This window comes from Citrobacter sp. Cpa228 (genome assembly GCF_030333085.1).
GTDB lineage: Bacteria > Pseudomonadota > Gammaproteobacteria > Enterobacterales > Enterobacteriaceae > Citrobacter > Citrobacter pasteurii.
Genome location: NZ_JAOWGQ010000035.1, coordinates 1 through 85,692, shown reverse-complemented (window position 1 = coordinate 85,692; position 85,692 = coordinate 1). Strand labels below are relative to the sequence as shown.

Here is an 85,692-nt window from a genome sequence, read left to right as displayed (position 1 = left end):
CGGTAGTTCAGTTGGTTAGAATACCTGCCTGTCACGCAGGGGGTCGCGGGTTCGAGTCCCGTCCGTTCCGCCACTTATTAGAGAATTAAGCCTGCTACTAAGCAGGCTTAATGATAAGAAAATTTAGGGGCGTAGCTCAGTTGGTAGAGCACCGGTCTCCAAAACCGGGTGTCGCGAGTTCGAGTCTCTCCGCCCCTGCCAGAAACAATCCTTAGCATCCTTGCTAAGGATTTTTTTTACCTGAACATTATGTTCGAGATCTTCCAGTTCATTTTTTCCCGGCATCCTTGCCAGCGTTTTCATTAATCTTCCAAAATATTTGTTTTCAGCAGATCGCGAATAAGTGCATGTTTGTCGCTATTTTGCAGCCAAACCGCATATAACGGACGTGAAAGAGTCGCACTGTCAGTAACTGTATGAAGATCGCTTTTGGTTCTGGCCCAACTGACGGGAAGCCAACTAAACCCTTTAATTACAGAAAGTTGCTGTCTTGCCAGTTCTGCAGAACTGGTGGTAAGTACCGGCACTTCATCTCCAGCAATCAATCCCGCTTCGTGCTGCTGAAAATCCGGTCCCCATTCCAGGCGTAGGTAATTCAGTTCATCTTTGGTTTGCGAAGGGGTACTGCAATAAAGCGCCAGCGTGAAATATCCCAACAGTTGGCTGCTAAATTCGTCCATTTTTGGGGTTTCGGTCGTAATTAACAGATCCAGCTGTCGTTCATGGAGCTGCTTTACTAGCGACTGGCGTTGAGCGATTCGCGCTTCAAACTGCAGGCTGGATTGTGGCTCCTGAGATTGGTATAAACGCCGCAACCAGTCATTGAGCATGCATTCCCAAAGGGATGCACTGGCACCGATCGAAAATTCGTTGTGCCGTGAGGTATTTGCGACCTCCTTACGTGCTGCTTGCCATGTATTCATCAGCGTTTCTGCGTAAGGCAATAATTTTTCACCTGCAGCGGTCAAACGAATATTGTTTCTGTGTCGGGTGAACAGGTTCACACCCAGTTGATTTTCCAGTTGTCTGATCCGAAAACTCACCGCCGACTGGGTCAAGTAGAGCGCTTCAGCTGCCCGACCAAAGTGGCGTGTCCGGCTAACTTCCAGGAAAGTTTTTAACAATTCCGTATCCACAACGCGCTCCATAAAATTATTTGTCGTGATGATTTAAATCTTTTGTTTGACGCTCTGTCAAGCGTAACTAATACTCCGCGCCATAAATAGCTCGGCCAAAGAATTAGGAGCGTGCAGGATGGCGGAAAGCTTTACGACGACTAATCGATATTTCGACAATAAATATTACCCCCGCGGATTCTCCCGTCATGGTGATTTCACCATTAAAGAGGCACAACTGCTTGAGCGTCATGGCTATGCCTTCAACGAGCTGGATCTGGGTAAACGTGAGCCAGTAACTGAAGAAGAAAAATTGTTTGTTGCGGTATGCCGCGGTGAACGCGAACCGGTTACTGAAGCTGAGCGTGTGTGGTCCAAGTACATGACGCGGATTAAGCGTCCGAAACGTTTCCATACTCTGTCTGGCGGGAAACCTCAGGTAGAAGGTGCAGAAGATTACACCGAATCTGATGATTAATAAAAAAAGGGCGTAAGCCCTTTTTTTATGCCTGTAATTTCTGCAGGTGAATTAATAACCTGTCTATCGCCCGATAAGCAACGGCCTCCTGCAAGTGCTGGCGGGTGATATGGTCGCACTGTTCAATATCCGCAATGGTACGTGCGACTTTTATCAGGCGTAGCCAGGCGCGGATGGACAATCCAAGACGAGCTAACGTGTCCTCAAGCCAGTGCGCATCATCACTGCGAAGTATGCAAAATTTATGTATATCCTGACTGTCCAGATGCGCATTTAACTTATTTTGCCGCTGGTACTGACGTTCCCGAGCTGCCAGAACGCGTTGTTTTACCGTAGCGCTGTCTTCTCCTTTCACCGCGTTCTGGCTGAGTATGCCGGGTGGTGGCAAGGGGATTTCGAGGGAGAGATCAAAGCGGTCAAGAAAAGGTCCTGATAGTCGATTAAGATAACGCAGCGTTTGTTCTGAACTGCAGCGGTTATGGTTCCCCTGATAATGGCCCGTTGGGCTAGGATTCATAGCAGCAATCAGTTGAAAACGTGCCGGGTAGGTTATTTTAGCCCGCGTGCGGGACAAATGGATCTGCCCGGACTCAATAGGCTCACGTAGTGCATCCAGCGTGCGTCGCTCAAACTCAGGTAATTCATCCAGAAATAATATACCGTTATGTGCCAGGGAGATCTCTCCCGGTGCGGGAATAGAACCACCCCCCACCATTGCGGTTAATGAAGCACTGTGATGCGGAGAACGAAAAGGGCGTTGCTTCCACTGTTTTTGTATCGTATCGGAATTGACCAGACTGAGGATCGCTGCACTTTCCAGCGCCTCATCGTTGCTAAGTGGAGGAAGCAGTCCTCTGAGGCGGCTGGCCAGCATGGTCTTGCCCGTACCAGGCGGGCCGATAAACAGGAGGTTGTGACCACCAGCGGCGGTAATCTCCAGCCCTCGTTTACCCTGTTCCTGACCGATAACATCACTGAGATCCTCTGGTGAAGGTTCGGCGGTAAAGTCTGCAGATTGCGGTTTGTCTAAATCATGCTTTCCTTCCAGGAATGCGCATACCGCCTGCAGGTGATCGGCAATCAGGCATCCTTCGCCGTGTAGTAGACCAACCTCTGCGGCATTCTCTTTAGCGACAATGATTCGCCGGCCTGCACGAATCGCTTCGGTTGCGCTTGATATAGCGCCTGGAACGCCGCGTAAAGCGCCTGTAAGCGCTAATTCGCCTACCAGCTCATAGGTATCGAGATTATGGGGTGTAAGCTGCTCAGAAGCGACCAGAAGCGCAACAGCGATAGGTAAATCATATCGACCCCCTTCTTTGGGGAGGTCAGCCGGAGCCAGGTTGATGGTTATCTTCCTGGCCGGGAATTCATACCCGCTATTAATAATTGCACTGCGTACCCGATCGCGCGCCTCTTTCACCGTCGTTTCAGGTAACCCCACCATGGTTAAACCAGGCAGACCATTGCTGATATGTACCTCGATGGTAATGGCTGGCGCATTCACGCCGAGTGCGGCGCGTGTGTGAACAATCGATAGTGACATAACCCCTCCTGAAGGGAACATTATGTCGCAATAGATACTGGCAGGATTCTGCATAATTGATGTTTTTAGATGCTTATTCCTGTGTTTTTGTGTAATCAGGAATTACTTGCTCCATGTCTGGAATCACGCTCGCAAATGTGTATGAGTGTGTCGAGGAAAGGGATCGCAGGTTGTGCTGATGCGCTGAAACGTGAAATATTTTCATTTTATATTTTTTGTATAAAAAACAACGGTATTTATCTAAACCGTTAACGGCGTCAGAAAAATGAAAACAAAAATATCTTGTGCTATTCGCAAATTCTATGGTAACTCTTTAGGCATTCCTTCGAACAAGATGCAAGAAAATACAAAAATGACAGCCCTTCTACGAGTGATTAGCCTGGTCGTGATTAGCTTGGTGGTGATTATTATCCCACCGTGCGGGGCTGCACTTGGACGAGGAAAGGCTTAGAAAACAAGCCTTAACGAACTAAGACCCCCGCACCGAAAGGTTCGGGGGTTTTTTTTGACCTTAAAAACAGACACGAGGAGCAGAAAGTGAACGGTAGCATAAAATTCTGTTTCTCAAGATTTACGGCGGGGATGTAACTATGAATGGGGCTCAGTGGGTGGTACATGCGTTGCGTGCACAAGGGGTTAAAACCGTTTTCGGTTATCCTGGTGGCGCAATTATGCCGGTTTACGATGCGTTGTATGACGGCGGCGTAGAACACCTGTTGTGCCGTCATGAGCAGGGGGCGGCGATGGCGGCTATTGGCTATGCCCGTTCTACAGGTAAAACCGGTGTATGTATTGCCACTTCCGGTCCGGGTGCTACCAACCTGATTACGGGTCTTGCTGATGCGCTGTTAGATTCCGTTCCTGTTGTGGCCATCACCGGCCAGGTTGCTGCACCATTCATCGGAACCGATGCGTTTCAGGAAGTAGACGTGCTTGGTATGTCGCTGTCCTGCACCAAACATAGCTTCCTGGTCCAGTCACTGGAGGAGTTGCCGCGCATTATGGCGGAAGCCTTCGCCGTGGCGAATTCTGGTCGTCCTGGTCCGGTTCTGGTGGATATCCCGAAAGATATCCAGTTAGCCAGCGGTACGCTGGAGCCGTATTTCACGACCGTAGAAGATGCGGCCGCATTCCCTCATGCTGACGTTGAGCAGGCGCGTAACATGCTGGCGCAGGCGCAAAAACCCATCCTGTACGTAGGTGGCGGCGTCGGTATGGCGCAGGCGGTTCCTGCCCTGCGTGAATTTATCGCGCTGACCCAATTACCAGTCGCTTGTACGCTGAAAGGTCTGGGCGCAGTTGACGCTGATTATCCGTATTATCTGGGAATGCTGGGGATGCACGGAACCAAGGCCGCGAATTTTGCGGTGCAGGAATGCGACTTACTGATCGCTGTCGGGGCGCGTTTTGATGACCGGGTAACTGGCAAGCTGAACACCTTCGCTCCGAACGCCAGCGTGATCCACATGGATATCGATCCGGCTGAGATGAACAAACTGCGTCAGGCGCACGTAGCGTTGCCGGGCGATTTGAATACGCTGTTACCGGCATTACAACAACCTCTGAACGTTGACGCCTGGCGTCAGCACAGTGCAGAACTGCGAGCAGAACATACCTGGCGCTACGATCATCCGGGTGAGGCCATCTATGCACCGTTGTTGTTAAAACAACTGTCGGACCGTAAACCAGCCGATAGCGTTGTTACGACGGATGTTGGCCAGCATCAGATGTGGTCTGCACAGCATATGACCTATACCCGCCCGGAAAATTTCATTACCTCGAGCGGCCTGGGTACGATGGGCTTTGGTTTACCTGCCGCGGTTGGCGTACAGGTTGCTCGCCCGAACGATACGGTAATCTGTATCTCCGGTGACGGTTCCTTCATGATGAATGTACAGGAACTCGGCACCGTAAAACGCAAGCAGTTGCCGCTGAAGATAGTTTTACTCGACAACCAGCGGTTAGGCATGGTGCGACAATGGCAGCAGCTGTTTTTCCAGGAACGTTATAGCGAAACCACCCTTACCGATAACCCCGATTTCCTCATGTTGGCCAGCGCCTTCGGCATACCTGGTCAGCACATCACCCGTAAAGACCAGGTTGAAGCGGCACTCGACACCATGCTGAACAGCGAGGGGCCATATCTGCTTCATGTCTCAATCGACGAACTTGAGAATGTCTGGCCTCTGGTGCCGCCTGGCGCCAGCAACTCAGAAATGCTGGAGAAATTATCATGATGCAACATCAGGTCGCCGTTGAGGCTCGTTTCAATCCGGAAACGTTAGAACGTGTTTTACGCGTGGTACGACATCGTGGTTTTCAGGTGTGCTCCATGAATATGGAAGCCGCCAGCGATGCGCAGAATATAAATATCGAATTGACCGTTGCCAGCCTCCGGTCGGTCGACTTACTGTTTAGTCAGTTAAGTAAACTGGTAGACGTTGCACATGTTGCCATCTGCCAGAGTACAACCACATCACAACAAATCCGCGCCTGAGCGCAAAAGGAAGAAAAATGACGACGAAAAAAGCTGATTACATTTGGTCTAATGGCGAGATGATTCGTTGGGAAGACGCGAAGGTTCACGTGATGTCCCACGCACTGCATTACGGTACTTCCGTATTTGAAGGTATCCGTTGCTACGATTCTCACAAAGGCCCGGTGGTGTTCCGTCATCGCGAACATATGCAGCGTCTGCGTGATTCAGCCAAGATCTATCGTTTTCCGGTCTCTCAGAGCGTTGATGAGCTGATGGAAGCTTGCCGCGAGGTGATTCGTAAAAACAACCTGACCAGCGCCTATATCCGTCCGCTGGTGTTTGTTGGCGATGTGGGGATGGGCGTTAACCCGCCGGCGGGTTACACCACAGACGTGATTATCGCCGCGTTCCCGTGGGGGGCTTACCTTGGTGCTGAAGCGCTGGAACAGGGGATCGATGCGATGGTTTCTTCCTGGAACCGCGTTGCGCCAAACACTATCCCTACTGCGGCTAAAGCGGGTGGTAACTATCTGTCTTCGCTGCTGGTGGGTAGCGAAGCGCGTCGTCATGGTTATCAGGAAGGTATTGCGCTGGATGTGAATGGTTACATCTCCGAAGGCGCGGGCGAAAACCTGTTTGAAGTTAAAGACGGCATTCTGTTTACCCCACCATTTACCTCTTCCGCGCTGCCAGGTATCACCCGTGACGCGATCATTAAGTTGGCGAAAGATCTCGATATCGAAGTGCGTGAGCAGGTGCTGTCCCGTGAATCGCTGTACCTGGCCGATGAAGTGTTCATGTCCGGCACCGCGGCGGAAATCACACCAGTACGCAGCGTCGATGGTATCCAGGTGGGCGAAGGCCGCTGCGGTCCGGTCACCAAACGCATCCAGCAGGCCTTCTTTGGCCTCTTCACCGGTGAAACAGAAGATAAATACGGTTGGTTGGATCAGGTTAACCAATAAACATAAATTTGGGGCGGCACGCACCGTCCCAATGATTAGACAGACGGGAGTATATACAGCATGCCTAAGTATCGTTCTGCCACCACCACCCATGGCCGTAATATGGCGGGTGCCCGCGCATTGTGGCGCGCCACCGGGATGACCGATGACGACTTCGGTAAACCGATTATCGCTGTGGTGAACTCTTTTACCCAGTTTGTGCCGGGCCATGTCCACCTGCGCGATCTCGGTAAGCTGGTTGCCGAACAAATCGAAGCCTCAGGCGGTGTGGCGAAAGAGTTCAACACCATTGCTGTGGATGATGGTATCGCCATGGGCCACGGGGGCATGCTGTATTCACTGCCGTCGCGCGAGCTGATCGCTGACTCTGTTGAGTACATGGTTAACGCCCACTGCGCCGATGCGATGGTCTGTATCTCTAACTGCGACAAAATCACCCCGGGGATGTTAATGGCCTCCCTGCGCCTGAACATTCCGGTGATCTTTGTTTCCGGCGGCCCGATGGAGGCCGGGAAAACCAAGCTCTCTGACCAAATTATCAAGCTCGATCTGGTTGATGCGATGATTCAGGGCGCCGATCCGAAAGTTTCCGACTCGCAGAGCGAGCAGGTTGAACGTTCTGCTTGCCCAACCTGCGGCTCATGCTCAGGGATGTTCACCGCGAACTCGATGAACTGTCTGACCGAAGCGCTTGGGTTGTCGCAGCCGGGTAATGGTTCTCTGCTGGCGACTCACGCTGATCGTAAAACGCTGTTCCTTAATGCGGGTAAACGCATCGTTGAGCTGACTAAACGCTACTATGAGCAGGATGATGCTTCTGCGCTGCCGCGCAACATTGCCAGCAAGGCGGCGTTTGAAAACGCCATGACCCTGGATATCGCCATGGGCGGCTCCACCAACACCGTTCTGCACCTGCTGGCGGCGGCGCAGGAAGCGGAAATTGACTTCACCATGAGTGATATCGATAAGCTGTCCCGCAAGGTTCCGCAGCTGTGTAAAGTGGCGCCAAGTACCCAGAAATACCATATGGAAGATGTACACCGCGCAGGCGGCGTGCTGGGGATTCTCGGCGAGCTGGACAGAGCTGGCCTGCTGAACCGCGACGCGAAAAACGTCCTCGGCCTCTCCCTGGCACAGACGCTGGAGCAGTACGACATCACCCTTACCCAGGACGAAGCGGTCAAGAAAATGTTCCGCGCTGGCCCGGCGGGCATCCGTACCACTCAGGCGTTCTCGCAGGACTGCCGCTGGGACACGCTGGATGACGATCGCGCCGAAGGCTGTATCCGTTCGCTGGAACACGCCTACAGCAAAGATGGCGGCTTAGCCGTGCTGTACGGTAACTTCGCGGAAAACGGCTGTATCGTGAAAACTGCGGGCGTGGATGACAGTATCCTGAAATTCACCGGCCCGGCAAAAGTGTATGAAAGTCAGGACGATGCGGTTGAGGCTATTCTTGGCGGCAAAGTGGTTGCCGGCGACGTGGTGGTGATTCGCTACGAAGGGCCGAAAGGCGGACCTGGGATGCAGGAAATGCTTTACCCAACCACCTTCCTGAAATCAATGGGTCTTGGCAAGGCCTGTGCGCTGATAACAGATGGCCGTTTCTCTGGCGGTACTTCGGGCCTCTCTATCGGCCACGTTTCACCGGAAGCGGCCAGCGGCGGTAATATCGCGATTATTGAAGATGGCGACATGATTGCTATCGATATCCCGAATCGTGGTATTCAACTGCAGTTGAGCGATGCGGAAATTGCTGCGCGTCGTGAAGCGCAGGAGGCTCGCGGTGACAAAGCCTGGACACCAAAAGATCGTCAGCGTCAGGTCTCCTTTGCCCTGCGCGCCTATGCCAGCCTGGCAACCAGCGCCGACAAAGGTGCGGTGCGCGATAAATCGAAACTGGGGGGTTAAGACGATGGCGGATTCACAACCCCTGTCCGGCACGCCGGAAGGTGCTGAATATCTCAGAGCGGTACTGCGTGCGCCGGTGTACGAAGCAGCGCAGGTCACGCCGCTACAAAAAATGGACAAGCTCTCTTCGCGCCTCGATAACGTAATTCTGGTGAAACGCGAAGACCGTCAACCCGTGCACAGCTTCAAGCTGCGCGGAGCCTATGCCATGATGGCGGGACTGACTGAAGCGCAGAAAGCGCATGGTGTGATCACTGCATCAGCAGGAAACCATGCCCAGGGCGTCGCTTTTTCCTCTGCGCGTTTAGGCGTGAAGGCGCTGATTGTCATGCCGACAGCTACCGCTGATATCAAAGTCGATGCCGTGCGCGGTTTCGGTGGCGAAGTATTGCTGCACGGGGCGAACTTTGATGAAGCCAAAGCCAAAGCAATTGAGCTGTCGCAACAGCAAGGCTTTACCTGGGTCCCGCCATTCGATCACCCGATGGTGATTGCCGGGCAAGGTACGCTGGCGCTGGAGTTACTGCAGCAGGATGCCCATCTTGACCGTGTTTTTGTACCGGTCGGTGGCGGTGGTCTGGCCGCCGGTGTCGCAGTGCTGATCAAACAGCTAATGCCACAAATCAAAGTGATTGCCGTTGAAGCTGAGGATTCTGCCTGCCTGAAAGCGGCGCTGGATGCCGGCCAACCGGTCGATCTTCCGCGCGTTGGCCTCTTTGCTGAAGGTGTGGCGGTGAAGCGTATCGGCGACGAAACTTTCCGTCTGTGCCAGGAATACCTCGACGACATCATTACCGTTGATAGCGATGCTATCTGTGCGGCGATGAAAGACCTGTTCGAAGACGTGCGTGCGGTGGCGGAACCTTCCGGGGCGCTGGCGCTGGCGGGGATGAAAAAGTACATCGCCCAGCACAATATTCGCGGTGAACGACTGGCACATGTGCTGTCCGGTGCGAACGTTAACTTCCATGGCCTGCGCTACGTGTCTGAACGCTGTGAATTGGGGGAACAGCGCGAAGCGCTGCTGGCGGTGACCATCCCGGAAGAGAAGGGCAGTTTCCTGAAATTCTGTCAGTTGCTGGGTGGGCGTTCAGTGACCGAGTTTAACTACCGCTTTGCCGATGCCAAAGATGCCTGCATTTTTGTCGGCGTACGCCTGAGTCGTGGTCTGGAAGAACGTAAAGAAATCCTCCAGTTGCTTAGCGACGGCGGCTACAGCGTCGTGGATCTGTCCGACGACGAAATGGCGAAGCTGCACGTGCGCTATATGGTTGGCGGCCGTCCGTCGAAACCCTTGCAGGAACGGCTGTTCAGCTTCGAATTCCCGGAATCGCCGGGGGCGCTGCTGAAGTTTCTGCATACACTGGGGACGCACTGGAATATTTCATTGTTCCACTATCGCAGTCATGGAACTGACTACGGCCGTGTACTGGCGGCGTTTGAGTTGGGTGAGCACGAACCTGATTTCGAAACGCGGCTGAACGAACTGGGCTATGACTGTCACGATGAAACACATAACCCGGCGTTTCGTTTTTTTCTCGCGGGGTGATGTTTGGGAAGCCTGATGGCACTGCGCCTATCAGGCCTACGCCCTGACTATCTGCCGGATAAGGCGCTTGCGCCGCCATTCGGCGGCTAGTGATTCGGCAATATCTTCCAGAAAGCATCAATAAGCGGCTCATGCAGCCGCTTTTTTTGTGCGCATACGCCCAGCTCGAACGGTGTTTTTTCGTCGCTACGTTCCAGAATCATCACGCGGTTACGTACCGGCTCCGGGCTGTTTTCCAGCACCACTTCTGGCAACAATGCTACGCCGCAGCCCAGTGCGACCATGGATACCATCGCCTCGTGACCGCCCACCGTGGCGTAAATCGACGGATTGCTGATTTTATTGCGCCGGAACCATAGCTCAATACGGCGGCGAACTGGCCCCTGGTCAGCCATGATAAAGGGTACCGTTGACCAGTCAGGGGCTTCTACAGAAATCTGATTGCGTACCGGGCAAGGCAGTGCTGGCGCTATCAATACCACAGCCAGATTCTCCAGCATGGAAAAGGCCACCGCGCCAGGCAGCGTTTCCGGCTTCCCGGCAATCGCCAGGTCGGCCTCGCCAGTGACTACTTTATCCATCGCATCGGCGGCATCACCGGTAGTGAGTTTGATTTCCACCGACGGGTGTTCGGCGCGGAAGCGGTCAAGGATCGGTGGTAAATGGCTGTAGGCGGCAGTCACTGAGCAGAAGATATGCAGTTCACCGGACAACGACGGTCCTTGCTGATCAATAGTATGGCGTAATTGCTGATACTGCAGCAGCGTCTGTTGGGCAAACACGCGCAGCTCCTCACCCGCTTCGGTGAGCGTGACCGTACGGTTATCGCGAACAAACAGCGGCTGGCCGAGGTCTTCTTCGAGACGCTGAATTTGCCGGGAAAGCGTGGACGGGCTGACGTGCATCGCCCGTGCGCTGCGGCCAAAATGGCGGCTTTCCGCCAGATGCAGGAACATTTTCAGATCGCGTAAATCCACAGACGAGCCTCCGGGTTTCTACGTTGCATAAATTGCAATGTGACGTTGTGAATATATCAATTTCCGCAATAAATTTCCTGTTGTAATGTGAGTCTAATCCCGCTGAAACGCGAACCGAATAATAAGCACCACAACACAACATCACGGAGTACACCACCATGGCTAACTACTTTAATACACTGAACCTGCGCCAGCAGCTGGCACAGCTGGGCAAATGTCGCTTTATGGGTCGCGACGAATTCGCCGATGGCGCAAGCTACCTTCAGGGTAAAAAAGTGGTCATCGTCGGCTGTGGCGCGCAGGGTCTGAACCAGGGCCTGAACATGCGTGACTCCGGTCTGGATATCTCTTATGCCCTGCGTAAAGAAGCGATCGCTGAGAAGCGTGCTTCCTGGCGCAAAGCGACCGAAAACGGCTTCAAAGTCGGTACCTATGAAGAGCTGATCCCGCAGGCTGACCTGGTGGTTAACCTGACGCCAGACAAACAGCACTCTGACGTGGTGCGTTCCGTACAGCCGCTGATGAAAGACGGCGCGGCGCTGGGCTATTCCCACGGCTTCAACATCGTCGAAGTGGGCGAGCAGATCCGTAAAGACATTACTGTAGTGATGGTGGCGCCGAAGTGTCCGGGCACCGAAGTGCGTGAAGAGTACAAACGTGGTTTCGGTGTTCCAACCCTGATCGCGGTGCACCCGGAAAACGATCCAAAAGGCGAAGGCATGGCCATCGCTAAAGCCTGGGCTGCGGCAACTGGCGGTCACCGCGCTGGCGTACTGGAATCCTCCTTCGTGGCAGAAGTGAAATCTGATCTGATGGGCGAGCAGACTATCCTGTGCGGTATGCTGCAGGCGGGCTCTCTGCTGTGCTTCGACAAGCTGGTGGAAGAAGGTACCGACCCGGCTTATGCAGAAAAACTGATTCAGTTCGGTTGGGAAACTATCACCGAAGCGCTGAAGCAGGGCGGCATCACCCTGATGATGGACCGTCTGTCTAACCCGGCGAAACTGCGCGCTTATGCGCTGTCCGAACAGCTGAAAGAGATTATGGCGCCGCTGTTCCAGAAGCACATGGACGATATCATCTCCGGTGAATTCTCTTCTGGCATGATGGCTGACTGGGCCAACGACGATAAGAAACTGCTGACCTGGCGTGAAGAGACCGGTAAAACCGCGTTCGAAACCGCCCCGCAGTTTGAAGGCAAAATCGGCGAACAGGAGTACTTCGATAAAGGCGTTCTGATGATTGCGATGGTGAAAGCGGGCGTTGAGCTGGCGTTCGAAACCATGGTTGATTCCGGCATCATCGAAGAGTCTGCTTACTACGAATCATTGCACGAGCTGCCGCTGATTGCGAACACCATCGCCCGTAAGCGTCTGTACGAAATGAACGTGGTTATCTCCGATACCGCAGAATACGGTAACTACCTGTTCTCTTACGCATGCGTACCGCTGCTGAAAGAGTTTATGACTACCCTGCAGACCGGCGATCTGGGCAAAGCGATTGCCGAAGGTGCGGTAGATAATGCTCAACTGCGCGACGTGAACGAAGCTATTCGCGGCCACGCTATCGAGCAGGTTGGTAAGAAACTGCGTGGTTATATGACGGATATGAAACGTATTGCAGTTGCTGGCTAAATAGGATGTCGAGTGGCGCTTGCGCTTACCCGACCTACGCACAGCAGATGTAGGCCGGATAAGGCGTAGCCGCCATCCGGAAAAAAAGCCCGGCGCCTGAACGCACCGGGCTTTTTATTAGTTACGGTACAGCACTTTAATGATGTGGTAACCGAACTGTGTGTGCAGCGGGCCAGTTGGCTCCAGCACCGGGCAAGAGAAGACGACTTTATCGAACGCCGGAACCATCTGGCCCTGGCGGAACTCGCCTAAATCACCGCCGCGTTTGCCTGATGGGCAGATGGAATGCTTTTTCGCCAGCTTACCGAAGTCGGCGCCGTTTTTAATCTGTTCCAGAAGATCCAGTGCCAGTTTCTCTTCTTTAACAAGGATATGCACTGCTGCTGCTGTTTTTGCCATGATCGTGCCTTGAGTGGGGTGGTTAAGGCTGGCTATACTACCACGCTGTTATTCTCCCCTCCCGACTTTCATGAGTGACCCTTTATGCGTTTGAACCCCGGACAACAACAAGCCGTCGAATTCGTCACCGGACCTTGCCTGGTGTTGGCGGGCGCGGGTTCCGGTAAGACGCGAGTTATCACTAACAAAATCGCCCATCTGATCCGTGAATGTGGCTATCAGGCACGCCATATTGCGGCTGTGACCTTTACCAATAAGGCCGCGCGCGAGATGAAAGAGCGCGTGGCGCAAACGCTGGGTCGTAAAGAGGCGCGTGGATTGATGATCTCCACCTTCCACACTCTGGGGCTGGACGTCATCAAGCGCGAATATGCGGCGCTGGGGATGAAGTCGAATTTCTCGCTGTTTGACGATACCGACCAGGTGGCTCTGCTTAAAGAGCTGACCGAAGGGTTAATTGAGGACGATAAACTTATCCTTCAACAGCTGATCTCGACGATCTCCAACTGGAAAAACGATCTGATGACCCCGGCACAGGCGGCGGCCAGCGCGAAAGGCGAGCGCGATCGTATTTTTGCTCACTGCTATGGTCTGTACGACGCGCATATGAAGGCGTGTAACGTTCTCGACTTTGACGATCTGATCCTGCTCCCCACGCTGCTGTTGCAGCGCAATGAAGAGGTACGTGAGCGCTGGCAAAACAAGATTCGCTACCTGCTGGTGGATGAATATCAGGATACCAACACCAGCCAGTACGAGTTGGTGAAGTTATTGGTGGGCAGCCGTGCACGCTTCACCGTTGTGGGTGATGACGATCAGTCGATTTACTCGTGGCGTGGTGCGCGTCCGCAAAACCTGGTGCTGTTGAGCAAAGATTTTCCGGCGCTGCAGGTGGTTAAGCTGGAGCAGAACTATCGTTCTTCCGGACGTATCCTGAAGGCCGCAAATATTCTCATTGCTAACAATCCGCACGTATTTGAAAAGCGGTTGTTCTCTGAGCTGGGCTACGGACCTGAGTTGAAAGTACTGAGCGCCAACAACGAAGAGCATGAAGCGGAACGTGTGACCGGGGAGTTGATTGCTCATCACTTTGTGAATAAGACGCAGTATAAGGACTATGCGATCCTGTATCGCGGCAACCACCAGTCACGGGTGTTCGAAAAATTCCTGATGCAGAACCGCATCCCGTACAAAATTTCCGGGGGGACATCGTTTTTCTCGCGTCCGGAAATCAAAGATCTGCTGGCCTACCTGCGTGTGCTGAGCAACCCGGATGACGACAGCGCGTTTCTGCGTATTGTTAATACACCGAAGCGTGAGATCGGTCCGGCGACCCTGCAAAAGTTGGGTGAGTGGGCCATGACGCGGAATAAAAGCCTGTTTACCGCCAGTTTTGATATGGGGCTTAGCCAGACGCTGACCGGCCGCGGTTATGATTCTCTAACCCGCTTTACGCACTGGCTGGGGGAAATCCAACGCCTGGCGGAGCGTGAGCCGGTTGCCGCCGTACGCGATTTGATCCACGGCATTGATTACGAATCCTGGCTGTATGAAACCTCGCCGAGCCCGAAAGCGGCAGAGATGCGTATGAAAAACGTCAACACGTTGTTCAGTTGGATGACGGAGATGCTGGAAGGCAGTGAGCTGGAAGAGCCGATGACCCTGACTCAGGTTGTTACCCGTTTTACCCTGCGCGACATGATGGAGCGCGGAGAAAGCGAAGAAGAGCTGGACCAGGTGCAGTTGATGACGTTACATGCCTCAAAAGGGCTGGAGTTCCCGTATGTGTTTATGGTGGGAATGGAAGAGGGCTTCTTACCTCATCAGAGCAGCATTGATGAAGACAACATTGATGAAGAGCGTCGTCTGGCCTATGTCGGCATTACCCGTGCACAGAAAGAGCTTATCTTCACGTTGTGCAAGGAGCGCCGTCAGTACGGGGAGCTGGTGCGCCCGGAGCCGAGCCGCTTCCTGCTTGAACTGCCACAGGATGATGTAATCTGGGAACAGGAGCGTAAAGTGGTGAGCGCTGAGGAGCGGATGCAAAAGGGGCAGGCCAGCATTGCGAATATCCGGGCTATGATGGCGAAAGCCAAAGAGAAGTAATATTTATTTGGTAGGCCGGATAAGCGTGAGCGCCATCCGGCAGCCAGCATCTAACGCACTTCCAGCGGCCAGTGGACATAGCTTTGCCACTGGATTTCCTGATCGATCAACTCGTTACCTAATGGATGATGTTCCAGCCAGCCTTCCGGCAACGTTAGCGTCAGATTTTCATCCTGAGCTTGCAGGATGATGCGCGGTACTAAATCGTCACGACGGCGTGCGGCGAAGATGATCGCCAGACGTAGTAAACGGCAAAGGTGCTCAGCGATACGCGGCGGCACGGCGTTTTGCTGGTGCAGCGAAGAGAGATCGACTGGGTTGGTCTGATTTAATAGCAGCGTGGCTAACAGTTTTTTTTGCGCGGGGGTAAAACCCGGAAGATCGAGATTACGCACCAGCCAGGCGGCATGCAGCGGTGCCTGCTTATATTCCACGCTCAGCCCTATTTCATGCAGCTGACAGGCACTTTGCAGCAGTTCACGGCTAATGGCCTCAAGATGCCACTCATCTTTCACCTGATCGAATAAATGTACAGCCAACTGTGCGACGCGGTTCGCCTGATCGGTGTCAACCATAAACCGACGCTGAATATTACGTAGCGTACGGCTGCGAATATCCTGATCGACTGGCAGGTGCAGCATACCGTAGACCAGACCTTCACGCAGTGCGCCGCCGGCCAGGGTCATGCACTGAATGTTCAGTTCGGTGAAAATGGCGAGCAGAATGGCCAATCCGCTGGGGAAAACCAGCGCACGTTCCAGCGTTAATCCTTCTATTTCCAGCTCTTCCAGACGACCGCAGTGAATAGCGCGCTGCTTAAGCTGCTGAAGTTTGGCTAGCGTAATGCGCTCGTCCATACCCTGCGCCATCATGATTTCCTGCAACGCCTGGACGGTACCGGAGGCACCGACGCAAACTTTCCAGCCATGAAAACGCAGTTTATCGGCGACGGGGCGCAGAACTTCACGAGCCGCTTTCTCGGCTTCGTCAAAGTTTTCCTGTGCCAGATTACGATCGGTGAAGTACCGTTCGAGCCAGGTAACGCAGCCCATTGACAGACTAAACAAGGAGGTGGTTTGTGCGCCGGAGCCGGTAACCAGCTCGGTACTGGCGCCGCCAATATCAACGACCAGGCGTTGATCGGCTCCGCCGGTCGTATGGGCAACACCCTGATAAATCAGACGCGCTTCTTCTTCACCACTGATGACCTGGACAGGGCAGCCGAGGATCTCTTGCGCTTTGGCGATAAAGACATCGGCGTTTACCGCGATGCGCAATGTTGCCGTGGCGACCACGCGGATTTGCGGTTGCGGGATATCCTGCAGGCGTTCAGCAAACAGGCGCAGGCATTGCCAGCCGCGTTCCATGGCTTCAGCGGAGAGAGCGTTGTCGTTGTTCAGGCCGGCAGCCAGACGCACCTTGCGTTTGATACGCGTGAGCGTCTGGATGCTTCCCGCCACCTCGCGTACGACCAGCATATGAAAACTATTCGAGCCGAGATCAATTGCCGCATACAGCGAAGTAGAATTCATACACTTCATCCTTCAGCCTGTATCTGTGTTGGCTGCGTTCTCTCACCCGAATCACTTACTAAAGTAAGCTCATCGGGATTCGTTTTCTTGCCGCCTTGATGCAGGCTGAATGATTTTGTGTATGGCATAACTTTTCTTAACCTGAACGACGACGATTACGCGGAGCACCACCGGTGCGACGCGGGCCATTGCCAGTGCGTGGGCGCGTTAAGCGTAACGGCTTCGGCAGATCGGTCATCAGCGCATCTGGGTTGTACTTACTAACCGGAATCGAGTGGCCAATATAGGTCTCGATAGCGGGTAAATTCAGCGCGTATTCTTCACAGGCCAGGCTGATCGAGTGACCGCTCGCGCCAGCACGACCGGTACGACCGATACGGTGGACGTAATCTTCACAGTCATCCGGCAGGTCATAGTTAAATACGTGCGTTACGGCTGGGATATGCAGACCGCGCGCGGCGACATCCGTCGCAACGAGAATGTCCAGATCGCCACGAGTGAACTCATCAAGGATACGCAGACGTTTTTTCTGCGCCACGTCACCGGTAAGCAGGCCTACGCGATGACCGTCAGCGGCAAGGCTGCCCCAGATATCTTCACAACGATGCTTAGTGTTCGCAAAGACGATGGCGCGATCTGGCCACTCTTCTTCAATCAGCGTTTGCAGCAAACGCATTTTCTCTTCGTTGGAAGGATAGAAGAGTTCTTCTTTAATACGATGACCTGTCTTCTGTTCCGGTTCGACTTCAACGTACTCGGCGTTATTCATCTGTTCGAACGCCAGTTCGCGAACGCGGTAAGAGAGGGTGGCAGAAAACAGCATGTTCAGGCGTTGAGTGGTTGGCGGCATACGGCGGAACAGCCAACGAATGTCTTTAATAAAGCCGAGATCGTACATACGATCGGCTTCATCCAGTACCACGACCTGAATCGCGCCCAGGTTGATATGGTTCTGTTTTGCGTAGTCAATGAGACGACCAGTAGTGCCGATAAGAATATCGACGCCGCTTTCCAGCACTTTCAGCTGTTTGTCATAGCCATCACCGCCATAAGCCAGGCCTAATTTCAGACCGGTGGTCTGTGCCAGCGGCTCGGCATCGGCGTGGATCTGCACGGCTAACTCACGCGTTGGCGCCATAATTAACGCACGCGGTTGGTTCACCTTGCGATCGGCAATCGCGGGATGAGAGAGAAGATAATGAAACGTTGACGTCAGGAACGCCATCGTTTTTCCGGTACCGGTTTGCGCCTGCCCTGCAACATCACGACCTGCCAGCGTTAGCGGCAGCGCGAGGGCCTGAATGGGCGTGCAGTTATGAAACCCTTTATTTTCAAGGGCTTCTATCACCTTTGGGTGCAGGGCGAAGTCGGAAAACTTCTGTTCTGTTAAATGTGTTTTGCTCATAGTGTGGTAGAATATCAGCTTACTATTGCTTTACGAAAGCGTATCCGGTGAAATAAAGTCAACCTTTAGTTGGTTAATACTGTACACAATTCATTCATGATGCGTCGAGATGGCAAGTGAATGGGTCCAAAGAAGCGTATTGAGTACGTGACCAGGACGCAGCGCACAGCCAACAAAAAGGCGCTTGAAGGATGATGTGTAAACACCAACACACCAGGCTTATTCCTGTGGAGTTATTATGAGCGATAAAATTATTCACCTGACTGACGACAGTTTTGACACGGATGTACTCAAAGCGGACGGAGCTATCCTCGTTGATTTCTGGGCAGAGTGGTGCGGTCCGTGCAAAATGATCGCTCCGATTCTGGATGAAATCGCTGACGAATATCAGGGCAAATTGACGGTTGCGAAACTGAACATTGACCAAAACCCAGGCACCGCGCCGAAGTATGGTATTCGTGGTATCCCGACCCTTCTGCTGTTTAAAAACGGTGAAGTTGCGGCGACTAAAGTCGGCGCGCTGTCCAAAGGTCAGTTGAAAGAGTTCCTCGACGCTAACTTAGCGTAAGGAAGTATCATGATCGGGCGGCCATACTTCGAAATGATTCGGATGACTGGACGCCCGACTTGAGTCGTGCTAAGTTAGTGTTGACTTCGTATTAAACATACCTTATTAAGTTTGAATCTAGCTTTATCCAATACTTCCCGTTGTTTCTCGTGCGAGAAGTAGACAGATTCAGGGCCTTGTCACTCAATCCGTCTTGTCGTTTCAGTTCTGCGTACTTTCCTGTGACCAGACAGCGAACAGACATGAGTCGATGGCCGTAAACAGGCATGGATGACCCTGCCATACCATTCACAACATTAAGTTCGAGATTTACCCCAAGTTTAAGAACTCACACCATTATGAATCTTACCGAATTAAAGAATACGCCGGTTTCTGAGCTGATCACTCTCGGCGAAAATATGGGCCTTGAAAACCTGGCTCGTATGCGCAAGCAGGACATTATTTTTGCCATCCTGAAGCAGCACGCAAAGAGTGGCGAAGATATCTTTGGTGACGGTGTGCTGGAGATATTGCAGGATGGATTTGGTTTCCTCCGCTCTGCAGACAGTTCCTACCTCGCCGGTCCTGATGACATCTACGTTTCTCCAAGCCAAATCCGCCGTTTCAACCTCCGCACTGGTGATACCATTTCTGGTAAGATTCGCCCGCCGAAAGAAGGTGAACGCTATTTTGCGCTGTTGAAAGTTAACGAAGTTAACTACGACAAACCGGAAAACGCCCGTAACAAAATCCTCTTCGAAAACTTAACGCCGCTGCACGCAAACTCCCGTCTGCGTATGGAGCGTGGTAATGGTTCTACCGAGGACTTAACGGCGCGCGTACTGGATCTGGCATCGCCGATCGGTCGTGGTCAACGTGGTCTGATTGTGGCACCGCCGAAAGCGGGTAAAACCATGCTGCTGCAGAACATTGCGCAGAGCATTGCCTACAACCACCCGGACTGTGTGCTGATGGTGTTGCTGATTGACGAACGTCCGGAAGAAGTGACCGAGATGCAGCGTCTGGTTAAAGGTGAAGTTGTGGCTTCTACCTTTGACGAACCCGCATCTCGCCACGTTCAGGTTGCGGAAATGGTAATCGAGAAGGCGAAACGTCTGGTTGAACACAAGAAAGACGTTATCATCCTGCTCGACTCCATCACGCGTCTGGCGCGTGCTTATAACACCGTGGTTCCGGCTTCCGGTAAAGTCCTGACCGGTGGTGTGGACGCTAACGCCCTGCACCGTCCGAAGCGTTTCTTCGGTGCGGCACGTAACGTGGAAGAGGGCGGCAGCCTGACCATCATCGCGACTGCGCTTATCGATACCGGCTCTAAAATGGATGAAGTTATCTACGAAGAGTTTAAAGGTACCGGCAACATGGAACTGCACCTCTCTCGTAAGATCGCTGAAAAACGCGTCTTCCCGGCTATCGACTACAATCGTTCCGGTACCCGTAAAGAAGAGCTGCTTACCACCCAGGAAGAGCTGCAGAAAATGTGGATCCTGCGCAAAATCATCCATCCGATGGGTGAAATTGATGCAATGGAGTTCCTCATTAACAAGCTGGCGATGACGAAGACCAATGATGACTTCTTCGATATGATGAAGCGCTCATAATTCAGGCATCATCCGAAAACGCCACGTTTTTACGTGGCGTTTTGCTTTTATGCCTGTAATCTTAACGACACGATAACAATAATACGGTATGACATACCGCCAGGTTGAAAAAGATTCGTAATTTGTATCTTGTGGTTGATAATTATACAGAACCATCGGATATGGAGACGGGTTTCCCTTCTGAATAAAGGTCTTCGTGGTTATACTTCTGCTATTAATTTTCTCTGAGAGCATGCATTGTGAATTTACTGACAGTAAGCACTGATCTCATCAGTATTTTTTTATTCACAACACTGTTTCTTTTCTTTGCGCGTAAGGTCGCAAAAAAGATTGGTTTAGTGGATAAACCCAACTTTCGCAAACGGCATCAAGGATTGATCCCGCTGGTTGGGGGGATTTCGGCTTACGCAGGTATTTGCTTTACGTTTGTGATTGCTGATTATTACATCCCGCATGCTTCTCTCTATCTGGCCTGTGCCGGCGTGCTGGTTTTGGTTGGCGCGCTGGACGATCGTTTTGATATCAGTGTAAAAATCCGCGCAACTATCCAGGCCGCGATCGGCATTATCATGATGTCGGTTGGCAAACTCTATCTTCTTAGCCTTGGGTATATTTTTGGCCCCTGGGAGATGATTCTTGGTCCGTTTGGCTATTTACTGACGCTGTTTGCCGTCTGGGCGGCAATTAATGCTTTCAATATGGTGGACGGTATTGACGGCCTGTTAGGTGGGCTGTCCAGCGTTTCATTTGCGGCGATGGGGTTTATCCTGTGGTTCGATGGGCAGACGAGTCTGGCCGTATGGTGTTTTGCGATGATCGCCGCCATTCTGCCTTATATTCTGCTGAACCTGGGCGTTCTTGGGCGCCGTTATAAAGTCTTCATGGGTGATGCCGGCAGTACGCTGATTGGTTTTACCATCATCTGGATCCTGCTGGAAACCACGCAGGGCAAAACACATCCTATAAGCCCAGTTACCGCACTGTGGATTATCGCCATCCCGTTAATGGATATGGTGGCGATCATGTACCGCCGTTTGCGTAAGGGCATGAGCCCGTTCTCAGCCGATCGCCAGCACATTCATCATTTGGTGATGCGGGCAGGGTTTACTTCCCGCCAGGCATTTGTTCTGATTACGCTGGCGGCGGCCGTGCTGGCATCGATCGGTGTGCTGGCTGAATATTTCCGTTTGGTTCCGGAATGGGCCATGCTGGTGCTGTTTTTAATGGCATTTGGCCTCTACGGATACTGTATCAAGCGTGCCTGGAAAGTGGCGAGATTTATCAAGCGAGTGAAGCGCAGACTGCGAAGAATTCGTGAAGGCAAACCAAACTTAACCAAGTGAATTGAGGATGCGATGACACAACCATTACCGGGGGAAGACGCCATGAGCGCTGAAAATGAACTGGATATCCGTGGGTTGTTTCGTACCTTATGGGCAGGGAAAGTGTGGATTGTCGGTATGGCGCTCGCATTTGCACTTATTGCTCTCGCCTATACTTTTTTCGCCCGTCAGGAGTGGAGCGCAACGGCTATTTCAGACAAGCCTACGGTGAATATGTTGGGGGGCTATTACTCTCAACAACAGTTCCTGCGCAACCTGGATATTAAGGCCAGCCTCGCATCAACGGACCAGCCGTCGGTGATGGATGAAGCCTATAAAGAATTTATCATGCAGCTTGCCTCTTGGGATACGCGTCGTGAATTCTGGCAGCAGACTGATTATTACAAGCAGCGTATGGTCGGAAACAGTAAAGCCGATGCCGCGCTGCTGGATGAACTGATCAATAACATTCAGTTTATGCCAGGTGATGCGTTGCGGAACACCAATGACAGCGTGAAGCTTATTGCGGAAACGGCGCCTGATGCCAACAATCTGCTGCGCCAGTACGTGGCCTTTGCCAGCCAGCGAGCAGCACGTCATCTGAACGATGAGCTGAAAGGCGCATGGGCTGCGCGGACGGTGCAAATGAAAGCGCAGGTCAAACGGCAGGAAGAGGTAGCAAAATCGATTTTCTCTCGCCGTGTTCATAACATTGAACAAGCGCTCAAAATTGCTGAGCAGCATAATATTTCGCGTACTTCTACCGATGTCCCTGCTGAAGAGTTGCCTGATTCTGAGTTGTTTTTACTCGGACGCCCTATGTTGCAGGCGCGACTCGAAAACCTGCAATCTGTTGGCCCAGATTTTGATATGGACTATTTTCAAAACAGAGCCATGCTGAACACGCTGAACGTAGGACCGACCCTGGATCCGCGTTTTCAGACCTATCGTTATTTGCGGACGCCGGAAGAACCGGTAAAACGTGATAGCCCACGTCGTGCTTTCCTGATGATTATGTGGGGCATCGTTGGGGCTCTGATCGGTGCTGGTGTCGCGTTAACCCGTCGCCGTTCGATTTAGCAATACCGTTGCAGTGAGGGGCTGGGCTCTCACTGCCAATCCGAAGAGAATCGATGTGAAAGTACTGACTGTATTTGGTACGCGACCGGAGGCCATTAAGATGGCTCCTCTGGTTCATGCGCTGGCTAAAGATCCTGATTTCGACGCGAAAGTTTGCGTCACTGCACAGCATCGGGAGATGCTCGATCAGGTATTGCACCTCTTTTCCATCGTACCTGACTACGATCTCAATATTATGCAGCCAGGTCAGGGACTGACAGAAATTACCTGCCGAATTCTGGAAGGATTAAAACCAATCCTCGCTGAGTTTAAACCTGATGTGGTGCTAGTCCACGGTGACACAACAACAACCCTTGCGACCAGTCTGGCCGCGTTTTATCAGCGTATTCCGGTGGGACATGTTGAGGCTGGGTTGCGAACTGGCGATCTCTATTCTCCCTGGCCGGAAGAGGCAAACCGTACACTGACCGGACGCCTGGCAATGTATCACTTTTCCCCAACTGAAAATTCTCGCCAAAACCTGTTGCGTGAAACCATTCCGGATGGCCGTATTTTTGTTACGGGGAACACGGTTATTGATGCGTTGATCTGGGTTCGCGATCGTGTACTCGGAAATGAAGCGCTGCGCGCTGAACTGGCTGAGCGCTATCCTTTCCTGGATGCGGATAAGAAGATGATCCTGGTGACCGGTCATCGTCGGGAAAGCTTTGGTCGCGGCTTTGAGCAAATCTGCCATGCACTGGCGGAAATTGCCGCGGCTAATCAGAATGTACAGATTGTCTATCCGGTACACCTGAACCCCAACGTTAGCGAGCCGGTAAATCGAATCCTGGGTCATGTTGAAAACGTGATCCTGATTGAGCCACAGGACTATCTGCCATTCGTCTGGCTGATGAATCATGCCTGGCTTATCCTTACCGATTCCGGCGGGATTCAGGAGGAAGCCCCTTCTCTGGGCAAACCGGTGTTGGTGATGCGAGAAACAACGGAACGGCCAGAAGCCATTACCGCAGGCACAGTACGTCTGGTTGGGACTGACCCTCAGCGTATTGTGGCAGAAGTCACGCGCTTGCTGCATGACGAAAATGAATATCAGACCATGAGCCGCGCCCATAATCCGTATGGTGATGGGCAGGCGTGTGGCCGCATTTTACACGCGTTAAAAAATAATCGGATATCGCTATGAGTTTTACGACCATTTCTGTCATTGGGCTGGGTTATATCGGACTGCCGACGGCGGCCGCTTTTGCTTCCCGTCAAAAACATGTTATTGGCGTAGATGTAAATCAACATGCGGTGGGTACCATTAACCGCGGTGAAATCCACATCGTTGAACCTGATTTGGGTGCTGTGGTGAAAACAGCAGTCGAAAATGGCTTTCTGCGTGCGGTTACAACACCTGTTGAAGCAGACGCTTATCTGATTGCTGTGCCGACCCCCTTCAAGGGGGAGCATGAACCCGATATGGTCTATGTTGAAGCCGCAGCGAAGTCGCTTGCGCCGGTGCTGAAAAAAGGGGCGTTGGTGATCCTTGAATCGACGTCACCCGTCGGGGCAACGGAACAGATGGCAGCATGGCTTGCAGAAATGCGCCCTGATCTGACTTTCCCGCAGCAGACGGGGGAACAGGCTGACGTAAATATTGCTTATTGTCCGGAGCGCGTGCTGCCAGGGCAGGTGATGGTTGAACTGATTAAAAATGACCGTGTGATTGGCGGAATGACCCCCGTTTGCTCTATGCGCGCCAGTGAACTGTACAACATCTTCCTCGAAGGTGAATGCGTGGTGACTAATGCCCGCACCGCAGAAATGTGCAAGTTGACCGAAAACAGCTTCCGCGATGTCAATATCGCCTTTGCTAATGAACTGTCGCTGATTTGCGCCGATCAGGGGATTAACGTCTGGGAACTGATCCGTCTGGCGAACCGTCACCCGCGGGTTAATATTTTGCAGCCTGGACCTGGCGTTGGCGGACACTGTATCGCAGTCGACCCGTGGTTTATTGTGGCGCAGAACCCACAGCAGGCGAGATTGATCCGCACAGCACGTGAGGTAAATGACAGTAAGCCTCATTGGGTTGTCGATCGGGTAAAAGCCGCGGTAGCGGATTGTTTGACGGAGACTAATAAACGTGCCAGCGACGTAAAAATTGCCTGTTTTGGTCTGGCGTTCAAACCGAATATTGATGATTTACGTGAAAGCCCGGCAATGGGGGTGGCGCAAAGTATCGCACGCTGGCACAGCGGCGAGACGTTGGTGGTTGAACCGAATATCCATCAGTTGCCGAAAAAACTGGATGGCCTGTGTCAACTGGCGAAACTGGATGCTGCATTGGCAAGTGCCGATGTGCTGGTGATGCTGGTTGACCATAATGAATTTAAAGCGATTAAAGGCGATGCGGTGCACCAGCAATACGTGGTTGATACCAAAGGAGTCTGGCGCTAATGAAACGAATTCTGGTTACCGGTGGTGCAGGATTTATTGGCTCAGCGGTTGTGCGTCACATCATTAATGAGACTCGGGATGCCGTGGTAGTGGTTGATAAGTTAACCTATGCCGGAAACCTGATGTCGCTGGCGCCGGTTGCACAGAATGCCCGTTTTGCCTTTGAACACGTGGATATCTGCGATCGCCTGGCGCTCGACAACGTGTTTCAACAGTATCAGCCGGATTGCGTGATGCACCTGGCGGCAGAAAGTCATGTCGATCGTTCTATTGATGGTCCCGCCGCATTTATTGAAACCAATATTGTCGGGACCTACACGTTGCTGGAAGCCGCTCGCGCATACTGGAATGTGTTAACCGATGATAAAAAGCAGGCGTTTCGTTTCCACCATATATCAACCGACGAAGTGTACGGCGATCTGCATTCTACGGATGATTTCTTTACCGAAACGACGCCGTATGCACCGAGTAGTCCTTATTCAGCGTCAAAGGCCAGCAGCGATCATCTGGTACGAGCCTGGTTGCGCACCTACGGGCTGCCAACGTTAATGACTAACTGCTCCAACAATTATGGGCCCTACCATTTCCCGGAAAAACTGATCCCGCTGATGATACTCAATGCACTGGCGGGAAAACCTCTGCCGGTGTACGGCAACGGACAGCAGATTCGTGACTGGCTGTATGTGGAAGATCATGCCCGGGCGCTCTATTGCGTCGCGACAACAGGTGCGGTTGGCGAGACCTATAATATTGGTGGTCATAACGAGCGTAAAAACCTGGACGTGGTCGAAACGATTTGCAGCTTGTTGGAAGAACTGGCGCCGCAAAAACCAAAAGGTGTTATGCGGTATCGTGAACTGATCACCTATGTTGAAGATCGCCCAGGCCATGATTTGCGCTATGCCATTGATGCGTCAAAAATTGCGCGTGAACTTGGCTGGGTGCCGCAGGAAACGTTTGAAAGTGGGATGCGTAAAACCGTGCAATGGTATCTGGCAAATGAGGCCTGGTGGAAACCCGTGCAGGATGGCAGCTACCAGGGTGAGCGTTTGGGCCTGAAGGGCTAACAGCCTGGTTTTGGCGCCCGGAGGAGGGATCATATGAAAGGTATCATTCTGGCTGGTGGCTCAGGTACTCGCCTGTACCCCATTACGCGCGGCGTATCGAAGCAGCTATTGCCTATTTACGATAAGCCCATGATCTATTACCCGCTATCGGTACTGATGCTGGCGGGAATTCGCGAGATCCTGATTATTACCACACCGGAAGATAAAGGGTATTTCCAGCGTTTGCTGGGAGATGGCTCTGAGTTCGGTATTGCATTGCACTATGCAGAGCAGCCCAGCCCGGATGGTTTAGCACAGGCGTTCATTATTGGTGAAACGTTCCTTAACGGCGAACCGTCATGTCTGGTACTTGGGGACAATATCTTCTTTGGTCAGGGATTTAGTCCAAAACTTCGCCATGTCGCCGCCCGCACGACAGGTGCGACGGTATTTGGCTATCAGGTAATGGATCCTGAGCGTTTCGGTGTGGTGGAGTTTGATGACAATTTTCGGGCAGTCTCGCTGGAAGAGAAGCCGAAAGAACCAAAATCAAACTGGGCGGTGACAGGACTCTATTTCTACGACAGTAAGGTAGTGGAATATGCAAAGCGCGTGAAACCTTCTGAGCGTGGGGAACTGGAAATTACCTCCATTAACCAGATGTACCTTGACGATGGCAATCTGACCGTTGAGCTGCTTGGCCGTGGCTTTGCCTGGCTGGATACCGGTACGCACGACAGTCTGATTGAAGCGAGTACTTTTGTGCAGACGGTAGAGAAACGTCAGGGCTTTAAAATCGCCTGCCTGGAAGAGATAGCATGGCGCAATGGTTGGCTGGATGATGAAGGTGTAAGACGTGCCGCCAGCTCTCTGGCTAAAACAGGCTACGGCCAATATTTGCTGGAGCTTCTCCGTGCCCGTCCGCGCCAGTATTGAGCCTCTGGATTGGGAAAATACGTTCTTTGGCGTGAATAGCGCCATCGTACGGTTTGACCCGCACGCACCGATCCTGACAGCAGAAGTTTTACAGCGCTGGGAACGGGTGCAGGCAAAAATACCTTCCGCTAATGTTCATGAATTAGATGCCCTGCAGCAGTTGGGCTTTTCACTGGTCGAAGGTGAGATGGACTTTGTTCTGCCGGTGGCGTGTGCCCGTGAAAATCCCGGTGCACAGGTGGCACAAGCTGCGGATATCCCGCTACTGCGTCGACTGGCAGGAGAGGCGTTCGCCCAAAGTCGTTTCCGCGCACCGTGGTATCCCGTGGAGGCCAGTGCGCGTTTTTATGCACAGTGGATAGAAAACGCTGTGCTGGGCACGTTCGATCATCAGTGCCTCATTTTTCGCACACAGACAGGTGGGATTCGCGGTTATGTCTCACTACGTGACGTCAATGATACTGATGCACGTATTGGCTTACTGGCTGGTCGTGGTGCGGGTGCCGAACTCATGCAAGCTGCGCTTTGCTGGGCACAGGCTCGCGGTAAAACAACATTGCGGGTGGCGACCCAGATGGGCAACACCGCCGCGCTTAAACGTTATATACAGAGCGGTGCAAATGTGGAAAGCACCGCGTACTGGTTATACAGGTGACAAAATGATTCCATTTAACGCACCGCCGGTGGTGGGAACCGAGCTTGAATACATGCAGTCAGCGATGAGCAGCGGCAAGCTGTGTGGCGATGGTGGTTTTACCCGCCGTTGCCAGCAATGGCTGGAGCAGCATTTTGGCAGTGAGAAAGTACTGCTGACGCCTTCCTGTACCGCATCACTGGAGATGGCGGCATTATTGCTGGACATCCAGCCCGGCGATGAAGTCATCATGCCCAGTTACACATTCGTTTCTACCGCGAACGCATTCGTGCTGCGTGGCGCAAAAATCGTCTTTGTCGATATCCACCCGGATACCATGAACATTGATGAAACGCTGATTGAAGCGGCGATTACCGAGAAAACCCGTGCTATTGTGCCGGTGCACTACGCCGGGGTTGCCTGTGAAATGGATACCATTATGGCGTTGGCGTCACAGTACAACCTGTTCGTGGTGGAAGATGCTGCTCAGGGCGTCATGTCGACTTACAAAGGTCGTGCGCTGGGGACCATTGGTCACATCGGCTGCTTTAGCTTCCATGAAACCAAAAACTATACCGCAGGCGGTGAGGGCGGGGCGACGCTGATCAACGACCGTAAATTAGTTGAACGTGCAGAAATCATCCGTGAAAAGGGGACGAATCGCAGTCAATTTTTCCGCGGTCAGGTTGATAAATATACCTGGCGTGATATTGGCTCCAGTTATTTGATGTCCGATCTCCAGGCGGCCTATCTGTGGGCGCAACTGGAAGCGGCAGAGCGTATTAATCATCAGCGTCTGGTGCTGTGGCAGAATTATTATGATGCCCTCGAACCGCTGGCGCGTGCCGGGCGTATTGATTTACCCGTCATCCCGGAAGGTTGTGCGCAGAACGCCCATATGTTTTATATCAAGCTGCGTGATATTGACGATCGCACGGCGTTGATTAACTTCCTGAAAGAAGCCGAAATTATGGCGGTATTCCATTATATTCCGCTGCATGATTGTCCGGCTGGCGATAAATTTGGCGTGTTTTCCGGAGTCGATCGTTACACCACCAAAGAGAGTGAACGCCTGTTGCGTCTGCCGCTGTTTTACAACCTGTCGCCGGTTAACCAGCGCACAGTGATTACGACCTTACTCAACTACTTCTCCTGATATGTCGCTGGCTAAAGCGTCCTTGTGGACGGCTACCAGTACGCTGGTAAAAATTGGTGCGGGCTTGTTGGTGGTAAAACTGCTGGCGGTCTCTTTCGGCCCTGCGGGTGTGGGCCAGGCGGGAAACTTCCGTCAGATGGTCACCGTGCTTGGCGTGTTGGCGGGCGCTGGGATTTTCAACGGCGTCACGAAATACGTTGCGCAGCACCATGATGACCCGGCGCGGTTGCGTAAGGTGGTGGGGACATCATCCGCTATGGTGTTGGGATTCTCTACGCTGATGGCGGCGATTTTTTTGCTGGCAGCAGCGCCTATCAGTCAGGGATTGTTTGGTCATACGCATTTTCAGGGGCTGGTACGCCTGGTTGCGTTGGTACAGATGGGGATTGCCTGGGCAAACCTGTTGCTGGCGTTGATGAAAGGATTCCGTGATGCCGCAGGTAATGCGCTATCGCTGATTATTGGCAGCCTGGTCGGCGTCGTGGCCTACTACGGTTGCTATCGGTTGGGCGGATACGAAGGTGCTTTGCTGGGGCTGGCGCTGGTGCCAGCGCTGGTGGTGGTGCCCGCCATGCTTATGCTGATCAAGCGTGGAGCCCTCCCTGTGCAATACCTGAAACCTTCCTGGGATAACGGGCTGGCAGGGAAACTCAGCAAGTTTACGTTGATGGCGCTCATTACCTCTGTGACGCTGCCAGTGGCGTATGTGATGATGCGAAACCTATTGGCGGCGCAATACAGCTGGGATGACGTGGGGATTTGGCAGGGGGTGAGCAGTATCTCTGATGCGTACCTGCAATTTATTACCGCTTCATTCAGTGTGTATCTGCTGCCAACACTGTCTCGCCTGACTGAAAAGCGCGACATCACGCATGAAGTTATCAAATCGCTGAAATTTGTATTGCCGGCAGTTGCCGCCGCGAGTTTTACCGTCTGGCTGTTACGTGATTTTGCTATCTGGCTGCTTTTCTCCGCTAAATTCACCGCCATGCGTGATTTGTTTGCCTGGCAACTGGTGGGGGATGTACTGAAAGTGGGTGCCTACGTATTTGGCTATCTGGTGATCGCGAAGGCCTCGCTGCGGTTTTATATTCTGGCCGAAATTAGCCAGTTCATTTTGTTGACGGCATTTGCTCACTGGTTGATCCCCGTGCATGGTGCTCTGGGCGCGGCACAGGCCTATATGGCAACGTACATCGTCTATTTTTCTCTTTGTTGTGGCGTGTTTTTACTCTGGCGTAGGCGGGTATGACTGTACTGATTCACGTTCTGGGATCGGATATCCCTCACCATAACCAAACCGTGCTGCGGTTCTTCAACGACGCGTTGGCTGCAACAAGCGAGCACGCGCGCGTGTTTATGGTTGCCGGTCAGGATACGGGATTTAGCGAGAGCTGCCCGGCATTATCACTGAGTTTCTACGGCGGAAAGAAGGCGCTGGCAGAGGCCGTTATCGCCAAAGCTAAGACGGATCGCCAGCAGCGTTTCTTCTTTCATGGGCAGTTCAATACCAGCCTGTGGCTGGCATTGCTGAACGGGGGGATTAAGCCTGAGCAGTTTTACTGGCATATTTGGGGTGCCGATCTGTATGAAGTCTCCAGTGGGCTGAAATTCCGTCTGTTTTACCCGATTCGCCGAATGGCACAAAACCGCGTGGGTTGTGTCTTTGCCACGCGAGGCGATCTGAGTTATTTCGCTGAGCTGCATCCACGTGTACGCGGGGAATTGCTCTATTTCCCGACGCGGATGGATCCCGCGCTCAATAACATGAGCAGTGAATGTCAGCGTAGTGGCAAGATGACGATCCTGGTCGGGAACTCTGGCGATCGCAGTAATGAGCATATTGCCGCGCTACGCGCTGTTCATCAGCAGTTTGGTGATACGGTGAACGTGATTGTGCCAATGGGTTACCCGGCAAATAATGCAGGCTATATTGAAGACGTGCGCCAGGCGGGTCTGGCGTTATTTAGCGCCGATAACCTGCAAATTCTCAGTGAAAAGCTGGAGTTTGATGCCTATCTGGCGCTACTGCGTCAGTGCGATCTGGGTTACTTTATTTTTGCCCGTCAGCAGGGGATTGGTACATTGTGTCTGCTGATTCAGGCGGGGATCCCGTGCGTGCTCAATCGTGAAAACCCATTCTGGCAGGATATGGCAGAGCAAAACATCCCGGTTCTGTTTACGACAGATGTACTCAATGAAGGCATTGTACGCGAGGCGCAGCGCCAGCTGGCATCGGTTGATAAAAGTGCAATTACTTTCTTTAGCCCGAATTATCTGCAACCGTGGCATAACGCGCTGCGCATTGCCTCAGGAGAAACCGTATGAGTCTGATGCAATTCAGCGGTCTGCTGGTGGTGTGGCTGCTCTCGACTTTGTTTATCGCCACGCTGACCTGGTTTGAATTCCGACGCGTGCGGTTTAACTTCAATGTCTTCTTCTCATTGCTGTTTTTATTGACGTTTTTCTTTGGTTTTCCGTTGACCAGCGTGCTGGTCTTTCGCTTTGATGTGGCGGTGGCCCCGCCGGAAATTCTGCTGCAGGCGTTGCTGTCCGCTGCCTGTTTCTACGCAGTGTACTATGTGACCTATAAAACACGTCTGCGGAAACGGAGCCCGGAGAGAACGCGCAAACCGCTGTTTACCATCAATCGCGTTGAAGCACATTTGACCTGGATTATCCTGATGGCGATTGCGCTGGTGAGCGTGGGCATTTTCTTTATGCACAACGGTTTCCTGCTATTCAGGCTGCAATCCTATAGCCAGATTTTCTCCAGTGAAGTCTCCGGGGTGGCTCTGAAACGCTTCTTCTACTTCTTCATTCCGGCGATGCTGGTGGTCTACTTCCTGCGTCAGGACAGCAAAGCGTGGCTGTTCTTCCTGGTGAGTACCGTTGCATTTGGTTTGCTGACGTACATGATTGTTGGCGGAACCCGCGCCAATATTATTATCGCGTTTGCCATTTTCCTGTTTATCGGCATTATTCGCGGCTGGATTTCGCTGTGGATGCTGGCCGCGGCGGGTGTATTGGGTATTGTCGGGATGTTCTGGCTGGCGCTGAAACGCTACGGGATGAACGTCAGCGGCGATGAGGCGTTCTATACGTTCTTGTACCTGACGCGCGATACCTTCTCGCCGTGGGAGAATTTGGCGCTATTGCTGCAAAATTACCACAATATTGAGTTTCAGGGACTGGCGCCGATCGTCCGTGATTTCTACGTCTTTATACCGTCCTGGCTGTGGCCGGGCCGACCTGGCATTGTGCTCAATTCCGCAAACTATTTTACCTGGGAAGTGCTGAACAACCACTCGGGCCTGGCTATCTCCCCGACGCTGATTGGTTCGCTGGTGGTGATGGGAGGTGCCTTGTTTATACCGTTAGGTGCGATTGTGGTTGGCCTAATTATTAAATGGTTCGACTGGTTGTATGAATTAGGCAACCGGGAAACTAATCGCTATAAGTCGGCGATTTTGCACAGTTTCTGTTTCGGTGCCATTTTTAATATGATCGTTTTGGCACGTGAAGGGTTAGATTCGTTTGTCTCGCGAGTTGTCTTTTTCCTCGTGATTTTCGGTATCTGTCTGTTGGTGGCAAAATTGTTGTACTGGCTGTTTGATAGTGCGGGACTCATCCATAAACGAATAAAGTCGGTGCCCCGGACACAGGTTGAAGGATCGTAATGACAGATAACACAACTGCGCCGCTGTATTCACTGCGCGGATTAGAACTGATTGGCTGGCGCGATATGCAACATGCGCTGAATTACCTGTTTGCCGAGGGACGTCTCAGGCAGGGGACGCTGGTAGCAATTAACGCTGAAAAAATGCTGACAGCGGAGGATAACCCAGAGGTTCGGACGTTGATCGAAGCCGCTGAGTTTAAATATGCGGATGGGATCAGCGTGGTGCGTTCCGTGTGTAAAAAATTCCCGCAGGCGCAGGTATCACGTGTGGCGGGTGCCGATCTCTGGGAAGCGCTGATGGCACGCGCCGGGAAGGAAGGAACGCCCGTATTCCTGGTTGGCGGTAAGCCTGATGTTCTGACACAAACAGAGGCAAAACTGCGCGCACAATGGCACGTCAATATTGTTGGCAGTCAGGACGGCTATTTTACCGCCGATCAGCGTCAGGCGCTGTTTGAGCGTATTCATGCCAGCGGCGCGCAACTTGTTACCGTGGCGATGGGTTCGCCGAAACAAGAAATTTTTATGCGCGATTGTCGCCAGGTCCATCCGCATGCGCTGTATATGGGCGTGGGCGGCACCTACGATGTGTTTACCGGGCACGTAAAGCGCGCGCCCAAATTCTGGCAGAGCCTGGGATTGGAGTGGCTGTATCGCTTGCTGCTGCAACCGAGTCGTATCACCCGCCAACTTCGTTTATTACGTTATCTCCGCTGGCACTATACCGGCAATCTCTGACATCACCTCTGCGTTGTTCAGTAGCGCGTTATGCTAAACGTGCTACTTATTCACAACATAATCGCTGCTTTCTCGCACAATCTATTCATTTTTTGAATGCTTTAATTGCCATTTAGGCGATTTTAAGAAACCATTCGCAACAATCATTGCAGTGCCGTGGTGTTTTTGGCGCCAACCGTAAAGTGGTCGGTGCTGAATGGCCTGTTATGGCAAAAAAACGATGTACCCATAACGATAACCGGTAATACCGGAAACAATGCAAACACAACAAGAGGATCTATGGCAGAGAATAAATCTGAGCTACAGCGTGGGCTGGAGGCTCGTCACATCGAATTAATTGCCCTTGGCGGCACCATTGGCGTCGGACTGTTTATGGGGGCTGCCAGTACCCTGAAATGGGCTGGACCGTCGGTTCTGCTGGCGTATATCGTCGCTGGGCTGTTCGTCTTCTTCATCATGCGCTCCATGGGGGAGATGTTGTTCCTGGAGCCGGTCACCGGCTCATTCGCCGTTTACGCTCACCGTTATATGAGCCCCTTCTTTGGCTATCTTACCGCATGGTCATATTGGTTTATGTGGATGGCGGTGGGGATCTCGGAGATTACCGCCATTGGGGTCTACGTGCAGTTTTGGTTCCCGGAAATGGCGCAATGGATACCCGCGTTGATTGCGGTGGGTCTGGTGGCGCTGGCAAACCTGGCAGCAGTTCGCTTGTATGGTGAAATCGAATTCTGGTTTGCCATGATTAAAGTGACCACCATCATTGTGATGATTGTCATTGGCGTAGGGGTGATTTTCTTCGGCTTTGGTAACGGTGGTCAGGCGATCGGCTTTGGCAATTTGACCGAGCATGGCGGCTTCTTCGCGGGTGGCTGGAAAGGGTTCCTGACAGCATTGTGTATTGTTGTTGCTTCCTATCAGGGCGTGGAGCTGATCGGCATCACGGCTGGTGAAGCGAAGAATCCACAGGTCACACTACGTAGCGCAGTGGGTAAGGTCCTGTGGCGTATCCTGATTTTCTACGTGGGCGCGATTTTTGTTATCGTCACTATCTTCCCGTGGAATGAGATTGGCAGCAACGGCAGCCCGTTCGTTCTCACTTTTGCCAGGATTGGTATCACAGCAGCCGCTGGGATTATCAACTTTGTGGTCCTGACGGCGGCGCTGTCTGGCTGTAACAGCGGGATGTACAGCTGCGGGCGCATGCTCTATGCGCTGGCAAAGAATCGCCAACTACCCGCCGCTGTTGGAAAAGTTTCTCACCATGGCGTACCGGTTGCCGGTGTGGCCATTTCTATCGCGATCCTGCTGATTGGTTCGTGCCTGAACTACATCATTCCCAACCCGCAGCGCGTATTCGTTTATGTTTATAGCGCCAGCGTACTGCCGGGGATGGTGCCATGGTTTGTGATCCTGATAAGCCAGCTGCGTTTCCGTCAGGCCCATAAGGCGGCGATCGCCAGTCATCCTTTCCGCTCGATTTTGTTCCCGTGGGCGAATTATTTGACGATGGCGTTCCTGATTTGCGTATTAATTGGCATGTACTTTAATGAAGATACCCGAATGTCGCTGTTTGTTGGCATTGGCTTCTTACTGGCGGTGACGCTCATTTATAAGGTTTTTGGCCTGAATCGTCATGGCACAGCCCAAAAATTGCAGGAATAAGCGACAAAACGCACAAAGCGTGACCAAACGATAATTTATTTTAAAAAAGCACTAGACAGCAGACCGAGACCTCCGTAATATCCAGCCCCGCAACGGCGCTAAGCGCCCGTAGCTCAGCTGGATAGAGCGCTGCCCTCCGGAGGCAGAGGTCTCAGGTTCGAATCCTGTCGGGCGCACCATTTAGTAAGGTGCCGGAGCTGCGGTGGTTTTAATACCGCGTAAAAGATTTGCAGTGGTGGCTATAGCTCAGTTGGTAGAGCCCTGGATTGTGATTCCAGTTGTCGTGGGTTCGAATCCCATTAGCCACCCCATTAATTTAAAGTTGTGAAATGCGAAGGTGGCGGAATTGGTAGACGCGCTAGCTTCAGGTGTTAGTGTCCTTAGGATGTGGGGGTTCGAGTCCCCCCCCTCGCACCACGACTTAAAGAATTGAACTAAAAATTCAAAAAGCAGTAAAACGGCGAGTAGCGCAGCTTGGTAGCGCAACTGGTTTGGGACCAGTGGGTCGGAGGTTCGAATCCTCTCTCGCCGACCAATTTTGAACCCCGCTTCGGCGGGGTTTTTTGTTTTCTGTTCTTCACTTTTGTCCCTCTTCTCCCCCAAATGTCATGAAGTCCTAAAAAGCCGCAATCCCTGGTTTTTACAGTGCAATCACCGCATACGCTGTGTAATAATATGCGTGTAGATGCTCATTCCATCTCTTATGTTCGCCATCAGGCCTCATAAACTCAGGAATGATGCAGAGCCGTTTACGGTGCTTATCGTCCACTGACAGATGTCGCTTTAGCTTCATCAAACACCATGGACATAACGTTGAGTGAAGCACCCATTTATGTTGTCATACAGACCTGTTTAACGCCTGCTCCTTACCGAGCGGGCGTTTTTTTATGCATATACACGCCATCCTTCAAGCTGCTTCATGAATGATTTGCACATAGGGAGTGGGCCCGGTAAGCAAAACGCCACCGGGCAAGAGGGAGTTACTGCGGAGGGTTGTTGTTCTGCAAGGTCAACATCAGGCCATCACGCCGCATTGTTGCCGCCTCTTCTGGCTGATGCAGCCTGTCCAGTGCGTCGGCAAGCCAGGCGTAGTCGTATGCATCCGGGCGTTGTTTAAGCGCGGCACGGAAGGCGAGCGTAGCTTCCTGCCATTCACCGTGCTTCATCAATGACTGACCAAGCGTACTCCACAGCAGTGGGCGGTCGCCCACCACTTTAATTTGCTGGCGCAGTACTTTTTCTATCTGTTCCGGGTTGTTGGTTTTCAGACGTGGGATCGGCAGCACCAGGCGGTCGTCATACTGACGTTTCAGACCATCGATGATGATTTGCTGTGCCGTATCGTGATCGTCACACTCAATCAGATGTTCTGCCATCGCCACCTGCAGGGCAACCTGATGACGAGTCTTACGGCTCTGGTTTTTCCACCATGCGCGTAACCCCTCGCTGCCCTGATCGGCGCGAACCTGATCCATCAGACCCACCCATGCCTGCTGTTCCAGCATCACACGGTGTTCTTCATCACCAACATGCGCTTTCGCCATTGATGGAATGATATCCAGCAAAGAACTCCACGCACCGGTGCGAATATAAGCCTGTTCAGCCAGGCGCAAGACTTCCGGATGACGTGGCGTCACTTCCAGCAGTTTGTCTACGCTGTGGCGTGCGGCATGGTTTTCATTACGCGCCAGTTGCAGGCGAACACGGGCGATTTCGACCGGGATCGTATCATTTCCGGCGAGTTCGGCTGCGCGTTCAAGGTGTTGATTAGCTCGGGCTTCATCACCACGCTGCTGAGCCGCTTCTGCCGCCAACAGGTAATTCACCACCGGCTGTTCTGCGTGATCGGCATTTTTTGACATCAGCTTTTCAACCTGCTGATAGTCGCCTTCTGCCAGTTTAAGCAGCGCCTGCTCGGTCTGCTTACGCGCACGACGGCGTTTACGCCCCACGAACCAGCCGCGGGTATGCGCACCAGTACGGAATATACGGCGCAGCAGCCACTCAATCGCAAAAAGAATGACCATCGCGACGATCAGAATGATCACCAGACCCGTCACGCTGGTTTCGATGTTGTAGTTATCCGTCTGGATCAGAACATAGCCCTGATGACCAGCAATCATCGGACCAACGACGATCCCGGCAATCAACAGCACAAAGAGCAATAATACTTTTAGCATCATTATTCTCCCTGCGGCGCGGTTGCCGGTACGTCTGCCTGAGGTACTGGTGCAGGTGCGGCTTCAGCCGGAGATGTGGACGGCTGGGCCAGCAAATTACGCACACGAGTCTGCATTAGCTTCTCAAGAATAACCTGGCTCTGCAGCGTTTCCGGTACGTCCATGCTGATGCTTTGCTGGCTCAGTTGATCGACCTCTTCAAGGAACGCTTTTGTCGCCGCATCGTCAGTATCGTAATAGGCGCGAACCCACGTGGAGACATTTTCCAGCGCCTGGCGGTATGTTTCTTCCTGATGGCGAGGTACGGCTTGCGCCGCCACTAGCAGGCGTGAACGGATGTTCTCACGTAAGTAAACATCCTGGTTTGGTGCCAGTAGCGGGACGGCGGTTTCATCACGACGGCGAATGGTGATAAAACTGTCCATAAAGTTCTGCCAGCTTTTTTGCAGATTGACGCGCCATTCGCTAATGGAGCTGGAAAGCTCGCTGCTGTCAGAATCCATCGGTGAATCATCGGTATCGTTATCAGCCAGACGCAGGTTATCAATTTGGTTAGCGAGCTGGTTTACCTTGAGGATAATGCCGTCATAGTCGACCTGAGTTACCGCAGAGAGGCTGGCGATATCGTCGGTAATCGCGCGACGAGCGGCAATTAAACTGGGGTCATTCATGTCAGCCAGGCTGGCATCGGCGCTTTTCAGCAACGCTGCGGCGGTGGTCACGTCCTGATCGCTCCATAATTTACGCCCCGCCAGTTTCACCAGAAAATCGGCCTGCGCCAGCAGCCAGGTTTTGGCATCGCTTCCGGAGATAGTGGCGATTTTTTGCTGAACCTCATCAAGCTGTTTGGCCAGCGCAGTCTGCTGGCGATTGGCTTCATCCAGCTGTGTTGCCTGCTGCTTAATAATACCTTCCAGCTCAGCTTTTTGGCTTTCCTGCGCTTTTTGCAGTGCCGTCAGTTGGTTCGCCAGCGCATCGCTGGTTGCCGTTTGTGTTGTTGCCTGTTGTTTTCCCCAGCCGTACAGCCCAACGCCTGCTGCCAGTGCAATAGCAATCGCCACAGCGCTCAGAATCAGCGCCGTGCTGTTTTTACTCTTTTTTTCAGTATTAACTGGCTGTGACGTGGTTTCCACGGCCTCCCTGGTCTCTTCAACCACGGCGGAGGATTTTTCTTGTTCCGTCATTATGGCATCCCATTATGAGAGTTATTGTAATGCGCGTAGTAGCGCATCGTTGTCGGCGTTATCAGCGACCTTAATATCTTGCCAGCCCAGTTCCCGGGCGAGGTGCGCCAGACGCTCACTGACGACCAGCAGCCGACAGCGTAGTAACCAGTGCTCACGATACCACTGTGGAATAAGCGTCCAGAGCTGTTGTAGCATCTCTCCGCTAGTGACGACCACCGTGGTTACGCCACGGGATTGCCAGCGCATCGCTTCTTCTGCACCATCGTAATATTTTGCACTGCGTTGATAACATTCACAAAAATCGACATCGGCTCCGCGTGCCGTCAGGGTTTCACCTATCAGCTCACGGCCACCGTTGCCGCGTAATATAAGCGCGCGTTTTCCCGCAATATTTTGTAATTCAGGTAATTGTAGCAAGACTTCGCTAATTTCCCGATCCAGAGGGTAGTGAATATTGAAGCCGCTGACAGTATGCAGCGCCAGCGCCGTTGTACGGCCAATGGCAAAATATCGCGGAAGGGATGGCCAGCTTTTCTCTTGCTGCTGAAGCTCGGCATCTGCAAAGGTAACGGCGTGCTGCGAGAGGGCGAAGACCAGATCGTTCTCCGCCAGCGCCGACAGTCGGGAAGCAAGTGTTGCCAGTTCCCGACCAGGTGAAAACTCGATGAGCGGAAAACTCCAGGCCACCTGCCCCAGTGTGCGCAGATGGCTCACTAACTCTTCCCCAGCGGGAGATGGGCGGGTGACCAGAATACTCATGCGGGGGCATCTCCGTTATAAACTTCAGCCAGAATGGCGCGAGCACCGTTTTCCAGCAGCTCTTCTGCCAGAGATATGCCCATTTGTTCAGCATCCTGCGCGGCGCCACGACGTTCTCCACATACCATCTGTGAACCGTCAGGCGCGCCAACCAGCGCCCGCAGCCAAATCTCACCGTTGATGAGTTCGGCATAACTGCCGATAGGCACCTGACATCCCCCTTCCAGGCGGGTGTTCATGGCACGTTCTGCTTTTACGCGCAGGGCTGTTTCTTCATGGTTGAGTGGCGCTAACAGTGCCTGAGTGCGCTGATCGTCGAGTCGACATTCGATCCCCACCGCGCCTTGTCCGACCGCAGGCAGAGACACTTCTGGTGCCAGTGCTGCGCGGATTCGCGACTCCAGTCCTAAGCGTTTTAATCCGGCGACGGCCAAAATAATGGCGTCGTAGTCGCCGTTGTCCAGTTTGCTCAGGCGAGTGCCTACGTTGCCGCGCAGTGAGCGGATGATGAGATCCGGGCGCTGTTTTGCCAATTGGCACTGGCGACGTAAGCTGGACGTTCCAACGATGCTACCTGCTGGCAGCTCATCCAGCGTGTTGTACTTATTGGAGACAAAAGCATCACGCGGATCTTCACGCTCGCAAATAGTAACCAGCCCAAGACCCTCAGGAAATTCGACCGGCACATCCTTCATGGAATGCACGGCGATGTCTGCGCGTTTTTCCAGCAGTGCGACTTCCAGCTCTTTAACAAACAACCCTTTCCCCCCGACCTTCGCCAGCGGGGTATCCAGAATCACGTCGCCACGGGTTACCATAGGAACCAGTTCCACGATCAGACCGGGGTGGTTTGCCATTAAGGCGTCTTTGACATAATGTGCCTGCCAGAGCGCAAGGGGGCTTTGGCGTGTGGCAATTCTCAAAACATTGTCTAACATGCTTGTTACCGTCATTATCAATCATTGACCATCCTAACATCCTTATCAAAGGGATGTCAGCGTTACGCTCAAACGTAAGTGAGAGGAAAAGGCGCTGCATCATCACTGGCAGTGATTAATGACGAGAAACCTCCCGACCGTATGAAGGAATTTACACGTAACGAACGGTGCTACACTTGTATGTAGCGCATCTTTCTTTACGGTCAATGAGCAAGGTGTTAAATTGATCACGTTTTAGACCATTTTTTCATCTGTAACTAATAAAAGTGCAGGGGAAAAAGGTAACGGTTATTTTTGACATACGGTTTATCCGGATTGATGAGCGAGGGTGGTGAGCGTTTGCGCCGCCGCTATCGACACCATGATGGATGCAACATCAGGCGATACGTCTTGTACCTCTATATTGAGACTCTGAAACAGAGACTGGATGCCATAAATCAACTGCGTGTGGATCGCGCGCTTGCTGCCATGGGACCTGCTTTCCAGCAGGTATACAGTCTGCTGCCGACATTATTGCACTACCACCATCCGCTGATGCCGGGTTACCTCGATGGTAACGTTCCCAAAGGCATATGCCTTTACACGCCTGATGAAACCCAACGCCACTACCTGAACGAGCTGGAACTGTACCGCGGCATGTCGCCGCAGGACCCGCCGAAGGGCGAACTGCCGATCACTGGCGTTTACTCGATGGGCAGTACCTCTTCGGTAGGGCAAAGCTGTTCGTCTGACCTTGATATCTGGGTCTGCCATCAATCCTGGCTGGATAGCGAAGAGCGGCAGTTGCTGCAACGTAAATGCAGCCTGCTGGAAAGTTGGGCCGCTTCGCTGGGCGTGGAAGTCAGTTTCTTCCTGATTGATGAAAACCGTTTCCGTCACAATGAAAGCGGCAGTCTGGGGGGTGAAGACTGTGGCTCGACGCAGCATATCCTGTTGCTGGATGAATTCTATCGCACCGCTGTGCGCCTCGCGGGTAAACGTATTCTGTGGAATATGGTGCCGGGAGACGAAGAAGAGCACTACGACGATTACGTCATGACGCTCTACGCACAAGGGGTGCTAACGCCAAATGAATGGCTGGATCTCGGCGGGCTCAGTTCGCTCTCTGCCGAAGAGTATTTTGGCGCCAGCCTCTGGCAGCTGTACAAGAGTATCGACTCCCCGTACAAAGCGGTGCTGAAAACGCTGCTGCTGGAAGCGTATTCCTGGGAATACCCCAATCCACGCCTGTTGGCGAAAGACATTAAACAGCGCCTGCACGACGGCGAGATTGTCTCTTTTGGTCTCGACCCATACTGCATGATGCTGGAGCGCGTGACCGAATACCTCACGGCGATCGAAGACCCGACGCGTCTGGATTTAGTGCGTCGATGTTTCTACTTAAAAGTCTGTGAGAAACTGAGCCGTGAACGTGCCTGCGTGGGCTGGCGTCGTGAAGTATTAAGTCAATTAGTGACAGAGTGGGGCTGGGATGATGCCCGCCTGACCATGCTGGATAACCGCGCTAACTGGAAAATTGACCAGGTACGCGAAGCGCACAACGAACTGCTCGATGCGATGATGCAGAGCTATCGTAACCTGATCCGCTTTGCGCGGCGCAATAACCTCAGCGTCAGCGCCAGTCCGCAGGATATCGGTGTGCTGACCCGTAAGCTGTATGCTGCGTTTGAAGCCTTGCCCGGCAAAGTGACGCTGGTGAACCCGCAGATCTCACCGGATCTCTCGGAACCGAATCTGACCTTTATCCATGTACCGCCGGGTCGTGCCAACCGTTCGGGTTGGTATCTCTACAACCGCGCGCCTAACATGGACTCGATCATCAGCCATCAGCCGCTGGAATATAACCGCTATCTCAACAAGCTGGTGGCGTGGGCCTGGTTCAATGGCCTGCTGACCTCGCGTACGCATTTGTTTATTAAGGGCAACGGCATTGTTGATTTGCCGAAGCTGCAGGAAATGGTCGCCGACGTGTCGCACCACTTCCCGCTGCGTCTGCCGGCACCGACGCCAAAAGCGCTGTACAGCCCGTGCGAAATTCGCCATCTGGCGATTATTGTTAACCTCGAATATGACCCGACGGCGGCATTCCGCAATCAGGTGGTGCATTTTGATTTCCGTAAGCTGGATGTCTTCAGCTTTGGCGAAGAGCAAAATTGCCTGGTGGGTAGCGTAGACCTGCTGTATCGCAACTCGTGGAATGAAGTGCGAACCCTGCACTTCAACGGCGAGCAGGCGATGATTGAAGCGTTAAAAACGATTCTGGGCAAAATGCATCAGGATGCCGCGCCGCCGGATAGCGTTGAGGTCTTCTGCTATAGCCAGCATCTGCGCGGTTTAATTCGTACCCGCGTACAGCAACTGGTGTCTGAGTGCATCGAATTACGCCTGTCCAGTACGCGCCAGGAAACCGGACGCTTTAAAGCACTGCGTGTTTCCGGCCAGACGTGGGGGCTGTTCTTCGAACGCCTGAACGTCTCGGTACAGAAGCTGGAAAACGCGATTGAATTCTATGGTGCTATTTCACATAACAAACTGCACGGGCTTTCCGTTCAGGTTGAGACTAACCATGTGAAACTTCCGTCGGTGGTGGACGGGTTTGCCAGCGAAGGGATCATTCAGTTCTTTTTTGAAGAGACGGGTGATGAGCAGGGCTTTAACATCTACATTCTGGATGAGAGTAACCGTGTCGAGGTGTATCACCACTGTGAAGGCAGTAAAGAAGAGCTGGTGCGGGATGTCAGTCGCTTCTATTCATCGTCGCACGATCGCTTCACTTACGGCTCCAGCTTCATCAACTTTAACCTGCCGCAGTTCTATCAGATTGTGAAAACCGACGGGCGCGCGCAGGTGATTCCGTTCCGCACCCAGCCGATTAGTCCAGTCCCGCAAACCAGTCAGGATAACGACACACCGCTGTTGCAGCAGTATTTTTCGTGAACATGATGCCGGATAAGCGAAGCGCATCCGGCACTACAACTTAACGGAAGCTAACCTCTTCACCCGCTTGTTGCGTTGCCGCCTGTTCCAGCAGATCCCAGAACGTTTCGCCGCTACGATCGCAGATCCACTCGTCGCCTTTCAGATCAAAGTGGTAGCCGCCCTGTTTGGTCGCCAGCCACACCTGGTGCAGCGGCTCCTGACGGTTAATAATAATTTTGCTGCCGTTTTCGAAGCTGATGGTCAGCACGCCGCCGTTGATTTCACAATCGATATCGCTGTCGCCATCCCAGTCGTCCAGGCGCTCTTCAATGGTCATCCACAGGGTGTCGGCAAGGCGATGAAATTCACTGTCGTTCATTTTTTTATCCTGTTTTTCGTGATGGTCGCAGTATAACGCGGAATAAATCACGTTGCAGTTTTTAGCCAAACTCTTGCTTTTACGCCTTCTCCTGCGATGATAGAAAACAGAAAGCATGAACTTACAGGCAATCCATAATGAAAAACGTGTTTCAGGCACTCGCTGTACTTTTTACACTGTTCAGCCTGACGGGCTGTGGTCTGAAGGGACCTCTCTATTTCCCGCCAGCAGACAAAAACGCGCCGCCTCCGACGAAGAGCATTCAGTCACCAGCACAATCTACGACGCCGGATAAAAACGATCGTGGAATCAGTGATGGACCTTCTCAGGTGAATTACTGACGGTAAGTTTCTGTACCCGCGTGAACGGAGTGAATGATGCAATTCTCTAAAATGCATGGCCTTGGCAACGATTTTATGGTCGTCGACGCGGTAACGCAGAATGTCTTTTTCTCACCCGAGCTGATCCGTCGCTTGTCTGACAGGCATCTGGGTGTTGGGTTCGATCAACTGCTGGTCGTCGAGCCGCCGTACGATCCGGAGCTGGATTTCCATTACCGCATTTTTAATGCTGATGGCAGTGAAGTGTCACAGTGTGGCAATGGCGCTCGTTGCTTTGCCCGCTTTGTGCGCCTGAAAGGGCTGACCAATAAGCGTGATATTCGTGTCAGTACTGCGAATGGCCGCATGGTATTAAGCGTAACGGATGATGAGCTGGTGCGGGTCAACATGGGGGAACCCAACTTTGAACCCTCGCAGGTTCCTTTCCGTGCCAATAAAGCAGAGAAGACCTATATTATGCGAGTGGCCGAGCAGACAGTATTGTGCGGCGTGGTTTCAATGGGTAATCCGCACTGCGTAATTCAGGTTGATGATGTTGATACAGCCACGGTAGAAACACTGGGGCCGGTTCTGGAAAGCCATGAACGCTTCCCTGAACGCGCTAATATTGGCTTTATGCAGGTGGTGAAGCGCGAGCATATCCGACTGCGCGTCTATGAGCGTGGTGCGGGTGAAACGCAGGCTTGCGGCAGCGGCGCGTGTGCGGCTGTCGCTGTCGGTATTCAGCAGGGCCTGCTGGCAGATGAAGTGAGGGTGGAATTACCGGGCGGCCGACTTGATATCGCCTGGAAAGGTCCGGGTCATCCGTTATATATGACTGGCCCGGCGGCACATGTCTACGACGGATTTATTCACTTATGAAGCAACCAGGGGAAGAACTACAGGAAACGCTCATGGAACTGGACGACCGGGCGGTCGTCGATTATCTGCAACGTAATCCTGAGTTTTTTATCCGTAATGCTCAAGCGGTTGAAGCGATGCGCGTCCCGCACCCGGTGCGGGGCACGATCTCTTTAGTTGAATGGCATATGGCTCGGGCACGCAATCATATCAACGTGCTGGAAGAGAATATGGCGTTGTTGATGGAACAAGCGAATGCCAACGAAAGCCTGTTCTATCGACTGTTAAATCTGCAAGGACGACTGGTGTCCGCGAACAGTCTCGACGACATGCTGATGCGACTTCATCGCTGGGCGCGTGAGTTAGGGCTGGCGGGAGCGACGGTTCGTTTGTTCCCGGATCGCTGGCGACTTGGCGCGCCCTCAAAATTCACCCATCTGGCATTAAGCCGCCAGGCTTTCGAACCGCTGCGCATTCAGCGTCTTGGTCAGTCACAGCACTACCTTGGGCCACTCCACGGCCCGGAACTGTTGATCATGATGCCGGAAGCGAAAGCCATCGGCTCGGTGGCGATGTCGATGCTCGGGCAGGATGGATCCCTTGGCGTGATGTTGTTCAGCAGTCGTGACGTTAATCATTACCAGCAAGGGCAAGGAACACAGTTATTGCAGGAAATCTCGCTGATGTTGCCGGAGCTGTTGGAGCGCTGGATTGAACGCGTATGACCGACTCCCCCCTTTCTCAGGATGTGGCGCGCTTTCTGCGCTATCTGGGCGTTGAGCGCCAGCTTAGCCCGATCACATTGCTTAATTATCAGCGTCAGCTTGATGCCATTATCGCGTTAGCCGGTGAAACCGGTCTGAAAAGCTGGCAGCAGTGTGATGCGCTCATGGTTCGTAGTTTTGCCGTGCGCAGTCGCCGTAAAGGGTTGGGACCGGCGAGCCTGGCTTTGCGCCTGTCTGCGCTGCGCAGTTTCTTCGACTGGATGGTCAGTCAGGGCGAGCTGAACGCTAATCCGGCAAAAAGCGTTTCCGCACCCAAAGCACCGCGTCATCTGCCTAAAAATATCGATGTCGACGACGTTAATCGCCTGCTGGATATCGACCTCAACGATCCCCTCGCCGTGCGCGACCGCGCGATGCTGGAAGTGATGTACGGCGCAGGGCTACGTCTGTCTGAACTGGTTGGGCTGGATATTAAACATCTCGATCTCGACACCGGCGAAGTATGGGTGATGGGCAAGGGCAGTAAAGAGCGTCGCCTGCCGATTGGCCGCAATGCGGTGGCGTGGATTGAGCACTGGCTGGATCTGCGCGGACTGTTTGGCTGCGATGACGATGCGTTATTTCTGTCAAAACTGGGCAAACGCATCTCTGCGCGGAACGTGCAGAAACGCTTTGCTGAATGGGGTATCAGGCAGGGGCTGAACAGCCACGTACATCCCCACAAATTACGCCACTCCTTTGCGACGCATATGCTGGAGTCGAGCGGCGATCTGCGTGGCGTGCAGGAGTTATTGGGTCATGCCAATCTCTCCACGACCCAAATCTATACCCATCTTGATTTTCAACACCTGGCTTCAGTGTACGATGCGGCGCATCCGCGCGCCAAACGGGGGAAATAATGCGTTTTTACCGGCCTTTGGGGCGCATTTCTGCGCTCACCTTTGACCTTGATGACACCCTTTACGATAACCGTCCCGTTATCACACGCACCGAGCAGGAAGCGCTCGCGTTTGTACAGAATTACCATCCGGCGCTGAGTTCGCTGCAAAATAGCGACCTCCAGCGCTTACGTCAGGCCGTTCGCGACGCCGAGCCGGAAATCTACCACGACGTTACCCAATGGCGTCACCGTGCTGTAGAGCGCGCTATGCTGGAGGCGGGGTTGTCAGCGGCAGAAGCCAGAATGGGAGCGAATGCGGCGATGATGAATTTCGCCAAATGGCGTAGCCGTATTGATGTCCCGCAGGCGACGCATGACACGCTGAAGGCGCTGGCCCGCAAATGGCCGCTGGTGGCGATTACCAACGGTAACGCGCAGCCGGAACTGTTTGGCCTGGGCGATTATTTTGAGTTTGTGCTGCGCGCCGGTCCCGACGGACGATCAAAACCGTTCAGCGACATGTACGCGCTGGCGGCGGAAAAACTGAACATGCCCGTTGGCGAGATTCTGCACGTGGGCGATGACCTGACGACAGACGTCGCGGGCGCCATCCGTTGTGGTATGCAGGCCTGCTGGATCAAACCGGAAAATGCCGACCTGATGCACACCGCAGACAGTCGTTTGCTGCCGCATATCGAAATTTCACAGTTGGCATCTCTGACCTCGCTGATATAATCACCAGCAGAACTCTGTATATATACCCAGCTTTTTGGCGGATGGCGCTACGCTTTTCCGCCTTACCTACTTTTACGCGGCGGTGCCAATGGACGTTTCTTACCTGCTCGATAGCCTCAATGACGAACAGCGCCAGGCTGTGGCCGCGCCACGCAGCAACATGTTGGTTCTGGCTGGCGCGGGGAGTGGTAAAACGCGCGTGCTGGTGCACCGTATCGCCTGGTTACTGACGGTAGAGAACAACTCGCCATACTCCATTATGGCAGTAACCTTTACCAACAAAGCGGCGGCGGAAATGCGCCACCGTATTGGTCAGATCATGGGAACCAGCCAGGGCGGTATGTGGGTGGGTACGTTCCACGGTCTGGCGCACCGTCTGTTGCGCGCGCACCATATGGATGCCAACCTGCCGCAGGATTTCCAGATCCTCGACAGCGAAGACCAGTTGCGTCTGCTCAAGCGCCTGATCAAGGCGATGAACCTGGATGAGAAGCAGTGGCCGCCGCGTCAGGCGATGTGGTTTATCAATAGTCAGAAAGACGAAGGGCTGCGCCCGCACCATCTGCAGAGCTATGGCAACCCGGTTGAGCAAACCTGGCAGAAAGTGTATCAGGCTTACCAGGAAGCGTGCGATCGCGCCGGGTTGGTGGATTTCGCCGAGCTGCTGCTGCGCGCCCATGAACTGTGGCTCAACAAACCGCATATTCTGCAGCACTATCGCGAACGCTTTACCAATATCCTGGTGGACGAATTCCAGGATACCAACAACATTCAATACGCCTGGATCCGCTTGCTGGCAGGCGATACCGGCAAAGTGATGATCGTCGGCGATGACGACCAGTCGATCTACGGCTGGCGCGGGGCGCAGGTGGAAAACATCCAGCGCTTCCTCACTGACTTCCCGGGCGCAGAAACCATTCGCCTGGAGCAGAATTACCGCTCGACCAACAATATCCTCAGCGCGGCTAACGCCCTGATTGAGAACAACAACGGGCGTCTGGGTAAAAAGCTGTGGACCGACGGCGTCGACGGTGAACCGATTTCGCTGTACTGCGCGTTCAATGAACTCGATGAAGCGCGCTTTGTCGTTAACCGCATCAAGACCTGGCAGGACAACGGCGGCGCGCTTGAACAATGCGCTATTCTGTACCGCAGCAACGCCCAGTCGCGCGTACTGGAGGAGGCGTTGTTACAAGCCAGCATGCCGTACCGTATTTATGGCGGGATGCGCTTCTTCGAACGCCAGGAAATCAAAGATGCGCTCTCCTACCTGCGCCTGATCGCTAACCGCAATGACGACGCGGCGTTTGAGCGCGTAGTGAATACGCCCACCCGCGGGATTGGCGATCGTACGCTGGATGTGGTGCGCCAGACTTCGCGTGACCGCCAGCTAACGCTGTGGCAGGCCTGTCGTGAACTGTTGCAGGAAAAAGCCCTTGCGGGTCGTGCGGCCAGCGCCTTACAGCGTTTTATGGAACTGATTGATGCCCTGGCGCAGGAGACCGCCGATATGCCGCTGCACGTGCAGACTGACCGGGTGATTAAAGACTCCGGGCTGCGCATGATGTACGAGCAGGAAAAAGGCGAGAAGGGCCAGACGCGTATTGAAAACTTAGACGAACTGGTAACGGCAACGCGCCAGTTCAGCTACAACGAAGAAGACGAAGATTTAATGCCGCTGCAGGCGTTCCTGTCTCACGCCGCGCTGGAGGCGGGCGAAGGGCAGGCGGATACCTGGCAGGACGCGGTACAGCTGATGACCCTGCACTCGGCGAAAGGTCTGGAGTTCCCGCAGGTGTTTATCGTCGGCATGGAAGAAGGCATGTTCCCCAGCCAGATGTCGCTGGACGAAGGCGGACGTCTCGAAGAGGAACGCCGCCTGGCCTACGTCGGCGTAACCCGTGCGATGCAAAAACTGACGCTGACCTACGCCGAAACGCGTCGTCTGTACGGCAAAGAGGTTTACCATCGCCCGTCGCGATTTATTGGTGAACTGCCGGAGGCGTGTGTTGAAGAGGTACGTCTGCGCGCCACGGTCAGTCGTCCGGTGAGCCATCAGCGAATGGGCACGCCAATGGCGGAAAACGATACCGGTTACAAACTTGGCCAGCGCGTGCGCCATGCCAAGTTTGGCGAGGGCACCATTGTCAATCTGGAAGGCAGCGGCGAGCACAGTCGTTTGCAGGTCGCGTTCCAGGGGCAGGGGATCAAATGGCTGGTGGCGGCCTATGCCCGACTGGAAACGGTATAACTTTCAGAAAAATATCATTATTTTGTAACGATCTGCTAGCCTTACTGATGAGCAGGTAATTTATCCTGGCTAGCGTTTCGTTGCGTGTTGACGTCAAAATTTTGCTGGCGTAACATGCGCGCACGATTACGCTAAGAGGACATTCGCCTTGGACACACCCAGTAGATACTGGCTCATTATCCTGTCATCCAGGATCAACTCCTAAGGCTATCCCTTTTTGCTGATAGCCTTCGCGGTTGTCAGCGACCTTCTGTTTTTTCCCGTCGCGCTGAGTCAGGCTGTTTAATGGTCTGAAACCCAATTTGTTTCTGTGTGCCCTCCGAACTGTCCGATAATTTTTTGCATTGGGAGTCCCGGTCATGCTGAGCGCATTTCAACTGGAAAACAATCGTTTAACTCGCCTTGAGGCAGACGAGATCGAGCACCTGGCCAGTTCGGTTTGGGTCGATTTAGTCGAGCCGGATGACGAAGAACGAAACCGTGTGCAAAAGGACTTGGGCCAGAATCTGGCTACGCGCCCTGAACTGGAAGACATTGAAGCATCCGCGCGTTTTTTTGAAGACGAAGACGGTCTGCACATTCACTCCTTCTTCTTCTATGAAGACGCCGACGATCACGCGGGTAACTCAACCGTCGCATTTACTATTCGCGAAGGTCGCCTGTTTACCCTGCGCGAGCGCGAATTGCCGGCCTTTCGCCTGTATCGCATGCGTGCGCGTAACCAGGCGATGGTGGATGGCAACGCCTACGAGCTGTTGCTCGACCTGTTCGAAACCAAAATTGAACAGCTGGCGGATGAGATCGAAAACATCTACAGCGACCTGGAAAAACTCAGCCGTGTGATCATGGAAGGGCGTCAGGGCGATGAATATGACGAAGCGCTTTCGACGTTGGCGGAACTGGAAGATATCGGCTGGAAGGTACGCTTGTGTCTGATGGATACCCAGCGTGCGCTGAACTTCCTGGTGCGTAAAGCGCGGTTGCCGGGCAGCCAACTGGAGCAGGCGCGTGAAATCCTGCGCGATATCGAATCCCTGCTGCCGCACAACGAATCACTGTTCCAGAAGGTTAACTTCCTGATGCAGGCGGCGATGGGCTTTATCAACATCGAGCAGAACCGCATCATCAAGATCTTCTCGGTGGTCTCCGTGGTGTTCCTGCCGCCGACGCTGGTGGCGTCCAGCTATGGGATGAACTTTGAGTTCATGCCGGAACTGCACTGGAGCTTCGGTTATCCTGGGGCGATTGTCTTTATGATGCTCGCGGGTCTGGCGCCGTATCTGTACTTTAAGCGCAAGAACTGGCTGTAATATTTTAGCCGGATGGCGGCTTCGCCTTATCCGGCCTACAGATCACGTAGGCCTGATAAGCGTAGCGCCATCAGGCAAAATGCAATCACATCCCCAGTCGCGTTTTTCTTTGCGTGTAAATCGCATCCATTACGAAAATCGCCAGCGCGACCCAGATAAACGCGAAAGTGACCATCTTGTCCGCACCCGGTACTTCACCGTAGAACGTTACCGCCAGCAGGAACATCAGCGTAGGGCCAATGTACTGGAAGAAACCCAGCGTCGACAGACGCAGACGGGTTGCCGCACCGGTAAAGCACAGCAGCGGTATGGTGGTCACGACACCCGCAGCAATCAGCAGCAGATTGAGCGACATCGGGTTTTGCCCCATATGGCTGGTTGAGCTGTCGGCAATGCCAAACAGATATATAGCTGCGATGGGTAAAAGCCACAGGGTTTCGATCAGCATGCCGGTTTGTGCTTCGACGGCAATCTTCTTGCGCACCAGACCATAAAAAGCAAAGCTGAACGCCAGTCCCAGCGCGATGATTGGCAGCGATCCGAAGGTCCACAGCTGTACCAGTACGCCACAGGCGGCTAACAGTACCGCCAGCCACTGCATGCGGCGAAAGCGTTCGCCGAGGAAAAGCATTCCCAGCACAATATTCACCAGCGGGTTAATAAAATAGCCGAGGCTGGCTTCCAGCATATGGTGATTATTGACCGCCCAAATGAACAGCAGCCAGTTTCCGCCGATGAGCACCGCAGAGAGCGCCAGCAAGAAGATCTTCTTTGGCGTTTGTAGTAGCGTTTTGACACCCGACCACTGGCGGCTGATGCTCATCAGCACCACCATGAAGAAAAATGACCAGATGACGCGGTGCGTCAGGATTTCATCCGCCGGGACATAGTAAATCAGCTTGAAGTAGGCAGGTGCGATACCCCAAATAAAATAAGCAGCAAGAGCGAGTAACACGCCCTGCCGCGTTTGCTTAGCATCCATCGGGAAAACTCATTGCAGAAATGTAACCGCAGTTTACCTTTTTTTGGCCGCTTACCCCACCATATAAGTGGCGGTTGCGCTGGCAATATAAAGCTGTTCTTCGTTATGCAGTTCCACGCGCGCTACAGCGACTTTATTACCCGCCCGCAGCAGGCTGCTGGTGGCGGTAAAGCGATTCCCTCTGCCTGGTCGCAGGTAATCAACGCGCAAATCGATGGTTCCCATGCGTGACATCCGCTGACGCAGTTCGTCTTCGCTGATCGTTTCATGGCGAGTCAGCGTACTCCCAACGCACACCAACCCGGCGGCGACGTCCAGCGCCGAGGCGATCACGCCGCCATGCAAAATACTTTGCGCCCAGTTACCTACCATCATCGGTTGGTTATTAAAGGCTAATTGCGCAAATTCTTTCTCATAGCGTTCAAGCTCCAGTCCCAGCGCCCGGTTAAACGGCATATGATAGACAAACATTTCACCCACTAATTTCAGCGCTTGCTCAGCAGTAAGTACGGCAGACATACGATCCCTACATCTCAATAGTTAATGAAATGTTGATATTATGCTTATTATTTGTTGTTTACTACTTTGGGACGGGATGATTAACGAGGAACTCGCTAAGTATGTATACCCGTCATACTTCAAGTTGCATGTGCGTTGGCAGCGCCTGCTCACCCCAGTCACTTACTTTAGTAAGCTCCTGGGGTTTACAGACTTGCCGCCTTCCTGCAATTTGAATTATTTAGGGTATAGAATACCTGCCAGATAATTATACAATTCATCAATATTTTGGTTCAGGAGAACAGTACCGATGCGGGCGATTCTGGGATGGTTACTACCAGCAGTCATGCTGCCGTTGACCGCGTATGCGCAGGAAGCGACAGTGAAAGAGATTCATGATGCTCCCGCGGTTCGCGGCAGTATTATCGCCAACATGCTGCAGGAGCATGACAATCCTTTCACGCTGTACCCCTATGACACTAACTATCTTATCTACACCAATACCAGCGACATGAACAAAGAGGCGATCAGCAGCTATAGCTGGTCCGAAAATGCGCGCAAAGATGAGGTTAAGTTTCAGCTAAGCCTGGCGTTTCCGCTCTGGCGCGGGATATTAGGCCCAAATTCGGTACTCGGCGGCTCCTATACCCAGAAGTCCTGGTGGCAGCTTTCGAACAGTGAAGAGTCTTCCCCGTTTCGCGAAACCAACTACGAACCGCAATTGTTCCTCGGTTTCGCCACCGACTATCGCTTTGCTGGCTGGACACTACGTGATGTCGAAATGGGGTACAACCATGACTCCAACGGCCGTTCCGATCCCACCTCGCGCAGCTGGAACCGTCTGTACACTCGTCTGATGGCTGAAAATGGTAACTGGCTGGTGGAGGTTAAACCGTGGTACGTCATCGGCAGCACCGACGATAACCCCGACATCACCAAATATATGGGCTACTATCAGCTCAAACTGGGTTATCACCTCGGTGACGCCGTCTTAAGTGCGAAAGGTCAGTACAACTGGAATACCGGTTACGGCGGCGCTGAATTGGGTGTCAGTTACCCCATTACGAAGCATGTGCGTCTTTACACCCAGGTTTACAGCGGTTACGGCGAATCGCTGATTGACTATAACTTCAATCAGACCCGCGTTGGCGTGGGCGTGATGCTCAACGATATCTTCTGACTGGTATTGAGAGTATTTTAATCATTGCAGTTTCTCTCTCAGGCGCTGAAAATAGCGCCTGTTTTTATTTCAGGCTAATGGGGTTAATGTGGCGCAGGCGGAAGTGTTGAATCTGGAAATGGGCGCTAAGCAGGTTTTGCAGGAAACCTTTGGCTACCAACAGTTTCGCCCTGGTCAGGAAGAAATCATTGATACCGTGCTCTCTGGTCGCGACTGCCTGGTCGTTATGCCGACCGGTGGCGGTAAATCCCTGTGCTATCAGATTCCCGCATTATTGCTCAACGGACTCACCGTTGTTGTCTCGCCGCTTATTTCCCTGATGAAAGATCAGGTCGACCAATTATTAGCAAACGGCGTGGCGGCAGCGTGTCTGAACTCTACCCAAAGCCGTGAACAGCAGCTTGAGGTGATGGCTGGCTGTCGCAGCGGGCAGATTCGCCTGTTGTACATTGCGCCTGAACGCCTGATGCTGGATAACTTCCTTGAAAATCTGGCGCACTGGAATCCGGTGCTGCTGGCGGTTGATGAAGCGCACTGTATTTCGCAGTGGGGACATGATTTCCGCCCGGAATACGCGGCGCTGGGACAGTTGCGTCAACGTTTCCCAACCCTGCCGTTTGTGGCGCTGACCGCGACCGCGGACGAAACCACCCGGCTGGACATTGTGCGTCTGCTGGGGCTCAACGACCCGTTAATTCAGATCAGCAGCTTTGACCGCCCAAATATTCGCTACATGCTGATGGAGAAGTTTAAGCCGCTCGATCAGCTGATGCGCTATGTGCAAGAGCAGCGCGGTAAGTCCGGCATTATCTACTGTAACAGTCGCGCCAAGGTAGAAGACACCGCCGCGCGTCTGCAAAGCCGTGGCATCAGCGCCGGGGCTTATCATGCCGGACTGGAAAATGCCGTACGCGCCGAGGTGCAGGAGAAATTCCAGCGCGATGACCTGCAAATCGTAGTGGCGACCGTGGCGTTCGGCATGGGGATCAACAAACCTAACGTACGCTTCGTGGTGCATTTCGACATTCCGCGCAATATCGAATCCTATTACCAGGAAACCGGCCGCGCCGGGCGTGATGGCCTGCCTGCGGAAGCAATGCTGTTTTACGATCCGGCTGATATGGCATGGCTACGCCGTTGCCTCGAAGAGAAACCCGCTGGGCAACTACTGGATATCGAACGGCATAAGCTCAATGCGATGGGGGCGTTTGCCGAGGCGCAAACCTGTCGTCGCCTGGTGCTGCTGAATTATTTTGGCGAAGGGCGTCAGGAGCCGTGCGGTAACTGCGATATTTGCCTCGATCCGCCAAAACAGTACGACGGACTCATGGATGCGCGTAAAGCACTGTCGACGATCTACCGCGTTAACCAACGTTTTGGTATGGGCTATGTCGTCGAGGTTCTGCGAGGCGCGAATAACCAGCGTATTCGCGAACTGGCTCATGACAAACTGCCGGTCTATGGCATTGGTCGCGAGCAAAGCCACGAACACTGGGTGAGCGTTATTCGCCAGCTTATTCACCTGGGCCTGGTGACGCAGAATATTGCCCATCACTCGGCGTTACAGTTAACCGAAGCCGCGCGTCCGGTGCTGCGCGGTGAAGTTCCACTACAGCTTGCCGTGCCGCGTATTGTGGCGCTGAAACCGCGCGCGATGCAGAAATCCTTCGGCGGCAACTACGATCGCAAACTGTTCGCCAAATTGCGTAAGCTGCGTAAAGCCATTGCCGATGAAGAAAATATCCCGCCGTATGTGGTGTTCAACGACGCCACGCTGATTGAAATGGCTGAACAGATGCCGGTTTCACCGAGCGAAATGCTGAGTGTCAATGGTGTGGGAATGCGTAAACTTGAGCGTTTTGGCAAAGAGTTTATGGCACTTATCCGCGCACATGTTGATGGTGACGACGAAGAGTAGTCAGCCAGGCAAAAAAGTGCCAGGATGGTGACTCACTGAACTATTCCCCCGCGAGTCATTTTTATGTTAACGCTATTTTTCACCGTTGCGTTGGTGCATATCGTTGCACTGATGAGTCCCGGTCCCGATTTTTTCTTTGTCTCTCAAACGGCCGTTAGCCGTTCGCGTAAAGAGGCGATGATGGGGGTACTGGGCATTACCTGCGGCGTCATGGTCTGGGCGGGCGTGGCGCTGCTCGGTTTACACCTGATCATCGAAAAAATGGCCTGGCTGCACACCATTATTATGGTCGGCGGTGGTCTGTACCTGTGCTGGATGGGGTATCAGATGCTGCGCGGTGCGTTTAAAAAACAGGACGTTGCGGCACCCGCACCGCAGGTTGAACTGGCGCAGAGCGGACGCAGCTTCTTGAAAGGTCTGCTGACCAATCTGGCGAACCCTAAAGCCATTATCTATTTTGGCTCAGTTTTCTCGTTATTTGTTGGCGACAGCGTGGGAACGGGCGCGCGTTGGGGGATTTTTGCCCTGATTATAGTGGAAACGCTGGCGTGGTTTACCGTGGTCGCCAGCCTGTTTGCGCTGCCGAAAATGCGTCGTGGCTATCAGCGCCTGGCGAAGTGGATTGACGGTTTTGCCGGGGCGCTGTTCGCGGGCTTCGGTATCCACCTGATTATTTCACGCTAAGTTTGTTATCCGCCTGGGAGCTCCAGGCGGAGTATGGTTTATTGCGCAAGCTTTTGTAATTCGTCCTTCGAAAGGCCGGTCATTTCCATAATCGCGTCGGTATCAAGACCTCGCTTGAGCATTGCTTTTGCTACATCAGTGAGGGCTATGCGCCGCCCTTCTTCGCGACCTATCTGCTTTAGTTGATCCGCCATTGTCATCAATTTTTCTCCATGCTGCGGCACACGCTGTGCCAGCTGATACAATAATGTCTGAACATCTTGTGTATTCCCTGCTTGCACCATGTAGTTTACCAGTACGGTTATTTGTTGTCCGCTCATCTTCTCCAGCATAAACAGGCGGGTAAGTTTATCCAGCAGCTGCGCCATGTCGCGCTGGCGAATGTGTTTTTGTACTAATGTCAGCGCCGCCATACTGCGATGCTGCATGATTTCATCATCTGGAATAACCGTCACATCCACCAACGGAAACGGTGTGCTGTAAAGTTGAAGGGCGGTTCCCGAATCCTCAAAGTGATCCAGCCAGTTCATTGAGCCTTGCCATGGGCTTTGCTTGCCATGGTAAAAGAGCACTGGAATCACCAGCGGTAGAGTGTCGTTTCCAGCCTCAAGATGACGCTGCATCGCTGCGATAGCGTAGCGCATCAGGCGAAATGACATATGCTTGTCAGGTGAGCTTTGATGCTCAATAAGCACATGTACATAGCCTTGTCCGCTGGTGGTTTCCAGTGAGTAGAGAATATCGCTGAAGTAGGGGCGCAGATCGTCCTCCACAAAACTGCCTGATTCCAGATGAAGTGTTTCCAGTTTGCAGATTTTGATTAACGAAGGCGGAAGATGAAGTTCAATAAAGTCCCGCGCGGTTTCCACGCGGGAGAGGAAGGTCTTAAATACTGTGTCATGGGGTGTCGTAGCTTCCGCCATCGTCCATCATCCGTGAGAAGTGAAAGTGGCGGCATTCTGGCATTAGATATCAGCCTCTAACAGTGCAGAATAAAAGATGTTTCCCCCTTTGCGGAGAGTCTCGAAAAGACATACAGCGATGCTCAGAACACTCACATTTTACTGCGAGCACTATTCCAGTTTTCTAGGCATGCCTTGCCGATGCCAGCAGGGCGCCTATCAGCATAAACAGCGATCCGAACACTTTGTTCAGCGCCTTCATTTGCTTTGGCCCTTTAATCCATCCTGCAATGCGCGTAGCCAGCGTCGCGTAACCGATCATCACAATGATATCGACCACGATGGTCGTAACGCCAAGCACCACGTACTGCATCAGTTGCGGTGCCTGCGGCAGGATGAACTGCGGGAACAGGGCGGCAAGAAAAACAATGCTTTTGGGGTTGGTCAGATTCACAAAGACCGCGCGTTTGAACAGGCGACTGCGCGATTGCGTATTCGCCATGGTGTTCAGATCGATAGCGCCCGCTGCCCGCCATTGTTGAATACCCAGCCAAATCAGATAGGCCGCTCCCGCCCACTTCAGCACCTCAAACGCGATCACCGAACGAGAAAATAGCGTTCCCAGCCCCACGCCAACCAAAACGATATGAATGCCCAGCCCGGTCTGTAAACCCGCAATCGACGCGCTGGCACCGCGATAACCATGGCTGATGGCGGTTGTCATGGTATTGATTGCGCCAGAGCCTGGAGACAAGCTCAAAATGATAGAGGTCAGCAGGTAGGCGAACCACCATTCAAAGGTCATGAGAAACTCCCGAATTGTCTATTTTTATGCCACAATACGCTACTGCCGTTAGGTTGTGTCAGCGACGGCGAAAAAAACGATTTTACTTGGTCAGCGAGGCTGGATACCCGATGTTTCAGCAGCAAAAAGACTGGGAAACAAGAGAAAACGCGTTTGCTGCTTTTTCCATGGGGCCACTGACAGATTTCTGGCGTCAGCGGGAGGAAGCGGAATTTACGGGCGTGGATGATATCCCCGTACATTTTGTTCGTTTTCATGCAGAAAAAAACGATCGCGTCATCGTCGTCTGTCCTGGACGCATTGAAAGTTACGTGAAATACGCTGAACTGGCGTATGACCTGTTTCATTCTGGTTTTGACGTACTCATTATCGACCACCGTGGCCAGGGGCGTTCCGGGCGTATGCTGTCAGATCCGCATCGTGGTCATGTCGATAACTTTAATGACTATGTCGACGATTTAACCGCCTTCTGGCAGCAGGAAGTGCTACCCGGTCCGTGGAGAAAACGCTATATACTGGCGCATTCTATGGGTGGAGCGATTGCCACATTGTTCCTGCAGCGCCACCCGAATCAGTGTGATGCCATCGCGCTTTGTGCGCCGATGTTTGGTATTGTGATGCGCTTTCCTGACTGGATGGTGCGCCACATTCTGGACTGGGCTGAAGGGCATCCACGGATCCGAGAAGGCTATGCGATGGGAACCGGGCGCTGGCGGGCGCTGCCGTTCGGTATGAATGCGTTAACCCATAGTCGACAGCGCTATCGGCGCAATCTACGCTTCTATGCTGATGAGCCGCGGTTGCGCGTTGGCGGTCCCACCTATCACTGGGTACGCGAAGGGATTCTGGCTGGTGAACAGGTCCTGGCTGGCGCGGGAGACGACGCGACGCCGACGCTGCTGATTCAGGCCGAAGAAGAGCGTGTGGTGGATAACCGCATGCACGATCGTTTTTGTGAACTCCGCGCCGCAGCGGGCCATCCTGTAGAAGGAGGTCAGCCGCTTGTCATAAAAGGCGCGTACCATGAGATCCTTTTTGAAAAGGACGCAATGCGCTCAGTCGCGCTTAACGCTATTGTCGAATTTTTCGACAAGCATAACTCATCCAGCGGAACCCGCTTTGCCTAGAGGTTGAATTTTCTTATGTATCAGGTTGTTGCGTCTGATTTAGACGGTACGCTGCTTTCCCCCGACCATACTCTGTCCCCCTATGCCAAAGAGACGCTGAAATTACTGACTGCTCGTGGCGTTAACTTCGTGTTTGCGACTGGCCGTCATCATGTTGATGTGGGACAAATTCGCGATAACCTCGGCATTAAAACCTACATGATCACCTCCAACGGCGCGCGGGTGCATGATTCTGACGGAAATCTGGTGTTTTCGCATAACCTGGATCGCGATATTGCCAGCGACCTGTTTGGCGTAGTGAATGCAAACCCGGACATCGTGACCAACGTTTATCGCGATGATGAGTGGTTTATGAACCGCCATCGCCCCGACGAAATGCGCTTTTTCAAAGAAGCGGTGTTTAACTATTCTCTGTTTGAACCTGCGCTACTGGAGCCGGAGGGCGTCAGCAAAGTGTTCTTCACCACCGATTCTCACGAAAGGCTGCTGCCGCTGGAGCAGGCGATTAACGCCCGCTGGGGCGATCGCGTTAACGTCAGCTTCTCTACGCTTACCTGTCTGGAAGTCATGGCGGGCGGCGTGTCGAAAGGTCATGCGCTGGAAGCGGTGGCGAAAGCGATGGGCTACAGCCTGAAAGACTGCATCGCTTTTGGCGACGGGATGAACGATGCGGAAATGCTCTCCATGGCGGGCAAAGGCTGCATCATGGGCAACGCCCACCAGCGTCTGAAGGATCTGCATCCGGAGCTGGAAGTCATCGGACTCAACGCCGACGATGCCGTGCCGCACTACCTGCGCGATCTCTTTTTAAAGTGATTGTTCTTTAGTTGACCAGTTGTCAACTAAACTCTCCGCTACAATGGATGTTCCCTGTTCTAAGAGGCATCCATTGTGGCGCTACTCATCATTACCACTATTTTGTGGGCCTTTTCCTTCAGCCTGTTTGGCGAGTACCTTGCCGGTCATGTCGATAGCTATTTTGCGGTGCTGGTGCGCGTTGGACTCGCGGCGCTGGTGTTCCTGCCGTTTTTACGTACCCGCGGGCACAGCGTAAAAACGATCGCGCTGTATATGCTGGTGGGGGCCATGCAGCTTGGCATTATGTATATGCTGAGTTTTCACGCCTACCTGTATCTGACGGTTTCAGAACTGTTGCTTTTCACCGTGCTGACGCCGCTCTACATCACGCTGATTTATGACCTGATGAGCGGACGCCGTCTGCGCTGGAGCTACGCTTTCAGTGCGTTACTGGCGGTGATTGGCGCGGGGATTATTCGTTACGATCAGGTAACCAGCCACTTCTGGACTGGCCTGATACTGGTGCAGCTTTCTAATATTAGTTTTGCCATCGGTATGGTGGGCTATAAGCGTCTGATGGAAACCCGCCCAATGCCACAGCACAACGCTTTTGCCTGGTTTTACATGGGGGCCTTTCTGGTGGCTGTCGTGGCCTGGTTCATGCTGGGTAATGCGCAGAAAATGCCTGCAACCACGCTGCAGTGGGGAATTCTGGTCTTTCTTGGCGTGGCGGCGTCCGGCATTGGTTACTTTATGTGGAACTACGGTGCGACCCAGGTAGATGCAGGTACGTTGGGCATCATGAACAATATGCATGTGCCGGCCGGGCTGTTGGTCAACCTGGCTATCTGGCATCAACAGCCTCACTGGCCAAGCTTCATCATTGGCGCGGCTGTGATAGTGGCCTCACTGTGGGTACATCGAAAGTGGGTCGTTCCGCACTCCGCACAAACGGCAGATGATCGCAGGCGTGATTCCGCGCTGAGCGAATAAACGCTTCCGTGACTGGCTGTCGCTGCTCGCCATCACGCACGGCGGCGTACAGTCGGCTCCACAATCCATCGCCCAGGGTTTTGGTCACCACCAGGCCCTGGCGTTCAAAACTCTCCACCACCCAGTGTGGTAACGCGGCGATACCCATTCTGGCGGCAACCATTTGAATCAGCAGCAGGGTGTTATCCACGCTCTTCAGCGACGGGCTCACGCCCGCAGGCTGTAAGAAATGCCGCCAGACATCCAGTCGACTCCGTTGCACCGGGTAAATGAGCAGCGTCTCGCTGGCCAAATCTTCCGGCGCGATTTGCGTTTTGCTGGCCAACGGATGGTCAGGCGCCAGGACCAGGCGGACTTCAAAATCGAACATCGGCGAGTAGTGCAGTCCGCTGCGCGGCAGAATGTCGGAGGTTAACACCAGATCCAGCTCATCCTGCTGTAGCGCCGGTTGCGGATCGAACGTCACGCCGGATTTAAAGTCCATCTCCACCTGCGGCCAGTTGGCACGAAAATTCTCCAGCGCGGGCGTCAGCCATTGAATACAGCTGTGACATTCAATCGCGATACGCAGTCGGGTTTGCTGCGGTTCGTTGCAGGCCTGCAGCGCCCGACCAATTTGCGGCAATACCTGATTTGCCAGCTGCAGCAAAATTTCGCCCTGCGGCGTAAAGCGCAGCGGCTGGCTTTTACGGACAAAGAGTCGAAAGCCAAGGCGCTGCTCCAGATCGCTGAACTGGTGAGAAAGGGCGGATTGGGTCTGATGCAACGTCGCCGCAGCGGCTGCCAGCGAACCACTATTCCGCAACGCCTGGAGCGTTTTCAGATGTTTAATCTCGATCATGAAAGTCCTTCACTTCGGCATGAACAAATTGCGCTTGAGGAATATACAGTAACCGCCAATTATGGATGTGTAAACATCTGGACGGCTAAAATCCTTCGTCTTTTAAATTTATGGTGCGTTGGCTTCGTTTCCCCACCCCAGTCACTTACTTCAGTAAGCTCCTGGGGATGAGTAAACTTGCCGCCTTCCCTAAATTCAAAATCCATAGGATTTACATATAATTAGAGGAAGAAAAATGACAATATTGAATCACACCCTCGGTTTCCCTCGCGTTGGCCTGCGTCGCGAGTTGAAGAAAGCGCAAGAAAGTTACTGGGCGGGAAATTCTTCCCGTGAAGAATTGCTGACCGTTGGTCGCGAGCTGCGTGCCCGCCACTGGGATCAGCAGAAGCAGGCGGGCGTTGACCTGCTGCCGGTGGGCGATTTTGCCTGGTACGATCACGTGCTGACCACCAGCCTGCTGCTCGGCAACGTTCCGGCTCGTCATCAGAATAAAGACGGCTCGGTCGATATCGATACCTTATTCCGCATTGGCCGTGGCCGCGCACCGACCGGTGAGCCCGCGGCGGCGGCAGAAATGACCAAATGGTTTAACACCAACTATCACTACATGGTGCCGGAGTTCACCAAAGGTCAGCAGTTCAAACTGACCTGGACCCAGCTGCTGGATGAAGTAGACGAAGCGCTGGCGCTTGGTCATAAGGTGAAACCTGTGCTGCTGGGGCCGGTAACTTACCTGTGGCTGGGGAAAGTGAAGGGCGAACAGTTTGACCGCCTGAGTCTGTTGAACGACATTCTGCCGGTTTACCAGCAGGTGCTGGCGGAACTGGCAAAACGGGGTATTGAGTGGGTACAAATCGATGAACCTGCTCTGGTACTGGAGCTGCCGCAAGCGTGGCTGGATGCCTTTAAACCGGCTTATGACGCTCTGCAGGGCCAGGTGAAGCTGCTACTGACCACCTACTTCGAAGGCGTAACGCCAAACCTGGATACCATTACCGCGCTGCCGGTGCAGGGGCTGCACGTTGACTTCGTGCACGGTAAAGATGATGTCGCCGAGCTGCACAAACGTCTGCCTGCCGACTGGCTGCTGTCAGCGGGTCTGGTGAACGGACGCAACGTCTGGCGCGCCGACCTCAGCGAAAAATACGCGCAAATTAAAGATATCGTCGGGAAACGTGACCTGTGGGTGGCTTCTTCCTGCTCCCTGCTGCACAGCCCCATCGATCTCAGCGTGGAAACCCGCCTTGATGCAGAGGTGAAGAGCTGGTTTGCCTTCGCCCTGCAAAAATGCGGCGAGCTGGCGCTACTGCGTGATGCGTTGAACAGCGGCGATACCGCGGCGCTGATTGAATGGAGCGCACCGATTCAGGCGCGTCGCCACTCTACTCGTGTCCACAACGCCGCAGTGGAAAAACGTCTGGCGGCGATCACTGCCCAGGACAGCCAGCGTGCCAACGCTTATCCGGTTCGTGCCGAGGCACAGCGTGCCCGCTTTAATCTGCCGGCATGGCCGACCACGACTATCGGCTCATTCCCGCAAACCACGGAAATTCGCGGCCTGCGCCTGGACTTCAAAAAAGGCAACCTGGATGCCGGTAACTACCGCACCGGTATCGCGGAACATATCAAACAGGCGATCGTTGAACAGGAACGTCTGGGGCTCGACGTGCTGGTGCACGGTGAAGCCGAACGTAACGACATGGTGGAATACTTTGGTGAACATCTGGACGGGTTCGTCTTTACCCAGAACGGTTGGGTGCAGAGCTACGGTTCTCGCTGCGTGAAGCCACCGGTAGTCATTGGCGACGTCAGCCGCCCGGAAGCGATCACCGTGGAGTGGGCGAAGTATGCCCAGTCGCTGACCGACAAACCGGTAAAAGGTATGCTGACCGGTCCGGTGACCATTCTTTGCTGGTCATTCCCGCGTGAAGACGTGACGCGTGAAACCATCGCGAAGCAGATTGCGCTGGCGTTGCGTGATGAAGCTGCGGATCTGGAAGCGGCGGGGATCGGTATTATCCAGATTGATGAGCCGGCGCTGCGCGAAGGTCTGCCATTGCGTCGCAGCGACTGGGCGGCGTATCTGGAGTGGGGCGTGGAAGCCTTCCGCATTAACGCGGCGGTGGCGAAGGATGAAACCCAGATCCACACCCACATGTGTTACTGCGAGTTCAACGACATCATGGACTCCATTGCGGCGCTGGACGCGGACGTGATCACCATTGAAACCTCTCGTTCTGATATGGAGTTACTGGAGTCGTTTGAAGAGTTCGATTACCCGAACGAAATCGGGCCGGGCGTCTACGACATTCACTCGCCGAACGTCCCGAGCGTGGAGTGGATTGAAGCCCTGCTGAAGAAAGCCGAACAGCGTATTCCGGCAGAGCGTTTGTGGGTGAACCCGGATTGCGGCCTGAAAACGCGCGGCTGGCCGGAAACCCGTGCCGCGCTGGCAAACATGGTTAAAGCGGCGCAGAATCTGCGTCAGGCGTAAAAAAACGGAGGCTGATGCCTCCGTTTTGTTTATTGGTTTGCCTGGCGGGAATTATTTCTTCCCATCGTATTGCGCGAACCACTCCAGCATTCTCTGCCATCCATCCTTAGCGGACTCTTCGTGGTAACTTGGGCGATAATCGGCGTTAAACGCATGCCCGGCATCGGGATAGACCACGATTTCCGCTTTCGCATTGGCGGCGCGCAGCGCCTGACGCATTGTTTCAACGGTATCTTGTGGAATACTGATATCCTGGCCGCCATAAAGTCCCAGAACGGGGGCGTTAAGATCGGTCGCGATATCAACGGGATGTTTGGGGGAGTTCAGCGTTTTATCGCCCACCAGTTTGCCGTACCACGCCACCGCCGCTTTTAGCTGTGGATTGTGTGCGGCATACAGCCAGGTAATGCGTCCGCCCCAGCAAAATCCGGTGATCATCAGTTGGTGCGCATCTCCCCCGTTGCGGGAGGCCCAACTGGCGACGTGATCCAAATCGGCCAGTACCTGAGAGTCAGGCACTTTGGCGACAAGGCCGCTGAGCAGCGTGGGGATGTCGGCAAAGTCATTGGGATCACCTTCGCGAAAATAGAGTTCTGGTGCGATAGCCAGATACCCTTCCAGAGCCAGACGGCGGCAAACGTCACGAATGTGTTCATGAATGCCAAAAATCTCCTGCACGACAATAACCACGGGCAGCGGGCCATCGGTTTGCTTTGGTCGTGCGTGATACGCTGGCATATCATCGCCTTGTGAAGGTATGGACGTTACACCGGCGATAATCGCGTTATCCGGAGTGTGAACCGTGGTAGATGTCGGTGGAGATACAGCAGGTGCAAAGCCAGATTGTCGTGTTGTCATGGTATTCTCCGTACCCTTAAATATTCAGCCCAAAAGCGCATTGTTAACTATAGACACATGCAACGAACCACATTGCCTTAAACGGGCTATCTTTTGTGCAGGGCGTCCTTACATTGCATTGTTTATGTGATGTGTGTCACTGTTTCATGGTAATTGAATGCAATTGATTTACATCATAGTGATGACTGTCACGAAAATGTGTTCATGCCTTCGGTAAAGTATGTTTTTGCTTCTTCTGACAAAACCGATTCACAGAGGAGTTTTTATGTCTAAGTCTGATGTTTTTCATCTCGGCCTCACTAAGAGCGATTTACAAGGGGCTACGCTTGCTATCGTCCCTGGCGACCCGGAGCGTGTGGAAAAGATCGCCGCGCTGATGGATAAGCCGGTTAAGCTGGCATCTCATCGCGAGTTCACTACCTGGCGTGCTGAGCTGGATGGTAAAGCCGTGATCGTTTGCTCTACCGGTATCGGCGGCCCGTCAACCTCTATTGCCGTAGAAGAACTGGCACAGCTGGGCATTCGTACCTTCCTGCGTATCGGTACGACTGGCGCTATCCAGCCGCATATCAACGTGGGTGATGTCCTGGTCACCACGGCGTCTGTCCGTCTGGATGGTGCAAGCCTGCACTTCGCGCCAATGGAGTTCCCGGCCGTTGCCGACTTCGAGTGCACCACTGCGCTGGTGGAAGCGGCGAAATCTATCGGCGCCACTACCCACGTTGGCGTTACCGCGTCTTCTGATACCTTCTACCCGGGCCAGGAGCGTTACGACACCTTCTCTGGTCGCGTAGTGAGCCGTTTCAAAGGCTCGATGGAAGAGTGGCAGTCGATGGGCGTCATGAACTACGAAATGGAATCTGCCACGCTGCTGACCATGTGCGCCAGCCAGGGTCTGCGTGCTGGTATGGTCGCGGGTGTTATCGTGAACCGTACTCAGCAAGAGATCCCGAATGCGGAAACGATGAAACAAACGGAAAGCCACGCGGTGAAAATCGTGGTGGAAGCTGCGCGTCGTTTACTGTAATTCTCCCTTCTTTGCTAAAAGGCCGACGCGTTCGGCCTTTTTATTTTGCGTAGTGCCTCGCAGGAAATTCCTTTTAAACTGGACGTTTATACAGCACAATTCTATTTTGTGCGGGTAAGTTGTTGCTGTAAGGGGGCGTTGTGGATATTTCAATTATGATGAGTGCCGTGCTGGCGTTAGCCGCAGGGCTGCTGGTTGGGTGGCTGGCAACAAAAGCGCACGCCGACAGGATCCGTGCCGACCTCATCGAAGAACGACGTGAACTGGATATCGCGCTAAGCGCCGCCCGGCAGCAACTCTCACAGGAGGCCCACTGGCGCGACGAATGCGAACTGCTGAATAACGAACTCCGCAGCCTGCAGAGTATCAATACCTCGCTGGAGGCCGATCTCCGGGAAGTCACCACTCGTCTGGAAGCAACGCAACAGCATGCGGAAGATAAAATTCGCCAGATGATCAACAGTGAACAGCGCTTGAGCGAACAGTTTGAGAATCTGGCGAACCGCATTTTCGAGCACAGTAACCGTCGGGTAGATGAGCAAAATCGCCAAAGCCTGAACAGCCTGCTGGCACCGCTTCGCGAACAACTGGACGGTTTTCGACGCCAGGTTCAGGACAGCTTTGGTAAAGAGGCACAGGAACGCCATACTCTGGCGCACGAAATTCGTAATCTCCAGCAACTGAACTCGCAGATGGCACAGGAAGCAGTAAACCTGACGCGTGCATTAAAAGGGGATAACAAAACGCAGGGTAACTGGGGCGAGGTGGTACTCACGCGGGTGCTTGAGGCTTCCGGTCTGCGTGAGGGCTATGAATACGAAACCCAGGTCAGCATCGAAAACGACGCCCGCTCGCGGATGCAGCCAGATGTTATTGTCCGGTTACCGCAGGGCAAAGATGTAGTGATCGACGCGAAAATGACGCTGGTTGCCTATGAACGCTATTTTAACGCTGAAGATGAACTCACCCGCGAGAGTGCGTTGCAGGAGCATATCGCCTCGGTGCGAAACCACATTCGTCTGCTGGGTCGCAAAGACTATCAGCAGCTTCCTGGGTTACGTACGCTTGACTATGTGCTGATGTTTATCCCCGTTGAGCCTGCTTTTTTACTGGCGCTCGACAGGCAGCCTGAACTGATTACCGAAGCGCTTAGAAATAATATTATGCTGGTCAGTCCCACTACGCTGTTGGTGGCATTGCGTACGATTGCCAATCTGTGGCGCTACGAGCATCAGAGCCGTAATGCGCAACAAATTGCCGATCGGGCCAGCAAACTTTATGACAAGATGCGGTTGTTTGTGGATGATATGTCGGCAATAGGTCAAAGCCTGGATAAAGCCCAGGACAACTACCGACAGGCGATGAAAAAACTCTCTTCCGGTCGTGGAAACGTCCTGTCGCAGGCAGAAGCGTTTCGCAGTTTAGGGGTGGAAATTAAGCGCGAGATTAATCCTGAACTGGCTGAACAAGCCACGACCCAGGATGAAGAGTACCGTTTGCGCTCGGTCCCTGAGACGCAACAGGATGAGCCTTACCCCGATGATGAAGCGGTAAATCAGCAATCAAGCTAGTCCATTTGGGGTAGTTGAACCCGGCAGAAGGGTAGGGCAAATTGACCCAATCTGTTACACTTCTCGAACATTTTTTGAATGAGCAGGCACTGAGATGGTGGATAATTCACAAGAAACGACGCACTTTGGCTTTCAGACCGTCGCTAAAGAGCAGAAAGCTGACATGGTGGCCCACGTTTTTCATTCTGTGGCCTCTAAATATGACGTTATGAATGACTTAATGTCATTCGGCATTCATCGTTTGTGGAAGCGCTTCACCATTGACTGCAGTGGCGTGCGTCGCGGACAAACCGTTCTCGATTTGGCTGGCGGTACCGGCGATCTGACGGCGAAATTCTCTCGCATGGTAGGCGAAACCGGCAAAGTTGTGCTGGCAGATATCAATGACTCAATGCTCAAAATGGGTCGCGAAAAGCTGCGCAATATCGGTGTAGTGGGGAACGTTGAGTACGTTCAGGCGAATGCGGAAGCGTTACCTTTCCCTGACAACACGTTTGACTGCATCACCATCTCTTTTGGTCTGCGCAACGTGACGGATAAAGACAAAGCATTACGCTCAATGTATCGCGTGTTGAAGCCGGGCGGGCGTTTACTGGTGCTGGAATTCTCCAAGCCGATTATCGAACCGTTGAGCAAAGCCTACGACGCGTACTCTTTCCACGTTCTGCCGCGAATTGGCTCCATGGTAGCAAGCGATGCAGACAGTTATCGCTATTTGGCGGAGTCCATCCGCATGCATCCCGATCAGGACACCTTAAAAGCAATGATGCAAGATGCCGGGTTCGAAAGCGTTGATTACTACAACCTGACGGCAGGTGTCGTTGCGCTGCATCGTGGCTACAAGTTCTGACAGGAGATTGGGGATGCCTTTAAAACCCTTAGTGACCGCAGGCGTTGAAAATCTGCTCAACACCTTTCTGTACCGTTCCCCTGCGCTCAAGTCAGCCAGAACGCGTTTACAGGGCCAAGTGCTACGTGTTGATCTCAAAGGATTTTCAACACCGTTAGTCCTGGTGTTTAGTGAGCGCCAGGTCGATGTGCTGGGGGCATGGGAAGGCGAAGCCGATTGCACCGTAATCACACATGCCAGCGTGTTACCGAAACTACGCGATCGGCAGCAACTCACCACGCTTATTCGCAGCGGTGAGCTGGAAGTCCAGGGCGATATTCAGGTCGTGCAGAACTTTGTGGCGTTGGCCGATCTGGCGGAGTTTGATCCCGCTGAACTGTTAGCGCCCTATACTGGCGATATCGTCGCGGAAGGAGTCAGTAAAGTGTTGCGTGGTGGAGCTAAGTTCCTGCGCCGCAACATTCAGCGCCAGCAGCGTTATGTTGCTGAAGCGATCACCGAAGAGTGGCGCATGGCTCCGGATCCGCTTGAGGTTGCATGGTTTGCAGAAGAAACGGCAGCCGTTGAGCGCGCGGTCGAATCTCTGGCTACACGGCTGGAAAAACTGGAGGCCAAATGACGCCAGGTGAAGTACGGCGCCTTTATTTCATCATTCGCACTTTTTTAAGCTACGGTCTTGATGAACTCATCCCTAAAATGCGTATCACGCTGCCGCTCCGGCTGTGGCGTTACTCGCTGTTCTGGATGCCCAACCGACACAAAGATAAGCCGCTGGGAGAAAGGCTGAGACTGGCTTTGCAGGAATTGGGGCCGGTGTGGATCAAATTTGGTCAAATGCTCTCAACCCGTCGTGATCTTTTCCCTCCGCATATTGCCGATCAGCTAGCGCTACTGCAGGATCGGGTTGCGCCATTCGATGGGCAACGCGCGAAAGAACAAATCGAAGAGGCGATGGGGGGGCTACCCGTCGAGGAATGGTTTGATGATTTTGAGATTACACCGCTGGCATCTGCGTCTATTGCTCAGGTTCACACCGCGCGGTTGAAATCGAATGGCAAAGAGGTGGTAATCAAAGTTATTCGTCCGGATATCTTGCCAGTAATCAAAGCCGATTTAAAACTGATCTATCGCCTTGCTCGTTGGGTTCCTCGCCTGCTGCCGGATGGTCGTCGTCTGCGGCCAACAGAAGTCGTCCGTGAATATGAAAAAACATTGATCGACGAGCTGAACCTGCTGCGTGAGTCGGCAAACGCCATTCAACTGCGACGCAATTTTGAAGACAGCCCGATGTTGTACATCCCGGAAGTGTACTCTGACTATTGCAGTCAGAACATGATGGTGATGGAGCGCATTTACGGTATTCCCGTTTCAGATGTCGCCACGCTTGAGAAGAACGGCACCAACATGAAGCTGCTGGCCGAACGCGGTGTTCAGGTCTTCTTTACTCAGGTTTTCCGCGACAGCTTTTTCCATGCCGACATGCACCCCGGGAACATTTTCGTGAGTTATGAGCACCCTGAAAACCCGAAATACATTGGTATTGATTGCGGGATCGTGGGTTCCTTAAACAAAGAAGATAAGCGCTACCTGGCTGAAAACTTTATTGCGTTCTTTAACCGCGACTACCGCAAAGTAGCTGAACTGCACGTGGATTCTGGCTGGGTTCCGCCGGATACCAACGTTGAAGAGTTCGAATTCGCCATTCGTACCGTGTGCGAGCCGATCTTCGAAAAGCCGCTGGCAGAGATCTCCTTTGGTCACGTGCTGTTGAATCTGTTCAATACGGCACGTCGATTTAATATGGAAGTCCAGCCTCAACTGGTGTTGTTACAGAAGACGCTGTTGTACGTTGAGGGTGTTGGCCGACAGCTCTATCCTCAGTTAGATCTGTGGAAAACGGCCAAGCCTTTCCTTGAATCCTGGATTAAAGATCAGGTAGGTATTCCGGCGCTTGTCAGGGCATTTAAAGAAAAAGCACCATTCTGGGTCGAAAAAATGCCAGAAATACCTGAACTTGTGTATGACAGTTTGCGCCAGGGCAAATATTTACAGCACAGTGTTGATAAGATTGCGCGCGAGCTTCATGCGAATCACGTACGTCAGGGACAATCCCGTTATTTATTGGGTATTGGCGCAACGTTGCTGTTAAGTGGGACATTCCTGCTGGTAAGCCGCCCTGAGTGGGGGCTTATGCCGGGCTGGTTAATCGCGGGTGGTGTTATCGCCTGGCTGATCGGCTGGCGCAAAATGCGCTGATTTTTTCATCGCCCAAGGCAGGTCGTGTAACGTATACTACGACCTTATTAATTCATCATCTATGACAGAGGAACATGTATGGGTGGTATCAGTATTTGGCAGTTGTTGATCATTGCCGTCATCGTTGTACTGCTATTTGGCACCAAGAAACTCGGCTCCATCGGTTCCGACCTTGGCGCGTCTATTAAAGGCTTCAAGAAAGCGATGGGTGATGATGAACCTAAGCAGGATAAAACCAGCCAGGACGCTGATTTTACCGCTAAATCCATCACCGATAAGCAGGGTGAAGTGAAGAAAGAAGACGCCAAAAGCCAAGATAAAGAGCAGGTATAATCCGTGTTTGATATCGGTTTTAGCGAACTGTTATTGGTGTTCGTTATCGGCCTCATCGTACTGGGGCCACAACGATTGCCAGTGGCAGTAAAAACGGTCGCGGGCTGGGTCCGTGCGCTGCGCTCTCTTGCAACTACCGTGCAGAATGAACTGACCCAGGAGCTTAAGCTTCAGGAGTTTCAGGACAGCCTGAAGAAAGTAGAGAAAGCGAGCCTGACAAATTTGACGCCGGAGCTGAAAGCATCGATGGATGAGCTGCGCGAAGCGGCTGAGTCGATGAAGCGTTCTTACAGCGTGCACGATCCTGAGAAAGCGAGCGATGAAGCGCACACTATCCATAATCCGGTAGTGAAAGAAGCGGAAGCGCAGCGAGAAGGAGTTACCCCTGCAGCCGCTGAAAACCAGGCCAGTTCGCCGGAGCAAAAACCGGAATCCACGGCTGCTGACACGCCGGAGTTGAAGGAAACTGCTTCCGTTACGTCGATGGACGCGGAAAAGAAACCTGCTGCACCAGCTGTCGAATCCTCACCCTCGTCGAGTGATAAACCGTAAACATGTCTGTAGAAGATACTCAACCGCTCATCACGCATCTTATTGAGCTGCGTAAGCGACTCCTGAACTGCATTATTGCGGTTATGGTGATCTTTCTGGCGTTGGTTTATTTTGCCAACGACATTTACCATATGGTTGCAGCGCCGCTGATTAAACAGATGCCGCAGGGTGCAACGATGATCGCCACCGATGTGGCTTCACCGTTCTTTACCCCGATAAAGCTAACCTTTATGGTGTCGCTGATCCTGTCGGCACCGGTGATCCTGTACCAGGTATGGGCATTTATTGCGCCTGCTTTGTATAAGCATGAACGCCGCCTTGTCGTGCCGCTGCTGGTCTCAAGTTCGCTGTTGTTCTATATCGGGATGGCATTCGCCTATTTTGTCGTCTTCCCGCTGGCGTTTGGCTTCCTTGCCAACACAGCTCCGCAAGGCGTGCAGGTTTCGACAGACATTGCCAGTTATCTCAGCTTTGTCATGGCACTGTTTATGGCGTTTGGTGTCTCTTTTGAGGTTCCTGTCGCCATTGTATTGCTGTGCTGGATGGGCATTACGACACCTGATGATTTACGTAAGAAACGCCCTTACGTAGTTGTCGGGGCATTTGTCGTGGGGATGTTACTGACTCCACCAGATGTCTTCTCGCAAACGCTGTTGGCTATACCGATGTACTGCCTGTTTGAAGTGGGTGTTTTCTTCTCTCGTTTTTATGTCGGTAAGCGACGTACGCGGGACGAAGACAACGAGGCAGAGAATGCGAAAGAAGCCGAAGCCACCGAGAAAACCGAAGAGTAAATTCAGCCGCCCGTAAGGGCGGTTGTCATATGGGAGGATGCATGTTTGATATTGGCGTTAATTTAACCAGTTCACAATTTGCGAAAGACCGGGATGAGGTCGTGGCGCGCGCCTTTGCTGCGGGCGTAAACGGTATGCTTCTGACCGGAACAAACCTGCATGAAAGCCAGCAGGCGCTAAAGTTGGCACAGCATTATCCACATTGCTGGTCCACTGCTGGCGTCCACCCGCATGACAGTAGCCAATGGCAATCCTCAACAGAGGCGGAAATTGTTGCACTGGCGAACCAGTCCGAAGTGGTCGCCATTGGTGAATGCGGCCTGGATTTTAATCGTAATTACTCCACTGCGCAGGAACAGGAACGGGCTTTTGAGGCGCAATTGCGTATTGCCGCCGAATTGCAGATGCCTGTTTTCATGCATTGTCGGGATGCCCACGAACGTTTTCTTACGCTGCTGGAACCCTGGCTGGACAGCCTCCCCGGCGCAGTGCTGCACTGTTTCACCGGTTCGCGCCGGGAGATGCAGGACTGCGTGGACCGAGGGCTTTATATCGGGATTACCGGATGGGTCTGCGATGAGCGTCGGGGGATGGAACTACGGGAGCTACTGCCTTTTATCCCGGTGGAAAGGCTGCTGATAGAAACAGACGCGCCCTATTTACTCCCACGCGATCTGGCCCCGAAGCCGACTTCCCGACGCAATGAACCTGCACACCTGCCGCATATTCTTGAGCGTATTGCGCACTGGCGCGGGGAAGATCCTCAGTGGCTATCAACGGCGATTGATGCCAACGTCAGAACGTTATTCGAAGTGACCTTCTGAGTCTGTTTATATTTTTCGAAAGCCGGTGTTTTTCACGCTCTGCTTAACCTCTTTATTCAACAGGTTAAGCAGGAGCATGGAACGTGCTTCGCCGTCGGGTTCGGTGAAAATCGCCTTCAACCCTTCAAATGCCCCTTCAGTGATAATGACGCAGTCTCCAGGATGTGGCGTTTCCGGGTCAACAATCCCTTCGGGCTTGTAGATAGAAAGCTGGTGAATGACGGGAGAGGGGACGGTGGCTGGTGTCGCTCCAAAACGTACAAAATGACTGACGCCACGTGTCGCATTGATGGTCGTGGTGTGGATCACTTCCGGATCGAACTCGACAAACATGTAATTAGGGAAAAGTGGCTCACTGACTGTGGTACGTTTACCACGCACCATTTTTTCCAGGGTGATCATTGGTGTCAAACAGTTTACTGCTTGTCTTTCCAGGTGTTCCTGGGCACGCTGAAGTTGCCCGCGTTTGCAGTACAGTAAATACCAGGCTTGCATAATAACTCTTATCCGCTTGTTCTGAGCGCAAGCATAGCAAAAGTCATTATACACTTCATCTTTCAAGCCTCATCGGTGTTGGTTGCCAGAGTTCACGCTAATTTAACAAAAATACAGCATCACAATGATGAACGCCGTATAATGACGCGCTTACACAGAGGCCATAATGGACGCCATGAAATATCACGACTTACGCGACTTCCTGACGCAGCTTGAACAGCAGGGCGAGCTCAAACGCATTACGCTTCCAGTGGATCCCCATCTGGAGATCACTGAAATTGCCGATCGCACTTTGCGTGCCGGTGGGCCTGCGCTGCTGTTTGAGAATCCAAAAGGCTATTCAATGCCGGTACTGTGCAATCTGTTTGGCACTCCGAAGCGTGTCGCCATGGGGATGGGGCAAGAAGATGTCTCAGCACTACGGGAAGTTGGTAAGCTGTTGGCGTTTTTGAAAGAGCCGGAGCCGCCGAAAGGATTCCGCGATCTGTTTGATAAGCTGCCGCAGTTCAAGCAGGTACTGAACATGCCGACCAAACGGCTACGCGGTGCGCCTTGTCAGCAAAAAATTTCTTCAGGTGATGACGTTGATTTAAACCGTATACCGATCATGACCTGCTGGCCGGAAGATGCTGCGCCGCTGATTACATGGGGACTCACCGTCACGCGTGGTCCGCATAAAGAGCGACAGAATCTGGGTATTTATCGCCAACAGCTGATTGGCAAAAACAAGCTCATTATGCGTTGGCTTTCACATCGTGGCGGCGCGCTGGATTATCAGGAGTGGTGCGCGGCACACCCTGGTGAGCGTTTCCCAGTCTCCGTTGCGTTAGGGGCAGACCCGGCGACCATTCTGGGCGCTGTGACCCCTGTACCTGATACATTATCAGAGTACGCCTTCGCCGGGCTGCTGCGTGGCACCAAGACCGAAGTCGTCAAATGCATCTCCAACGATCTCGAAGTACCCGCCAGCGCTGAAATTGTTCTGGAAGGCTATATCGAGCCGGGTGAACTGGCACCGGAAGGACCGTATGGCGATCATACGGGTTATTACAATGAAGTGGATAGCTTCCCGGTTTTCACCGTCACACACATCACCCAACGCGAAGATGCGATTTATCACTCCACCTACACCGGACGTCCACCAGATGAGCCAGCGGTGCTCGGTGTGGCGCTGAATGAGGTCTTTGTCCCTATTCTGCAAAAGCAGTTCCCGGAAATCGTCGATTTTTACCTACCTCCGGAAGGTTGTTCATATCGCCTGGCCGTGGTGACGATGAAAAAACAGTACGCGGGTCATGCCAAACGCGTCATGATGGGTGTTTGGTCGTTTTTGCGTCAGTTTATGTACACTAAATTTGTTATTGTCTGCGATGATGACGTCAACGCGCGTGACTGGAATGATGTGATTTGGGCAATTACTACCCGTATGGACCCGGCCCGGGATACGGTACTGGTAGAGAATACGCCGATTGATTACCTGGACTTTGCCTCGCCGGTATCCGGTCTTGGTTCAAAAATGGGGCTGGATGCCACAAATAAATGGCCGGGTGAAACCCAACGAGAGTGGGGACGCCCGATTAAAAAAGATCCTGAAGTGACTGCGCGTATTGACGCAATTTGGGATGAACTGGCCATCTTTAATGACGGCAAAAGCGCCTGAGGCGCGATCGTTTTGCCTATTGATCCGACAGAGAGAGCGCATGACAACCTTAAGCTGTAAAGTGACCTCGGTAGAAGCTATCACTGACACCGTATATCGCGTTCGTTTAGTGCCTGACGCGGCATTTTCCTTTCGTGCAGGTCAGTATTTAATGGTCGTGATGGATGAAAGGGATAAGCGTCCGTTTTCCATGGCATCAACGCCGGACGAGCAAGGATTCATTGAGCTGCACGTTGGCGCTTCTGAGCTAAATCTTTATGCCATGGCGGTGATGGATCGCATTCTGAAAGACCGGGAAATCAAGGTCGATATTCCGCATGGCGAAGCCTGGTTGCGTGATGAAGATGAGCGTCCGCTGATGCTGATCGCGGGCGGTACAGGGTTCTCTTACGTGCGTTCCATTCTGCTCACCGCGCTGGCGCGTAATCCCAACCGCGATATCACCATTTACTGGGGCGGGCGCGAAGAGAAGCATCTCTACGATCTCTCTGAGCTGGAAGCGTTGTCGGTGAATCACCCGAACCTGCGCGTTGAGCCGGTGGTAGAGCAGCCTGAAGACGGCTGGCGTGGTCGTACGGGAACCGTGTTAACGGCAGTATTGCAGGATTACGGTACTCTGGCGGAACACGATATCTACATCGCCGGGCGTTTCGAGATGGCTAAAATCGCGCGCGACCTGTTCTGCAATGAACGTCAGGCACGTGAAGATCGTCTGTTTGGTGACGCGTTCGCGTTTATTTAAGCGATGTGCGCCGGAGTCCTTCCGGCGCATCCATCACCAACCTTACTTCTTCTAACAGGGTGCAAGCCCGGTCTCACTGCTCCTCTTTTCAGCACATTTTTAGTAAACATGTTTTTCCTTTCTATTAACCATAAAACTGATTTTTTGTGACGGGTCTCATTTTGTTTAGTAAACAAAATGGGCAAGCTGTATCGCATCACATTGCTGGACATCAACGAGGGAAAACCATGAGGCTCGGACTGGATATCGGCGGGACTAAAATTGAAGCGGTGGTGATTGATAACGCGGGTGAAATTGTTTACCGCGAGCGATGTGCGACACCAAAGCAGAGTTACGGTGATTTTTTCCAGGCCGTGACGGAGATGATTGCTAAGGCCAGACTGGCCGTTAATCAGCCTTTATCGGTGGGTATCGGGGTGCCCGGCGCGGTGGATAGCGAAGGTTTGATTAAGAATTCCAATATTCTGGTGCTGAATCAGCAGGCATTTTCACAAGATCTTGAGCGTGCATTAGGAATGCCTGTGCCCGTAACCAATGACGCCAACTGCTTTACCCTGTCGGAAGCGATGGACGGTAGCGGACGGGACTATCGTGTCGTATTTGGCGTGATCCTTGGTACCGGATGCGGCGGCGGTCTGTGCTTCGATAATCGGTTGATCTCCGGCCCTAACGCCTGTGCCGGAGAGTGGGGACATAATGCATTGCCGCGCTACCACGAATCTCGGGACGGGGCTGAAGTGACATGCTATTGCGGACAGGTGAACTGTATTGAGAGCTTTATTTCCGGCAGCGGCCTGGAGCGTCAGTATATGAGTCACACCGCACAACATGCAGATGTGCCACATATTATGCAGCGGGTAGAATCGGGTGATGCAGATGCCTGTTTGTTATGGGAACGCTATTGCGATCAGCTGGCGCGCGCGTTGGCGGGGGTGGTGAATACACTCGACCCTGATGTCATTGTGCTGGGAGGGGGGGTATCCAATATCACATTACTGTATTCGGGTTTGCAGGCACGCGTGGCACAGTACGTGTTTGGTAAACAGTGCCGTACACCGATCGTTCAGGCCCGACACGGCGACAGCAGCGGTGTCCGTGGCGCAGCCTGGCTGGGAGCACAAAAGGCTAGCGTAAATCAATGAGAGTGACATGACGAAACCTGTACGAATCAGAGATATTGCCGAAGCCTGCGGCGTTTCAGTTGGCGCTGTATCCCGCGCACTAAAAGGGCAGCCAGGGCTACGTGAAGATACCCGGTTGCGCATTATTTCTGTGGCGCAGCAGCAGGGTTATGATTTTTCTCGCCTGCGCGCAGACAAGATCAAACGCGTCCTGTTTTTACTGCATCGTCAGCACAATATCAGTCGGGCTTTACCGTTTTACTCGCAACTGCTGCTGGGTATCGATGATGCCTGCCGGGAGCAGGGTATTGCGCTGAGCTTTCTGTCTATCGGTCCGGGCGATGCAGTGAGTGAGCAGGTGATGCTGCACCAGCCTGATGCGCTGATCTGCGCCGGTTTTTTTGAACCTGAGTTGCTTGGGCTGCTGCAACAGATGAAATTGCCGTTGGTGCTGGTGGATCTCTGGGCGCCGGGGCTGCCTTGCGTGAATCCGGATAATACCCAGGGTGGCTATCTGGCTACGCAACATCTGATTACGCAAGGGCGCAGGCGTATCGCTTTTCTTGCCAGTTCGCTTGCGCACTACAGCATCCGTCAGCGCGAGAAGGGCTACCGTCAGGCATTGTATGAGGCCCGCTTGCTGATGCCGCCAGAGTACGACGCCGTTGCGCCGCCACTGCTGGATACTGAACAATCGTTGGTGGAAGCGGTTAATGAGCTGCTCAGGCTGCCGGAACCGCCTGATGCCATTTTTGCCTATAACGATGCGGCAGCGCTGGTTGTTCAGCGGGTGTGCGCGCAGCAGGGTATACGTATCCCGGAAGATCTTGCGCTGGTGGGGTTTGATGATATCGATGCTGCGGCCTGGTCACATCCGCCGCTGACCACTATTGCGGTTGATAAAAAGCAACTGGGGCGTGAAGCGCTGCGTTTATTGCTGGAAGAGAAACAGGAAGAGAATCTGCTGTTGCCGGTGCAGTTAGTGGTACGTAGCAGTTCAGGGAAATAAAAAACCCGCCCCTGACAGGCGGGAAGAACGGCAACTAAACTTTCTCTCTTCGCCATTGGCACCATAACTGTGTTGGCTGCGCTCATTCACCCGAATCACTTACTACACGTAAGCTCATCGGGATGAATGAGGGACATCCGTGTCCCTCACTGAAAGCAGCCTTCGGTTGTTCAAATTCGTTCCTGACGAATTTGTCATTCACTTGCCGCCTTGTTCTGGCACCAATGGCTTTGAGATAACATTTCGTAGGCCGGGCAAGCGAAGCGCCCCCGGCATGCTTTGATTAAACTCGCTCAAATACCGTTGCGATGCCCTGACCTAACCCGATACACATCGTTGCCAGACCAAATTGCACGTCTTTGCGTTCCATCAGGTTGAGCAGGGTGGTACTGATACGCGCACCAGAGCATCCCAGTGGGTGACCCAGGGCGATCGCGCCGCCGTTGAGGTTGATCTTCTCGTCTATCTGCTCCATCAGCCCCAGATCTTTAATGCACGGCAGGATCTGGGCGGCAAAGGCTTCGTTCATCTCAAACAAGCCGATGTCGCTGGCGGAGAGTCCGGCTTTTTTCAGCGCCAGCTTTGAGGCCGGAACCGGACCATAACCCATGATTGAGGGGTCGCAGCCGACAACAGCCATCGAACGAATACGGGCTCGCGGCGTCAGACCCAGCTCACGAGCACGGCTCTCACTCATCACCAGCATCGCCGCTGCGCCGTCGGAGAGCGCGGAGGAGGTACCCGCAGTGACCGTTCCGCTCACCGGATCGAACGCCGGGCGCAGGGTGGACAGCGCTTCAACGGTTGTCTCCGGGCGGATAACCTCATCGTAGTTAAACTGCTTCAGCACGCCGTCGGCATCATGGCCGCCGGTCGGGATGATTTCGTTTTTAAATGCGCCAGACTGTGTTGCAGCCCAGGCGCGAGCATGTGAACGTGCGGCGAAAGCATCCTGCATTTCACGGCTGATGCCGTGCATGCGGGAGAGCATTTCTGCGGTCAGACCCATCATCCCCGCCGCTTTTGCTACGTTGCGGCTCATGCCCGGATGGAAATCAACGCCGTGGCTCATTGGTACATGGCCCATATGCTCCACGCCGCCCACCAGGCACGCCTGAGCATCGCCGGTCATGATCATGCGCGCAGCGTCGTGCAACGCCTGCATCGAAGAGCCACACAGACGGTTCACGGTGACCGCCGGAACGGAGTGCGGGATTTCCGCCAGCAGCGCGGCGTTACGGGCAATGTTAAAACCCTGCTCCAGCGTTTGCTGCACACAGCCCCAGTAAATATCATCCAGCGCGGTTGGCTCCAGCGCGGGATTACGCGCCAGCAGGCTACGCATTAAATGTGCGGAGAGATCTTCTGCCCGCACGTTACGAAACGCCCCCCCTTTCGAACGGCCCATCGGGGTACGGATCGCATCAACAATTACAACCTGTTCCATTGTGACTCCTTAAGCCGTTTTCAGGCTGCCAACCGGGCGGGCAGGCTCAACCTGGGGATAATACGGTTCGTTATGGCGCGCTTTATCACGCAGGCCAGCCGGAACTTCATACAGCGGGCCAAGGTGCTGATACTGCTGAGCCATATCGAGATACTTCGCGCTGCCGAGCGTATCCAGCCAGCGGAACGCGCCGCCGTGGAACGGAGGGAAGCCCAGGCCATAAACCAGCGCCATATCGGCTTCTGCCGGACTGGCGATAATGCCTTCTTCCAGACAACGCACCACTTCGTTGACCATTGGGATCATCATGCGGGCGATAATTTCTTCATCGCTAAAGTCGCGTTTTGGCTGGCTGATATCCGCCAGCAAACCGTCAACGGCGGTATCTTCTTCTTTCTTCGGCTTGCCTTTGTTGTCTTCTTTATAGCGCCAGAATCCGAGGCCGTTTTTCTGCCCGAAACGGTTAGCGTCAAACAGGGCGTCTATCGCGTCGCGATAATCTTTCTGCATCCGCTGTGGGAAGCCTGCAGACATTACCGCCTGCGCGTGATGCGCGGTATCAATACCCACTACGTCCAGCAGATAAGCCGGGCCCATCGGCCAGCCAAACTGTTTTTCCATGACTTTATCGACTTTGCGGAAATCTGCCCCATCGCGCAGCAGCTGGCTGAAACCGGCAAAATACGGGAACAGCACGCGGTTCACGAAGAAACCGGGGCAGTCGTTGACCACAATTGGCGTTTTGCCCATCTGGCTTGCCCATGCGACAACTTTGGCGATGGTTTCATCCGAGCTTTTCTCGCCGCGAATGATCTCAACCAGTGGCATGCGGTGTACTGGGTTAAAGAAGTGCATCCCACAGAAGTTTTCCGGGCGCTTGAGCGCGCTGGCCAGCTCGTTGATTGGGATGGTAGAGGTATTCGACGCCAGTACGGTGTCCGGGCGTACCTGATCTTCGGTTTCCGCCAGTACCGCTTTTTTCACTTTCGGGTTTTCCACGACCGCTTCAACCACCACGTCCACACGCTCAAAACCGCTATAGTCGAGGGTTGGATGAATAGTGGAAATCACGCCCGCCATTTTCAGACCGTCAATTTTGCCGCGCTCAAGCTGTTTGTTCAGCAGTTTGGCCGCTTCGGTCATGCCCAGCGTTAATGATTTGTCGTTGATATCTTTCATGACAACCGGCACGCCTTTCCAGGCTGACTGGTACGCGATGCCGCCGCCCATAATGCCTGCACCCAGCACTGCCGCTTGCTTTGGTGCTTCAATATTTTTGGTGAGCTTTTTGGCTTTGGCTTTCACGAACTGATCGTTCAGGAATATCCCAACCAGCGCGCGAGCTTCACTGGTGTGCGCCAGTGGCACAAAGCTTTTATTTTCCAGATTCAGCGCTTCATCACGGCCAAAACGGGCCGCTGCTTCAATGGTTTTTACTGCGGTAATCGGCGCGGGATAGTGCTTACCTGCCGTCTGCGCTACCATACCTTTGGCAATGGTAAAGCTCATAGCCGCTTCAATTTTGCTGAGTTTCAACGGCTCCAGCTTCGGCTGACGTTTGGCTTTCCAGTCAAGATCGCCATTAATTGCCTGACGTAATACCGCAATCGCGCCATCAAGCAGTTTGTCTTGCTTCACCACGCCATCGACCAGGCCGATTTTCAGCGCTTGCTCAGCGCCAACATCTTTACCTGCCGCAATGATTTCCAGCGCGCTGTCTGCACCCAGCATACGTGGCATACGCACGGAGCCACCAAAGCCCGGCATAATACCCAGCTTAGTTTCCGGCAGGCCGATGCGCAGGTCCGGCGTTGCCAGACGATAATCGGTTGCCAGGACACACTCGCAGCCGCCGCCCAGCGCGTAGCCATTTACCGCAGAGAGAGTCGGAACAGGCAGATCTTCGAGGCGGTTAAAGACGCTGTTGGCAAAATGTAGCCACTGGCTCAACTGCTCTTCAGGCACGAGGAACAGTGAAAGGAATTCGGTGATATCGGCACCAACGATAAAGGCTGCTTTGTTAGAACGCAGCAGCAGCCCTTTTAAATTCGGTTGTTTTTCCAGCACGTCAAGCGCATTGCCCAGGCTGGCAACGGTGGCCGTGTCGAGTTTATTGACCGAACCAGGGGCATCGAACACCAGTTCGGCGATGCCATCTTCCAGCCAGTCGAGGTACAGGGTGTCGCCTTTGTAAAGCATGTCAGTCTCCTGAATCCGCAAGGTGATCTGGTCATACCAGATGAATCGAAGTGTGTATTTTGTGTTAATAAAATGCAAATGAATGATTAAAGAAATGACGATTTGATCACGCTCGGCAGAAATCACGCACTCACAAGGCGATGTGCTAAGATGCGGAGACTTGAGGTCAAAAAAACAGAAGGATAGAAAATGGAATCACTGGCCGCACTCTATAAAAATCATATCGTTACCCTACAGGAACGGACGCGCGACGCGCTGGCGCGCTTCAAGCTGGATGCGTTACTTATTCATTCAGGTGAGCTGATTAACGTCTTTCTCGACGATCATCCGTATCCGTTTAAGGTCAACCCGCAGTTTAAAGCCTGGGTTCCCGTAACGCAGGTTCCCAACTGCTGGTTGCTGGTGGATGGCGTGAATAAGCCAAAGCTGTGGTTCTACCTGCCGGTCGATTACTGGCACAACGTTGAGCCGCTGCCAACCTCTTTCTGGACGGAAGAGGTCGAGATCATCGCGCTGCCGAAAGCGGATGGTATCGGTAGCCAACTGCCTGCTGCTCGCGGCAATATCGGTTATATCGGTCCGGTTCCGGAACGCGCACTGCAACTGGACATCGCGGCCAGTAACATCAACCCGAAAGGGGTGATTGACTACCTGCATTATTACCGTGCTTATAAAACGGATTACGAACTGGCCTGCATGCGCGAAGCGCAGAAAATGGCGGTGAATGGACACCGTGCCGCGGAAGAAGCGTTCCGTTCCGGAATGAGCGAGTTTGACATCAACCTCGCTTACCTGACGGCTACCGGTCATCGCGACACCGACGTGCCGTACAGCAACATCGTTGCGCTTAACGAGCATGCTTCGGTTCTGCATTACACCAGGCTGGATCATCAGGCTCCGTCTGAAATCCGTAGCTTCCTGCTGGATGCGGGTGCGGAATATAACGGCTATGCGGCAGACCTGACGCGTACCTGGTCGGCGAAAAGCGACAACGACTATGCGCATCTGGTGAAAGATGTGAATGACGAGCAACTGGCGCTGATTGCCACGATGAAAGCGGGCACCAGCTATGTGGACTACCACATTCAGTTCCATCAGCGCATCGCGAAACTGCTGCGTAAGCATCAAATCATCACCGATATGAGTGAAGAGGCGATGGTAGAGAATGATCTTACCGGGCCGTTTATGCCGCACGGCATTGGTCACCCGCTGGGCCTGCAGGTACATGATGTCGCTGGCTTTATGCAGGATGACAGCGGTACCCACCTGGCCGCGCCGTCGAAGTATCCTTACCTGCGTTGCACCCGCGTATTGCAACCGGGCATGGTTCTGACCATCGAACCGGGCATTTACTTCATTGAATCTCTGCTGGCGCCGTGGCGTGAAGGGCAGTTCAGCAAACACTTCAACTGGCAGAAAATTGAAGCCCTGAAACCGTTCGGTGGTATTCGTATTGAAGACAACGTGGTGGTCCACGAGAACAATATCGAAAACATGACCCGGGATTTAAAACTGGCGTAATGGACAGTTGGTTAATCCCTGCGGCGCCGGTTAGCGTCGTTGAAGAGATCAAAAAAAGCCGCTTCATTACGCTGCTCGCCCATACGGACGGCGTAGAAGCGGCAAAAGCGTTTGTTGAGTCAGTCAAAGCGGAACACCCGGACGCCCGCCACCATTGCGTGGCGTGGGTGGCGGGTGCGCCCAATGACTCGCAGCAGCTGGGATTTTCAGATGATGGCGAACCGGCGGGTACGGCAGGTAAACCGATGCTCGCACAGCTGATGGGGAGCAGTGTCGGTGAGATTACTGCGGTGGTGGTGCGCTACTACGGCGGTATCCTTCTCGGTACGGGAGGACTGGTAAAAGCCTACGGTGGTGGGGTGAATCAGGCGCTGCGGCAGTTAACGACACAGCGCAAGACGCCATTAACCGAATATACTTTGCAGTGTGAGTACGGCCAGCTGGCAGGCATCGAAGCTTTGCTGGGGCAGTTTGACGGTAAAGTCATTGCCAGTGACTACCAGGCATTTGTTCGGCTCAGGGTGGCGCTTCCTTATGCCAAAGTGGATGAGTTTTCGGCAAAACTGGCGGATTTTAGTCGTGGTTCATTGCAATTGTTAGCGATTGAAGAATAATCCCCACCTCATTTTAAAGAACTAAGGAAACGGCAGAGATGCATTTTCGCGCCATCACCCGAATCGTTGGACTACTGGTCATCTTATTCTCGGGGACAATGATTATCCCCGGACTGGTAGCGCTCATTTACCGCGATGGGGCTGGGCGTGCATTTACCCAAACTTTCTTCGTTGCTCTGGCTATCGGCTCCATGCTGTGGTGGCCAAACCGTAAAGAGAAGGGCGAGCTGAAATCGCGCGAAGGATTTCTGATTGTCGTTTTGTTTTGGACCGTACTGGGGAGCGTGGGTGCGCTGCCATTCATTTTTGCGGAAAGCCCTAACCTGACGATAACCGACGCTTTTTTTGAATCCTTTTCCGGATTGACCACTACCGGTGCGACGACGCTGGTGGGGCTGGATTCATTGCCACACGCGATTCTCTTTTATCGCCAGATGCTGCAATGGTTCGGCGGGATGGGGATCATCGTGCTGGCGGTGGCTATCCTGCCTATTCTTGGCGTGGGTGGGATGCAGCTCTATCGGGCAGAAATGCCGGGGCCGCTGAAAGATAATAAAATGCGCCCGCGTATTGCCGAAACGGCAAAAACGCTGTGGCTTATCTATGTATTACTGACGGTGGCCTGCGCGCTGGCGCTATGGTTTGCCGGGATGCCCGCGTTTGATGCCATTGGACACAGCTTTGCCACCATTGCCATTGGCGGCTTTTCCACACACGACGCCAGTGTGGGCTATTTTGACAGTCCTACCATCAACACCATTATCGCTATCTTCCTGCTGATCTCCGGTTGTAACTACGGTTTGCACTTCTCTTTACTAAGTGGACGCAGTCTGAAGGTTTACTGGCGCGACCCTGAATTCCGTATGTTTATCGGGGTGCAGCTAACGCTGGTGGCCGTCTGTACGCTGGTGTTGTGGATACATAATACCTATGGGTCGGCGCTCACGACCATCAACCAGGCATTTTTCCAGGTGGTATCGATGGCGACCACAGCCGGATTTACCACGGACAGTATTGCCCGCTGGCCGCTGTTCTTGCCGGTGCTGTTGCTGTGTTCTGCGTTTATCGGCGGGTGTGCCGGGTCAACGGGCGGTGGTTTGAAGGTAATTCGTATCCTGTTACTGTTCAAACAGGGTAACCGCGAACTGAAGCGACTGGTTCACCCCAATGCGGTCTATAGCATTAAGTTGGGCAACCGAGCGTTGCCGGAACGAATCCTTGAAGCGGTATGGGGCTTCTTTTCTGCCTATGCGCTGGTCTTTATTATCAGTATGTTGGCAATTATTGCGACCGGTGTGGATGACTTCTCTGCGTTTGCCTCAGTGGTGGCGACGCTGAATAACCTCGGGCCTGGGCTGGGGGTTGTTGCCGACAATTTTGCCAGCATGAACCCGGTGGCGAAATGGATCCTGATTGCCAACATGTTGTTTGGTCGTCTGGAGGTCTTTACTCTGCTGGTGCTCTTTACCCCTACTTTCTGGCGTGAATAATGGAGTAACACGTGAAAACACTGATTCTTTTTTCTTCCCGGGACGGACAAACGCGCGAAATCGCTGAGTATCTGGCTTCTGAACTTAAAGAGCTGGGTGTCTGGGCAGATGTCATGAATTTGCATCGTACCGAAGAGCCTGAGTGGAAAAATTATGACAGCGTGGTGATTGGCGCATCAATTCGCTATGGCCATTACCATTCTGCATTTCAGGAATTTGTGAAAAAACATGCCACGCAGCTGAATACGATGCCGAGTGCGTTTTACTCTGTAAACCTGGTTGCCCGTAAACCGGAGAAACGCACACCGCAGACCAATAGCTATGCGCGTAAGTTTCTGATGAGTTCACCGTGGCGACCAGACCACAGTGCAGTCATTGCGGGTGCTTTGTTGTATCCCCGCTATCGCTGGTATGACCGCGTCATGATCCAACTGATTATGAAGATGTCAGGTGGTGAAACGGATACGAAGAAAGAAGTGATCTATACCGACTGGGAACAGGTGGCGGGATTTGCCCGGGAAATTGCCCAATTAACCAACAAAACGTTGTTAAAATAAACGTAAAGAATAAAAAGTATGCACTCGGAAAATTATTTTAAATTTCCCCTTGTCAGTCTGAAATAACTCCCTATAATGCGCCTCCACTGACACGGAACAACGGCACGCAAGCCGCCGGGTCAGCGGGGTTCCACTGA

The 85,692-nt window shown here is 53.2% G+C and carries 78 protein-coding genes and 5 tRNA genes; 63 read left to right on the top strand and 20 right to left on the bottom strand.

Translation table 11 applies throughout. The annotated features are described in order from the left end of the window. The first annotated feature begins 125 nt into the window (after window positions 1–125). Window positions 126–201, top strand: a tRNA-Trp gene (locus OGX91_RS04335). A gap of 101 nt (window positions 202–302) precedes the next feature. On the opposite strand, the gene hdfR is transcribed toward OGX91_RS04335, so the two are convergent. Further along, window positions 303–1,148, bottom strand: a complete 846-nt coding sequence (hdfR, locus tag OGX91_RS04330; RefSeq protein ID WP_149691799.1) for an HTH-type transcriptional regulator HdfR — start codon at window positions 1,146–1,148, stop codon at window positions 303–305. A 106-nt stretch (window positions 1,149–1,254) separates the two neighbouring features. On the opposite strand from hdfR, the gene maoP reads away from it, so the two are divergent. Then, on the top strand, window positions 1,255–1,593 hold the full coding sequence (gene maoP, locus OGX91_RS04325; protein WP_003018025.1) for a macrodomain Ori organization protein MaoP: 339 nt from the start codon (window positions 1,255–1,257) through the stop codon (window positions 1,591–1,593). Window positions 1,594–1,618: 25 nt separating this feature from the next. On the opposite strand, the gene OGX91_RS04320 is transcribed toward maoP, so the two are convergent. Continuing rightward, window positions 1,619–3,139 carry a YifB family Mg chelatase-like AAA ATPase gene (locus OGX91_RS04320; RefSeq protein ID WP_040230053.1) on the bottom strand — a complete coding sequence of 507 codons (1,521 nt, stop codon included), beginning with the start codon at window positions 3,137–3,139 and terminating at the stop codon, window positions 1,619–1,621. Between the two features lie 352 nt (window positions 3,140–3,491). Here OGX91_RS04320 and ilvL point away from each other — a divergent pair, with 352 nt between their 5' ends. The 6 genes from ilvL to ilvA all read left to right on the top strand — a co-directional run bounded on the left by ilvL (window position 3,492) and on the right by ilvA (window position 10,043). Then, a complete protein-coding gene (gene ilvL, locus OGX91_RS04315) occupies window positions 3,492–3,590 on the top strand; it encodes an ilv operon leader peptide (RefSeq protein WP_065227952.1) in 99 nt (32 codons plus the stop codon). A gap of 139 nt (window positions 3,591–3,729) precedes the next feature. Continuing rightward, window positions 3,730–5,376, top strand: coding sequence for an acetolactate synthase 2 catalytic subunit (gene ilvG / locus OGX91_RS04310; protein ID WP_286625544.1), 1,647 nt, complete (start codon window positions 3,730–3,732; stop codon window positions 5,374–5,376). Next, window positions 5,373–5,636, top strand: a complete 264-nt coding sequence (gene ilvM, locus OGX91_RS04305; protein WP_040230055.1) for an acetolactate synthase 2 small subunit — start codon at window positions 5,373–5,375, stop codon at window positions 5,634–5,636. The genes ilvG and ilvM overlap by 4 nt, the downstream gene beginning before the upstream one ends. 17 nt (window positions 5,637–5,653) lie before the next feature. Then, the gene (locus tag OGX91_RS04300; RefSeq protein ID WP_003018014.1) at window positions 5,654–6,583 is read left to right on the top strand and encodes a branched-chain amino acid transaminase; all 930 of its coding nucleotides are present in this window, start codon (window positions 5,654–5,656) and stop codon (window positions 6,581–6,583) included. A 60-nt stretch (window positions 6,584–6,643) separates the two neighbouring features. Beyond that, window positions 6,644–8,494: a dihydroxy-acid dehydratase gene (gene ilvD / locus OGX91_RS04295; protein ID WP_005133366.1), complete on the top strand. Its 1,851-nt coding sequence runs from the start codon at window positions 6,644–6,646 to the stop codon at window positions 8,492–8,494. 4 nt (window positions 8,495–8,498) lie between these two features. Further along, the gene (gene ilvA, locus OGX91_RS04290) at window positions 8,499–10,043 is read left to right on the top strand and encodes a threonine ammonia-lyase, biosynthetic (RefSeq protein WP_040230057.1); all 1,545 of its coding nucleotides are present in this window, start codon (window positions 8,499–8,501) and stop codon (window positions 10,041–10,043) included. Window positions 10,044–10,129: 86 nt separating this feature from the next. Here the strand turns inward: ilvA and ilvY are convergent, their stop codons facing one another. Beyond that, window positions 10,130–11,020 (bottom strand): HTH-type transcriptional activator IlvY, encoded by an 891-nt coding sequence (gene ilvY, locus OGX91_RS04285; protein WP_005133364.1) that lies wholly within the window; start codon window positions 11,018–11,020, stop codon window positions 10,130–10,132. Between the two features lie 158 nt (window positions 11,021–11,178). Here ilvY and ilvC point away from each other — a divergent pair, with 158 nt between their 5' ends. Next, on the top strand, window positions 11,179–12,654 hold the full coding sequence (gene ilvC, locus OGX91_RS04280) for a ketol-acid reductoisomerase (protein WP_005133363.1): 1,476 nt from the start codon (window positions 11,179–11,181) through the stop codon (window positions 12,652–12,654). Between the two features lie 117 nt (window positions 12,655–12,771). Here ilvC and ppiC read toward each other — a convergent pair whose 3' ends face one another. Continuing rightward, the gene (gene ppiC / locus OGX91_RS04275) at window positions 12,772–13,053 is read right to left on the bottom strand and encodes a peptidylprolyl isomerase PpiC (protein ID WP_003017999.1); all 282 of its coding nucleotides are present in this window, start codon (window positions 13,051–13,053) and stop codon (window positions 12,772–12,774) included. An 84-nt stretch (window positions 13,054–13,137) separates the two neighbouring features. Between ppiC and rep the strand changes: the two genes are divergently transcribed. Further along, window positions 13,138–15,159 carry a DNA helicase Rep gene (gene rep, locus OGX91_RS04270; RefSeq protein ID WP_286625541.1) on the top strand — a complete coding sequence of 674 codons (2,022 nt, stop codon included), beginning with the start codon at window positions 13,138–13,140 and terminating at the stop codon, window positions 15,157–15,159. A gap of 50 nt (window positions 15,160–15,209) precedes the next feature. Here rep and gppA read toward each other — a convergent pair whose 3' ends face one another. Both gppA and rhlB read right to left on the bottom strand, forming a co-directional pair. Beyond that, window positions 15,210–16,691: a guanosine-5'-triphosphate,3'-diphosphate diphosphatase gene (gene gppA / locus OGX91_RS04265; RefSeq protein ID WP_040230060.1), complete on the bottom strand. Its 1,482-nt coding sequence runs from the start codon at window positions 16,689–16,691 to the stop codon at window positions 15,210–15,212. 136 nt (window positions 16,692–16,827) lie between these two features. Continuing rightward, window positions 16,828–18,096, bottom strand: coding sequence for an ATP-dependent RNA helicase RhlB (gene rhlB / locus OGX91_RS04260; protein WP_003829013.1), 1,269 nt, complete (start codon window positions 18,094–18,096; stop codon window positions 16,828–16,830). A gap of 238 nt (window positions 18,097–18,334) precedes the next feature. Between rhlB and trxA the strand changes: the two genes are divergently transcribed. The 20 genes from trxA (at window position 18,335) to OGX91_RS04160 (ending at window position 35,501) form a co-directional block, all read left to right on the top strand. Further along, on the top strand, window positions 18,335–18,664 hold the full coding sequence (gene trxA, locus OGX91_RS04255) for a thioredoxin TrxA (protein ID WP_001280776.1): 330 nt from the start codon (window positions 18,335–18,337) through the stop codon (window positions 18,662–18,664). A 176-nt stretch (window positions 18,665–18,840) separates the two neighbouring features. Continuing rightward, window positions 18,841–18,924 carry a rho operon leader peptide gene (locus OGX91_RS04250; RefSeq protein ID WP_101743114.1) on the top strand — a complete coding sequence of 28 codons (84 nt, stop codon included), beginning with the start codon at window positions 18,841–18,843 and terminating at the stop codon, window positions 18,922–18,924. 78 nt (window positions 18,925–19,002) lie between these two features. Next, complete coding sequence (gene rho, locus OGX91_RS04245; protein ID WP_002437993.1) at window positions 19,003–20,262, top strand: transcription termination factor Rho; 1,260 nt, start codon at window positions 19,003–19,005, stop codon at window positions 20,260–20,262. Window positions 20,263–20,501: 239 nt separating this feature from the next. Further along, window positions 20,502–21,605, top strand: coding sequence for a UDP-N-acetylglucosamine--undecaprenyl-phosphate N-acetylglucosaminephosphotransferase (wecA, locus tag OGX91_RS04240; RefSeq protein WP_005133353.1), 1,104 nt, complete (start codon window positions 20,502–20,504; stop codon window positions 21,603–21,605). Between the two features lie 12 nt (window positions 21,606–21,617). Beyond that, window positions 21,618–22,664 (top strand): ECA polysaccharide chain length modulation protein, encoded by a 1,047-nt coding sequence (gene wzzE, locus OGX91_RS04235; RefSeq protein WP_005133352.1) that lies wholly within the window; start codon window positions 21,618–21,620, stop codon window positions 22,662–22,664. Window positions 22,665–22,719: 55 nt separating this feature from the next. Continuing rightward, the gene (wecB, locus tag OGX91_RS04230) at window positions 22,720–23,850 is read left to right on the top strand and encodes a non-hydrolyzing UDP-N-acetylglucosamine 2-epimerase (RefSeq protein ID WP_005133351.1); all 1,131 of its coding nucleotides are present in this window, start codon (window positions 22,720–22,722) and stop codon (window positions 23,848–23,850) included. Next, on the top strand, window positions 23,847–25,109 hold the full coding sequence (gene wecC / locus OGX91_RS04225; protein WP_286625540.1) for a UDP-N-acetyl-D-mannosamine dehydrogenase: 1,263 nt from the start codon (window positions 23,847–23,849) through the stop codon (window positions 25,107–25,109). Before wecB ends, wecC begins: the two co-directional genes overlap by 4 nt. Beyond that, window positions 25,109–26,176 (top strand): dTDP-glucose 4,6-dehydratase, encoded by a 1,068-nt coding sequence (gene rffG / locus OGX91_RS04220; RefSeq protein WP_040230065.1) that lies wholly within the window; start codon window positions 25,109–25,111, stop codon window positions 26,174–26,176. Before wecC ends, rffG begins: the two co-directional genes overlap by 1 nt. Before the next feature lie 33 nt (window positions 26,177–26,209). Beyond that, window positions 26,210–27,091, top strand: coding sequence for a glucose-1-phosphate thymidylyltransferase RfbA (gene rfbA, locus OGX91_RS04215; protein WP_005133346.1), 882 nt, complete (start codon window positions 26,210–26,212; stop codon window positions 27,089–27,091). Next, on the top strand, window positions 27,069–27,746 hold the full coding sequence (gene rffC / locus OGX91_RS04210) for a dTDP-4-amino-4,6-dideoxy-D-galactose acyltransferase (protein WP_040230066.1): 678 nt from the start codon (window positions 27,069–27,071) through the stop codon (window positions 27,744–27,746). Before rfbA ends, rffC begins: the two co-directional genes overlap by 23 nt. Window positions 27,747–27,750: 4 nt before the next feature. Beyond that, the gene (gene rffA / locus OGX91_RS04205; RefSeq protein WP_040230067.1) at window positions 27,751–28,881 is read left to right on the top strand and encodes a dTDP-4-amino-4,6-dideoxygalactose transaminase; all 1,131 of its coding nucleotides are present in this window, start codon (window positions 27,751–27,753) and stop codon (window positions 28,879–28,881) included. A 1-nt stretch (window position 28,882) separates the two neighbouring features. Further along, window positions 28,883–30,133, top strand: coding sequence for a lipid III flippase WzxE (wzxE, locus tag OGX91_RS04200; RefSeq protein ID WP_005133335.1), 1,251 nt, complete (start codon window positions 28,883–28,885; stop codon window positions 30,131–30,133). Next, window positions 30,130–31,209 (top strand): TDP-N-acetylfucosamine:lipid II N-acetylfucosaminyltransferase, encoded by a 1,080-nt coding sequence (locus OGX91_RS04195; protein WP_286625534.1) that lies wholly within the window; start codon window positions 30,130–30,132, stop codon window positions 31,207–31,209. Before wzxE ends, OGX91_RS04195 begins: the two co-directional genes overlap by 4 nt. Next, window positions 31,206–32,561 carry an ECA oligosaccharide polymerase gene (wzyE, locus tag OGX91_RS04190; protein WP_040230069.1) on the top strand — a complete coding sequence of 452 codons (1,356 nt, stop codon included), beginning with the start codon at window positions 31,206–31,208 and terminating at the stop codon, window positions 32,559–32,561. Before OGX91_RS04195 ends, wzyE begins: the two co-directional genes overlap by 4 nt. Further along, window positions 32,561–33,301 carry a lipopolysaccharide N-acetylmannosaminouronosyltransferase gene (wecG, locus tag OGX91_RS04185; RefSeq protein WP_005133328.1) on the top strand — a complete coding sequence of 247 codons (741 nt, stop codon included), beginning with the start codon at window positions 32,561–32,563 and terminating at the stop codon, window positions 33,299–33,301. The genes wzyE and wecG overlap by 1 nt, the downstream gene beginning before the upstream one ends. 279 nt (window positions 33,302–33,580) lie before the next feature. Beyond that, window positions 33,581–34,966, top strand: a complete 1,386-nt coding sequence (gene thrP, locus OGX91_RS04180) for a bifunctional threonine/serine APC transporter ThrP (protein WP_286625531.1) — start codon at window positions 33,581–33,583, stop codon at window positions 34,964–34,966. Between the two features lie 102 nt (window positions 34,967–35,068). Beyond that, a tRNA-Arg gene (locus OGX91_RS04175) sits at window positions 35,069–35,145 on the top strand. Window positions 35,146–35,201: 56 nt separating this feature from the next. Next, a tRNA-His gene (locus OGX91_RS04170) sits at window positions 35,202–35,277 on the top strand. A 20-nt stretch (window positions 35,278–35,297) separates the two neighbouring features. Next, window positions 35,298–35,383: transfer RNA gene (locus OGX91_RS04165), tRNA-Leu, on the top strand. A 41-nt stretch (window positions 35,384–35,424) separates the two neighbouring features. After that, window positions 35,425–35,501: transfer RNA gene (locus OGX91_RS04160), tRNA-Pro, on the top strand. 445 nt (window positions 35,502–35,946) lie between these two features. Here OGX91_RS04160 and hemY read toward each other — a convergent pair. Genes hemY through hemC form a run of 4 tightly spaced genes read right to left on the bottom strand, consistent with a single transcriptional unit; the run spans window position 35,947 to window position 40,030 of the window. Further along, window positions 35,947–37,146: a protoheme IX biogenesis protein HemY gene (gene hemY / locus OGX91_RS04155; RefSeq protein WP_005133325.1), complete on the bottom strand. Its 1,200-nt coding sequence runs from the start codon at window positions 37,144–37,146 to the stop codon at window positions 35,947–35,949. A 2-nt stretch (window positions 37,147–37,148) separates the two neighbouring features. Then, window positions 37,149–38,330 (bottom strand): uroporphyrinogen-III C-methyltransferase, encoded by a 1,182-nt coding sequence (gene hemX, locus OGX91_RS04150; protein ID WP_005133324.1) that lies wholly within the window; start codon window positions 38,328–38,330, stop codon window positions 37,149–37,151. A 21-nt stretch (window positions 38,331–38,351) separates the two neighbouring features. Next, window positions 38,352–39,092, bottom strand: a complete 741-nt coding sequence (gene hemD / locus OGX91_RS04145) for a uroporphyrinogen-III synthase (RefSeq protein WP_286625528.1) — start codon at window positions 39,090–39,092, stop codon at window positions 38,352–38,354. After that, entirely contained in the window at window positions 39,089–40,030 is a 942-nt protein-coding gene (gene hemC / locus OGX91_RS04140; RefSeq protein WP_005133320.1) for a hydroxymethylbilane synthase, read from the bottom strand. The genes hemD and hemC overlap by 4 nt, the downstream gene beginning before the upstream one ends. 390 nt (window positions 40,031–40,420) lie before the next feature. Here hemC and cyaA point away from each other — a divergent pair, with 390 nt between their 5' ends. Then, window positions 40,421–42,967 carry a class I adenylate cyclase gene (gene cyaA / locus OGX91_RS04135; protein ID WP_149691806.1) on the top strand — a complete coding sequence of 849 codons (2,547 nt, stop codon included), beginning with the start codon at window positions 40,421–40,423 and terminating at the stop codon, window positions 42,965–42,967. Between the two features lie 40 nt (window positions 42,968–43,007). On the opposite strand, the gene cyaY is transcribed toward cyaA, so the two are convergent. Next, a complete protein-coding gene (cyaY, locus tag OGX91_RS04130; RefSeq protein WP_003828967.1) occupies window positions 43,008–43,328 on the bottom strand; it encodes an iron donor protein CyaY in 321 nt (106 codons plus the stop codon). Window positions 43,329–43,465: 137 nt separating this feature from the next. Here cyaY and lptM point away from each other — a divergent pair, with 137 nt between their 5' ends. The 8 genes from lptM (at window position 43,466) to corA (ending at window position 50,410) form a co-directional block, all read left to right on the top strand. After that, on the top strand, window positions 43,466–43,669 hold the full coding sequence (gene lptM / locus OGX91_RS04125; RefSeq protein WP_005133315.1) for an LPS translocon maturation chaperone LptM: 204 nt from the start codon (window positions 43,466–43,468) through the stop codon (window positions 43,667–43,669). A gap of 36 nt (window positions 43,670–43,705) precedes the next feature. Next, window positions 43,706–44,530, top strand: a complete 825-nt coding sequence (dapF, locus tag OGX91_RS04120) for a diaminopimelate epimerase (protein ID WP_040230073.1) — start codon at window positions 43,706–43,708, stop codon at window positions 44,528–44,530. Then, window positions 44,527–45,234, top strand: a complete 708-nt coding sequence (locus OGX91_RS04115; RefSeq protein WP_286625526.1) for a DUF484 domain-containing protein — start codon at window positions 44,527–44,529, stop codon at window positions 45,232–45,234. The genes dapF and OGX91_RS04115 overlap by 4 nt, the downstream gene beginning before the upstream one ends. After that, entirely contained in the window at window positions 45,231–46,133 is a 903-nt protein-coding gene (xerC, locus tag OGX91_RS04110) for a tyrosine recombinase XerC (protein ID WP_199947997.1), read from the top strand. The genes OGX91_RS04115 and xerC overlap by 4 nt, the downstream gene beginning before the upstream one ends. Further along, window positions 46,133–46,849 carry a 5-amino-6-(5-phospho-D-ribitylamino)uracil phosphatase YigB gene (gene yigB / locus OGX91_RS04105; RefSeq protein ID WP_149691809.1) on the top strand — a complete coding sequence of 239 codons (717 nt, stop codon included), beginning with the start codon at window positions 46,133–46,135 and terminating at the stop codon, window positions 46,847–46,849. The genes xerC and yigB overlap by 1 nt, the downstream gene beginning before the upstream one ends. An 88-nt stretch (window positions 46,850–46,937) precedes the next feature. After that, entirely contained in the window at window positions 46,938–49,100 is a 2,163-nt protein-coding gene (gene uvrD, locus OGX91_RS04100) for a DNA helicase II (RefSeq protein ID WP_003017922.1), read from the top strand. Between the two features lie 148 nt (window positions 49,101–49,248). Next, on the top strand, window positions 49,249–49,305 hold the full coding sequence (gene ysgD / locus OGX91_RS04095) for a YsgD/CorL family protein (protein ID WP_212723238.1): 57 nt from the start codon (window positions 49,249–49,251) through the stop codon (window positions 49,303–49,305). 154 nt (window positions 49,306–49,459) lie between these two features. Continuing rightward, window positions 49,460–50,410 (top strand): magnesium/cobalt transporter CorA, encoded by a 951-nt coding sequence (corA, locus tag OGX91_RS04090; protein WP_003017920.1) that lies wholly within the window; start codon window positions 49,460–49,462, stop codon window positions 50,408–50,410. 85 nt (window positions 50,411–50,495) lie between these two features. On the opposite strand, the gene rarD is transcribed toward corA, so the two are convergent. After that, window positions 50,496–51,392, bottom strand: a complete 897-nt coding sequence (gene rarD, locus OGX91_RS04085) for an EamA family transporter RarD (RefSeq protein WP_199947994.1) — start codon at window positions 51,390–51,392, stop codon at window positions 50,496–50,498. Between the two features lie 51 nt (window positions 51,393–51,443). Further along, on the bottom strand, window positions 51,444–51,911 hold the full coding sequence (gene yigI, locus OGX91_RS04080; RefSeq protein ID WP_005133301.1) for an acyl-CoA thioesterase YigI: 468 nt from the start codon (window positions 51,909–51,911) through the stop codon (window positions 51,444–51,446). A gap of 289 nt (window positions 51,912–52,200) precedes the next feature. Here yigI and pldA point away from each other — a divergent pair, with 289 nt between their 5' ends. From pldA to rhtC, 3 genes are all read left to right on the top strand, one after another. Continuing rightward, window positions 52,201–53,070 (top strand): phospholipase A, encoded by an 870-nt coding sequence (pldA, locus tag OGX91_RS04075; protein WP_003017916.1) that lies wholly within the window; start codon window positions 52,201–52,203, stop codon window positions 53,068–53,070. Between the two features lie 88 nt (window positions 53,071–53,158). Next, window positions 53,159–54,988 carry an ATP-dependent DNA helicase RecQ gene (gene recQ, locus OGX91_RS04070; RefSeq protein WP_040230080.1) on the top strand — a complete coding sequence of 610 codons (1,830 nt, stop codon included), beginning with the start codon at window positions 53,159–53,161 and terminating at the stop codon, window positions 54,986–54,988. Between the two features lie 63 nt (window positions 54,989–55,051). Then, entirely contained in the window at window positions 55,052–55,672 is a 621-nt protein-coding gene (gene rhtC / locus OGX91_RS04065) for a threonine export protein RhtC (protein WP_038634488.1), read from the top strand. A 38-nt stretch (window positions 55,673–55,710) separates the two neighbouring features. Here the strand turns inward: rhtC and OGX91_RS04060 are convergent, their stop codons facing one another. Together OGX91_RS04060 and rhtB are read right to left on the bottom strand one after the other, a co-directional pair. Next, on the bottom strand, window positions 55,711–56,595 hold the full coding sequence (locus OGX91_RS04060) for an Rpn family recombination-promoting nuclease/putative transposase (protein ID WP_040230081.1): 885 nt from the start codon (window positions 56,593–56,595) through the stop codon (window positions 55,711–55,713). A 163-nt stretch (window positions 56,596–56,758) separates the two neighbouring features. Continuing rightward, a complete protein-coding gene (gene rhtB, locus OGX91_RS04055; RefSeq protein ID WP_005133285.1) occupies window positions 56,759–57,379 on the bottom strand; it encodes a homoserine/homoserine lactone efflux protein in 621 nt (206 codons plus the stop codon). Between the two features lie 110 nt (window positions 57,380–57,489). Between rhtB and pldB the strand changes: the two genes are divergently transcribed. The 3 genes from pldB to OGX91_RS04040 all read left to right on the top strand — a co-directional run bounded on the left by pldB (window position 57,490) and on the right by OGX91_RS04040 (window position 60,297). Then, window positions 57,490–58,506 carry a lysophospholipase L2 gene (gene pldB, locus OGX91_RS04050; RefSeq protein ID WP_003017911.1) on the top strand — a complete coding sequence of 339 codons (1,017 nt, stop codon included), beginning with the start codon at window positions 57,490–57,492 and terminating at the stop codon, window positions 58,504–58,506. 15 nt (window positions 58,507–58,521) lie between these two features. Beyond that, a complete protein-coding gene (yigL, locus tag OGX91_RS04045; RefSeq protein WP_003017910.1) occupies window positions 58,522–59,322 on the top strand; it encodes a sugar/pyridoxal phosphate phosphatase YigL in 801 nt (266 codons plus the stop codon). Between the two features lie 75 nt (window positions 59,323–59,397). Then, window positions 59,398–60,297: a carboxylate/amino acid/amine transporter gene (locus tag OGX91_RS04040; RefSeq protein WP_005133270.1), complete on the top strand. Its 900-nt coding sequence runs from the start codon at window positions 59,398–59,400 to the stop codon at window positions 60,295–60,297. On the opposite strand, the gene metR is transcribed toward OGX91_RS04040, so the two are convergent. Then, window positions 60,185–61,138, bottom strand: a complete 954-nt coding sequence (metR, locus tag OGX91_RS04035) for an HTH-type transcriptional regulator MetR (protein WP_155022040.1) — start codon at window positions 61,136–61,138, stop codon at window positions 60,185–60,187. The two genes, OGX91_RS04040 and metR, sit on opposite strands and share 113 nt — an antisense overlap. 235 nt (window positions 61,139–61,373) lie before the next feature. Between metR and metE the strand changes: the two genes are divergently transcribed. Further along, window positions 61,374–63,635: a 5-methyltetrahydropteroyltriglutamate--homocysteine S-methyltransferase gene (gene metE, locus OGX91_RS04030; RefSeq protein ID WP_286625522.1), complete on the top strand. Its 2,262-nt coding sequence runs from the start codon at window positions 61,374–61,376 to the stop codon at window positions 63,633–63,635. 51 nt (window positions 63,636–63,686) lie between these two features. Here the strand turns inward: metE and OGX91_RS04025 are convergent, their stop codons facing one another. Continuing rightward, window positions 63,687–64,493, bottom strand: a complete 807-nt coding sequence (locus tag OGX91_RS04025; RefSeq protein ID WP_155022039.1) for a dienelactone hydrolase family protein — start codon at window positions 64,491–64,493, stop codon at window positions 63,687–63,689. Window positions 64,494–64,758: 265 nt separating this feature from the next. On the opposite strand from OGX91_RS04025, the gene udp reads away from it, so the two are divergent. The 9 genes from udp (at window position 64,759) to tatD (ending at window position 72,700) form a co-directional block, all read left to right on the top strand. Continuing rightward, complete coding sequence (gene udp, locus OGX91_RS04020) at window positions 64,759–65,520, top strand: uridine phosphorylase (RefSeq protein ID WP_003017903.1); 762 nt, start codon at window positions 64,759–64,761, stop codon at window positions 65,518–65,520. A gap of 140 nt (window positions 65,521–65,660) precedes the next feature. Next, entirely contained in the window at window positions 65,661–67,091 is a 1,431-nt protein-coding gene (gene rmuC / locus OGX91_RS04015; RefSeq protein WP_286625520.1) for a DNA recombination protein RmuC, read from the top strand. Window positions 67,092–67,185: 94 nt separating this feature from the next. Continuing rightward, complete coding sequence (gene ubiE / locus OGX91_RS04010) at window positions 67,186–67,941, top strand: bifunctional demethylmenaquinone methyltransferase/2-methoxy-6-polyprenyl-1,4-benzoquinol methylase UbiE (protein ID WP_003017897.1); 756 nt, start codon at window positions 67,186–67,188, stop codon at window positions 67,939–67,941. A 13-nt stretch (window positions 67,942–67,954) separates the two neighbouring features. Then, window positions 67,955–68,560: a ubiquinone biosynthesis protein UbiJ gene (gene ubiJ / locus OGX91_RS04005; RefSeq protein WP_188232250.1), complete on the top strand. Its 606-nt coding sequence runs from the start codon at window positions 67,955–67,957 to the stop codon at window positions 68,558–68,560. Next, complete coding sequence (gene ubiB, locus OGX91_RS04000; RefSeq protein WP_005133256.1) at window positions 68,557–70,197, top strand: ubiquinone biosynthesis regulatory protein kinase UbiB; 1,641 nt, start codon at window positions 68,557–68,559, stop codon at window positions 70,195–70,197. The genes ubiJ and ubiB overlap by 4 nt, the downstream gene beginning before the upstream one ends. A gap of 78 nt (window positions 70,198–70,275) precedes the next feature. Beyond that, window positions 70,276–70,530: a Sec-independent protein translocase subunit TatA gene (gene tatA / locus OGX91_RS03995; protein WP_003017888.1), complete on the top strand. Its 255-nt coding sequence runs from the start codon at window positions 70,276–70,278 to the stop codon at window positions 70,528–70,530. A 3-nt stretch (window positions 70,531–70,533) separates the two neighbouring features. Next, on the top strand, window positions 70,534–71,082 hold the full coding sequence (gene tatB, locus OGX91_RS03990; protein WP_005133254.1) for a Sec-independent protein translocase protein TatB: 549 nt from the start codon (window positions 70,534–70,536) through the stop codon (window positions 71,080–71,082). Between the two features lie 2 nt (window positions 71,083–71,084). Then, on the top strand, window positions 71,085–71,876 hold the full coding sequence (gene tatC / locus OGX91_RS03985) for a Sec-independent protein translocase subunit TatC (RefSeq protein ID WP_005133252.1): 792 nt from the start codon (window positions 71,085–71,087) through the stop codon (window positions 71,874–71,876). A gap of 41 nt (window positions 71,877–71,917) precedes the next feature. Next, entirely contained in the window at window positions 71,918–72,700 is a 783-nt protein-coding gene (gene tatD / locus OGX91_RS03980; RefSeq protein WP_149691817.1) for a 3'-5' ssDNA/RNA exonuclease TatD, read from the top strand. Between the two features lie 6 nt (window positions 72,701–72,706). Here tatD and rfaH read toward each other — a convergent pair whose 3' ends face one another. After that, the gene (gene rfaH, locus OGX91_RS03975; RefSeq protein ID WP_005133248.1) at window positions 72,707–73,195 is read right to left on the bottom strand and encodes a transcription/translation regulatory transformer protein RfaH; all 489 of its coding nucleotides are present in this window, start codon (window positions 73,193–73,195) and stop codon (window positions 72,707–72,709) included. Between the two features lie 166 nt (window positions 73,196–73,361). On the opposite strand from rfaH, the gene ubiD reads away from it, so the two are divergent. The 4 genes from ubiD to OGX91_RS03955 all read left to right on the top strand — a co-directional run bounded on the left by ubiD (window position 73,362) and on the right by OGX91_RS03955 (window position 77,727). Then, window positions 73,362–74,855, top strand: a complete 1,494-nt coding sequence (ubiD, locus tag OGX91_RS03970; RefSeq protein WP_040230095.1) for a 4-hydroxy-3-polyprenylbenzoate decarboxylase — start codon at window positions 73,362–73,364, stop codon at window positions 74,853–74,855. A gap of 40 nt (window positions 74,856–74,895) precedes the next feature. Next, a complete protein-coding gene (fre, locus tag OGX91_RS03965; RefSeq protein ID WP_040230096.1) occupies window positions 74,896–75,597 on the top strand; it encodes an NAD(P)H-flavin reductase in 702 nt (233 codons plus the stop codon). A gap of 227 nt (window positions 75,598–75,824) precedes the next feature. Then, a complete protein-coding gene (locus OGX91_RS03960) occupies window positions 75,825–76,739 on the top strand; it encodes an ROK family protein (RefSeq protein ID WP_199947990.1) in 915 nt (304 codons plus the stop codon). Window positions 76,740–76,746: 7 nt separating this feature from the next. Beyond that, window positions 76,747–77,727, top strand: a complete 981-nt coding sequence (locus tag OGX91_RS03955) for a LacI family DNA-binding transcriptional regulator (RefSeq protein WP_199947988.1) — start codon at window positions 76,747–76,749, stop codon at window positions 77,725–77,727. 283 nt (window positions 77,728–78,010) lie between these two features. Here the strand turns inward: OGX91_RS03955 and fadA are convergent, their stop codons facing one another. Together fadA and fadB are read right to left on the bottom strand one after the other, a co-directional pair. Then, complete coding sequence (fadA, locus tag OGX91_RS03950; protein WP_005133237.1) at window positions 78,011–79,174, bottom strand: acetyl-CoA C-acyltransferase FadA; 1,164 nt, start codon at window positions 79,172–79,174, stop codon at window positions 78,011–78,013. 9 nt (window positions 79,175–79,183) lie between these two features. Continuing rightward, window positions 79,184–81,373: a fatty acid oxidation complex subunit alpha FadB gene (fadB, locus tag OGX91_RS03945; RefSeq protein WP_005133236.1), complete on the bottom strand. Its 2,190-nt coding sequence runs from the start codon at window positions 81,371–81,373 to the stop codon at window positions 79,184–79,186. A gap of 189 nt (window positions 81,374–81,562) precedes the next feature. On the opposite strand from fadB, the gene pepQ reads away from it, so the two are divergent. Genes pepQ through hemG form a run of 4 tightly spaced genes read left to right on the top strand, consistent with a single transcriptional unit; the run spans window position 81,563 to window position 85,555 of the window. After that, window positions 81,563–82,894 (top strand): Xaa-Pro dipeptidase, encoded by a 1,332-nt coding sequence (gene pepQ / locus OGX91_RS03940; RefSeq protein ID WP_286625512.1) that lies wholly within the window; start codon window positions 81,563–81,565, stop codon window positions 82,892–82,894. Next, the gene (locus tag OGX91_RS03935; RefSeq protein ID WP_286625511.1) at window positions 82,894–83,508 is read left to right on the top strand and encodes an IMPACT family protein; all 615 of its coding nucleotides are present in this window, start codon (window positions 82,894–82,896) and stop codon (window positions 83,506–83,508) included. The genes pepQ and OGX91_RS03935 overlap by 1 nt, the downstream gene beginning before the upstream one ends. Before the next feature lie 38 nt (window positions 83,509–83,546). Next, window positions 83,547–84,998: a Trk system potassium transporter TrkH gene (trkH, locus tag OGX91_RS03930; RefSeq protein ID WP_003017848.1), complete on the top strand. Its 1,452-nt coding sequence runs from the start codon at window positions 83,547–83,549 to the stop codon at window positions 84,996–84,998. An 11-nt stretch (window positions 84,999–85,009) separates the two neighbouring features. Beyond that, window positions 85,010–85,555 carry a menaquinone-dependent protoporphyrinogen IX dehydrogenase gene (gene hemG, locus OGX91_RS03925; protein WP_005133225.1) on the top strand — a complete coding sequence of 182 codons (546 nt, stop codon included), beginning with the start codon at window positions 85,010–85,012 and terminating at the stop codon, window positions 85,553–85,555. Window positions 85,556–85,692: the final 137 nt, after the last annotated feature.

Bases quoted from the DNA above. Each gene is read 5' to 3' on its own strand.
- hdfR (WP_149691799.1), bottom strand. From the start codon at position 1,148: ATGGAGCGCGTTGTGGATACGGAATTGTTAAAAACTTTCCTGGAAGTT.
- maoP (WP_003018025.1), top strand. From the start codon at position 1,255: ATGGCGGAAAGCTTTACGACGACTAATCGATATTTCGACAATAAATAT.
- OGX91_RS04320 (WP_040230053.1), bottom strand. From the start codon at position 3,139: ATGTCACTATCGATTGTTCACACACGCGCCGCACTCGGCGTGAATGCG.
- ilvL (WP_065227952.1), top strand. From the start codon at position 3,492: ATGACAGCCCTTCTACGAGTGATTAGCCTGGTCGTGATTAGCTTGGTG.
- ilvG (WP_286625544.1), top strand. From the start codon at position 3,730: ATGAATGGGGCTCAGTGGGTGGTACATGCGTTGCGTGCACAAGGGGTT.
- ilvM (WP_040230055.1), top strand. From the start codon at position 5,373: ATGATGCAACATCAGGTCGCCGTTGAGGCTCGTTTCAATCCGGAAACG.
- OGX91_RS04300 (WP_003018014.1), top strand. From the start codon at position 5,654: ATGACGACGAAAAAAGCTGATTACATTTGGTCTAATGGCGAGATGATT.
- ilvD (WP_005133366.1), top strand. From the start codon at position 6,644: ATGCCTAAGTATCGTTCTGCCACCACCACCCATGGCCGTAATATGGCG.
- ilvA (WP_040230057.1), top strand. From the start codon at position 8,499: ATGGCGGATTCACAACCCCTGTCCGGCACGCCGGAAGGTGCTGAATAT.
- ilvC (WP_005133363.1), top strand. From the start codon at position 11,179: ATGGCTAACTACTTTAATACACTGAACCTGCGCCAGCAGCTGGCACAG.
- ppiC (WP_003017999.1), bottom strand. From the start codon at position 13,053: ATGGCAAAAACAGCAGCAGCAGTGCATATCCTTGTTAAAGAAGAGAAA.
- rep (WP_286625541.1), top strand. From the start codon at position 13,138: ATGCGTTTGAACCCCGGACAACAACAAGCCGTCGAATTCGTCACCGGA.
- gppA (WP_040230060.1), bottom strand. From the start codon at position 16,691: ATGAATTCTACTTCGCTGTATGCGGCAATTGATCTCGGCTCGAATAGT.
- rhlB (WP_003829013.1), bottom strand. From the start codon at position 18,096: ATGAGCAAAACACATTTAACAGAACAGAAGTTTTCCGACTTCGCCCTG.
- trxA (WP_001280776.1), top strand. From the start codon at position 18,335: ATGAGCGATAAAATTATTCACCTGACTGACGACAGTTTTGACACGGAT.
- rho (WP_002437993.1), top strand. From the start codon at position 19,003: ATGAATCTTACCGAATTAAAGAATACGCCGGTTTCTGAGCTGATCACT.
- wzzE (WP_005133352.1), top strand. From the start codon at position 21,618: ATGACACAACCATTACCGGGGGAAGACGCCATGAGCGCTGAAAATGAA.
- wecC (WP_286625540.1), top strand. From the start codon at position 23,847: ATGAGTTTTACGACCATTTCTGTCATTGGGCTGGGTTATATCGGACTG.
- rffG (WP_040230065.1), top strand. From the start codon at position 25,109: ATGAAACGAATTCTGGTTACCGGTGGTGCAGGATTTATTGGCTCAGCG.
- rfbA (WP_005133346.1), top strand. From the start codon at position 26,210: ATGAAAGGTATCATTCTGGCTGGTGGCTCAGGTACTCGCCTGTACCCC.
- rffA (WP_040230067.1), top strand. From the start codon at position 27,751: ATGATTCCATTTAACGCACCGCCGGTGGTGGGAACCGAGCTTGAATAC.
- wzxE (WP_005133335.1), top strand. From the start codon at position 28,883: ATGTCGCTGGCTAAAGCGTCCTTGTGGACGGCTACCAGTACGCTGGTA.
- OGX91_RS04195 (WP_286625534.1), top strand. From the start codon at position 30,130: ATGACTGTACTGATTCACGTTCTGGGATCGGATATCCCTCACCATAAC.
- wzyE (WP_040230069.1), top strand. From the start codon at position 31,206: ATGAGTCTGATGCAATTCAGCGGTCTGCTGGTGGTGTGGCTGCTCTCG.
- wecG (WP_005133328.1), top strand. From the start codon at position 32,561: ATGACAGATAACACAACTGCGCCGCTGTATTCACTGCGCGGATTAGAA.
- thrP (WP_286625531.1), top strand. From the start codon at position 33,581: ATGGCAGAGAATAAATCTGAGCTACAGCGTGGGCTGGAGGCTCGTCAC.
- hemY (WP_005133325.1), bottom strand. From the start codon at position 37,146: ATGCTAAAAGTATTATTGCTCTTTGTGCTGTTGATTGCCGGGATCGTC.
- hemX (WP_005133324.1), bottom strand. From the start codon at position 38,330: ATGACGGAACAAGAAAAATCCTCCGCCGTGGTTGAAGAGACCAGGGAG.
- hemD (WP_286625528.1), bottom strand. From the start codon at position 39,092: ATGAGTATTCTGGTCACCCGCCCATCTCCCGCTGGGGAAGAGTTAGTG.
- hemC (WP_005133320.1), bottom strand. From the start codon at position 40,030: ATGTTAGACAATGTTTTGAGAATTGCCACACGCCAAAGCCCCCTTGCG.
- cyaY (WP_003828967.1), bottom strand. From the start codon at position 43,328: ATGAACGACAGTGAATTTCATCGCCTTGCCGACACCCTGTGGATGACC.
- lptM (WP_005133315.1), top strand. From the start codon at position 43,466: ATGAAAAACGTGTTTCAGGCACTCGCTGTACTTTTTACACTGTTCAGC.
- dapF (WP_040230073.1), top strand. From the start codon at position 43,706: ATGCAATTCTCTAAAATGCATGGCCTTGGCAACGATTTTATGGTCGTC.
- OGX91_RS04115 (WP_286625526.1), top strand. From the start codon at position 44,527: ATGAAGCAACCAGGGGAAGAACTACAGGAAACGCTCATGGAACTGGAC.
- xerC (WP_199947997.1), top strand. From the start codon at position 45,231: ATGACCGACTCCCCCCTTTCTCAGGATGTGGCGCGCTTTCTGCGCTAT.
- yigB (WP_149691809.1), top strand. From the start codon at position 46,133: ATGCGTTTTTACCGGCCTTTGGGGCGCATTTCTGCGCTCACCTTTGAC.
- uvrD (WP_003017922.1), top strand. From the start codon at position 46,938: ATGGACGTTTCTTACCTGCTCGATAGCCTCAATGACGAACAGCGCCAG.
- corA (WP_003017920.1), top strand. From the start codon at position 49,460: ATGCTGAGCGCATTTCAACTGGAAAACAATCGTTTAACTCGCCTTGAG.
- rarD (WP_199947994.1), bottom strand. From the start codon at position 51,392: ATGGATGCTAAGCAAACGCGGCAGGGCGTGTTACTCGCTCTTGCTGCT.
- yigI (WP_005133301.1), bottom strand. From the start codon at position 51,911: ATGTCTGCCGTACTTACTGCTGAGCAAGCGCTGAAATTAGTGGGTGAA.
- pldA (WP_003017916.1), top strand. From the start codon at position 52,201: ATGCGGGCGATTCTGGGATGGTTACTACCAGCAGTCATGCTGCCGTTG.
- rhtC (WP_038634488.1), top strand. From the start codon at position 55,052: ATGTTAACGCTATTTTTCACCGTTGCGTTGGTGCATATCGTTGCACTG.
- OGX91_RS04060 (WP_040230081.1), bottom strand. From the start codon at position 56,595: ATGGCGGAAGCTACGACACCCCATGACACAGTATTTAAGACCTTCCTC.
- rhtB (WP_005133285.1), bottom strand. From the start codon at position 57,379: ATGACCTTTGAATGGTGGTTCGCCTACCTGCTGACCTCTATCATTTTG.
- pldB (WP_003017911.1), top strand. From the start codon at position 57,490: ATGTTTCAGCAGCAAAAAGACTGGGAAACAAGAGAAAACGCGTTTGCT.
- yigL (WP_003017910.1), top strand. From the start codon at position 58,522: ATGTATCAGGTTGTTGCGTCTGATTTAGACGGTACGCTGCTTTCCCCC.
- metR (WP_155022040.1), bottom strand. From the start codon at position 61,138: ATGATCGAGATTAAACATCTGAAAACGCTCCAGGCGTTGCGGAATAGT.
- metE (WP_286625522.1), top strand. From the start codon at position 61,374: ATGACAATATTGAATCACACCCTCGGTTTCCCTCGCGTTGGCCTGCGT.
- OGX91_RS04025 (WP_155022039.1), bottom strand. From the start codon at position 64,493: ATGACAACACGACAATCTGGCTTTGCACCTGCTGTATCTCCACCGACA.
- udp (WP_003017903.1), top strand. From the start codon at position 64,759: ATGTCTAAGTCTGATGTTTTTCATCTCGGCCTCACTAAGAGCGATTTA.
- ubiE (WP_003017897.1), top strand. From the start codon at position 67,186: ATGGTGGATAATTCACAAGAAACGACGCACTTTGGCTTTCAGACCGTC.
- ubiJ (WP_188232250.1), top strand. From the start codon at position 67,955: ATGCCTTTAAAACCCTTAGTGACCGCAGGCGTTGAAAATCTGCTCAAC.
- ubiB (WP_005133256.1), top strand. From the start codon at position 68,557: ATGACGCCAGGTGAAGTACGGCGCCTTTATTTCATCATTCGCACTTTT.
- tatA (WP_003017888.1), top strand. From the start codon at position 70,276: ATGGGTGGTATCAGTATTTGGCAGTTGTTGATCATTGCCGTCATCGTT.
- tatC (WP_005133252.1), top strand. From the start codon at position 71,085: ATGTCTGTAGAAGATACTCAACCGCTCATCACGCATCTTATTGAGCTG.
- tatD (WP_149691817.1), top strand. From the start codon at position 71,918: ATGTTTGATATTGGCGTTAATTTAACCAGTTCACAATTTGCGAAAGAC.
- rfaH (WP_005133248.1), bottom strand. From the start codon at position 73,195: ATGCAAGCCTGGTATTTACTGTACTGCAAACGCGGGCAACTTCAGCGT.
- ubiD (WP_040230095.1), top strand. From the start codon at position 73,362: ATGGACGCCATGAAATATCACGACTTACGCGACTTCCTGACGCAGCTT.
- fre (WP_040230096.1), top strand. From the start codon at position 74,896: ATGACAACCTTAAGCTGTAAAGTGACCTCGGTAGAAGCTATCACTGAC.
- OGX91_RS03960 (WP_199947990.1), top strand. From the start codon at position 75,825: ATGAGGCTCGGACTGGATATCGGCGGGACTAAAATTGAAGCGGTGGTG.
- OGX91_RS03955 (WP_199947988.1), top strand. From the start codon at position 76,747: ATGACGAAACCTGTACGAATCAGAGATATTGCCGAAGCCTGCGGCGTT.
- fadA (WP_005133237.1), bottom strand. From the start codon at position 79,174: ATGGAACAGGTTGTAATTGTTGATGCGATCCGTACCCCGATGGGCCGT.
- fadB (WP_005133236.1), bottom strand. From the start codon at position 81,373: ATGCTTTACAAAGGCGACACCCTGTACCTCGACTGGCTGGAAGATGGC.
- pepQ (WP_286625512.1), top strand. From the start codon at position 81,563: ATGGAATCACTGGCCGCACTCTATAAAAATCATATCGTTACCCTACAG.
- OGX91_RS03935 (WP_286625511.1), top strand. From the start codon at position 82,894: ATGGACAGTTGGTTAATCCCTGCGGCGCCGGTTAGCGTCGTTGAAGAG.
- trkH (WP_003017848.1), top strand. From the start codon at position 83,547: ATGCATTTTCGCGCCATCACCCGAATCGTTGGACTACTGGTCATCTTA.